Raw genomic sequence first — 113,575 nt, 5'->3', positions numbered from 1 at the left:
GGTAGGTGCAGCTGTCTTCGCTGGCAAGCCGAGGTTGCTGCAGGGTGTAGGGCTTGCCTTGCTCAAGGTAGTTGTCGGTGAAGCACGACAGGATCATGTCGCTGGTGATCTCCTGGCCGGCCTCGTCGGCCACTTGTTGCACCAGGCCACTGAACTCCATCTGCAGGCGCCGCGGCAGGACAATGCCGTGTTGCTCGAGCAGATAGGCGACGCCGCCTTTGCCGGACTGGCTGTTGACCCGGATCACTGCCTCGTAGCTGCGGCCCATGTCGGCCGGATCGATCGGCAGGTAAGGGATCTGCCAGTAGCCCTCGGGGTTGTTGCGCCGGTGGGCGAAGCCTTTCTTGATGGCGTCCTGGTGCGAGCCGGAAAACGCCGTGAACACCAGTTCGCCGGCATACGGGTGGCGCGGGTGGGTCGGCAACTGGTTGCAGAACTCGACTTCGCGCTGCACGTGGATGATGTCCGAGAAGTCCAGCTGCGGGCTGATACCGCTGGTGTAGAGGTTCATCGCCAGGGTCAGGATATCGACGTTGCCGGTGCGCTCACCGTTGCCGAACAAGGTGCCCTCGACCCGCTCGGCGCCCGCCAGGCAGGCCTGCTCGGCGGTCGACACGCCGGTACCGCGATCATTGTGCGGGTGCACGCTGATGACCACGCTGTCGCGGCAGCTCAAGTGGCGGCAGAACCACTCGATCTGGTCGGCGAAGACGTTGGCGGTCGAGACCTCGACGGTGGTCGGCAGGTTGAGGATCATCTTGTTGCTTGGCGAGGGCTGGAACACCTCGGTCACCGCCTCGCAGATCTCCAGGGCGAAATCCAGCTCGGTAAAGCAGAAGGTCTCGGGCGAGTACTGGTAGGTCCACTGGGTGTGCGGGTTGGCCTGCATGTGGGCCTTGATCTCGCGGGTGGCCTGGGTGGCGATCTCGATGCAGCCGGCGCGGTCGACCCCGAACACCACCTCGCGAAACACCGGTGCGGTGGCGTTGTAGACGTGGACAATCGCCCGGGGCACGCCCTTGAGGGCTTCGAAGGTGCGCTCGATCAGGTGGCTGCGGGCCTGGGTCATCACCTGGATGGTAACGTCGTCAGGAATCGCGCCGCTCTCGACCAGCTCGCGCACGTAATCGAAGTCGGTTTGCGACGCCGCCGGGAAACCCACCTCGATCTGCTTGAAGCCGACCTTGACCAGCAGGTCGAAGAAGCGCCGCTTGCGCTCGGCGTTCATCGGTTCGATCAGCGCCTGGTTACCGTCGCGCATGTCCACACTGCACCAGGTCGGGGCGACCTGCTGGACCCGGTTCGGCCACTGGCGGTCCGGCAGGTCGACGGTGGTGAAGTGACGGTACTTGGTAGAAGGATCCTTCAACATCATGGCGGCGTTCTCCTGTGCCTACGGTTTTGCGCAGCGCCGGTTGCCCGCAAGCAACCGATGCCAATCGCAGATGGGATCCAATTCTAGCGCTGTTACATCTAGAAATAATTGCTAATTTTGCCAGTGACGGGTGAAGAAGCCTTTGCTGATCGCCTGAAAGTTGCAGTTATTGGTGATTTATTGCGCTGAAGGATTTTTATGAGCATATCCTCACCATTTGAGCGCCTGCCTGCGACGCTCAGCCGCAAATTGCACCTGGCCTCAGCCGGCACCTAGTGGCGGGTTTCGACTGATCTATAAAAATTGCTAACAAGTCATTGCAGTCCAGCCCTGTTTATCAGCGACTTTCAATCAAACATCATGCTGACACCCCACACAGAGGTGCTCAGCATGACCCTTGACCTGCAGTTCGATCACCTGGCCTTCACCACCGCCGCCGACGGCGAGCTTCAGGCTGCGCTGCAAACCCTGCTGGGCGTCGAGCCCGGGCCGAGGCCGGCGTTTCCATTTCCCGGGCAATGGCTGTACCAGGGCGACCAGGCCCTGGTGCACCTGATCCAGGGGCCGCACACCGAGCTCAGCCATCTGGCCCTGCGTACCCGGCAGCCGGCGTCGGCAGTGCTCGAACGCGTCCGCGCCAGTGGCCTGGCCTACCAGGTCGCGCTGGTACCGGAGCAACGCATCTGCCAACTGTTTGTCAGCCTGCCCGGCGGCCTGGTCCTGGAACTGGACTGCCCGCTCGATCGCGACGACCTCGGCATTACCCACGACTACCAGCAGTGCGACCACGCACCTGTCTGACTTCAGGAGAGCCACACGCATGTCTACTTCAGCTTCGTTGTTCACACCCTTTGAACTGGGCCCACTGCAGTTGCCCAACCGTATCGTCATGGCGCCGATGACCCGCTCGCGCAGCAGCCAGCCCGGTGATGTGCCCAACGCCATGATGGCGGCCTATTACGCCCAGCGCGCCAGTGCCGGCCTGATCATCAGTGAAGCCACGCAGATCAGCCCGCAGGGCAAGGGTTACAGCTTTACCCCCGGCATCTACAGTGCCGGGCAAGTAGCCGGCTGGCGTCAGGTGACCGACGCCGTGCATGGCCAAGGCGGGCGGATTTTCCTGCAGCTGTGGCATGTCGGGCGCATGTCCCATGCGAGCTTCCATGCCGATGGCCAGCCGGTTGCGCCGTCAGCGCTGCGTGCCGATGCCCAGGTGTGGGTGGTGGGCGATGATGGCGTCGGGCGCATGGTCGAGGTCAGCGCGCCACGGGCCCTGAGCCAGGCAGACATTCAAGCGGTGATCGAGGATTATCGGCTTGCCGCCCGGCATGCCCGCGAGGCGGGTTTTGATGGCGTCGAGATTCACGCGGGCAACGGTTACCTGATCGACCAGTTCTTGCGCACCACCTCCAACCTGCGCAATGACGCCTACGGCGGCAGCCGCGAAAACCGTATCCGCTTTCTGCTGGAAGTGGCCGCGGCGGTGGCCGACGAAATCGGTGCGCAGCGCACCGGTGTGCGCCTGGCGCCCTACATCACCGCCCGCGGCATGGACTGCACGGACGTCATCCCGACCATCCTCCAGGCCGCCAAGGCCCTGGGCGCCCAAGGCATTGCCTACCTGCACCTGGCCGAAGCCGACTGGGACGATGCCCCGCAGATCCCCGAGCCGTTCCGCCATGAGCTGCGCCAGGTGTTTGCCGGCGCCATCATCGTTGCCGGGCGCTACGACGAGGATCGTGCGCAGGCCTTGCTCGAGGCCGGGCTGGTCGACCTGATTGCCTTCGGCCGGCCCTTTGTCGCCAACCCGGACTTGCCGGCGCGGCTGGCAAACGGCTGGCCGATGGCGCAATTCGATGGCAGCCGCTTGTTTGGCGGAGATGAGCTGGGCTACAGCGACTATCCAGCCTTTATGACAGGCAAGTGAAGTGGCTGGGTTCCTGGGCTGCAAGCATCAGCTCCAGCGGTACCGGGACTACCCCGTCAAGGCCGGCGGGGGCCTGCAAGCCCACCACCAGCAGCGCCGGGCGCTCGCTCGGTTCGCTCGTGCCGGCGGCCACGGCGTTGATCATTCTGGCGTGGTTGGCTGCAATTTCAGTGAGGGTAGACACGTGACTTCTCCGGTGACCGAGCAAGGCGATTGCTGGCGTCCATAAGCGTTGGGGGGCTGGCCGTCGCGTCAGTATTACGTCACTGCCCGACGGTGATTGCCAGCCTCTGCAATCCGCAGGCCAAGCCTTGTCAAAAAATGGACAGGCCTGGCCGGTTTGCGATGGACGGAGTCACCTCGGGCTGTGCTAGGGCTCCTGACCCTGGCGCAAGCGCGTGCTGATCAGCGCCGCCAGCACCAGCAGCGCGGCGATCAGCCACAGGCCGTTGCGGGTATTGCCGGTGGTCTGTTCGATCAGGCCCATCACCGATGGCCCGACAAAACCGCCGAGCAACCCGCAGGTGGTGACGAAGGCCAGGCCCGCCGCCAGGGCATTGCCGCTGAGGCGGCTGGAGGGGAAGACGAAGATGATCGACTGCACCACGAACAGCATCAGCGCGGTCAGCGAGAAACCGATCAGGCCGATGAACGAGTTCGACAACGACGCCAGCAGCAAGCCGGCGGCCATGGTCAGCAAACCGAAGAACAGCAGGGTGCGGCAGCGCCCCGGCGAAGTGGCCAGGCGCGGCAGGGTGGCGGCGCCGATGGCGGCGGCAATCCACGGCACCGAGGTCAGCAGGCCGATCTGCAACGGGGTCAGGGCGGCGTAGGTGCCAATGATGCCCGGCAGGAAGAAGATCACTGTATAGATGGTGATCTGGTGCACGAAGTACACCGCGATCGCCAGCCAGATCTGTTTGTCGGCGAACATCTGGCTGAGCCGGCTCTGTTGCGGCGCCGAGGCTTTTTCGGCGTTCAGGCGCTGCTCGATGTCGCGGGCATCGGCCGCCGACAGCCAGGGCGCGGAGGCCGGGCCGTCCGGCAGTTTCTTCCACACCACATAGGCCAGAGCTACCGCCGGCAGGCCTTCGATGACGAACAGCCACTGCCAGCCGTGCCAGCCCAGCAGGCCATCGAGTTCGAGCAAGGCGCCGCCCAGCGGACCGCTGAGAATATTCGCCAGGCACACCCCGAGCAGAAAATAGCCGGTAGCCCGCGCCCGTTGCTCGCGGTCGAACCAGTAGGTCAGGTAGAGCATCACCCCGGGGAACAACCCGGCCTCGGCCACGCCCAGCAGCAGGCGCATGATGTAGAACGAGGTTTCGCCCTGGACGAAGGCCATGCCCGCCGACAGCAGGCCCCAGGTGATCATGATGCGGGTGATCCAGAAACGCGCGCCGACCCGGTGCATGATCAGGTTGCTCGGCACTTCGGCCAGCGCGTAGGTCAGGAAGAACAGCCCGGCACCCAGGCCATAGGCTGCGGCTGAAAGGCCCAGGTCGATGCCCATGCTGGCCTTGGCCAGCGCAATGTTGGTGCGGTCCAGAAAGCTCATCACATAGACCACGATCAGCAGCGGCATCAGCTTGCGCAGCAGCAGGCGGTTCAGGCGCTGGTCGTCGGCGACGGCAGGCGCGGCGGCCGCTGTCGCGTTAGTGAGGATTGTCATTGTTTTTTCCCCGTTCAAATGTGCGTACTGCGCGCCGCACGTGTTGCGGCGCGCAGGCTCAGGTCAGTCAGTCACGGTTGATGTCCAGCCACACGGCGCCATCGGGATACTGGTAGCGCTCCAGGGTTTGCGCGTGCATTTCGATGCTGTAGCCAGGGCGTTGCGGCGGCATGTAGCGACCGCGGCGGATCACCACCGGGTCGATGAAGTGTTCGTGCAGGTGGTCGACGTACTCCAGCACGCGGTTGTGCAACGAGGCCGAGACGGCGATGTAGTCGAACAGGGCGATGTTCTGCACATATTCGCACAGGCCGACGCCGCCGCCATGGGGGCACACCGGCACATCGTACTTGGCCGCCATCAGCAGCACGATCAGCACCTCGTTGAGGCCACCCAGGCGTGCGGCATCGAGCTGGCAGAAATCCAGCGCGCCGGCCTGGAACATCTGCTTGAACATCACCCGGTTATGGCAGTGTTCGCCGGTGGCGACGCCGATCGGCGCAATGCGCTGGCGGATTGCGGCGTGGCCGAGAATATCGTCGGGGCTGGTTGGCTCTTCGATCCACAGCGGCTCGAAAACTGCCAGGCGGCGCATGTTGGCCACCGACTCATCGACACTCCAGACCTGGTTGGCGTCCATCATCAGCGTGCGCTCCCAGCCCATTTCGTCGCGCAGGATGCTGGCGCGGCGCATGTCGTCTTCAAGGTTGGCGCCGATTTTCTGCTTGATGTGGGTCCAGCCGTCAGCGATAGCCTCGCGGGTCAGCTGGCGCATTTTCTCTTCGCTGTAGCCGAGCCAGCCGGGCGCGGTGGTGTAGCCGGGGTAGCCTTCGCGCAGCATCTGCGCCTCGCGCTCGGCCTTGCCTGGCACCTGACGGCGCAGCAGGGCGATGGCTTCTTCGGGGGTGAGCACGTCGGTGACGTAGCTGAAGTCCAGGCAGCCCACCAGCTGTTCGGGGCTCATGTCGGCGAGCAGTTTCCACACCGGCTTGCCTTCGTGCTTGGCCCACAGGTCCCAGACCGCATTGACGATGGCGGCGGTGGCCAGGTGGATCACGCCTTTTTCCGGGCCGAGCCAGCGCAGCTGGCTGTCGCCTGCGGTAAAGCGGTGCCAGAAGCCGCCCATGTCGGCGGTGATGTCTTCAAGGGTCAGGCCGACAATCAGCGGCGCCAGCGATTGCACGGCGGCGGCGCAGATCTCGTTGCCGCGCCCGATAGTGAAGGTCAGGCCATGACCTTCGAGGCTGTCGGCATCGGTGTGCAGCACGACATAGGAAGCCGAATAGTCCGGGGCGCTGTTCATCGCGTCGGAGCCGTCCAGCGACAGCGAAGTAGGGAAGCGGATGTCGCGAACACTCAAGTGGGTAATGCGTATGCTCATGGCGGGCTCTTGTTCTGGGGTGGCACAGGGAGGCCTGACTGTAGGTTGTCGAGCGATACAGGCATAATCGCCAATTCCTAAGTAGGGATACCGGATTTGATATGCCTCCTAAACCCGACGTCGCGCTACCGACCCCTGCCAGCCTGGGGGCGCTGAAGATCTCCAGCCGGCAGATCACCTTGCTCAACGCCCTGGGCGAGTTCGGCAATTTGCGCCGCGCCGCGGCGGCGATGCACACCACGCAACCCGCGGCCAGCCTGTTGCTGCAGCAACTGGAAGAGCGCCTCGGCGTGCGCCTGTTCGAGCGTTTGCCCCGGGGCATGCAGCCGACCCTGTATGGCGAGGTGATGATCCGCTACGCCCAGGGCGCCCTGCACGAATTCGAGCACGCCCAGGCGCAGATCGCTGAACTGGCCCGCGGCGCCTCCGGTCTGGTGCGGGTCGGTAGTGTCATGGGCCCGGTGCCGGGGCTGCTGACCCAGGCGGTGCTGGCCTACAAGCGCGAGCACCCCAAGGTGCGTATTTCGCTGGAGGTCGGTACCAGCGACACCTTGCTGCCGTCGCTGCTGCGCGGCGATTTCGACCTGGTGGTCGGGCGCCTGCCGGATCAGAGCGACAGTCACGAGCTGAACATCGAACTGTTCGACAGCGACGAGCAGATGCGCGTGGTCGCCCGTGCCGGGCATCCGCTGGCCAGCGCCGCACGCCTTGCGCTGGCCGACCTGGCCGAGCTGACCTGGATCCTCCACCCGATCGGCAGCCCCATGCGCCGGCGGGTCGAGAACGCTCTGCAGGCAGCCGGCATGGTGCAGTCGCTGGACATCGTCGAGACCGCCTCGATCCTCGCCACCACGGCGATGCTTGAGGCCTCGGACATGATTGCAGTGGTGCCCAACGACGTCGCCGAGCATTATGCCCGTTACGCCATGGTTGCCATCCTGCCGGTGGAACTGCCGATCTCGATGGTCAACCTGGGGCTGCTGACCTTGCGTTCGCGGCCGCGCTCGGTGGCCCTGGAAACCCTGTTGCACTACCTGCGGGCGCAGTAGCCCCGCGTATTCATCGGCAAGAGGCAGTTCGTTGATGGCTTCAGACATTACCCACGCCAGTTTCTGCAACTGGATCCGCTTCAAGCACCTGGTGCTGATCGACACCCTGGCGCGCACGCGCAACATGCACGCCACCGCCACGCGCATGAACCTCAGCCAGCCGGCCTTGAGCAAGATGCTGCGCGACCTTGAAGAGCAGTTCGGCTTTGCCCTGTTCGAGCGCCTGCCGCGCAGCATGCCGCCCACCGAACTTGGCGAGTACGTGGTGCGTTATGCGCAAGGGGCGCTGGCCGAGTCGCAGCAGTTCGTCGACCAGGTCAACCGCCTGCGCAAGGGCGGCCATGGCTTTATTCGCGTCGGCGGGATTTTTGCCGCAACGCCCCTGGTGCTGCCCCAGGCGATTGCCGCGATCAAGGCGCGCAGCCCGCTGCTGTCGATCGAAGTGGTCGAGCAATCCAGCGACCATCTGCTGGCCATGCTTGAGCAGAACAAGCTCGACCTGATGATCGGCCGCTTCACCGAGGAGCGCTTCAGCCAGCTGTTCGACTTCCAGGCCCTGGAGCCGGAACCCTTCAGCCTGGTGGTCAACAAGCACCACCCGCTTATTCAGCAAGGCGAGACGCCACTGGCGGCCCTGGGCGACTGGCCGTGGGTGCTGTACCCGGTCGGCACACCGTTGCGCGAGCGTCTGGAACAAGCCTTCAGGTCGGTCGGCATCGCCACCCCGGCTGACAGCGTCGATACCATTTCGATGCCGATGTTCCTGCATTTGCTCGAGTCCGGGCCGATGATCGCCATGTTGCCGCGCTCGATGGTCGCTGCGCAGTTGAGCAGCGGCCAGTTCTGCGAGCTGCAGTCGCCGTTGCAACTGGCGCCGCTGGAGTACGGGGTGATCACCCGCAAGGACGAACCCTTGAGCGCCTCGGCGCAGGCGTTTGTTGAGCTGTTGCTGGAGTTCGCCCGCCAGCGACGGGCAGAGCAGGGCAGTGCTGGCGATTGATAAAAGCGGCTGACTGACAGCTTGCGATAACCCTGGGTTATCGCTTGATCGGATCATCTCATTGGGAATGTTGCGCCCGGCTCCTTAGAGTTATCGCAGATTCGCCCGGCACAGCACGGGCGGCGCCATAACAAGAAGCCGGCCGCATCCGCCCTGAGAGGTCCCATGCAACTGATTGCCAGCACCCGCAGCGGCGACCCTGCCGTTATCCGCTTGAACCCCCTGGACAATGTACTGATTGCCCGCCAGGCCCTGGTTGAAGGCCAGCACCTGGACGCCGAAGCCATCACCGTGCGCCAGGCGGTCCCGTCCGGGCATAAAGTCGCCACCGAGCGCGTGGAGCAAGGCCAGCCGCTGCGCCGCTACGGGCAGATCATCGGTTTTGCCTCGCAAGTGATCGAGGCCGGCGAGCATGTGCACGTGCACAACGTCGAGATGGGCGATTTTGCCCGCGACTATGCCTTCGGCGTCGATGCCAGGCCAACGCCTGCCAGCGAGGCGCAGTTCCAGGGCATCGTGCGTGCCGACGGTCGGGTCGCGACCCGCAACTACATTGGCATTCTGACTTCGGTGAACTGCTCGGCCACCGTCGCCCGCGCCGTGGCCGACCACTTTCGCCGCGACATCCACCCCGAGGCGCTGGCCGCCTACCCGAACATCGACGGCGTGGTCGCTTTGACCCACGGCGCCGGTTGCGCGGTAGACCCCAGCGGCGAAGCCCTGGGCCTGCTGCGCCGGACCCTGGGCGGCTACGCTATCCACCCCAACTTTGCCGCCGTGCTGATCATCGGCCTGGGCTGCGAGACCAACCAGATCGAAAGCCTGCTGCAAACCCAGCAGCTGCAAACCGGTGATCAGCTGCGCGCCTTTACCATCCAGGGCATTGGCGGTACCTCGAAGACCATCGCTGCCGGCATCGCGCAGGTCAAGGCGCTGCTGGCCGAGGCCAACCGGGTCAAGCGTGAGCCGGTCAGCGCCCGCCATCTGGTAGTCGGCCTGCAATGCGGCGGCTCCGACGGCTACTCGGGGATCACCGCCAACCCGGCCCTGGGCAATGCCGTTGACCGTCTGGTGGCAGCTGGCGGCACCGCAATCCTCTCGGAAACCCCGGAGATCTACGGCGCCGAGCACTTGCTCACGCGCCGCGCGGTCAGCCGTGAAGTGGGTGAGAAACTCATCGCCCGCATCCATTGGTGGGAAGACTACTGCCAGCGCATGAACGCCGCGCTGAACAATAACCCCTCGGCCGGCAACAAGGCCGGCGGCCTGACCACCATCCTGGAGAAATCCCTCGGTGCAGTGGCCAAGGCCGGCTCCAGCAACCTGGTGGACGTCTACCAGTACGCCGAAGCGGTGCGCGCCAAAGGCCTGGTGTTCATGGACACCCCGGGCTACGACCCGGTTTCGGCCACCGGCCAGGTCGCCGGCGGCGCCAACCTGATTGCCTTTACCACCGGCCGCGGTTCGGCCTACGGCTGCGCGCCGGCGCCGTCGATCAAGCTGGCCACCAACAACCGGGTGTTCGAGCACCAGCTTGAAGACATGGATGTGAACTGCGGCGGCATCGCCGACGGCAGCACCAGCATCGAAGAACGCGGCGCCTACATCTTCGAGCAGATGCTGCGCATCGCCTCCGGTGAGCGCAGCAAGAGTGAACAGCACGGCTACGGGCAGAACGAATTCGTGCCCTGGCAGATCGGTGCCGTGACCTGATTGACAGCCCTGCAACCTTCTTGACGAGGCGACATGCACATGAGCTTTAGCGGATACAACTTCATTGGCGGCCAGCGCAGTGCCCTGGGCGACACCTTGGTCTACAGCGTCGATGCCCACACCGGCGAGCGCCTGCCGGGCGCCTTTCACCAGGCCAGCCTGGACGAAGTCGACAATGCCGTGGATGCGGCCAGCGCCGCGTTCCCGGCCTATCGCAAACTCTCGGCCGAGCGCCGGGCGCAGTTTCTCGAGGCCATCGCCGACGAGCTCGACGGCCTGGGCGAGGACTTTATCGCCGTGACCTGCCAGGAAACCGCGCTGCCCAGTGCGCGCATTGTCGGTGAGCGCGCACGTACCAGCGGCCAGATGCGCCTGTTTGCCCAGGTGCTGCGCCGGGGCGATTTTTATGGCGCGCGCATCGACCGCGCCTTGCCAGCGCGCACGCCATTGCCGCGCCCGGACCTGCGCCAGTACCGTATTGGTGTCGGCCCGGTGGCGGTGTTCGGTGCCAGCAACTTCCCCCTGGCGTTCTCCACCGCCGGCGGTGATACCGCCGCCGCCCTGGCTGCCGGTTGCCCGGTGGTGTTCAAGGCCCACAGCGGCCACATGGCCACGGCCGAGCGGGTTGCCGAGGCGCTGCTGCGCGCTGCCGAGCGCACGGGCATGCCGGCGGGTGTGTTCAACATGATCTTTGGTGGCGGTGTCGGCGAGGCGCTGGTCAAGCACCCGGGCATCCAGGCCGTGGGCTTTACCGGCTCGCTCAAGGGCGGCCGCGCCCTGTGCGACATGGCCGCCGCGCGGGCGCAGCCGATCCCGGTATTCGCCGAGATGTCGAGCATCAACCCGGTGCTGGTTTTGCCCCAGGCCCTGGCCAGTCGCAGTGCGCAGCTGGCCAAGGACATGAGCGCCTCGGTGGTGCAGGGTTGTGGCCAGTTCTGCACCAACCCGGGCCTGGTGCTGGGCATCCGCTCGCCGGCCTTCAGTGCCTTTATCGAGCAGCTGCGCGGCCATATGGCCGAACAGGCGCCGCAGACCATGCTCAATGCCGGCACCCTGGCAAGCTACGGCAAGGGTATCCAGGCGCTGCTGGCCCACCCGGGGGTAGAAAAACTCAGCGGCCTGGCGCAATCCGGCAAGCAGGCGCAGCCGCAGCTGTTCAAGGCCGATGTCAGCCTGCTGCTGGAGCAGGACGAGCTGTTGCAGGAAGAAGTCTTCGGCCCGTGCACGGTGGTGGTCGAGGTCAATGATCAGGCCCAGCTGTTGCGCGCGGTCAACGCCCTGCATGGCCAGCTGACCGCCACCTTGCTGGCCGACAGCGACGACCTGGCCGCCTTTGGCCAACTGTTCGAGGTGCTCGAAGTCAAGGTCGGGCGGGTGCTGCTCAATGGCTACCCGACCGGCGTCGAGGTCTGCGATGCGATGGTCCATGGCGGCCCGTACCCAGCGACCTCCGATGCCCGCGGCACCTCGGTCGGCACCCTGGCGATCGATCGCTTTCTGCGCCCGGTGTGCTACCAGAACGTGCCCGATGCCTTGCTCCCCGAAGCGCTGCGCGATGCCAACCCGCTGGGTATCCAGCGCCTGGTCGATGGCAAGCCGAGCAACGCGGCCCTGAACTGATCACGGAGCAACAGCGATGAGCGACGCCCGCCGCGTTGATGTGCAAAGCCTCACAGCCTTCGTCGAGCAATTGTTTGAAGCCGCCGGTGCCGATGCCGAAGTCGCCCGGGTGGTCACCCGGGTACTGCTTGAAGGCGAACTGCTGGGCCATCGCACCCATGGCCTGAACCTGGTCAGCCGCTATATTGGCAGCATCCAGGCAGGGCAGGTCAAGGCCCGGGCAGGGCTGCTCGAACAGCTTGCGCACAGCGGTATTTCCAGCCTGTTCGACGGTCATTATCTGCTCGGCCCGTACTGCGTCAGCCGCGCCCTCGACTGCGCGGCCCAGGGCGCAACGGCACAAGGCATTGGCATTGCCGTGGTGCGCCGGGCGGCGCACATCGGTTGCCTGGCGGCCTACCTGCAGCCGTTCACCGAGCGTGGCCTGGTGGCCATGCTGTATTCCAGCGACCCGTCGGTGGCGCTGGTTTGCGCCCACGGCGGTATTGAACCTGTGTACACGCCCAACCCGATTGCCGCCGGCATTCCGACCCGTGGCGAGCCGATCCTGCTCGATGTGAGCATGTCGACCGTGACCCTCGGCCTGGTCGGCCAGTGCCGCGACAGCGGGCAGCGACTGCCGCACCCGGTGTTGCTGGGCAACGACGGGCGTCTGAGCGACAACCCGGAAGATTTTTTCACCACCCCCAGCGGCAGCATCCTGCCCTTGGGCGGCCAGGCTTTCGGCCACAAGGGCTTTGCCCTGGCGCTGCTGGTCGAGGCACTGACCTCGGGGCTGGCGGGCTATGGGCGCAAGGACGCGCCGGATCAGTGGGGCGCCTCGGCAACCGCCGTGGTGATCGATCCGCGCTTTTTTGGCGGGCTTGACGCCTTCACCGCTGAAACCTCGTTTCTCGGCCAGCTGCTGCTCGCCAGCCGCCCGCTCGACCCCGAGCGGCCGGTGCGCCTGCCTGGGCAAGCGGGCTTGAAACGGCGCAAGCAGGCCTTGAGCGAAGGCTTGAGCCTGTCGCCACAGCTGATCGATAACCTCAACCAGCTCGCCGGGCAACTGCAGTGCCCGACACTTTCGCATTAACCGACAACAAGAGCGCTGACATGACAGAGCACGTGAACACCCAAACACCGCTACACCTGAGCAAAGACGCTGCGCTATTCAACACCGGTACCTGGATCGGCCGCGTCTGGCTGGCGCAGCAGGGCCCGGCCGTGGTGCTGGTCAAAGCCGGCGCCGTGCACGATATCAGCGCCCATGTGGCGACCGTGTCGGCCTTGCTCGAAGTAGCTGAGCCGGTGGCCTACCTGCGTTCGCTGCCGTTGGGCGAGGCGCTGATCGAGTTGCCGGCGCTGCTGGCCAACAGCGACCCGAATCATCGCGATCCGGCCTTGCCCTGGCTGCTGGCGCCGATCGACCTGCAGGCGGTCAAGGCCGCCGGCGTGACCTTCGCCGCCAGCCTGCTGGAGCGGGTGGTCGAGGAGCAGGCCAAGGGCGACCCGGCCAAGGCCGACGCGATCAGGGCGACGCTAGCCAGCCGCATCGGCGCCGACCTGTCGCAGATCGTTCCGGGCTCGGCGCAGGCTGAAGCCTTGCGCAAGGTCCTGGTAGAGCAGGGGCTGTGGTCGCAGTACCTGGAAGTGGGCATCGGCCCGGACGCCGAGGTCTTCACCAAGGCCCAGCCGTTGTCGGCGGTCGGCCATGGAGCCGATATCGGCATTCACCCTAAGTCGAGCTGGAACAACCCCGAGCCGGAAGTGGTGCTGGCGGTGTCGAGCAACGGCACGGTGCAGGGCGCCACCCTCGGCAACGACGTCAACCTGCGCGACTTCGAAGGGCGCAGCGCCTTGCTGCTGTCCAAGGCCAAGGACAATAACGCCTCGACCGCACTGGGGCCGCTGCTGCGGCTGTTCGACGAGACCTTCAGCCTTGAGGATGTGCGCAGCGCCGAGGTCGACTTGCGGGTCGAAGGCCTGGACGGCTTTGTGCTCCAGGGCCGCAGCTCGATGCGCCAGATCAGCCGCGACCCGCTCGACCTGGTGCAGCAGACCCTGAACGAAAACCACCAGTACCCCGACGGCCTGGTGCTGTTTCTCGGCACCCTGTTCGCGCCCAAACAGGACCGCGACCAGCCGGGCAACGGCTTTACCCACAAACCCGGCGATGTGGTGACCATCAGCAACGGGCAGCTGGGCAGCCTGTGCAACCGGGTGACCACCAGCGACCTGGCGCCGCAGTGGGATTTCGGCGTGCGCGCGCTGATCGACAGCCTTGCCCGGCGCGGCCTGCTTGATGCCGCTGTGAGCGCCCGCCAGCGCTGATTGAAAGACGTTCCAGGGATGAGTGTGTGACCGCCTGAAGGATCGCCCCGGCGATAAAACCGCTGCAACAATAATAATAAAGGCCATCAGATGAACGCACTGAAGAAGTACCAACGCATCACCGTTGTCTTCCTGCTGTTGATCGGCATCGTCAACTACCTGGACCGTAGCGCGCTGTCGATCGCCAACACCTCGATCCAGAAGGACATGATGATCAGCCCGTCGCAGATGGGCATCCTGCTCTCGGCGTTTTCCATCGCCTATGCCTTCGCCCAGTTGCCCATGGGCCTGATCATCGACCGCCTGGGCAGCAAGATCGCCCTTGGCGCCTCGTTGCTGGCCTGGTCGGTGGCGCAATCGGCGTTCGGCATGGTCAACAGTTTTGCCGGCTTCATGGGCTTGCGCGTGCTGCTGGGGATTGGCGAGGCGCCGATGTTCCCCTCGGCAGCCAAGGCGCTGTCGGAGTGGTTCGATGCCAACGAGCGCGGCACGCCTACCGGCATCGTCTGGTCCTCGACCTGCCTGGGCCCGTGCCTGGCGCCGCCGTTGCTGACGCTGTTCATGGTCAACTTCGGCTGGCGCGGCATGTTCATCATCACCGGCGTGCTTGGCATCGTCCTGGCCCTGTGCTGGCTGAGCTTCTTCAAGAGCAAGGCGCAGTACCTGGCCGAACTAGCCGCGCAAGGCAAGCCGTTGCCAGGTGAGTACCAGGCGCCACAGGCAACGGCAGAGCCCAAGGCTTCGTACTTTGCCGGCTGGCTCGACCTGTTCAGGCACCGCAGTACCTGGGGCGCGATCCTCGGTTTCATGGGGGTGATCTACATGCTCTGGCTGCACCTGACCTGGCTGCCCGGTTATTTTGAGCGCGAGCATGGCCTGAACCTGTACAAAACCGCCTGGGTGGTGTCGCTGGCCTATGGTTTCGGCGCTGTCGGCACCATCGTCGCTGGGCGCTTCTGCGACCTGCTGGTGCGCCGCGGCCTGAGCATCCTGGCCAGTCGCAAGTTCAGCGTGATCACCGGCCTGGTGCTGGCCGCGCTGTTCACCTTGCCGCTGTCGTATGTCAGCGGCTTGACCGCGTGCATCGTCCTGCTGTGCCTGGCGCTGTTCAGCATCAACATGGCCAGTGCCACGGCCTGGATGATCGTCAACACCATCGTCGACAGCCGCCGGGTGGCCTCGTTCGGCTCGATCCAGAACTTTGGCGGCTACATCGCAGGCTCCGTCGCGCCGATTGTCACCGGCTTCAGCATCCAGTACTCGGGCTCGTTCAACACCGCGTTCATGATCAGTGCGATCGTCGCGCTGTGTTCGGCGCTGGCGTATTTCCTGTTGCTCAAGGCGCCGATTGGCAACGCACAAGCCGCGCCTGAGCGGGTGGTGGGCGTGACGCAATAAGGGGCAGGGTGCAGGGGGCGATGATTGATCACGCCGCCCTGCGACTGTTACTGCACCGGGTTGATGAACGGCCCACCGGTGACCTGGACGAACAGCTTGCGAAACTCTTCGTTCTCAGGGGTAAGGATCAGTGCCTGACGCAGGAACTCCACGCCCTCGCGGGCATTGTCCAGCTGGCAATTGAGGGCGAAGGCCAGGTACAGGTTCTGGGCGTTGAAGAAATCGTACGACAGCGCGACCTTCACCAGGTGCAGCGCACCGTTCAGGTCCTGGGCCTGAAAGCATGCGTTGAACTCCTGGTTGAACTGACTGGCGTCGCTGGCGCTCAAGGCCGACAGCCCGGGTTGCTTGCGCAACACCACGGTGTGGCCATTGCCGACTTTCGAATCGGTCTCTTCGATGGTTTCGATCAGCCAGTGCCCCAGGCCTACCGAGTTGATCATGTTGATCGCCCGCAGCATGCTCTGTAGCGAGAACACATGGTAGTGCCCGCGCCAGTTGTATTCAGGCATCACGCTCATGTCGACGCGTTTTTCGAACGCATCGATCATCGACTCCAGGGTGGTCAGGGCGCGTACCCGGTCATTGGGGTCGGCGTTTCTTTTCGGGAAGATGCAAAAGAACACGCCATCGTCCTTGATCACCCGCGCGGCCTCGACATAGGCGGCAAACAGGTTGGGCACGTGTTCGATGACGTGCGAGCTGATCAGGTAGTCGAAGGTTTGATCGGCGAACGGTATGTCGGTGAAATCGCCCAGGGCGTCGATCCGGGCAGGCGGGACCTGGTAGTTGGCCTGTTCGTTCTTGTAGAGGTTGAAGTCTTGCAAGTCCAGCGGGTACAGAAACGACTCACCGTCACAGGGGCCCAGATTGAGGCAGTCTGGCAAGTAAAAAGCGTTATGGCTGGCAGCGCCAATCTCCAGACCGGCACCCTGGCAATACTTGTTGGCCAACGCCATACCCATCTCGTTCATATCGAATCCTGTCTGCCCCTGAAAATAGATGTCAGGCCGAGTATACGGCCTGACACAGTGGTTATCGGCAGGGGCGGCAGATTGTTGAGGGCGCCAGGGATTAAAGAAACTTGATCGGGTAATTGACGATCAGGCGGTTCTCATCGATGTCGTAGCTGCTGAAATCCCGGCGCAGGGTCGAATTGCGCCAGCGCAGCGACAGGTCCTTGAGCGGGCCGCTCTGGAACACGTAGCCCAGCTCCGTCTCGCGGCCCCATTCCTTGCCGTTGCTGGTGGCGCTGGTGTGCACATGATCACCCGACAGGTAGCGGTTCATCAGGGTCAGGCCCGGCACGCCGAGGGCAACGAAGTCATAGTCGTGGCGCAACTGCCAGGAGCGCTCGCGGGCATTGTCGTAGCTTGAGTTGTAGGTGTCGTTGGCCAGCGGGTAGCCGGCGGTGCCGTTGACCCGCATCCAGCCGGTCTCGCCATACACCCGCTGCAGGCCGAGGGAGAAGGTGTGTGCGCCGGTTTTCGCAGACAGCATCAGCGTTGCGGTTTTGTTGTCCAGCTGGCCTGCCTTGGCCGCGCCGTCTTCATCGCCCAGAAACAGGCCAAGGTTGGCGCCCAGCTTCCAGCTACCCACAGCCTGGCTATGAATCAGGTTCAAGTACTGCTGCTGGTAGATGTCCTCGAGCTGGGCATACCACAGGCCCACCTGGGTTGCCTTGTCGTTGAACAGGTACTCGCCGCCGGCAAAGTTGAAACGGTCCGAGGTGGCGTCGGGCCGGCCGGTCATGAACATGCGCTCCATGCTGGCGTCGTTGCGCGGGCTGTTGCTGCGAAACTGGCCGGTATAAAGGGTCAGGTTGTCGATTTCCCGTGAAGTCAGCTGGGCGCCGCGAAAGGTCTGTGGCAGCGAGCGGCCATCGTCCGAGCGCAAGATCGGCAACAGCGAAACCCATTCACCGACTTTCAGTTCCGTCTTCGAATAGCGGGCCTTGAGCGCAACCCCCAGGCGGCCAAAGTCGTCGGCCGGGCGGCCGTCATCGTGCACTGGCAGCAGTTGCGTACCGGCCGTGCCGCGACCGCCATCGAGCTTGACCGAGTACAGCCCCAGCAGGTCGACGCCAAAGCCTAGCGTACCCTGGGTGAAGCCCGAACGCAGGTCGAAGATGAAGCTTTGCGTCCATTCCTCGGCCTTGCCCTGGGGGTAGGCCGGGTTTACGAAGTTGCGGTTGTGGTAGAAGTTTCGCAGGTTCAGCGACGCCGTGGTGTCGTCGACCAGGCCGGCTGCCGAGGCGCCAAGCGAGGCTGTCGAGCAGATCAACAGTGACGCAAGGTTTGCGGTTTTGGTGCGTGCAAGGATCTTCATTATTGTTATTTCCTTTCTAGTGAGCGCAGCAAGCCCTCGCAGCGCAAAGGCCGCGAAAAATGGCGGTTACAGGAGGAGTGGGGGTCAGGCGCCGATCAGGGCAACCAGTGCGGGCACGGTGAGCACGGCGGTGTAGTAGCCCATGAACTGCACGCCGATGTTGAAGCCCAGAAAGCGCGAGAGAAATCCGCCCAGCAGGCCAATGGTGACGATCACCAGCAAACCGAGCAGGCCGCCTTCCCAGATGCCGATCACCAGGATCAGGCCGACAAAGGTCGCGATCACCGCCTCATGGCTGATTTTGCGCGACACGTAGGAGGCTGCCCGGTGCGCGTAGTTCATGGTGAAGGGGTAGGCGATCAGGATGGCGACGATCACCGCCAGCATGCCGTAGCCGAGAAACTCCCAGGTGCTGAGCAGCGAGTGCAGGTTGTTGACCTGGCCGCTGGCGGCATCGACGCTAAAGCGCGGTGGTGCATTGAACAGCGGCGCAGCCGGGCCGGCGGCGACCGGGCTCAGCGGCAGGCCGAAAGCGATCAGCGGAATCAGCGCTTCGGCGATGTAGGTGGACTCGGTGACGCCGTTGCGCGCAGTGATCACTGTGGTCAGGCGATGGTAGACGTGCTTGACCCGCGAACCGACCGCCTCGCCGAGAATCACGGTCATGGCCACCGGGCTGAACACGAAGGTGGCGCTGGAGACCACCGCAGTAACGGCCGTCCACAGGCTTTGCTTGCTGTCGAGCACGCGCAGTGGGTTGGGAAAGAAACCGCCCCAGCTTTTTACGTCAGGCGACAACGAGAAGGTGCGCGGCTGCTGGCGACGCATGCTGGCGCGCTCGGCCGGCGCCAGCAGAGAGAACAGCGCGGCGATCAACGGGCCGATGGCAATGCCGAGGAAGTAGCTGACGCTGAGCTTGACCCCATGCTGCGCGGTCAGGGTCTGCAGGCCGATAATCACCATGACGAACGGGATCAGGGTCAACACCGCTGCCAGGCGGCCTTTGGAGAACCAGGCGATGGCCACCGCCGCCAACAGGAATACCCACGGCGCGGCATGCTTGATCATGTCGCCGAACGGCGCCAGCATTACCGCGAACAACACCGCCATGGGCACGGCGATCAGGGCGGCAATCACCGCGCCGGAAATCATCTTGCGCAGGGCAATGTGCGGAACCCCGAGGTTGCGCAAAAAGTTCGCTTCGCGCATCAACGGCGTGGCCATGGTGTCGCCCGGGATGCCGAGCAAGGCGGTCGGCACCGCATGGGTCATGTGCTTGGCCACGGCGCCGGCCAGAAAGAAGGTCAGCACGCCGGGGGCGGGTACACCCAGCAGTACCACCAACAGCGTCAGCGGCGCGAGGGTGGTGGTTTCATCGCTGCCGGAGATCAGGCCGATACCGGCAAAGATCACCGCGCCAAGAACCCCCATGCCCAGGGCGATCAGAAACTGATCCATCAACAGGGCAATCATGAGCGGCCTCCGGCGGCGCTGGCTGCGCGGACCACCACGGCAGGTGTCACGTCAGGGTTGTCCGGGGGTGAGCGCAGGCCTTTTTCGTAGTCGGCGAACAGGTCGTACAGATCCATCTCGCGCAGTTCGGCAATCGTCGCCGCAGGCAGGTCGCTCAAACTGCCGAGAGGGCCGAATTCGTTTTGCAGCTCGACAAGGATTTTCGCCCGCCATGCCGGGTCTGCCAGGTGCTCGACAACGTTGCGCTTGGGCTTGAACAGCGCTGCGCTGATGGCGCCGCCGGCCAGGCAGCCGACAATACCGACCAGCATGGCGTAGGCGCGGGCCATTTGCAGCGACTCCACCCAGCCGCTCAGCAGGTGCTGGGCGGTGAAAAACGCGCCGAGGCTGACGCTGGCGCCAATGGCGATGGAACAGATCAGGTGACGACCGTCGACGGTGTCGCCCCAGACTTCGAACAGTTCGGCTTTCATCGGGATTCTCCCACTGCCCTTGCGGGCTTTTATTGTTATGAAGGTGAAGAGATAACGCTTATTGCATTGCACACAGGCGGCGTTGGGCGAGCAGGGCACGGGCGACCCTGGAGCCGGTCGGCCTGCCGAGTTCGGCACTGATGAACTCACCGGCATCGATCAGGGCGCCAAGATCGACGCCATGGTTCACGCCCAGGCCGTCGAGCAGGTACACCAGCTCTTCGCTGGCGACATTGCCAGTGGCGCCGGGCGAATACGGGCAGCCACCCAGGCCTGCGACCGAACTGTCGAACACCCGTACATCGGCTTCCAGCGCCGCATGGATATTGGCGATGGCCATACCGTAAGTATCGTGGAAATGCCCGGCCAGCGCGCTGACCGGCACCACCTGGCGACAGGCCGCGAGCAGCGCCCGGGTCGCCGCCGGCGTACCGGTGCCGAGGGTGTCGCCAAGGCTGATTTCATAGCAGCCCATGCCAAACAATGCAGCGCTGACCGCAGCCACGGCTTCAGGCTTTACTGCACCGGTGAACGGGCAACCCATGACGCACGACACGTAGCCGCGCACGCGGATGCCGGCGTCACGGGCGCGGACCATGACCTGCTGGTACTGGCGCAGGCTTTGTTCGATCGAGCAGTTGAGGTTTTTTTGCGAGAATGCCTCGGAGGCGGCGGCGAACACCGCGACCTCCTGGCAACCCGCGGCGATTGCCGCCTGCAGCCCTTTGAGGTTGGGCACAAGCGCCGTCCAGGTTACCCCCGGGCGCACAGGCAACGCCTTGAACACCTCATCGGACCCGGCCATCTGCGGCACCCAGCGCGGCGAGACAAACGCCCCGGCTTCCAGGGTTTGCAACCCGGCGTCGGCCAGGCGCTGGAGCAATTGCACGCGAATCTGCGGCGACAGCGTCAGCTTTTCATTTTGCAGGCCATCCCTGGCGCCGACTTCGACCAGCCGTACCGCGTCCATTACTGCGCCCGCTTGTGCTTGAGCAGTTCTGCCGCCTTGTCGGCGCGCACATCGCGGGCCTCGACCATCTGCTTGACCAGCCAGTTGAGCTCATCGCCGCGGGCCCCGGCCGCCAGGGCAATGTTGCGTGCGTGCAAGGCCATGTGCCCGCGCTGAATGCCTTCGGTCGACAGTGCCCGCAGCGCCCCGAGGTTTTGCGCCAGGCCCACGGCGACGGCGATTTCGGCCAGTTCCTGGGCAGTTTTCACCCCGAGGATGCGCAGCGACAGTTGCGCCAGCGGGTGGGTCTTGGTGGCGCCGCCGACCAGGCCGACCGGCATCGGCATCTCCAGAGTACCGACCAGATGGCCCTGGCGGTCTTTTTCCCAGGTGGTCAGCGAGCCGTAGTGGCCGTTGCGGCAGGCATAGGCATGGGCGCCGGCTTCCACTGCGCGCCAGTCGTTGCCGGTGGCGACGATCAACGGGTCGATGCCGTTCATGATGCCCTTGTTGTGGGTGGCGGCCCGGTAGGGATCGACCACGGCAAAATTGTAGGCATCGAGGATGCCCTCGATGACCTCTTCACCGCTGTAGGCGCCCGTGCCCAGGTGCTCGGGAGCGATGCGCAACTGGGCCCTGGCCAGGCGCAGGTCGGCGAGGTTGGAAAGGATGCGCAGGCGCACCTTGCCGCCGGTGATTTCCTCCAGCAGCGGCGCCACCGCCTCGGCCATGGTGTTGACGGTGTTGGCGCCCATGGCGTCGCGCACGTCGACGATCAGGTGGGCGACCAGCATCGGCCCGCGCGGGCTCTGGGCGAAGGTGTGTACTTCGATGTCGCGGCAGCCGCCACCGAGGCTGTTGAGCAACTGGTCCTTGCGGTTGGCCAACTCGATAATCTCGTCCTTGCGGCGCATCAGGCTCAGGCGGGCATTGTAGGGGTCGTCGATCTCGACGATCTGCACCTGGGCACGCATCAGCGGCAGCGAACTGGAGGTCTGGAAGCCACCGGCCTCGCGGGCCAGCTTGGCCATGAACGAGGCGGCGGCGACCACCGAAGGCTCTTCGACCACCAGCGGCACGATGACGTCGCGGCCGTTGATCTGGAAGTTGCTGGCCACGGCGTAGGGCAATTCGAAGGTGCCGAGGACGTTCTCGATCATGCCGTCGGCGATTTCCAGCGCCAGGGCGCCGGCGTCGCGAAGCAGGGCGAGGTCCTGCTCGGGCAGTTCGAGCACTGCTTGCAAGTGGCTCAAGCGTTCGGCAGGCGACATGGCGCGGAACATGGGCAGGCGGGAGTCGATGCTCATGGGGAGGGCTCTCTTGCAGTTATTGTTGTGAGATGGCGCCACCCTAGTCCGAACTGTTGTGCTAAAGAAGGTACAGTTTGGACAGACAGTACCCAAGCTGTACCCTCAGTGGACAAAAGGCATTCAGGACACCTGACGATGGCGCGGCTGACACTCGCAGAACAACTGGCGGCATCCCTGGCCGGGCAGATCGGCAATGGCACCTACCGGGTTGGCGAACGCTTGCCGTCGCTGCGCGAGTGCATGCGCCTGTTCGGCCATTCGAAAAACACGGTGATCAACGCCTATGAAGCGCTGGCTGCCCAGGGGCTGGTCGAGGCTCGCCACGGGCAGGGCTTTTTCGTCAAGCAAGGCGCACCCAACGGCCACGAAGCCGAAGAACCGATGCCCTACGAGCGGGCGATGGACACCATCTGGCTGATGCGCCAGCAGTTCGTCCGCGAGCCCGGCCACTCACCGCTGGGCGAGGGCTTCCCGCCGGTCGAGTGGCTGATGGACATGCGCCTGGACAAGTTCACCCGGCAGATCATGCGCACCGGGGTGACCACGCTGTTCCGCTATGGCAACCGCCTGGGCAACGCCAGCCTGCGCCAGCACCTGGTGCAGAAGCTCGCCAGTTATGCAATCAGCGCCAGCCCCCGGCAAATCGTCACCACCCATGGCGCCAACCATGCTCTGGACCTGATCATCCGCCGCTTCGTCGCCCCGGGCGACAGCGTGCTGGTCGAAGACCCGGGCTATTACCCGCTATTCGGCAAGCTGCAACTGCAAGGTGCGCGGATGCTCGCGGTGCCGCGTTTAGCGGATGGCCCGGACATCGAGGTGCTGGAGCAGCACCTGCGCGAGCACAGGCCCAAGCTGTTTTTCATTCAGTCGGTGGGCCACAACCCGACCGGCTCGGACATTTCCCCAAGCAAGGCCCATCGGTTGGTGCAACTGGCCGCAGAACATCAGTTCATCCTGGTGGACGACGACGCCCTGGCCGATTTCAAACCGGCCTCGGCGATCAAGGTCTCGGCGCTCGACCAGTTGCAGCGCTCGCTGTATGTCGGCAGTTTCTCCAAGTCGGTGTCGGCGGCGCTGCGGGTCGGCTTCATTGCCGGCAGCAAGGAGGTTATCGACGAGCTGGGCGACCTGAAGATGCTCCTGCACACCAGCAGCTCGGAGCTGTGCGAGCGCACCGTTGACGTGATCCTCACCGAAGGGCATTTTCTGCGCCACCTGATCCGCCTGCAGGAGCGCCTGAAAGCCGCCACCACGGCGGGCCTGCAGATGCTCGACGAGATCGGTGCCGAGGTGTTCGTGCGGCCAGAGCAGAGCCTGTACCTGTGGGCGCGGTTTCCTGGGGTCGAGGATGCCAAAGAGCTGACCCGCCAGCTATTGCCCAAGGGCTTCATGATTGCCCCCGGGCATATCTTTTCGCCCGAGCAGGCCCGGGTGAATCCGTGGACGCGGTTAAACGTGGCGTATTTGAATGATGCGCTGCTCAAGGCGATGGTGAGGGACTGAATGAGCGAAGACTACGCAGTATGGGATATCGATCAGATTCTTGAGGCTTACAGCCAAGAGCCTGAGCTCAGGGATGGTGTCGAAGCCGGCCTGACAGCGTTGCTGGTTTTTCTCGAAAAGCATCAGCTTCTGACCTGTCGGGTAACCGATGCGCAAGGCAAGCTGTTCAAACGCGCGCTCATGGCCAGCGAGATAAGCGGGGAGGGCAAGCTGCTTACCCATGGCCGCAACAATCCGGTGCAGCGCTGGCTGGGCTCCAAAGGCGGGAAAAAGAATCCGCCGGACATGAAACTGCTGGAAAAAGCCCTGGCCACGATTCGTAAAGCGCAGTGAAGGGGGGTGGAACCTGGTTTCACCTGCCAGCGCTTAGCGGGCAAACAACAGCTCGGCGAAGCGGTCGGCCATGGTCGGCTTGGACTGGGCAGGCCAGATGGCACTGAGCTCGAAGTGCGGCAAGTCGGCGCCATCGCGGATCTCGCTGTACTTCATGCCTTCGAATTGCAGGGCCTGCACCGTTGCCGGCAACAGCGAAACCCCCCGGCCGGCGGCAACGTAGGCGACGACCGTCAGGGTGCGGTTGGCCTCCTGGATAATCTCGATCGGGTGCCCGAGGCGGCGAAACGTGCCGACAATGGCATTGCGAATCAACGGCAACTGCTGTTCGGGAAACCATACCAGCCCGGTGGCGGCCAGTTGCTCCATGCCCACCTTGCCGTCTTCGCCCAGCGCGTAGCCACTGGGTAGCACGGCAATCAGCGGGTCCTGGCTGATGAGCTTTTCGCGCATGTTGCCCTGGATCGACACCGGCGTGTGCAGCAGGCCGATATCGATCTCGCCCCGTTGCAGGGCCAGGCCCTGCTCGGCGTTGCTCATCTCGCGCAGCACCACTTCTACACCCGGGTAGTTTGCCTGCATGCGGTCCAGTGCCCGGGGCAGGGCGCCGAACAATGCCGTGGAGACGAAGCCGATGATCAGCCGGCCGGCCCGCTTGGCGCCGATGGCGCGGGCACGCTGGGTGGCGGCGTCAATCCTGGCCAGGCTGACGCGGATGTCATCGATGATCGCGGTAGCCGCAGGGGTCAGCACGGCGCCGCGCCGCGAGCGCTCGAACAGCTTGACCCCCAGCTCGTTTTCCATCCGCACCAGGGCCTGGCTCAACGCCGGCTGGGCAATCCCCAGGTGTTCTGCGGCGCGGGTGATGCTGCCGGTGTCGGCGATTGCCAGGAAGTAACGCAGGTGACGGTTTTCCATAAGCCCACGGTATGAATATTGATCGTTGACATAATAGATATCAATTCAAGATTTTCATAGGATGGCACCAAGGATCGGATCCAATAAAGCCTTGCAGACTGGCAGGCAATAACTAGGAAGCGCAATGACCCAGGATGGCGAAAGGACGATCAGGCAGGCACACACCGCCGTAGGGTTTGCCGATCGTTGGGGCGCACAAGGCGCAGCGGTGATCAGCGCGATAGACAGCCACGCTCACGTTTTCGTCCAGGGCTTGCGCCTGGCTCCGGAGCGGCGACACACGCCGGACTACAACGCCTGCGTGGATGATTACGCCCGCCACCTGGCAGCCAACCGGATTTCCCATGGCGTGCTGGTACAGCCGAGTTTTCTTGGCACCGACAATACCTTTCTGCTGGCCGCGCTCGAACGCTATCCGTCGCGCTTTCGTGGTGTGGTGGTGGTCGCGCCGGATATCGACGAGCCACAGTTGCAAGCGCTGGCGCTGCAGGGTGTGGTCGGCGTCCGGCTGAACCTGATCGGTGTCCCCCTGCCGGCGCTGCGCAGCCTGCTGTGGCAAGGTTTTCTGGCACGCATCAAGGCCCTGGACTGGCACGTCGAGGTGCAGTGCCAGGCCCAGGACCTGCCGGGCCTGCTCAGCGTACTGCTGGCCAGCGGCTGCAAGGTAGTGGTCGACCACTTTGGCCGCCCGGACCCACGCCAGGCCGAGGCCGACCCGGGCTTTGAGTATTTGCTGCGCCAGGGCGACAGCGCCCGGCTGTGGGTCAAGTTGTCGGCTGCCTATCGCTGTGCGCAGCCGGCTGCCGACCCCGGCGGCCGGGCCTTTGGGCGACGGGCCACGCGGCTTTTGATGCAGGCCTTTACCAGTGAGCGGCTGCTCTGGGGCAGTGACTGGCCTCATACCCAGCACCGCCAATGGGTCGATTACGCCGCGGCGAAGTCGGCGCTGGCCGACTGGGTGCCTGACCCGCTCGAGCGCCACGACGTGGTGTGCCAAACCCCGAAGAAACTGTTCAAGTTCAATCCATAAGGAGTTTCCATGAGCCTTTCAAGCTTGCAGCGCAGAGCCGCTTTTCGTCGCCAGGTCGAAGCCCGCCAGGGGCTGCTGGTCGCCGGTGTATTCAATGCCCTGAGCGCACGGATCGCTGCCGATATAGGTTTTCAGGCCTTGTACCTGAGCGGCGCAGGGGTGACCAACATGGCGCTCGGCCTGCCGGACCTTGGTTTCGTCGGGCTGGACGAGATGGCTGCCCATGCCGCCCGGGTTCGCGATACCACCGACTTGGCGCTGATCGTCGATGCCGACACCGGCTTCGGCAATGCCCTGAACGTGCGCCACTCGGTACGGGTGCTGGAGCGCAGCGGGGCAGATGCCATCCAGTTCGAGGACCAGGTGCTGCCGAAGAAGTGCGGGCATTTCAATGGCAAGGAAGTGATCAGTTGCGCCGAGATGGTCGGCAAGCTCAAGGCGGCGGTCGATGCCCGCCAGGACCCGAACCTGCTGATCATCGCCCGCACCGATGCCTGCGCGGTAGAAGGCATGGAGGCGGCCATCGAGCGCGCCCACCGTTATGTGCAGGCGGGTGCCGATATCCTGTTCATCGAGGCCACCGAAAGCCTCGAGGACATCAGGCGCCTGCCGGCGCTGTTCAGCACGCCGAACCTGATCAACATCGTCATCGGTGGCAAGACCCCGACCTTGAGCCGCGATGAGCTGGCAGCGCTCGGCTACGGCATCGTGCTCTACGCCAATGCCGGCCTGCAGAGCGCCTCACTGGGCATGCAACGCGCCTTGGCTACGCTGCTGCGCGACGGCCGCCTGGACGAAGATCCGTCGCTGGTGGTGCCATTCGCCGAGCGCCAGCGCCTGGTGAACAAGACGATGTTTGATCAACTTGAGCGTCACTACGCTGCGCCTGACAGGTAATTGAACTGCGGCGCCTGCCGCGTATCAACGTCCTTGCGTGCATCTGAATAACAACGTGTGAAACACCGAGACCCTGAAGTTTCGGTGGCGGTTTCCTTCGTCTGAAAACTGACTCAATACAATATTTAATAATCTGAGGTCGGAAGTGGTTATGGATAACCTGATTACGAAAGTTTCAGCAAGTAACACCTGTAACGTGAGCACTAGTGCACGTCGAACGCAGTTGGCGTCGCCGCCCATGCGTGTATTCAGCCACCAGCGCCTCGGGCAGATCCCGCAACTGGTCAGGCATGCGCCCCACCTGATGGAATCCATCAGCCTGGTGGCACGTGTACTGCCGTTCAAAGTCAACGATTACGTGGTCAACAAACTGATCGACTGGACGGATGTGCCAAACGATCCGATCTTTCGCCTGACCTTTCCCCAGGCGCAAATGCTTGACGCCGAAGACCTCGAACAACTGGCGTATTGCGTACGCAACGAGATCGGTGAACAGCAACTTAACGCGCTCATCCAGCGCGTGCGCGACGGCATGAACCCGCACCCGGCGCACCAGCAGTTGAACGCGCCTTCCCTGGATGGGCAACTGCTGCAAGGGGTGCAGCACAAGTACGCGCAAACGGTGCTGTTCTTTCCCAGCCACGGTCAGACCTGTCACAGTTACTGCACTTTCTGTTTTCGCTGGCCGCAGTTCATTGGCGACAAGTCGCTGAAGTTTGCTTCAAACGATGGCGAACAGTTGCACCGCTACCTGGCGCGCCACCCTGAGGTGACCGACGTGCTGTTCACCGGCGGCGACCCCATGGTGATGACGGCCGCGCACCTGACGCGCTACCTGGAACCGTTTCTGCAACCGGCGCTGAGCCATGTCACCACCATCAGGATCGGCACCAAGGCACTGAGCTACTGGCCGTACCGTTTCGTCAGCGACACCGATACGCCGCAGCTGATGGCGCTGTTGCGCCGCCTGGTGGACAGCGGCAAGAACGTCGCGCTCATGGCCCATTTGAACCATTGGCGGGAACTGACCACGCCAGTCGCCGAGGAAGCAGTGTCTGCCCTGCAGCAACTGGGCATCGTGATCCGTGCCCAGGGGCCGGTACTCAGGCACATCAACGACAGTGCCAGCACCTGGAAACGCAACTGGGAGCAGCAAGTGCGCCTGGGCATCGTGCCCTACTACATGTTCGTGGAGCGCGATACCGGCCCGCAGGACTACTTCCAGGTGCCCCTGGCGCGGGCCCTGTCGATTTACAACGAGGCCATCGAATCCGTCTCGGGCCTGGCGAAAACCGCGCGGGGCCCCTCGATGAGCGCCGGGCCGGGCAAGGTCGAGGTCAGCGGAACCCTCGACCTGCAAGGGCAACGCTATTTCCTGCTGAAGTTCATTCAGGCGCGCGATACCCGCTGGCTGGGCAAGCCGTTCCTGGCCAGGTACAGCGAGACCGCCTGCTGGCTCGATCAACTGCAACCGCCGCAGGGGCAGTCGGAGTTTTTCTTCGAGGCCCAATACCGCCGGTTCGTCGAGCAAGGAGCACAACAAGCTACGCAAGCGCTCGTACGGGGTGAGGCATGAAGGCGCTGGCCTGCGAAATGGCCATCATCGGCGCCGGCTACTGTGGCTTGAGTGCGGCAATCGAGCTGGCTGGCCGGGGTTTTGGCGTACGCGTCTTCGAACGCGGCGAATGGGCGGGCAATGCCAGCGCCTTCAATTTCGGCTCGGTGGCGGCCATGCCCCCGGCCTTGCCCAATCGCGACGCGCAAGGCTCCCAAGGCGCCGATGCGCAGCAGCGCCTGCGCGCGGTGCTGGAGCCGATCAGCGAACTCAAGCGCCAGATCGACACCTTCGAATACGACTGCCAGTGGCGTCAGCCCGGGCACATTACCCTGGCAATGGATGATGATGCGGCGCGCACGCTCAAGCAGCGTCATGCCGAGGCGAGCACGCTGTTTGGCGGCGGTGTGCATTGGCTGGACGCCCGTCAGGTCAGTGCACAAACCGCTGCGCAAGGGGTGGTGGCGGGGCTGCTCAATGAGCACTTTGCCTTGATTGATCCCGCCGGGCTGCTGCTTGCCATGCGCAATCACGCCCAGGCCCTTGGCGTGCGCATCGACTACTCAAGCCCGGTGCTTGCGCTCGATCCGCAGGCAGACTCGGTCAACCTGCAGTTGCCTGCGGCGCGGGTCAACGCGGCGCGGGTACTGATCGCCAGCGAGGAAGCCTGGGGCCTCTGCACAGAGGCTGCGTTGCAACCGCTGACGATGTTCCAGACCCACCTGTGCGAAAGCCAGGTGCTCGGCGCGCGGGATTTGCAGCTGATATCCCGGCGTGCCCGCGTCTATGGCACCGCCACCGCCGACAAGGATTACTTTCGCGTGCACCACGGCCGCTTGTTGTTCGGCAGTCGCCTGGGCCTGGTACCGCTGGATGCCAGCCCGCAGGCCGTGGTCGCCGCCTTGCAAGCGCGGCTGGCGGGCTATTTTCCGTCACTGGCGGCAATCCCGGTGGCCAGGGTGTGGTCGGGCAGCCTCGGCTTTACCGACAACGGCCTGCCGCGCCTGGGGGCCAGCGGCCCGGTGGCCTGGGGCGGTGGGTACTGCGGCAGTGGCATTGCCACGGCCGTGCAGTGCGGGCGGCAGTTGGCAAGGATGGCGACCGAGGCCGGTGTCACCACGGGCTCGCAACCGATGCAATCACACCAGCGCTGAGCCCGCCCGGGCGCGCTGCGGTTTCCTGAAGCATGCAGGGAGTGTGTTATCCATGAATACCTATGAAATCCCGTCGGTAGGCGCCAAGGGCGTGTCGCGTCACGGCGAGCGCTTCGACGTCATCGGCCTGGGCATCGGCCCGGCCAACCTGAGCCTGGCGGCGTTGCTGGAGCCTTGTAAAGGCTTCAAGAGCATGTTCTTCGAGCGCCGTGCCGACTTTCGCTGGCACGAGGGCATGATGCATGTGAACTCTTCGCTGACCACCAGCTTTCTCAAGGACCTGGTAACCCCGGCTGATCCTTGCAGCCCGTATTCGTTCATCGCGTTCCTGAAGAAGACCGAGCGGTTCTACTCGTTCCTCAACGCGCGCTTTCCCACGGTGCGCCGCAAGGAGTTCGAGCAGTACATGGTCTGGGTCTGCCGGTCGCTGCACAACCTGACGTTCGACAGTGAGGTGCTGCGGGTGTCCAGGGATGGTAACGAGTGGGTGATCAACCACGCCAAGGGCACGGCGAGGACCGCCAACCTGGTGGTCGGTGCCGGCCAGCGGCCGTTCATTCCCAAGTGTGCACAAGCCTGCCTGGGGCCGGCGGTGATGCATTCCTCACAGTTCGTGGTCAATACCCCGCAGGTCAGCGGCAAGCGCGTGGTGGTCATCGGTGGCGGCCAGAGCGGGGCGGAACTGATGCAGATGATGCTCAACCTGCCAGAAGCGAGCGCACCGGCGTCGCTGGTGTGGATCAGCCGGCGCAGCAACTTTTTGCCGATGGACGACTCGCCCTTTGTCAATGAGTGGTTTGTCCCCGGCTACAGCGATCACTTTTTCGGCTTGCCCGCCGAGCAACGGCAAGGCGCACTCGCCCAGCAGCACATGGCCAGTGACGGGGTGGTCCAGGCCTTGCTCGAAAGCATCTACCGGCGCCTTTACGAGGTGACCTACATCGAGGGGCGCAATCAATTCTGCCGGCTGCTGCCCGGGTCCACCCTGGAGTCGCTGCGCGCGGTCGACGACGGGCTGGCGCTGCGTATCGGCAATGCCACCGGCACGCGCAACCTGGGTGCCGACCTGGTGCTGCTGGCGACCGGTTCCGAGTTTCAGATGCCGGCAGCGCTGCAGCCGCTGCGTTTCGAGATGGCAACGAAAAATGGCCTGCCCGAGCTCAGCGCAGACTATTCGGTGAAATGGTCGCGGGCCGACCACCCACGGCTGTTCTTCCAGAACGCCGCGCGTCACCTGCGCGGCATCGCCGACCCGAACCTGAGCCTGGCCGCCTGGCGCAGCGCCAAGATCGCCAATGCCTTGCTCGGCAAGCCGCACTACGACGTCGGCACGCCGCCGGGGCTGGTCGAGTGGGGCGCAGAAGCGGCGCCGCCGACGTTCCTGATGCAAGACCAACAACTGACTGAATGAAGGACCACATCATGTCTGAAGCACCTTACATCCTCTACCTCGACACCCGTGCCCTGGCCGGCGAAAGGATCGCCGAAATCGCCGCGGGCCATGCGCTTGGCTTCAAAGTGCTGGTTGCCACGCCCACGCCAGAGGTGTTCAAGTCCATGGGTTGCGCAGGGCTGATCGCCACTCGCCTGGGCGACTATGACGCCGCTCAGGAGGCGATTCTTGGCTACCTCGACGAGCAGCGCATCACGCTCTCAGGCATCGTTGCCTGGAAGGACCTGGAGGTCGAACTGGCCAGCCGCCTGAGCCAGCGCCTGGGCCTGGTGGGGAGCTCGGCCGAGGCCGCTGCCAATGTGCGTGACAAGGCGCGCACGCGCCGCTGCCTGGACGCGGTGGCCAACGCCAACCCCCTTTACGCCGTGGTCAGCGACGAACAGGCGTTCCTTGACGGCCTGCAAAGCGTCGGCCTGCCAGCCTTGCTCAAGCCTGCCGGCAACTCGGGCAGCCGCGGCATCTTTGTGCTCGACCAAGGCTGCGATGCGCTGCAGGTGTACCGCGCCTTCCGTGCCTACAACACTGCGGACAAAGGCGAGATGTACGCGCTGTATGGCGAGCATGCGCTGCTTGAGGAACAACTGGTCGGCAGCGAGCACTCGGTGTCGGGGCTGGTCGCCGACGGCCGGGTGGTGATCAACGCAATCATCGACAAGACATTCGACCGCTCGATCCCGATCCAGTACGAAAACACCACACCTTCGCAGCTCGACGGCGCGCTGCAGGAACGTATCTGCGCCATGGTTCGCGCGGCGGTCGCGGCCACCGGCATTGACTGGTGCGGCTTTCATGTCGACCTGATGGTCACCGCCCAAGGGCCGAAGATCCTCGAGATCGGCGGGCGCCTGGGCGGCGAGTTCATCAACTCGCACCTGCTGCCCAACAGCCTGCTGGGCTACTCCCCGTATCAGGCCGTGCTGCAACTGGCGTGCGGGGTGATCCCGGACGGCTGCGTGGATCGCATCGCCAGCGCCGCTACCCGCGCCGGGCAACGGGTGATCATGCCGCCGCGCACCGGCCAGGTGACCCGGGTCGAAGGCTACGAACGCCTGTGGAAACGCAGCGAGATGCGCTTTCTTCAGGTGGTGGCCGGCGAGGGCGCGCAAATGGCCTTGCCCGCCGAGCGCTTCAAGGCCTACGAAATTGCCTATCTGATTGCCCAGTGCGCCTTGGAGGACGATATCCACGCGGTGCTCGGGCAGTTGGCCAGCGAAGTCAAGGTGGACATTGCTCAGCAACGGGAGGCGTCATATGTCTGAGGTCACGGCAAAACAATACCTGCTGGTACCGGCGATGCCGGCGCCGAACGGCCGGCTGCACCTTGGCCACGTCGCCGGCCCGTACCTGAACCTGGACATATTGGCGCGCCACCTGCGCCGCGAAGGCCACCGGGCCAGCATCGTCTGCGCCAGCGACCCCTTCGACTCCTACATTCCGCTGCGCGCCCAGCAGGCGGACGTCGATCCCGCGTCGCTGGCCCAGGAAAGCTGCGCAGGGATCATCAACGACCTGGCCTACATGAACATCCAGGTCGATCTGTTCGTCGATCCGCTCGACCCCGAGCACCGCGAGCAATACCTGGCCGCGCATGTCGACCTGGTCGATCGCTTGAGCGCCCAGGGCCAGGTGAGCTGCGTCGAAGAACAAATGCCGTGGTCCACCGCCAGGCAGACGTTTGTCAGTGGCAGCTTTCTGACCGGGTACTGCCCGCAGTGCGATCAGGCCATTTCCGGGTTCTTCTGTGAAGACTGCGGCGCGCATTTCGAGCCGGACCAGGTGCGCGCGCCACGTGCACGCTGGGGCGAAGAGGTGCCCGCGCGGGCACTGGACAACCTGTTCTTCCAGATCCGCGAGCCGCAGGCGCTGCTCGCGCAGTTGCAGGCCACCCAGACCCCAGACCCATTCATCGACATCGCCCGGCGCCATCTAAGCCGGCTGCCAGCCCGGGTACGGGTCACCAACCATGCCGGATGGGGCTTGCCCTATCAGCTGGACGGCCAGGCGCGGACGCTGTTTGGCCATGGCCTGCTGTTTGGCGCGGTGCGTTTTGTCGGCGACTGCTTTGCCCGGGCGACGGGCCTGGCGCAAAACCCGTTCGATCGCGACTCGCCGGTCATCACGGTCAATGGTTTTGGCATCGACAACAGTGTTTCGCACCTGGTCAGCATCCAGGCGATGGCCATGGCCGACGGCCTTTCCAAGCCGTTCGAGCACTTTCTCATCAACCACTTCTACACGCTGGAGGGGCGCAAGTTTTCCACCAGCCTCGGCTGGGCGGTGTGGGTCGAGGACATGGCCCGCGAAGGGCGGGTACCTTGCGATGCCCTGAGGTACTTCCTGGCCAGCACCAGCCCGATTCACCAGCGCACGGATTTCACCCGGCAAGACTTCGAGCAGTTCCTCAATGGCCGCTACGCGGGCCTGATCGAGCGGGTGAACACGGCACTCGGCGGTGCCGCCAAGGCTGCGGCGGTCGATGCGCCGGTGATGGCTGCATTCGATGCAGCCTACGCCGAGCAGGCCCAGGCCCTGACCTTCGCCAGCTTCGATCCGCAGGCGGTGAGCCGCAGCATCGTCGGCTGGGAGGCGCTGTTCGCCAGCCTGGCTGACGACAACAGTCGGTACTGGTGGCTCAAGGGCCTGGCGGTGCTGGCCTGTCCGTTGCTGCCGACGCTGGCGCAGTCGATCTGGCACAGGCTAGGGCAGCCGGGTGAGGTCAGCGTGCAGGCGTTCAAGCAGCAACGCCGCGCTGCAACCCGAGCCGTCGCCAACGGCCAACTGGAGGCCAGCTCATGAAACCTGCCCTTGAAGGATTGCTCATCGTCGACCTGACCCGGGTACTGGCGGGCCCGTTCTGTACCATGCTGCTGGCCGACCATGGGGCGCGGGTCATCAAGGTCGAGCAGCCGGGCAAGGGCGACGACGCCCGCGCCTATGGCCCGTGGTTTGGCAATAAGTCTGCCTATTTCTCGTCGCTCAATCGCGGCAAGCAAAGCATCGCCCTGGACCTGAAGAAGGCCGAAGACCGGCAGATCTTCGAAGACCTGCTGGAGCACGCCGATGTGCTGACCGAGAACTTTCGCCCAGGCACCATGGAAAAGCTCGGTTATGGCTGGGATACCCTGCATGCGCGCTACCCGCGGCTGATCTACGGCGCCGCCTCGGGGTTCGGGCACACCGGTTCGTCATCCCAGCGGCGCGCCTACGACATGATCGTCCAGGGCATGGGCGGGATCATGAGCGTCACCGGTGAACCAGGACGCACCCCGGTGCGCGTCGGGGTGTCGATCGGCGATATCAGCGCTGGCCTATTTCTTACCTGCGGGCTGCTGATGGCCTTGCTCAAGCGCCAGCACAGCGGGCATGGCGCGAAGGTCGATATCGCCATGTTCGATTGCCAGCTGGCCCTGATGGAATACTTCATCGGGCGCTATTTCGCCACTGGCGAGGTGACCGGGCCGGTGGGCAGCTACCGGCCGGCGATCGCCCCACCGTTTGGCGTGTACCAGGCGCTCGATGGCGGGCTGATCATCGCGGCCGGCAACGACAAGCTGTTTGCCGTGCTGTGCGAGGCCATTGAGCGCCCGGACATGCCGCTCGATCCGCGCTTCTCGAGCGCCGAAGCACGCAAGGACAACGAGGCACTGCTGGCACAGACGCTCAATGCCGCCCTGGCGGCAAAACCGGTCAGCGCCTGGACCGAGCACTTCGCTGCGGCCGGGCTGCCCGCCGGCCCGATCAACCGCGTCGACCAGGCCGTCGCCCATCCGCAGGTGGCCGAGCGCAACATGCTCATCGACATCGACGACCCGCAAGTGGGGCGCTACCGCCTGGTGGGTTCGCCGATCAAGATTTCTGACGCGCCTGACCCACGCAAGCGTCGCGCCGCACCGGCACTGGACCAGGATCGCGAGGCGATCCTCAAGCAACTGTCACGCTCCATTCGGGAGGTAAAAGCATGAATAGCACTGCCAATCCCAAGGTCAAGCCACTGCCCGCCGAGTCGCATGTACCGGGTGTGGTGCTGCGCCAGGCGGACTTCGCCGGCCTGGGCGCAGGGGTCACGCCGTTCAGGGGCGGGCTGTTTACCGTGGCGCCCCAGTGCACCTCGCGCCCGGACAAGCACGCAGTACGCGAATGCTGGATGATCGCCAACGGCGGCGGGGTGCTGGAATACCAGGGCAGCACGCTGCGGGTCGAGCAGGGCGATGTGCTGCTGTTCGAGCCGCATCACCAGCACCAGATTCACAATGATGGTGTGCAACCGCTGGTCATCAGCACCGTTTGGTGGAATGTCCATGCAGGCTGACCTGGTGGTGGTCGGCGCCGGCATTGTCGGCGCGACCCTGGTGGCCCGGGTACGCCAGTGCTTGCCCGGTTTGTCACTGATGCTGGTCGATGACGGCCAGCGCGCCAGTGCCTCGGCGCTGTCGGCGGGCCTGGTGACGCCGTTTTGCGGCGCGGGCAGCCGGCGCCGGCGCTCGGAGCTGGCCTTCGACCATTACCAGGCACTGAGCCAGCGCTGGCCGGGGGTCGCCAAGGTTGCGTTCAGCTTTGTCGCCAGCGAGGGGCAAAGGCCGCTGTTGTTCGACGCCAAGCCACTCGAAGGCCGCCTGGCAGCGCTCATGCACCAGTACCGCGGCGCCTCGGCCAAGCCGGCCTTGTTCCAGGCCGGGCATGCCTTTGTCATCGATGTTCCGGGCTTGGTGAGCGCTTACCTGGCACCTGGCGAGGGTCGCCTGACCCGGCTTGCCGCCCGGGTTGAGCGCCTGGACGGCGATGGCCGTGCCTGGTGCCTGCAGACCAGCGCCGGCGCGGTGACGGCGCGGCGCGTGATCTTCGCCAGCGGTGCCCGCAGCAACGCGTTGCTGGGGGCAATCCCGGGCAGCCTGATCAAGAAGATCGTGGCGTTCGACCTGCACGCTGCACAGCTACCGGACCCAACGCAAGGGGTCATCTACATGCCAGCGCGCAAGGCCTTTGTGATGCCCAACCAGCGCCGCGATGGCTGGCTGTTAAGCATCACCTCTGCCGACTGGCGCGCTGTCGCTGACGGTCGCGTCGACGCCTTGCCCGACGAAGCGCGTGAAGCGCAGAGCATTCTCCAACAAGAGCTGCCCGGCCTGCCCATCCGTTCGCTGCGCGCGCGCGCGGCATTTGACAGCTACTGCGCCGATGGCGAACCCAGGGTCGTGTGCCTGCCCGGGGGGCCTGGCGCCTGTGCGTTGGTCGGTGCTTCCGGCTCGGGGGTGCGTTTTGCCCCGGCGCTGGCAAACGAAGCGCTGGTGGCGGTCGGGCTGCTGGCCAATGCCAGCGCCCCGGGCTTTATCAATCATTGCAAGGAAACCTGAGCATCATGCATGCAGCAACAGCGCTGGCGGCCATTGCGCCGTCATTCATATTGATCCTGATCGGTGTCGTGCTCAGGCGTGGCGAGTGGCTGGACAGCGGCTTCTCGAAGGGCGCCGAGAAGCTCACCCACTGGCTGTTCTTTCCGGCGTACCTGGTGCATACCATCGCCACCGCCGGCGCCATGGGCAGCACGGCCAAATCGACGGTGCTGATCCTCGGTGCGGTCACCCTGGTAATTACCTTGGGCGTACTGCTGGGCTGTCGCTACCTGCGCGTGGTGCATGCAACCTTCACCTCGATCATGCAGGGCTCGGTGCGCTTCAACAGTTTCATCTTCCTGTCGGTGGCCTCGCAGTTGCTCACGCCCGAGGACTACGGCGTTGCAGCGGTGGTGGTTGCCTACATGGTGGCGATTTCCAATACCGTGGTATTGCTGGCGTTCGGCAGCAGGGACGGCTCGGTGTGGGGGATTGTCCTGAAGGTTTGCCTCAACCCGCTGATCCTCGCCAGTGGCGCGGGGCTTGCCCTCAACCTGAGCGGCGTGCTGCTGCCGCAAGCGCTTGCCCAGCCGCTGAGCGCACTGGGTGCACCGGCCTTGCCGTTGAGCCTGATCTGCGTCGGGGCGGCCTTGCAGATACCCAGCGGCGAGTTTGCCCGCTTGTGCAAGACCGGCTTGCTCACTGCCAGCATCCGCCTGGGGCTGTTCCCGCTGCTGGCCTATGCGCTGATCAGCGCCTGGCCCGTGCCGCCCTTGGTCGCCACGCTGGTGCTGCTGTACTCGGTGGCGCCCTGTGCGAGCAATTCATATGTGCTGGCAACCCAGTATGGTGGCGATCATCGGCTGATGGCGTTCGTCGTGGCGGTGTCCACGGTGCTGTCGTTCGTGCCAATGTTCCTGCTGGCCGGCTCGCTATCAGTGATGTCCGTACCCTGATCGGTGTGCCCGGTGGCCTCAACGATTGTCGAGGGCGCCACCGGGCAGTGGCCGAGGAACGCACGCAAGCCTTGCTGGTATTGCTCAGGCGGCATCAGCTCGCTGTCTTTGACAATCACCAAGGACTGGCCCTGGCTCACCATCGGCGCGCTGGCCACGAGGTAGCAGTAAGGCGTTTCCAGCACCTGCGCGATCTGCTCCCAGGCCAGGCTGCTGGTGCCGGCACCGGCTTTGTCGAGGCTAAAGCCCTGCTCGTCGAAGCGCAGGCAATAGGTGCTTTCAAGCGATTTCAGTGGCGCCCGCAAGCGGGCTTCGATCAGCCGCTGATTGAGCCCGCGCAACGGTGCCCGGGGCTTGGCGTGGTTGGCGGCGATGCGTGCTTGCAGGTGCTTGATCCAGCGCCCGGAAAAACGCCACCAGAGCGGGATGAACAGCAGCACGAACAGCCCCAGTGTGATGACTTTTTGCGGGGTGAAGCGTCGTTCGGGGAAATAGATCGCCAGCAGGCCGCCGACCAGGCACAGGGTGAACATCAGCGGGCCGACCAGGCGGCTTTGCCAACGGGCAAAGGTGGCCATGGCCCGCGCTTGCTGCTGATCCTGCTTGAGCAATTCCTGCTCGAGCCGTTCGGCCATCCAGGTGTGAAGATGGGCGGCGGTGATGCTGAAGTGCAGTTCCATGGCGGCGTTGATCCGAGGTCCGTGTTCGGTGAGGGCGGCAGTCTACCGGCTTTTGCAGCCTGACGACCCCGTTTCAGGCGGGGAACTGCTCGATATGGCGCTCTACCCACGCGTACAGGCACTCATCGAGGTGCGCGCGCTGCTCACTGAAGCGCTGCTGGCAGGTGTTGAACAGCGCATCCTGGTTGACCCGAACGGCAAGCTCTGCGGCGCTTTCGCCCCCGGCATGGGCTGCCCGCAGTTGTTGCTGGCGTTGCTCGGCCTGGTCCAGGGTATCGGCCAGCGCATCCCGCTGCAGGTGCCGAAGCTGGGCGATGGCCTGCGGCAAATGAAAGTGCAGGGCACAGTCAAAGCCTTCCCAGTCCTCGAAGGCCAGCCATTCGTGCAACACCATGAAGCAGCGGGTAGCCGGGGGCAGTTGCTCCAGCTGTGCGAAGTCCAGCCAGTACTGGCGCGGCAGTTGCTCGGCGGTTTCCAGCGCCTGGGCTATCAGGTCCAGGGCGCGGCCCTTGTCCTGGTGATGCTGGCGCAAGATGCGCTCGGTCAGGCTGTAGCGCATCTGCTCGATGGCGCTCAAGGCACGGCTCAGGTCATAGCCTGCGCCATGCAGGTGCGCCCGGGCCTGATCGGCGGGCAGCCCGGACCTGTCCACCAGCACCTGCAGCAGCTCGGCCTTGTAGCACTCGGCGGCCTGCTGCGGGTCGCCTGCGCAGCGCTCCAGCAAGGCCAGGGCATGGCGCAGGCCGATGGGGATGGCGCTGCGCAGTTGCTGCAGGGCCTGGGTAAGTGTCGAGTTCATAGACTGGGGTGCCTCAGTGACAGCCGGTGGGTGGATTATCCACCGGAGCTACTGCAAAACCCAGGGTTGTGTGCAAGCTGGAAACTCACATGGCAAGCCGAAGCCGGCAACTGGTCGGTTGCTTGGGAGAGTGTTTAAAGCTAATGGTTACTCCAAGCTTTTCTTGGATAGAGTAAAGCGGGATGGGGTCCGACGCTTTCAAAGGCTCTTTGCCTGTCGTCCCCCCACAGAGTTCAGAAGGTCCTGTAAAGCCGATGGTTCCAAAGCTCAGCGGCATTGGAGTGGGAAGGGGCGAGGGAGAGTTAGATTCGACCGTGAACTCCAACTCACATTCGCCAGTGAGGCTTCCATCGGACAGAAAGATTGGGGTGGTGAACTTAATTAAACTGAGGTCGAGTTCAGGTGTACCTTGCTTGATGTAGTTGACCGGGACTTTTTGCTTGCCTGGGTTCTCACAGAGACGTTGGTCACCACTTTTCGAGCGCCATTCAACAAACGTGCTGTTGTTAACCATATCCCAACCGATTACGCCAATCACCGCAAACCGGAGTCCACATTTTTCTTGAGCGGTTGCACCAAGGCTAACGTCCAGCGCTTTTTCAAAGCCCAGATTGTTGAAGACGACTCGTTCCAAAGGGCGAGCGGTACATTTAGTCGATCCATCGTTAATCAGATTTGTTGCTATTCCCTTATGGTTCATTTGAATTGGAGGCGTTTCCCCGACCTTGCAATCCGAGGGTAGGCAGGAAGCGATTTCTCCATCGCCGCATTGATAGATGGGAGGGTGGCGGATGCATTGATGCGCGCGAATTGGTTGCCCTGAATCTCCGATTTTCGGTGGGACGCCGTAGGGGATGCACATGCATTCATAGTTGGTATTTGATTTGTTTGGGGCGGCGAAAGAGTCGAGCGACAACAATGAAAGCGCGCAAACAGCCACTACTTTGTACATTTCCTTCACCTCTTTTTGTGTATGGACATACAGGCTTGTAGGCTGTCGGAAGTCAAACTGGGCGCTTGGCCCGAATCACCCATGATAAGAAGTGTAGTGGCAGTTGGAAAACCGGCACGTTCTGAACATTTTGGCAATCGCCAGCAACCTGCGCACTTCACATCGACGATTTACAGTTCGATGCTCGGCGCAAACCTGAGATACCGAGACCTGATCGGCAGAAACCAGTAGAGTGCGCATCACTCCCTCAATTGTTGCTTGAAGCATGAACCGTCCGCTGTTTGTTTCCCTCGATGGGCCCAAGGGCACCGGCAAGACCACGCTCCTGGAGGCCGTGACCAAAGCCTTGCGCGCCGACAAGCACAAGGTGATCCGCCTGTGCGAGAAAAAAAGCGATCCCTTTCGCGGTGCAACCATGGCCCTGGTCAACCAGCTGGTGCGCAATCCCTGCCGGGATCTGGAACTGGCCGTGTGCAAGCGTCTGGCCGATAGCCGCACCTGGATATCCGCGCATGTGCTGAGCAAACAGCCCGCCGACAGCATCATCCTCATCGATCGCTGGTACCCGTCCGATGCGGCGTTTCGCCGTTTAGTGCCGTTTGCCGAGATTCTGCAGTTGAACCTGGAGCGCAACGTACGGGTGCCGGACCTGCATGTCGGGGTGGTCACCGACCCTGAAGTGTCGTGGGCGAGGGCCGCAGCACGCAACCGCGGGCTCAACAGCACGGTGATGCACAGGCTCGAAGAGCACGTGGCGAGTACCCAGGCGTTCGAGCAGGCGGTTGCCGATAACGGCTGGGTGCTGTGCCGCAATGAAGGCACGATCGAGGAAGCCACCCGCCAGGTGGTTTCGTCGATCTATGCAGTCCTGCACTAGCAACGGCTACTGTTTCTCGGCTAGCTATTCCTCGGCCAGCGCCAGCCCCTGATCCTCACCCAGAAAGCCGCCACTCTGGTGCTGCCACAGCCGTGCATAGGTGCCGTTGCGCCCGAGCAGTTCGGCGTGGGTGCCTTGCTCGATTATGCGCCCCTCGTCCATGACGATCAGCCGGTCCATGGCCGCGATGGTCGAGAGCCGGTGGGCGATGGCGATGACGGTCTTGCCTTGCATCATTTCGCCGAGGCTTTCCTGGATTGCTACTTCCACTTCCGAATCCAGCGCGCTGGTGGCCTCGTCGAGCAGCAGGATCGGCGCGTTCTTGAGCATCACCCGGGCGATGGCAATGCGTTGGCGCTGGCCGCCCGAGAGCTTGATACCGCGCTCGCCGACCAGGGTGTCGTAGCCGCTATGGCCCTGCTTGTCGCTCAGCTGGCTGATAAAGCCATCGGCCTGGGCGTGGTAGGCCGCCGCGCGGATTTGCGCATCAGTGGCATCCGGGCGGCCATAGGCGATGTTGTCGCGGATGGAGCGGTGCAGCAGGGAAGTATCCTGGGTGACCATGCCGATGGCGCTGCGCAGGCTGTCCTGGGTGACCTCGGCGATGTTCTGGCCGTCGATGCGAATCACCCCCTTGTCGACGTCGTAGAAGCGCAACAGCAGGTTGATCAGCGTCGACTTGCCGGCGCCGGAGCGGCCCACCAGACCGACCTTTTCGCCGGCGCGGATGTTCAGGTTGAGGCCGTCGAGCACCTGGCGCTCGCCGTTGTAGTTGAAGCTGACATTGTCAAAACTCACCGCGCCGCCGCGGGTCTGCAGCACGCCGGCGTTCGGCGCATCCTGCACCTTGGGGCCGCGGGTGAGGGTGGCCATGCCGTCCTGCACGGTGCCGATGTTCTCGAACAGCGCGGTCATTTGCCACATGATCCAGTGCGACATGCCATTGATGCGCAGGGCCATGGCGGTAATCGCCGCCACCGCGCCGGTGCCGACGTCACCCTGGTGCCACAACCACAGGGCGTAGCCGCCGGCGCCGATGATCAAGGCCACCACCAGCGCCTGGTTGACGATTTCGAACTGGCTGACCAGGCGCATCTGGCGAAAGCCGGTCTGCTTGAAATCTTCCATCGCCGCGCGGGCGAAGTGCGCTTCACGCTTGGAGTGGGAAAACAGCTTGACCGTGGTGATGTTGGTGTAAGCGTCGGAGATTCGCCCGGTCATTGAAGAGCGGGCATGGGCCTGCTCCTGCCCGACCTTGCCCAGGCGCGGCACGAAGTACAGCATGGCCAGGCCGAACAAGGCGACCCAGGCAATAAAAGGCAGCATCAGCTTGAGGGCGAAGCCACCGGCCAGGGCGATGATGGCGATGAAGTACACGCCGATGCCGGGGATGATCTCGATCAGGGTGAACAGCACTTCGCGCACGGCGAGGGCGGTCTGCATCACCTTGGTGGTCACCCGCCCGGAGAACTCATCGGAAAAGAACGACAGGCTCTGGCGCAGCATCAGCCGGTGGAAGTCCCACCGCAGGCGCAGCGGCAGGTTGATCGCCAGTACCTGGTGCTGGACCATGGTGCGCAGCGCCACCAGGCCGATGCTGGTCAACAGCACGATACCGATGCCCCACAGCACGCGCCGCTCCTCGCCGTCGGTAGCGCCACCGGCCTGCCAGGTCGAGAGCAGGTCGACCACCTGGCCGAGAAAGGCGAACAACCAGGCTTCGTAGATCGACACACTGGCACTGAGCAGCGCGAGCGCAAGCACATAGCCGCGCGCACCACGGGTGCAGGCCCACAGAAAGCGCAACAGGCCTACCGGTGGCGGTGGTACTTCGTCGGGCGGGAAGGGGTCGAGGCGGCGTTCAAAGATCTGCAGCATGGTGGCTTCCGAAAACGTGTAGCCCTGTAGTCTAGCCGGACGATGACGTCAGTGGGCATCGACCTATCCTGTGCCGATGCCTCCCCACCCCCAGGAGTACCACTGATGGCCCTTACTTTGGATGACCTTGTCGAGATCGAGCACATCAAGCAGCTCAAGTACCGTTACTTTCTTGCGGTTGATCGCCATGACTGGACGGCACTGGAGGCCTGCCTGGCCGAAGACCTGACCACCGCCCTGGACGGCGGCAAATACAGCTTCGACAGCCGGGCAGCCTTTATTGAAGGGCTCAAGGCGATACTCGACCGGCCGACGTTCCTGTGCAAACACCACGGGCACCATCCGCAGATCGAAATGCTCTCGGCCGACACCGCGCGTGGCAGCTGGTACCTGGAAGATCACGCCATCGACCTTGAGGGCGACTGGATGCTGCACGGCACGGCGCTGTACCAGGATGACTACGTCAAGCGTGACGGGCGCTGGTTGATCGTTGCCACAGGCTACCAGCGCCTGCTTGAAACCGTGACCTCACCGATACCTGCACAGTTCAAGGTCACGGCCAACCTGTTTGACCGGCCCTAGAGGCGATATTGACTGGTGGGCAGCACGTCGATCTTGTCGAAATCGATAAAGCGCGCGCAGCTGTCCATCATGATTGCCAGGTTGCGCTGGAACTTCGCCTCGTCGCCGACCGCGTCAAAGAACGCGTGAGGGTCGGTCATCGCCGCCGGCGGGAAGCACTCTTCGACGATGGCGTCGATCGGCGGGGCGCCGTGGGTCAGCACCTGCACCACCAGGTTCTGCACGTACTGAAAGTTGTCCTGGGTGTCGATGGCCACTGCCGTGTGGTGGTTGCGCCAGATGTCCAGCCAGGCCTGCGGGGTCAGGCGAGGAGGGCGGGTCAGCAGGGCTACTTGCGCAAAACCGTAGGTTCGCTCGCCCGGCGCGCAAGCAAAGCGTGTGTTGCCGATGGCTTCGGACTCACACACCAGATAGGCCGCCATACGCGCGGTTGCCGCCATGATCAGCCGGTCGAACGGCTGCCTGGCACTGGCGTTGGCGCTGTCCAGCCACAGCGACAGGCAGGCGTGCGGTAGCGGCCGGTTGTTCTCCTGGCGCAAGCCTGCCGCAGCGTCGACGTCGCTGTCGGCCAGGTTGAGTTGCAGCCTTTGCGCGCCCTGCGCCTGCAGTTGCGCGGCAACTTCGCAGCGCAGTTGCCGGGCAAAGGTTTCGCGCGGGGTCTGGGTGTCGCGCCAGAGCAGGTAGATGACTTTTTCCATGGCGATCAAGGTCCTTCGCAGTTGGTCAATGAGCGGGCGGGGTATCGACCCAAAGCCATGCTGGGGGCAACGCGAAACCACGGAATCCTCCGAACAGACTAGCGCTGGCCCCTGTTCAAACGCTTTGCCACAGCTAGTCCCAACGGACGATCAGCACCCGCCTGCGGCTCGATAGACTCAAGCCACACCCACTTGTGAGGTCAGCCGAATGAGTCTGGAACACCGCATTGCCCGCCTGGAGGCGCTTGACGCCATTCGCCAGCTCAAGCACCGCTATTTCAACGCCTGCGACCTCAAGCAGGTGGAGGTCATCCGCGACTGCTTTGCCGAAGGCGAGATCCTCATCGACTACGGCCCGGTGGGGACGTTTCACGATCGCGACAGTTTCGTCGCGCTCTATCAGCAACTGGCATGCAACGCGCGGGTGATCGACCTGCATCACGGCGCCAACCCGGAAATACACCTGACCGGTGACGACCAGGCCCAGGGCCGCTGGGCCCTGTACTACTTCAACCTGGATGGCGAGAGCGGCGCCACGCGACAACTGGGTGGTATTTACCAGGATCGTTACCGGCGCATCGACGGGCAGTGGAAGTTGATCGAGACCTGCTTCAGCGCTCATTCGCGGGTAGAGGGCTAGGCTTTGTACGAAAAGTGCCTGCGCGACGATCATGCTGCGTTGAAAACAGGCTCGGAATGCTCATTTACAACTCGTAAAGTCGTGCGCGACCCCGGCCGTTCCTCGCCTGTTTTCGCCTTGCCTGATCGCCGCTCGGCGACTTTTCGTACAAACCCTAGTCAAGGGACTGGAGGCGCGAATGCGGTATTTGCTTTAAATGTAAAGTATTCGCATTTATACTGCGCGGCCACGCCTCCCTTGGCATTCCCTTCGCGCAGGTCATCGTGCAGGTCGAGCCCAGCAAACCCACACTCCTGGCAACCTTGGTCCGTCATTATGACGAGCTGGTGGACCATGTGCGCCGACGTTTTGGCGAGCGGGTGTTCGCCCGTGAAGTGGTGCATGACCTGTGCCTGCAGTTGCTGGAAAAGGACGAAAAACAGGACGTGCGCACGCCAGTGGCGTTGTTGCGCAAGATCGCCCACGATATCGCGGTTAGCCGCTACCGTAGCGAGCGCCGTCGCCAGGGCTGGATAATCGGCGTTGATGCCTTGCCTGAAGTGGCCAGTGGTGCCCCAAGCCTCGAGCGCCATCTTGACGCGGAACGCATCCTGGCGCTGCTGACCGATGCGATTGCCAGCTTGCCGGCGCGCTGCCAGGCGGTGTTCGTCATGCACAAACTGCACGAACTGCCGCAAGCGCAAGTGGCCGAACACCTGGGCATCTCGCTCAAGACCGTAGAAAAGCACCTGCGCCTGGGTATGAGTGCGTGCCGCAAACACCTGGCCACGGAGCTGCTGCCATGAGCCGCAAGCCCCAGGACTACCGCGAAGAAGACGAAGCCCTGGCGCGCTTTCGCGAGGAGCTCAAGCAGCGATTCCCGCTGCCCGCGTCTACACCCGCCAAGCGCAAGCGCGCCACCGGCAAAACCCTGGGGCTGGTTGTGCTGGCCCTGGCGGCGGGCGCGCTGTGGCTGGACCCTGCGTATCAAACTCAACATATCGCCAGCCAGGTCGGCCAGCGCCAGGCCCTGCAACTGGCCGACGGCAGCCAGGTACTGCTCGACAGCGACAGCGCGCTGACCATCAGCTGGCACCTGCGCAGCCGCCAGGTCGAGCTGCAACGGGGGCAGGCGCTGTTCCAGGTGTCGCCGAGGATCTACCGGCCGTTTCTGGTCGATGCCGGCGGGGCAGGGGTGCGGGTGGTCGGCACCCGCTTCAACGTCAACCGCAACGGGCAAGACGTGCAGGTGACCGTGGCCGAAGGCAAGGTCGCGGTGCGCGGGCGTGCCACCGAGGCGGTGACGTTGCTCGAACCTGGCCAGCAACTGCGCGTGCGCGATGGCGTCGCCGTCCCGGTAGCCCGGGTCAGCGCCGATGATGTCACGGCCTGGAAAGACAACCGCCTGGTGTTCGCAAGCACGCCGTTGGCTGAGGTCATCGCCACGCTGCAGCGCTATCACCGCCAGCCGATCAGGCTGATCGACCCGGGCATGGCCCGCTTGCCGGTATCCGGGGTGTTCGACAGCGAGCATGTCGAGCGTCTGCTGGCGCTGTTGCCGGCGATCCTGCCGGTCAGCGTTGCAACCGCAGCCGATGGCGCGGTGCTGATCAACTCCCGCGACACGAAAAAATAATCTGCGCCAGAGGTAGGGTTGCGCGGCGGTGCTGACGGCTATCTCTCTGCAACCTTACTTTGTGGAGCCTAAAAACGTGAGTCAGCCCTTCCTGCGTGCGCCTGTGCGCCTGTCTTTGCTGGCCAGCGGCCTGCTGTTCAGCCAGTGGTCGCTGGCGCAATCGGCACCGGTCGATTTCGATGTGCCCGCCAGCTCGCTGGAAACATCCCTGAACGCCGTTGCCCGCCAATCCTCGGCGCAGATCCTCTTTGCCAGCGACATCACTGCCGGCAAGAGTGCACCTGCGCTGCGCGGGCGCTACACCTTGCAGCAAGCGCTGCAGCGGCTGCTGGGCAAGAGCGGGCTGACCGCCCAGGAGCGTGACGAACATACCTACCTGGTGCTGCCGGCCGCTACTTCGGCTGTTAAAGAAGCGGCCGCCAGCGATTCGGCTGCAGTGGAACTGGCCAGCCTGGAGATCAGCTCGTCGCGCCTGAACAGCGACCTGGTGCCGCAAGCCCGGCAGGTCAATGTCATCGAGCGCGAGCAACTGCAGCAGTTGCGCCAGGGCTCTGATGGCCTGGCCACCCTGCTGGCGAAAAGCATCCCCGGCATGGCGGACTCCAGCCGCACCATCACCGACTACGGGCAGACGCTGCGTGGCCGGACAATGCTGGTGCTGGTCGACGGCGTACCGCTGAACACCAACCGCGATTCCTCACGCAACCTGGCCAACATCGACCCGGCGCTGATCGAGCGCATCGAAGTGATTCGTGGCAGCAGCGCCATTTATGGCGCGGGGGCAACCGGCGGGATCATCTCCATCACCACCCGCCCGGCCGGTGGCGAGCCGCGTGCGCAAACCACCCTCAGCGCTGTATCGCCACTGAGCCAACTGGACAGCGACGGCCTCGGCGGGCAGTTGCAGCATCACCTGTCGGGCTCTCAGGGCCAGGTCGATTACGCCCTGGATTTTGGCGCCCGGCACATTGGCGCCTCCTATGACGCCAAAGGCCACCGTATAGCGCCCGAGCCGAGCCAGGGCGACCTGTTTGACTCCAACACCTACAACATCGGCGGCAAGCTGGGCTTGCGCATCGACGATGTGCAGCGCATTCAGCTGTCGGCCAGCCACTACAACGCCGAGCAGAACTCCGACTACACCTCCGACCCTTCGGTTGCCCGCCTGCCGCCAGGCTCGGTAGCGGCCCGGCCGCTGTCGGGGCTGTCGCTGGATGAGCAGAACCAGATCAAGAACACCTTGCTCAACCTTGAATACGCCCACACCGACATCCTCGGCGGCACGCTCAATGCGCAGCTTTACTACCGCGACTACTTCACCCGCTTCACGCCGTTTGATGCGCGGGCGGTGGCCACCCGCGGGCGCAATGTCGACCAGGTGATGCAGAACAGCGAAGTGTTCGGCAGCCGCGTGACCCTGCGCACCCCGATCGGCAGCGCCGGCACGACCGAGCTGCTGTGGGGCGGCGACTTCAACCAGGAGCGCAGCGACATGCCGATCGACATCTTCGACCCGCAGGTGTACGACGCCAGCGGCGGCCGGGTGTTCGACAAGATCGGCAAGCTGACCTACATGCCCGACCTGACCTCGCGCAGTGTCGGTGGCTTTGCCCAGTTGCAGCACAAGTTCAACGAGCACTGGTCGATGGAAGGCGGCGTGCGCTACGAGTACGCCACCGCCGAATACGATGACTTCATTCCGCTGTCGGAATCGGCCGCTGTCCAGCCGGCCACGGTGCAGGGCGGCGAGGTGCACTACGATTCGGTGCTGTCCAACCTCAGCGTCACCTACTCACCGGTGGCCGGCCAGGCGCTCTATGCGGCGTTCAGCCAGGGCTTCCAGCTGCCCGATATTGGCGTGCAACTGCGCAATGCCCGGCGCGGCTTTGATATCGATTCGTCGAACCTGGAGCCGGTGAAAACCAACAACTACGAACTGGGCTGGCGCGGCGCCGTGGGCGAGCAGACCCTGGCGTCGCTGGCGGTGTTCTACACCACCTCCAAGCTGGGTGATGTGCAGAGCTTCAACAACGGCCTGATCCTCACCCGCACCAAGGAGCGCATCTACGGCGTGGAAGGCAGCGCCGACTGGCTGACCGGCGATGAGCGCTGGGGCGCCGGTGGCAGCTTTACCTGGATGAAAGGCCGCGAGCAGCCGGACGGCGGCGATTGGCAAGACATGACCGGCTACCGCATCCCGCCGCTGAAACTGACCGCCTATGTGCAGTTCAAGCCCAGCGAGGTGTGGAGCAACCGCGTGCAAGCCACCTATTTTGACGGCGATGACTATCGCCTGGATGGCGTCGCCAGCTTCGGTCGGCGCAAGGTCGATGGCTACACCACGGTCGACCTGATCAGCCAGTACCAGGTGACGGCGGACGATCAGGTCAGCGTCGGTATCCAGAACCTGTTCAACCGCGACTACTACCCGCTGTACAGCCAGCTGATGCGCAACAGCAACAACACCAGCCACCTACCGGCGCCGGGGACGGTGTTGACGGCGAGTTATACGCATCAGTGGTAAGAGCAATGCAGTAGTATGCCGGTAAGGTCGAACTCCGGGAGTCCTTGGACTTCGACCTTACTGGCAGCCAACACTCAAGGAATGTAGATCTCGATCCAGGTTGAACCCGACATCTCGCCGGTTTCCGGGGTTTTACCTCCGGTGTGCAGCGTAGACTCAATTATTTTGCTTTCGCTCCACCACCACTTGTCGGGTCCCTCAAGCACCAGGTCGTAGCCGCCTTGGGTCGAGTTACCCACCACGCCGATATCTTGGCCATCAATATCCAGCGTCGCCTTCACCCCTTTGCCCACGGGAATGCCGGAGCTGTCTGGATACCCGGCCTTGACCCTCACGGTTGTCGGCCCGGTGCATATGATGTCGACCCACGTCGACGCTTTGGCCCCCTCGACCGTGTCCTGATAAAGATTGAGCCATCCGTAGTCGATCCTGTTGTTGCCGGTCAAATCGCACTGCACAACCGGAGCTACAGGTGCGACGCACGGCCCGAATCCGGGTATGCCACCGACTCCGGGATAAAAGGCAATCAGCGTCAGGCAGGCACCGGGTGGAATGTCCTTGCTGCGCGGCACCAGCACCGACACCCGCAAGGGAACACTGAAGCCCTGCTTCATGAGGTCTTGCAGCGCTTGCCCCATGGTTCGGCTATTGGGCAAGGTCGCAATCTTTTGCGTGGCGATAAAGTAAGGCGAGCCCGGCTCCGTGACTAAACCGGCTTCCAGAATGCAGCCGTTGTCAGCCTCCGGATTCAAAGGGTTGATGCAGAAGCTGCGGCTGGTGTCGCTGGTGGACCAATCGGTGACCGTGAAGTAATAGCGATTGCCGGCGGCTTCATAGCGAGTTTCTGTCGGTGTAATGGTCAAGGCGTGTGCGTCGAGCATAAGGGCCCACAACAACGCCATGAACGTCAGGTTTTTCAGTGAAATAAACACGGTGTGCCTCGGTAAAAAGTGCAAAAAAAAGCGTGCATCAGTCGTAGCTCAGGGCAAAGGTCAGCGATGCTTCCAGCGCGCCCAGGCCGATGGTGCGATTGTCCAGCGCCTCGGGTTCGCCCTGCAGGTAGGCGCTGAAGCCGATCAGGTTGTCGCCGCTGACCAGCTCACCCAGCGGCTGCAACTGGTTCAGCGCCAGGGCAGTTCCCCGCGCCGTCTCAAGCCCGATGGCCACCCCTGTGGTAGCGCCCTGCAGCATCAGCAAGCCAGGTAGTTCGCCGCTTTCCGTGCCGCTGAAGGTAATGCTGACCAGGCGTTTACCCAGGCTCATGTCGCAGCTCTGCAGGTGCAGCACGATGGGCCGGGCGAGGGTACGGCGATTCAGGTACAGGTCCTTGTCACTGACGCTGCTGAAATCCAGCTCGATGGCCTGGTCTTCCACCGCCAGGGTGCAGGGTTCTTCGGCCAGGGTGCCGCGAAAGTACATGTTGTCCTCGTCGGCAACGCTCGCAGGCAGCCAGCAGGCGACCGCGAGGCAGCAGAAGGTGGTCATGGCCCACGTGCGCATAAAACCTCCTAGTAGAGTTCGGCCATCAGCAACGCTGAAGCGCTGAAGTCGCCATTGCCCAGCGTCGCCCCGGGGTTCTTTACCGGTACGGCTTCCAGCCGAGGCAGGACGGCACCGTTGCTGTTGTCGATTTGCCGCGGCTCGTTAAGGATGAAGTCGGTGCCGCCAAGCAGGATGCGTATGCCCAGGTCAGTGACCGAGGTCTGTACGGCCGCCGGGTCGAACTGGGTGGCGATGGCCTTGAGGGTCAGGCGCATGTTGTAGCTGCTGCCGGGGGCACCGGCACCCGGGCAGTCGATCTGGTAGGGGATGGCCTGGCGATAGCGCTGGCCGTCGATCTTGCTCGGCACCACGCTGCCGGCGAACTGCACGTCGATGCGCCCACCCTTGTCGCTGACCACGCAGGCCGGCGGCGTGATCAGGGTGCCAGTGAATTCCATGTTGGCGTGACAGGGCACGGCCAAGGCACTGCCGAGCAGTAGGGCTGCGCCATAGGCGATGGTTCGCAGCATGATGTCGTTGATCATTGGTAATCCACCACCAGGGTTGCTCCGCTTGTGAAACTGCCACCGGCGATGTCGCTGTCCTGGCGCTTGACCAGCACAGCCTGCAAGGTTGGCGGCAGGTTGGCATTGAAGTTTTGCCAGGTATTGAGCGAGTACTTCTGCCCGGCAATTTTCAGGGCGATACCCAAGTTGTTGTACGACGGAACCCGCAGCAAGGTTCGATCAAACGAAGCACCTTGACCCTCGACCTTCATTTTCAGCTCGCTTTTCACCGCGCGGCTGCAGTTGAGTGAATACGTCAGGGTGATGGTCTTGTAGCTGCCGTCGATCGCCGTGGTGTCCACATCGCCAAACGGGGCGGTGATCAGTTGGTTGTCATTGATCACGCACGGCGGCCTTGCCCGAATTGTCCCTTTGATACTCATCAGCATGGCTTGAGCCGCTTCCGCCGACAGCGGCACGACGAACGCAAACGCCCACAGTAACGACTTGATGCCCGACATGCCCGCCACCTCAGTCATACGCCAGGTTGACGTTGAGGCTGGCGCGAAACGGCCCCGGCAACAGCGGCGCGGTGGTGCGTTCGGGCCTGACGTAGTAGGTCAGCTGGTTACTGCCGGGGGCGAGGAACCAGGCCGGGGCCAGACGCCCGAGGCGCACGTCCTGGCCGCGGACGTCGGTAACCCGCAGGCCGAAACCCGAGGCGCCAATGACTTTCACCAGCTCGGGGCTGTCGGCGTCGACCACCGCGTTGAAGCTCAGGCCCAGCACCGGCTCGACACTGCTCCAGACCAGCGCACCACTCTGTACATCCTGGCGCCCGCCATTGACCCGCACGCAGCCCTGCAGGCGCAATTGCAGGGCCCTGGGCGTGCCTTGATCGCCCGGCCGGTACAGGGCAGCGGTGCTCAGATCGCCGAGGTCGAGCTCTTGATAGGTCGAGGCCGGGTCCAGGTAGCAGGCGCTTTCCAGCAAGGTGCCGGAGATCTGGAAAAAGGCGTTCTGTTCACCGTTGTCTGCCGCCAGGGCAAGCGTGGTGACGCTTGCGCCCAGCACCATCAGTGCACGGCTGCTGAAGTTCATGATGAGGCCCCTGTCAGTGCGTGAGGTTCAAGGTGTTACCGTTTCTCGGCAACGGCGGTGGCGGTGCAGGTGCTGGCCGCGCAATCGAACTGCAACTGCGGGCGGCCACCGTAGTCGTTGACGTAGGTCAGCACCGGCTTGTCGCCAAGCGCTTTGCTGGCAACGCCCAGGTCAGCGCGGCCCTGCGGCGCCAGCATCAGCGGCTTGAAGTCGGCCACGGTGCTGCTTTTCGGGGTGCTGCTGGCATCGATCACGGTCACGTAGTAGGGCGTCGGGTTGTTGACCTGGTAACGGCCGTCCTGGCGCGTCAGGGTCAGCTGCTCTTGCCAGGGCGCCTGGTTGATGCCGCTTTTCGGGGCAATCGACACCGGCCGATAGAACAACTTGACCCGGGTTTGCAGGGCGATCTGCAGGGTGTTGGGTTTGTCGCTGCGCGGGGGGATTTCACGCAGGTTGAAATAGAACAGCGATTCGCGGTCCTGGGGCAGTTTGTTCAGTTCCGGCAGGCCCTGGATCTTCACCTGGCTACTGGCACCCGGCTCCAGGCGCTGGATCGGCGGCAGCACCACCATCGGGCTGGTGATTTTCTGTTCCTGCTCGTTTTCTACCCAGGTTTGCGCCAGGTACGGCAGTTGCTCGTTCTGGTTGGTGATGTTGAGGCTGATGGACTTTTCCGAGCCGGTGAAAATCACCCGGGTGCGGTCCAGGGAGACGGCAGCGCTGGCCGGTTGCGCGATGGCAACGGCAAGCAGGGCCAGCAGGGGCAGGGGGGCGAAGGTTGAATCGTTCATGGTCATAAGCCGTATTAAGTGCATTAGGTGCCGGGTCAGGCCGCGTCGCTATCGGTTGCGAGCGGCTGGCACAGCAGTTCCAGTTGTTGGCCATCCGTGGAAATCGGGTCGGGCACGGTGAAGTCACAACGCGCCTTGCCGTCCCAGTGCAGCGACATGCGCTCTCCTGACTGCATGCCACTGAGATAAACCTGGCCCTCTTCGCCGACGATGCCGGTTTCCTGGCCGCGGCTGTTCTGCACCGTGGCAGCGAAGGGCGGGGCGTCGCGATTGGCCAGGCGAATGATGACCATGGCCTTGTGCCCGGCGATCACGTCGAAACTGCGGTAGCCGATGGCGCCTTCGGTCAGGGTGGCCTGGGTTACCGATTGCACCGCTTCGACATCCTCGGGCAAGCGGTCCAGGTCAATGCTCGCCTGGTTGCGGTAGTAGCTGTTGACGTCGGCGATCACCGCCTTGCCGAAGTAGTTGGTGCGCGTCAGCGGGCCGCTGCCGCGTACCGGCACGCCAGCCACACCCTGGGTGTCGACCAGCAGGCGGGTGCCGCCCATCTGCGAGGTGCGGTGCAACGCGGCGCCTTTGCCGGTGATGGTAGCGCCGCCTTGCAGCGACAGCCCGGCGGAGGTGTATTCGCCGGTCTGATGGCTGGCGCTGGCCACCACCTGGGCCAGGTCGCCCTCGTGGGTGAGGAAGCCGCTGGTGGATTCGCCACTGTCGGACTTGCCGACGCTGAGCATGTAGCGGTTACGCTCATCGATCTGGTCGTAATAGCTGAGGGTCTGGCTGGTGTCGCCACGGTTGACCGAGGTGCTATAGCTGATCGAGCCGGTGCTGTCCCAGGGAATGTTCACCGACAGGTAGGCGCCATCGTCGGTGGCACCGTTGGCGGTGTTGCGGTAGGCGGTCAGGGACAGGCTGAGGTTCTTCAGCCGGCCGAGGTTGAAGTAGCGCGACAGCGACAAGCTGTAGCGGTCACTGGCCTGGCTGTCCCAGTAGGTCTGGTGGTTATAGTTGACGTACGCGTTGAGGTTGGCATCGCGAAACTGCTTGCTCAGGGTCGCGGTGTACAACTCCTTGCTCTGGTTCAACCGCCGATCACCGCGCTGGGCCTCGATGAACTCGTTCATGCTCATGTAGTTCTTTTCCGAGAAGCGGTAACCGGCGAAGGTGACCTGGCTGTCGTAGTCTTCGAAGCGCTTGGAGTAGCTCAGGCGATAGGACTTGCCGGTCAAGGTGTCGCCCTCGGGCAGTGAAGCGCGCGACTGGGTGACATCGAACGACATCGCGCCGAACACCAGCAGGTCACGACCGACGCCAGCGGCCAGTGCGCCGTAGTCCTTGGCCCCGAGGCCGCCGCCATACAACGACCAGCCGTTACTGACCCCCAGGAGAATTCACCAGTGGAGAATGCCGGCCCGTCCAGCTGGTGGTTCCAGTCCGAGGGTTTGCCTGCGGCGAGCTTGTAGCGCACCGAGCCCGGGCGCGTCAGGTAGGGAATGTTGGCGGTGTCCATGCTGAAGGTCTGCACGCTGCCGTCTTGTTCTTCGACGCGCACGTCGAGCTGGCCGCTGACCGCATCGTTGAGGTCCTGGATGCGGAACGGCCCGGGCGCAACCTGGGTGTCGTAGAGCACGCGGTCTTGCTGGCGGATGATCACCCGCGCATTGGTTTTCGCCACGCCCGTGACTTCCGGGGCATAGCCCCTGAGGTTGGGCGGCAGCATGTTGTCGTCGCTGCTGAGGTTGGCGCCGGAATAGCGAAAGCTGCCGAACAGATTGGAGTCCAGGTAGTCCTCACCGATGATCAGGCTCGACTGCCAGGCGGGGATCGCGCGCAGGGCGTAGAAACGGCTCCACTCGAACGAGCGTTGCGTCGGCTCGCCGGTGGCGCGCTGCAGGTCGGCCTGCCAGTCGCCGCGCAGGCGCCAGGCGCCGAGATTGATGCCGGCCGTGCCATTGCCACTGAGGTAGTCGCTGCGGCCTTTTTCGCGCTTGCGATCGGTGGTCTGGGCGTTGAGGTTGTAATCGAACAGTACCCCGGCAATGCCGTCGTCCCAGCGCGAGGGCGGGTCCCAGTTGGGCGCGATGTATTCCAGCGACTCCTGCGGGATGCTGATGTACAGCCCGGCCGCACTGAGGTCGCCGCGCACCTGCATACCAGGGATGCTGGTAACGTCCAGGCATTCGCCGTCATGCCACCAGAGCAGGCGGTCGCGCACTTGCGGCTTGAGGCCGAGCACTTCCACCAGCGCTGGCGACAGGCAGGCGACGCTGCCCTTGGGGTCATCTTCAGGGGCAACAAACGCTACGTCGGTTTCGGACAACGAATCACGGTTGACGTGAACCAGCAAGTTGTACTGGCCGGGCATGATGAAGTTGGCGCTGGAAAACACGCGCAGGTCGAGGTTCTGGCGATCCTTGACATCAAGTACGTCGGTATTGAACTGGAAGTCTTCGGCCGCACCCGCCCACGAGGCGACACAGCACAACGTAGCGGTAGCCAGTACCCTGCGATGATCCACGAGACACGCATCCTTGAAGAGAAAGCAACAGCAGTCCGATAGCACTCAGAAGTGTTGGATATTGAGTTTTATCGTGGCGTGAAAGTCGCCGGCCTCGAGTGACTGGCCGGTACCCACCAGGGCAATGGAATAATTAAGCGCCATGTTGTCGGCCGACAGTGTGCGGTCTTCGACAGGCATGCCCGGGCTGATCAACTTCCCCTGACCATCCTTAATTTGTATGGCAATACCCTTGGCCGCCCCTTGAACGTTGAACTGGGTCTGGCCATCACCTTCAAAAGTTATTTTGAACGCGTGCGGGCTTCGCGCAATTTCAGCGCTGCTTCCAATGCAGCGAGTGATGTAGATATTGAGCGGTTGTTGAATCGGGACTTCACCGCTGACCAGTCCGTTGATTGCAGTCGGTTGCAGAAACACCGTCTGGTTTTCATTGCCAACTTGTATTGCACAGGCTGCATCGACAATGCTCCCGGCCATATGCACTTGTGCCTTGAGTATGGGTTCGGCGCAGTAAGCGTGGCCTGCAAGCAGACAAAGATACACCGGCAGTAATAGGGTCGGACGATACATCACAGGCTCCGCAAACTTCCCGGGCACCTGTCAAACACAGATGCCCGGGACGCCAGAGAGGCGATTCGGCTTACTGGTAAGCCAGGGTGAAGTTGGCGAAGGTTTCGAAGTTACCCGGAACGATAGTCGCGGCCACTGGGCTGCCTTCTTTCGGGGTGGTCATGTCGCCTTGCAGGTAGGCCTGGAACTGCAGGAAGGTGTTACCGTTGGACAGTTGCTGCGCAGGGGCAGCATCGCCCAGCTTGATCAGGTCGCCCTTGTTGTCGGCGATGGCCAGGCTGGCGCCCTTGGCGGTACCGTTGATGGCCAGCAGTTGCGGGTTGGCAGTAGAACCCGAACCGGTGAAGGTTGCGGTCGCCGACTTGATGGTGTCCAGCTCACAGCCACGCAGTTCGATACGGAATGGCGTAGCGCGGGACTTGCCGCCATCTTTCAGTACCACGTTGGAGATCTGGTCCATTTCAACAGTCTGGTACTGCGACTCTTGAGCGATGGTGCACGGCGAATCAATGATTGCGCCCTTGAAGGTAATCACGCCGTTGCCTTGATCCGCTGCACTCGCGCCAGCCGAAGCTGCAGCAAGGGCAATTGTCATCATCGCGCCAGTCAAGGTACTCAGTTTCATTACATACTCCTAGATTATGTACAGGAAACCCTCCAGGGTTCCGTTGGCTGCTCGGGTATCGATGTACCGTTGAGCTGGGGCCAGTCTAGGAGTTGTTGTCGTCAATCCGACTAGGAAACTTCCGTTAATACCATCGGAAATTTCCTACATTGAATTATTTCCCGGCCGGCGTCACACCAGCGCATTGCGCTTGGCAAGTTCAGCCAGTTCCACCAGTGAGGTTGCACCCAGTTTTTCCAGCAGGCGGGTCTTGTAGGTGCTGACGGTCTTGTTGCTCAAGAACAGTTTTTCGCCGATGGCCTTGTTAGAGAAGCCCAGGGCCAGGTGTTGCAGTACCACCATTTCACGGTCGGTCAATTGCTGGATGCGTTCGAACTCGGAGCGGTTTTCTGCCGAAATCACGCTCTCGTGGGTCAAGGTCGGGAAGAAGGTGTAGCCGGCAATTACCGCTTTCAAGGCGCTGACCAGGTTGCCGAGGTCTTCTTCCTTGTTGACGAAGCCGCGTGCGCCCATCTTGATGCAGCGCTGGCAAACCGCATCGGCGGTTTGCGAGGTCAGCACCAGGACTTTGCTGGGTGTTTCCAGGGCTTTGATTCGGGAAATCACCGACAGCCCGTCAAGTTTCGGGATGCCAATATCGAGAATGACCACATCGGGGGCATGCTCGCGGGTCAGTGCAAGGGCATCGATGCCGTTGTCGGTTTCGCCCACCACGTGCATGCCGTTGTTTTCCAGAAGAACCCTGACCGCCAGGCGAATGACCGGGTGATCGTCAACGATCAGTACGCTATGCATAAATTCATGAACCTTCAACACACGACTTGTAGTTAGAAAAGTTAAAAAGTCTAACACCGATGCCTGCCTGAAAAGCTGACTGTTTGTCTTGTTTTTTATGAGTATTCCAAGTGCTTTTCAGATTTGTCCTATGGCCTTTTTTAAAACAGAGGCGATCCAGCAACGGAATTGATAATAATCTGCCCAGTCATCGTACTAAACACCGCTGAACAGCAACGGGCAGGGCATACCGGGTTATGATTGCCGGCTCTTTGACGCGCCCTGGTTACTGACCTGCCTATGCATTTACGATTTATCTGGCTGTTTATCTGCCCGTTTCTGCTAAGTGTCCCGGTATTCGCCGCAAGTTTGCCGGTTGAGCCGCAAGTGCTGTCCAGCCAGTTGCGCATTGACCGTCACGACGTGGCCATTAGCAACGAAGACTGGCATTGGCTGCGGCGTAAAAATGAACTGGTCATCGGCGTATCGGCCACCGAAACCGAGCCTTTTCGGGTTGTCGATGATGACAACCAGTACGAAGGCATCAGCGCCGACGCCAGCGCGCTGATCGCGCAATTGCTCGGGGTGCAGGTCCGGGTGGTGCCGTTTAGCGACGATCAGGCGGCATTGCGCGCATTGCAGGCCGGCAGCGTTGACCTGGTGAGCCAGCACATCCGCCAGGCGCCTGGGCAAGCACTGATTTTCACCCGGCCTTTTGCCCGCGATCGCCTGGCGTTGTTCAAGCATGCCAACCAGCCACAGGCATCCCCCGACAACCTGGCCGGTTTGACCGTTGCGGTTGCCAGCCAGCACAGCGAAGAGGCGCGCCAGCGTTTTCCCCAGGCGCTCATTCGTGTGTATCCCGGTCATGACCAGGCGATTGCCGCCGCGGCGTTCGGGCAGGCCGACCTGTACCTGGATGATGTGCTCAGTGCCTATTACCGGCTGAATCACTCCTTCTACGGCTACTTGCGTTTCGAGCGCTTTGCTGATTTGCCAACGGCCGGCTACGGCTTTGCCTTGCGCGCCGACAACAGCCGTTTGCAGGCTCTGGTCGACATTGCCATCGAGGCAATCGGCAAGGAGCAACTGACCCACCTGGCCCGTCGCTGGCTGGGCAACAGTTTTATTCCCAATGAAGGCGGGATCGCCCTCACCACCGAGGAGGCACGGTGGTTGGCGCGTCATCCGCGGGTGCGCCTGCAGATCAATGACGACCTGGCACCGGTGGCCTTCTTCGATGCCAACGGCGCGTTCTCCGGGATTGCCGCCGACCTGCTGGAAGTGATCAGCCTGAACACCGGCTTGCGCTTCGACGTGCAGTCGCGCAGTGGCAGCTACCCACAACGTATCGAGTCGTTGCGCAACAAACGGGCCGACCTGGCGATCATGACCGCAAGCCCCGAGCGCGGTGCGTTGCTGCGTTTTTCCCGGCCGTTTCTGTCCAGCCGCTTCGTGCTGTTGGGCAAGCAGGGTGAGGCTGTCGAGCCCGGCGACCTCGCCGGCAAACGCCTGGCGATACCCACCGGCCTGGTCGGGCTGCCAGCATTGCGCGAACGTTACCCCAACGCGCAACTGGTGGAGGCGGGCGCCTCGCTCGACGCCATGAACCTGCTGTACGAAGGCAAGGCCGATGCCGCCGTGGCCCCACTGGCGACCGCGCGCTATTACAACATTCGCCTGTTTGACAATGGCCTGAGCATCAACGCATTGCTCGACATCGGCCCGGCCACTGCCAATTTCGCCATGCGCCGCAGCGACTCGGAGCTGCAGTCGATCCTCGACAAGGCCCTGCAGGACATCTCGCCGGACGAACTCACGGCCATTACCAACCGCTGGCGCTCGCCCCCTGGCATGAGCGGCGAGACCTGGCGTGATTATCGAACGCTGATTACCGAGCTGGTGGCTGGCGCTGTGGTGCTGCTGGCGCTTGCCCTGGTCTGGGTGCTGTACCTGCGCCGCCAGATTCGTGCGCGCACGCGCGCCGAACACAGGCTCAACGACCAGTTGCAGTTTATTGAAACCCTGACCGACAGCATGCCGCGGCCCTTGTATGTGCGTGATGTCGACGGCCGCATGCTGTCGTGCAACCGCAGCTACCTGGCGAGTGTCGGCCTGAGTGCCGATCAAGTCTTGAACAAGACGATCCACGAGATGCCCGGCATCGAGGCGCAGGCGCTTCCCGACTTTCACGGCAGTTACCTGCGCGCCATGCGTGAAGGGCAATCGATCGAGGCGGTCCATGCCATTCGCATGCACGGCAAAGAGGCCTGGATCGAACACTGGATTCAACCCTTCGAAGATTCGCAAGGTGTTACCCGTGGGGTGATCTGTGGCTGGATGGACCTGACCGAGCATCACCGGCTGGTGCAGCAGTTGCAGGAGGCGAAAGAGCAGGCGATTGAAGCGAGCCGGGCCAAGACGCGCTTCCTGGCGACCATGAGCCATGAAATCCGCACGCCGATGAACGCCGTGATCGGCTTGCTGGAGCTGATACTCAAGCGCTCCGCCGATGAGCGCATCGACCGTGTCAGCATCGAAATCGCCCACAACTCGGCTACCGGCCTGCTGGAGCTGATCGGCGACATTCTTGACATTGCCCGCATCGAGTCCGGGCGCATGACCCTCTCGCCCAAGCGCGCCAACCTGCGGGAACTGGTCGAGTCGGTGGCCCGGGTATTCGAAGGCCTGGCCCGGCAGAAGCGCCTGACGCTGATGCTGGAGATCGATGCCGAGATCAACCGCGATGTACTGGTCGATGCCCTGCGCTTCAAGCAGGTAGTCTCCAACCTGCTGAGCAACGCCATCAAGTTCACCGAGGTCGGCTTCGTCAAAGTCACGGTGGTCGGCCACCTCAACGATTCAGCGCAGATGGATGTGCAAGTTATCGTCGAGGACTCAGGCATCGGCATAGCCGCACACGACCAGCAGCAATTGTTCCAGCCGTTTGTCCAGGTACAGCGCAACGTGCGGGAAAACGAAGGCACCGGCCTGGGCCTGGTCATCTGCCGTTCGCTGTGCGAAATGATGGGCGGGCAGGTCAGCATCAGCAGCGAGCCGGGGCAGGGCACGCGGGTAGACATGGCGCTGCGCTTCCAGGTGCTTGAGGCGGTTGCCGGGCTGCAGGCTGGGCAGAAGGCGCCGAGCGGGCAACGCTATCGCTTGCAGGTACTGGTGGTGGACGATCATCAAGTCAACCGGCGCGTGCTGCATCAACAACTGAGCTTTCTCGGTCATGACGTCAGCGAGGCCGAAAACGGCCAGGTGGCGTTCGAGCGGTGGTCCGAGGGCGCGTTCGACGTGGTCATCACCGATTGCCACATGCCGGTGATGAGCGGCTCGCAACTGGCGCAGGCCATTCGCCAGGCAGAGGGCGGCGACGCGCAGGAGCGTACGGTCATCATTGGCCTGACGGCTGATGCACAACCTGAGGAAATCGAACTGTGCATCAAGGCCGGCATGGACGACTGCCTGATCAAGCCAATCGGCGTGGATGAACTGGATGCGCGTTTGCGCACTTTGCATGACGATGGCCCGCCAACCGAGGTGCAGCCGCATCTGGCCGCGTCCGACCTGCCGATGGCTGCGGCAACGGCGGTGATGGACCTGGCGCCGCTGAAGTTGTTGCTCAACAACGAGCCGGTGAAGTTTCGCCAGATCCTCGAGGAATTGGTCAACAACAACCAGCACGACCGGCAACAGCTGGCAACGCTGCTGGCGCAGCGCGATACCGAAAGACTGGCGAGGCTGTCCCACCGTATCAAGGGCGCCGCGCAAGTGGTCAGGGCGGTGCAGCTGGTCAGCGCCTGCCGGCAGCTGGATGCGGTGTGCGGTGCGCCGCAGCTGGATGTCGAGCGGCTTGAGGTGTGTGTGGCTGAGCTTGATCAGGCGCTGGGGGGATTGGAGCTGGCGTTGGAGCAGTCCGGGGTGTTTCCTGGGCGTTGACGCGGCATCCGCTCGTAGGAGTTTGGGAAATTTCCCATAGGCTAGCTGCCTACGCTTACTTAGTTTCAACAGGAGAAACGCAAGCAATTCCTTCCCTGTTGAGTGCAATAGACGATGCCCGACCAACCCCGCAACACCTACAAACGCCCAATGATGCGCTTTTTGTTCGCTACCACCTGGCCAATATCCCGACCTCGATCGACCCGGACACTCACCAGTTGCAGATCAAGGGGTTGGTAGACACGCCGCTGAGCCTGAGCCTTGCCGAACTCAAGGCGTTGGCGCCTGCGGTTGAGGTGGTGGCAGTCAACCAGTGCTCCGGTAACAGCCGAGGTTTCGGCTTTCCGCGGGTGTTCGGTGCGCAGTTGGGCAACGGTTCGATGGGCAATGCGCGATGGACCGGCATCCCGTTGAAAACCGTGCTCAAGCGTGCCGGGGTTCAGGCCGCTGGAAAACAGGTCACCTTTCGTGGCCTCGATCAGCCGGTGCTGCCTACCACCCCGCAGTTCATCAAGTCACTGGCAATCGATCTGGCGCTCAGTGACGAACCGATGATCGCCTGGGCCATGAACGGCACAGACATTCCTTTGCTCAACGGCTACCCGATCAAGTTGATCGTGCCGGGCTATGCCGGCACCTATTGGGTCAAGCACCTGAGTGAAATCGAAGTCATCGATCACACCTTCGATGGCTTCTTCATGGCCAACGCCTACCGCGTGCCGGACAACGACTGCCAATGCGTACCCGCCGGCAGCGTAGCGGACAAGACCCGGCCAATCGGCAAGCTGAAAGTCCGTTCATTCATCACCAGCCTGCAGGCCGGCGACAGGGTCAAACTCGGCCAGCCGCTGACTCTTCAAGGTATTGCTTTTGACGGTGGCCACGGCATTCGCAGCGTCGAGGTGTCGGACGACGGTGGCCGGCGTTGGCATCCGGCGCAGTTGGGCGAAGACCTAGGTCGCTACTCGTATCGCCAGTGGACACTGGCGTGGCGACCGCGACACCTGGGCAAGGTCGGTTTGCAGGTACGCGCCACCAGCAACAACGGCGAGCAGCAACCGCGGACACTGCAGTGGAACCCCGCCATCTACCTGAAGAACGACATCGAAAGCACCCCGGTTACCGTGGTCCAGGAGTGAAACAATGAACGCTGGGTTGATTAAACACGTTGCACTGTCAGCATTGTTGCTTGCCTGCGCGGCGCAGGCGAATGCCGCGCCGCTGACCATTGAGTTGCCAGCCGAAACAGTCAAACTGCGCCCGTCGCAGGCGCCCGGCTACAACCTGGCGCAACAGAAGTGCGGGATCTGCCATTCGGCCGATTACATCGAGTACCAACCACCAGGTTTCGACCGGGCGCACTGGACAGCGTTGGTCCGCAAGATGAAAGACAGCTACGGCGCGCCAGTATCGGATACGGACGTGGAGGTGATCGGCGAGTACCTGGCGGGGGCTTATTCAGGTGCGCTGGCAACGGCTATGCAACCGCAGACCAGCGTCTTGCCGGCAACCGACAAGCCGGTCAACGACGTGCAGGTGCTGCTGGACCAGAATGCATGCCTGGCGTGCCATGCCATTGACCACAAAGTGGTCGGCCCGGCCTATCGGGACGTTGCCAAGCGCTATAAAAATGATGGCCAGGCGGTCGCGAAACTCATCGAGCATATCAGCCAGGGCAGCAGTGGCCGCTGGGGGGAAGTACCGATGCCGGCATTTGCGGGGTTGAGTTCGCAGGCGCTTGAGCAGTTGGCCGAGTTTGTTTTGCGCCAGTGAGGTGGTGTGGCTTTAGCTGGCCTCTAAATTGCCGCCGGAAGCCGCCCGATTGGCCTCAATCTCGTCCAGAAGCTCGGCGTTGTCTTCTGCCCACTCATAGAGCGCCATCAGCGGCTCGACAAATCTGTGCCCCACCTCGGTCAGTGAATACTCGACCATGGGCGGCACCACCTGGTGCACCTTGCGCGCGAGCAAACCATCACTCTCCAGCTCGCGCAGGGTCTGGGTAAGCATCTTCTTTGAAATTCCCGGCATCGTGCGCTGGAGCTGGCCTGTGCGCATCGAGCCGAAACTCAGTACATAAATCACCATGGACGACCATTTCGGCGCCAAAAGCGCGTGAATTCTGCGAGGCGGGCATTGCTCACAGACCACCATGGGATTACCGGGATCGCGAACAGTGGGTGTGGTCATGGTTACCATTGGGTGCCTACGTTTCAAAAAAGTGCCTAATCGACAGATGATACCTAAAGGCTCAAGCTAACCCTAATCCCTGGATTACCCACTGTAAACAACCTCTAAGGAGATCAGAATGAACAGCCAGCACACGATGCGCGCCTTGGTGCTAGACGACTACGCGACCGGAGCATTGGTGGAGAAAACCGTACAGCGCCCCTCGCCACGGGCGGGCGAAGTCCTCGTGCGGATTGCAGCCAGCGGCGTTAACCCCATCGACAACATGATTCGTCTGGGGCTTGCCCCCTACGCCATGCCGGAGTTGCCCGCGATTCTCGGTACCGACCTCGCAGGCGTCGTGGTTGAAACCGGGCCGGAGGTGACGGCCTTCAACGTCGGCGATGAGGTTTACGGGCTCACCGGAGGCGTTCGCGGGCTGCAGGGCTCGCTGGCCGAATATGCAGCGGTCGACGCTGCGCTGCTGGCATTGAAACCGAAGAACCTGAGCATGCGCGAAGCCGCGGCACTTCCGCTGGTGTTTTTGACCGCCTGGGAAGGCATGGTCGATCGCGCCGCTGTCCAGCCTGGCCAGCGTGTGCTGGTGCAAGGCGGCGCTGGCGGAGTCGGCCATGTAGCAATCCAGATAGCCGCAGCGCACGGCGCTGAGGTGTACGCGACAGCGTCCGCCGGCAAGCAAGCAATCGTCGCATCCTTTGGCGCTACGCCTATCGATTACAACGCCAAAACTGTCGAGCAATACGTTGCGGATTTCACTGAAGGCAAAGGCTTCGACATCGTTTACGACACCGTGGGCGGACAGAGCCTGGACGACTCCCTGGTTGCGGCCAAAGCCTATGGCCATGTCGCCAGTTGTTTTGCTTTCGCCTCCCATAACCTGGCCCCTGGCTCCCTGCGTTGCGTGACGCTGTCAGGCATATTCGTGCTTTTGCCAATGCTCAGCGGGGAAGGGCGCGCGCACCATGGGCAAATCCTGCGGCATGCGACGCGGCTCGCGGAAGAGGGCAAGCTCAAACCGCTGATGGACCCTCACCGTTTTGGCCTGGCCCAAGCCCAAGATGCACAGGTTTTGCAGGGTTCGGGCAAGGCTGTGGGCAAGGTCGTCATCGATATCGAGTAACGTCCTCCTGCCAGACGCTCCATGGTGGAAAATCCAAGACCTTGCGCTAGCCTCAGAGTGCTCCTTCAGGGAGCAGATCGGTCGGGCCATGTACGGCCTTAATACAGTTCTGAGGGAATAGAACAATGTCTAAAATTGATTTTTCATCACTGAAGTCGCAAGTAAATGATTCAGCATCATTGATGCCTAGCATTGCCAATAAAAAAATCCTCATGGGGTTCTGGCATAACTGGCAAGCCGGCCATAGTGACGGTTATCAAGGTGGGCACTTTGCCAATCTGAATCTGGTGGATGTACCCAAGGACTACAACGTTGTTGCTGTGGCTTTCATGAAAGGCCAAGGTATTCCTACCTTCAGCCCCTACAACCTCTCCGAGGATGAGTTTCGCCGTCAGGTCGGCGTGCTCAACAGTCAGGGGAGGGCGGTGTTGATCTCATTGGGCGGCGCCGACGCTCATATCGAGTTGCACAAGGGCGATGAGCAGCCACTGGCGAATGAAATCATTCGCCTGGTTGAAGTCTACGGCTTTGACGGGCTGGATATCGACCTGGAGCAAAGCGCGATTGATTTTGCCGACAACAAGACGGTGCTGCCGGCGGCCTTGAAACTGGTGAAGGATCACTACAAGGCCGAAGGGAAACACTTCATCATCAGCATGGCCCCCGAGTTTCCCTACCTCAGGGTTGGCGGCAAGTACGTTGGCTACCTTCAGGCCCTTAAGGGCTACTACGACTTCATCGCGCCGCAGTACTACAACCAGGGTGGCGATGGGATCTGGGTACAGGAGGCCAACGGTGGTCAAGGTGCCTGGATTGCCCAGAACAATGATGAAATGAAAGAGGATTTCCTCTACTACCTGACCGAAAGCCTGGTGACCGGCACGCGGGACTACATCGCCATCCCCGCAGATAAATTCGTCATTGGCTTACCGGCCAACAACGACGCTGCGGCCACTGGCTATGTGATAGATCCTGCTGCCGTTGTCAATGCATTCAAGCGTCTCGACACTGCTGGCCATGCCATCAAAGGGCTGATGACCTGGTCCATCAACTGGGACGACGGTGTTACCCGGGACAATGTTGCCTACAACTGGGAGTTCTACAATCGTTATGCACCGTTGATTCACGGCGAATCGCAGCCTGGCGAGCGGCCAACGGCGCCCGCGAACCTGTCGGCCAGGGACGTCACCGAAATCAGCATGACCTTGAGTTGGGGCGCTTCAAGCGGCCCGCGGCCGATCGTGACCTACACGCTGTACCGAAATGGGGCTGCGATAGGCAATACACCAGCGTTAACGCTGAAGGACTCAGGCCTGAAGGCGAACACTCAGTACAGCTACTTTGCCACCGCAACAGACGCTCAGGGGAATCAGTCGCTTCCAAGCAAGAGCCTGATCGTTCGAACGGCCGGAGACATCACCGATCCAGAGTTCCCCGAGTGGCAGTTGAACCAACGGTATTTCAAGGAGGATGGCGTGAGTTACGAAGGCAATCATTACGTGTGCCTGCAAGAGCACGTATCAAACTCAGGCTGGACACCACCAGAGGCGTTTACGCTGTGGGCGAAGGTGGCGATCAAAAGGCGCGCTTAGGGGGAGAATGCGAAGCCCGGCGGTGATGCCGGGCTTTCTTTCATAATACTCGATTTAACATAATATACATTATGCGTAGTCATCTATAGCAGCCCACGGGCAGTGCCAGGACAGATTTCAAGCCTGGCACCACCCGTTTTCAGCCTTACACCGTTACTTGCCGTGCAACGCTTCACTCACCGCATTCACAAACAACGCCTGCTCGTCATACAGCGAACTCGGTGTCTCTGCGTTCTGCCACGTCGACCATTGCACCATCACCAGTTTCTCCGCCGGGTTGATTGCAATGGTCTGGCCGTAAATCCCAAGCGCCCAGAACGTTTGTTCGCTGGTGGCGGTTTTCTTGGGTTCGGCATTGGCATCAGGCGCCGGCGCCGAGTACCACCATTGATAGCCATACTGTCCGTTCGGTGCCGATGGCGTGACCGAACCTTTGGCGGTGGTCCAGTGTGTCGAGCGTGCAATCCAGTCATCCGGCAGGATCTTCTCGCCGGACGGCAACTGACCGCCGCTGAGCACGAACTGGCCAAAGCGGCCCCAGTCACGCAACGCTGCGTTGAAGCCGTGGCCGCCCATGTCGACTTTGTCTTTGACCAAGGCATGCCAGACGCCATCCTGCTGCATGCCGTAACGGCTCCAGATGCGACTTTCGAGGTATTTGGCCAGGGTCATGTCGGTGGCGTTTTCCAGCACGCGGCCCACCAGCCAGGCGCCGCCGGTGTTGTAGGACCAGACTTCGCCCGGATTGACCCCGGGTTTGCGTTTCACCGATTTGACCAGGTTGAACACGCAGTCGTATGGCGCAGGCTTGGCTTCGCACTGGGTCATGTGGGAGAAATCGGAGTTCGCTGACGCGTAGTTTTCATCCCAGACCACGCCCGAGGTGTGCTGCAGCAACTGGTGCAAGGTCACCTCTTGCCAGGCCGTGCCTTTGAGTTCCGGGATGTACCGGGTGATCTTGTCATCCACCGAGTTGATCTTGCCTTCTTTTATCGCCACGCCCACCAGCACGCTGACCACCGATTTGGCCACTGAACGCGAGGTCCACAGGGTGTTTTCGCTGTTGCCCTTGCCGTAGTACTCGTAGGCAATCTTGCCGTCCTTGAGGATCAACAGGCCGGTGACGCTCTGGTTGGCGATGTAGTTATCGATGCTGAAGTGCTTGCCGTTCATTGCATAGTCAATGGCTGGCAATGGGCTGCTGGCCGGCATTAATGGCGATGGTTTGGCGCCCTGGGTGCTGAATACATCGCCTTCGTACAGGCGGTAGGTATTACGAAAACCCACTACCCGTGTGGCCTGGTCCCAGGTCAGCATGTTGTGCGGGTCGGGCAGCGTTTTATCAAAGGGTTGCGGGCAAACGCTGAGCCCTGGAACGCCACAGTGTGCGCCTTGGTCGCTAGCCAGGCTGATACCGCTATGGGTCAAGCCCAGTGCGGCAATGCTCAATGCCAACAGCGAAAAAACCTGGGTGGATTGTTTTTTTATTGTTCTGCGTAACATCGGTACTTCCTCGACATCCAGTGAAATTGCGTCAGTCGATTTCGAGCTTATCAACTTGCCGGGGCGGGAAAAGAACAATAAAGTCCGGGTCGATATTACAAAAACTAACAACAGTGAACGCCATGCCCAGCGACCGTCTGCCTCCGCTCAATGCCATTCGTGCCTTCGAGGCGGCTGCGCGCCTGGGCAGTTACGTGGCCGCTTCGCGGGCGCTGCACGTGACCCAGCCGGCCATTGGCCGCCACGTGAAAAACCTTGAGGACTGGCTGGGCGTGCAACTGCTCGAGCGTACGCCCCGCGGCGTTACTCTGACCGCGGCCGGGCTTGAGTTTCACCGGGCCGCGACCCAGGCCCTGAAGATTCTGGCCGATGCCGGCTCGCGGGTTGCAAGTCGCCAGCAGGAGCGCTGGCTGCGCATTCTGTGCGTGCCGGCGTTCGCTTCGCGTTGGTTGACGCCGCATGTCGATGCAGTGCGCAGCCTGCGCCCGGGCCTGAAGCTGGCCATTGAACCCAATGCCTCGTTCACGTCAGTGGATGCCCGTCAGGCTGACCTGGGTATCGGTTTTGGCCTGCCGGGCGAGCATTCAGGGGTGTTTCTGAGGATGATCAAACCGCCGGTTTTCCCGGTCTGTTCGCCGACGTACCTGGAAAAATTGCCGAATAAAGCCCTGCAGGTGCAGGACTTGCCGAACTGCGAGCTGATTCACGTCGACGACGGCACCTGGTGGAACAGCTGGTTTGCGGCGCAACAGTTACCGCTCAAGGTCAGGTCGAATACCTCGCACATGAGCAACGACATTGCCTTGAACCTGGCCCGGCGTGGGCACGGGATTGCCCTGGCCACCGAAGTGCTGGTCAAACATGAACTGGCAGACGGCTCGCTGGTGCGTTGTACCGACGCGCAAATTGCACTTGAAAGTTATCAAGTGCTGACACCGCAACAGCCGTTGTCGGAAGATGCCACATGGTTTATTGAGTGGTTAAGCCAGGCTTTGCGCGAGGAGTTTCCCCACGCGGCCATTGAACAAAGGTGAACCTGGAAGTACGCTACTGCCCTGCTCTTTTTTATAGCCTTAAAATATAACTCAACTAAATAACTATTTAGTTGAGTTATATATTCACGCCTCAGGCAAACAGCTTGAGTACGTCTTCCTGCCACTCATGACCCTGCAGCGACCAGCCCTTCCCCACAGACGGCGGAAAGCCGGAATGGCAGTAACCCTGCTTGTCGGTAAAATCAAACACGGCATGGGGATACTCATTGATCAGCAGCACCGCCTTGCTGTGGTCCATGGACCAGCCGATCTTCACTGTCGAGGGCTTCTCCCGGTCGGAGATATCCTCGACGTTATAGACATGCAGCGCATCCTGGATCGGGTTGTCACTGGCACTGCTGTCCAGGGCGTAGAAATAGGCGGTATTTTCATCGTCCTCGAAGACCACGACAAAAGGCCCCTCCTGCGCCGGTGCCTCGATGACGGTGGCGTGTCCTACGTTCAGCTGTTGCTCTGCTGCGAGATAAATGGGCATGCGGATATCCTTGTCACAACGATAGATAAAAAATTATATCAATATGCCATTAGCCCATTTGTGCTAATCGACTCCCCTCCTCCCTGGCGCTATATTCCCCGGCAACCCCCAGTGTTCCCCAACGCCGCGCCTATGCGGCGTGCGGGATCGTTGTGCCGGTAAAACAGAACAACACCAAGGAAGATGCACCATGAAATCAGCATTCAGCAAGATCACCCTGCTCAGCGCCCTGCTGGTCGCCGTCGCCGGTTGCCAGACCATGAAACCCAACGAAGACCGTCTCAAGTCCACCGCGCAAACCACCATCGGCGAGCCGGTGACGAAGATTTCCAACGTGCGCAGCGACCACAGCTCCACTTACTACATCGCCAGCACCGCATCGGGTGACTACAACTGCGAGCTGCCAAGCGGCGTGATGATCGGGATCGCCTCGATGGGCATGGGCATGGGCGCGCAATGCTACAACAAGAACAGTGGCCGCCCGCAAAATCCGCTGCAACGCTACTGATTCCAGGCTAAACCGCCGCTGCCGAGGCCTCGCGCAACGCCCGCAAGGTAGCGCGCAGCTCGGCCGGGCGCACCGGTTTGGACAGGATCGCGATCTGGCGGTCGTGCAGGGCCGCCTGGATCTTCTCCACTTCGTGGCCGGTAAGAATCAGCGCCGGCACCGCCCTGCCCCGTTGCGCCCGTAGCTCATCGATGCACTCGATGCCGGTGGCGTGGTTGCCCAGGTCATAGTCGGCGACGATGATGTCGCAGTCGCTGGCCAGGTCCTTGCCGCTCAGTTCGGCCTGGACGTCACAGCCCCAGCGCTCGAGCAAGGCCTTGGTGGCCAACAGCACGTTGCGATCATCCTCCACCAAGCAGACTTTCAAACCGGTCAGCAGGCCGACCTGGCTCGGGTCTTCACGGTAGGCCTGGCGCTTGGGCGCGGAAATTTCGCGCAAACCTTCAAGGCTGACGGCCGTGCCATGGCCCACTCGCGAACGTATCGTCACCTGCATGCCCATCATCTGCCCCAGGCGCCGGACAATCGACAGGCCCAGGCCCACGCCCTCGATGTCCTTGTCGCGCAACTGGCGCACGCGGTAGAACTCTTCGAAAACCTTCGGCAGTTCCTGCGCCTCGATGCCGCTGCCCTGGTCATAAATGACAATGGCCAGGCCCTCGCCACGCTTGCGCACGCCGATCAGCACCGGGCGCTGCGGCGCGTACTTGAAGCAGTTGGACAGCACGTTCTGGACCATGGTCGCCAGCAGCGCCGGGTCAATCTGCACCCAGTGCGCGCAGGCCCGCAAGCGCAGCTCAACGCCTGCCCAGCGCGCCGCCTCGGCGTTCTGACGCACCAGGTCGTGGAGGAACTCGCCCAGTTGCACAGGCTGCAGGCGCGGCTGCAGGCGGCCGTTGTCGAGGGTGTAGAGGTCGAGGATCGAGCGAAACAGCTGCGAGACGTTGAGCAACGAGCGGTCGATGTTGTCGACCAGCCGGCGTTCTTCATCGCCCAGCCGCGCCTCGCGCAGGCAGGCAGTGAACAGGCCGATGGAATGAATGGGCTGGCGCAGGTCGTGGCTGGCCTGGGCCAGAAAGCGCGATTTTTCCAGGTTGGCGGCGGTGGCCTCCTCCGAAGCCTTGCGCGTACGTTCAAGCAACAGGTGCGCGTACATGGGGATGACCGTGCTGGTGATCATCAGCATCAGCACCATGAACGGTTGCGCCTGCCAGTACGGCGTCAGGCGGTAGACGCACAGCAGCGCCAGCAACGCCAGGGCGGTGGCGATCGCCAGGTAGCGCGAGCCGAAGCGCATGCCATTGCCCAGGTTGACCCAGACCATCACCGCGTACAGCGGCAACGCCGCCTCGCCGCCCACCACCAGGCCGAAACAGGTACCGGTGTAGTCCTGGACCATGCTGAAAATGCGCCGCGCCGGGTACACCCCCGGCCAGCGCACGATAACCTGGCGTATAACCACCGACAGCAGCAGGAACAGGATGATGTAGATCACGATCGGCCGGTAGGTTTCAAAATGCTGCCCGGGCAGAAAGCCCAGCACGCTGATATAAACCACGGCAATACAGGCGACAATGATGCGCAGGTTAGCCTGGTCGAGCTCGGAGTTTTTCTCGAACTTCATCGGAACATCCTTGTGCGACAGTCGTCATATCCAGCATGAACACCGGGCGGTGCCCGTACCCGGTGGTAAAGTAGCACGTCCGAAAGGAACGCCAGGCCCAGGGAGGCACTCACCATGGCATGCCGGATCATCATAGCCGACGACCATCCGCTGTTTCGCGAAGCGATGCTGCGTACGGTCCAGCGCCTGCTGCCCGATGCCCGGAGCGAAGAGGCCGGTGATTTCGACACGGTGCTCAAGCTGGTCGCCAACGGTCCGGAACCAGACACCCTGATCCTCGACTTGCGCTTCCCGGGGCTGACCTGCATCAGCCAGCTGGTCGAGCTGCGCCAGCAATTTCCGCGTACCACCCTCATCGTGGTGTCGATGGTCGATGACGAAGAGCTGATCGGCGAGGTGATGGCCGCCGGCATTGACGGCTTCATCGGCAAGAACATCGCACCGGACGAGATCGGCCAGGCGATCCTGGCCATTCGTGAAGGTGAAGTGCTGGTGCGTTTTGCCCCCTCCGGGCTCCTGCCGCTGGACAGCAGCGCCGTCGCCACAACCCTGACCGCACGCCAGCAAGAGGTGTTGCGCCTGATCGCCCAGGGCAAGACCAACAAGGAAATTGCCCGCGCGCTGGACATCTCGCCGTTTACCGTGCGCATTCATGTGTCGTCGTTGCTGCGCACCCTCAATGTGCCGTCGCGGGCGGCGGCAGCGGTGAAGTACTCCGGGGTTGCCTGAGGCCCGCGGCTCCCCCGACCAAGTGATCTTGAATTGCCACTTCGCTCTGCTAGCGTTAGCAGCGCAGCCCCCCCGGCTGCACGCTGCACAAGGACGATAGACCCTCTGCCAACAATGATTGGAGGCAACAATGAGCGCAGTCACCAGTTCGACCAACTTCGGTCACGGCTACCCTACCCCAGGTCCACAAACACCCAACGCCCAGAAGGTGCTGGACCACGTGTTCTTTCTCTCCGAGTCGGCCTGGAAGCAGGTCCGCGAAGAGGAACAGTTCGATTTCATCATCATCGGCACCGGTTTCTGTTCCCTGGCCTTCGCCGAACGCATCCTCGAAAGCCAGCCCAAGGCGCGGATCCTGATGGTCGAGCGCGGGCCGTTCTTCCTCCCCGAGCACTTCCAGAACCTGCCGATCCCTTACCAGAAAACCCTCGGCGGCTTCTCCGAAACTTTCCCCTGGACCCTCTCGGCGCGTACCGCCAGCCAGCCACCGGGCAACATCGGCTGGCAGCACGGCATGGTGCCGTTCTTCGGTGGCCGCAGCATCATGTGGAGCGCCTGGTGCCCTCGGCCGACCAAGGAGGAAATGGCCTACTGGCCCGAGCAGACCATCGCCGCCGCCGAGGCCCGCTTCGAGTCGGCCGAAAAGCTGCTCAACGTCATCCCGGCCGACAAGATCGACACCCAGCTCGACCCGCAGGTGCGCGCCCATGTCACCGAGCAACGCCCGGTCTACGGCACCCTGCAGCTTGAGCTGCAAAACATGCTCGAGCACAACATCGGCAAGATCGACTCGGCCACCCGCTGGTTGTCGGCGCCCCTGGCCGCCGCGGCCGATCGCGCCGGTGGCGTGGACTTTGCCAAGTTCTCGACCCCGGCGGCAATCATGGAGCTGGCCGGCAAACAGGCCGACCGCGCCGCTGCCGGTACTGGCAGCCCGCTGCGGATCATCACCGAGTGCATCGTCGAGCGCATCCACCAGCAGGATGGCGCGGCCACGGCGCTACAAACCTCGCGCGGGGTGATCAACATCGGCAACGCCAAGCTGATCCTGGCCATGGGCACCCTGCCGCCGGCGACCTTGCTGATGAACTCGTTCCCGCAAATCAAACGTGCCGGCGATCGCTTCACCGCCCACTTCATCACCTCGGTGGTGGCACGGGTGCCGCGCAAGGACTACCCGTTCGCCGACAAGCTGGCCGAGCTTGAGCTCGCGGCCATTTACCTGGCCGGCAAGAACAAGCAAAGCGGCATGCAGTATCACGTGCAGTTGTCGGTGCTGTCAGACCGCGAGCCTGCAAAGAACGCGCAGAAAGCCGCGCGTTATATGCCGGACGTGGTCGCCACGGCGTCGATGGCGCAACTGGAATCGTCGAAGGACCATCTGGTGTTCGTTTGCGCCGTGCTTGGCGAGATCGACTTCCGAAACCCCGACAACCACTTCCACCTCAACGACCAGGCCGACCCGACCACCAACGTCAACCTGCAGGTGCTGGCCAGCAAAACCGACCAGCAAACCTGGGACACCATGGACGAAGGCACTTTCCAGATGATGGAGCGGGTGTTCGCCCCCGAAGGCAAGGTCGAGTACTGGCACGGCGACCCGAACCTGGGCCACTGGACCGGCGAACGGCCAAGCATCCCTGAACGGCGGGTGGCCGGGCTGGTGCACGAGGGCTCGACCCTGTGGATCGGCGACAAAGACGAAGGCGTGGTTGGCCTGGACTACCGTCCCCATGGCGTGGAGAACGTCTACGTCACCGGCGGTGCGCTGTGGCCGGCCAGTGGTTCGTGGAACCCGACCATGACCATGGTTGCCCTGGCCCAGGATCTTGCCGACCAGCAACTGGACAGCGTCAACACCCCCACCCCGCCCACCTCGGATCTCACTGAAGTCTGACAGGTAGCAGCGGGCTTGCCCCGCGATGAGGCCGGTCAAGCCCATCGCGGCGCAAGTCGAATGCCCACTTGGTTTACTCAGACGCCACAATGGCTCTGGCGAATCAGCTTCTTGTTGATCTTGCCGACGCTGGTCTTGGGAATTTCGCTGACAAAGCGCACCAGGCGCGGAATCGCCCATTTGTTCAGGCGCCCGCTGTCGACAAATGGCTGCAGGTGCCGGGCCAGCGCCGGCTGATCCAGCTCGACGCCGGCGACGCAGACCACCAGGGCCAGCGGCTGCTCGCCCCACTGCGCATCCGCCACCCCCACCACCGCCACCGAATCGACCCCGCTGTGCTGGCTGATCAGGCTTTCCAGCTCCACCGAGCTGATCCACTCACCGCCGGTCTTGATCACGTCCTTGATCCGGTCGCGAATCTGCACCGCGCCGCGCTCATCGATGCAGGCCATGTCGCCGGTGTGCAGCCAGCCGCCGGCCCACAGTGCGGCGCCCTGCTCCGGTTCCTTGAGGTAACCCTGGGTCAGCCATGGCGCGCGCACGACGATTTCACCGAGGCTTGCGCCGTCGTGGGCCACGTCTTTGCCCTGTTCGTCGACGATGCGCAGGTCCACCAGCGGGATCGGCACCCCGGCGTTGATCCGCAACGGCAGTTGCGCCTGCATCGGCAACGCCAGGTCAGCGGCGCCAAGGCTGGTCACGCACAGCAGCGGGCAGGTCTCGGACATGCCATAGCCGCAGTGCACGCGAATGCCCCTGGCGCTGGCCCGCGCGGCCAGGCCCTGGGTCAGCGCGCTGCCGCCGAGCAGCATCTTCCAGCCGCTAAAGTCGGTGCGCTGGCCTTCGTCGCAATCGAGCATCATCTGCAACAGGGTCGGCACACAGTGCGAGAAGCTCACCTGCTCTTCGCGCATCAGCCGCACCAATTGGTTGGGCTCGTAGCGGCCGGGGTACACCTGCTTGATGCCCAGGGCCGTGGCCACGTAGGGCACGCCCCAGGCATGCACATGGAACATCGGCGTGATCGGCATGTACACATCGCCCGAACGCAACAGCGGCTCACCGCCGCAGGCGGCGAAGGTGCCGAGTTCGTTGAGGGTGTGCAGCACCAGTTGCCGATGGCTGAAGTACACCCCCTTAGGGTTGCCGGTGGTGCCGGTGGTGTAGAACAGCGTGGCCACCGAGTTCTCGTCGAAATCGGCAAAGTCGAAGTGGCTGTCGGCACCGGCCAGCAGCGCTTCGTACTCGCCCAGCAGCGGCAGCTCCGTGTGCACTTCAGCGCCGTCACTCAGGCGCAGGTAACCCTTGACCGTCGGTAATTGCTCGCGCAACTGGGTCATCAGCGGCATGAAGTCGTCATGCACCAGCACCAGGTGATCCTCGGCGTGGTTCATGGTGTAGCGCACCTGCTCGGGCGACAGCCGTACGTTGACGGTGTGCAGCACGGCGCCGAGCATCGGCACGGCAAAAAAGCACTCCAGCGCGCGGTGGCTGTCCCAGTCGAGCAAGGCCACGGTGTCGCCAGGCTTGACCCCGGCGGCGCTCAGCACATTGGCCAGGCGCTGGATGCGTTCGAGCAAGGTGCTGTAGCTGTAGCGCAGCTTGTCGGCGTAGACGATCTCCTGGCCGGGCTGGTAGCGCACGCCCGACAACAGCAGGCGCTTGATCAGCAACGGGTAGCTGTAGGCGCCGGGCGCAGGTTCGATCATGCGGGTGCGGGTCATGGGCGCGTCCTTCACAGTTGCTCGGCCTTGAGCAGGAACAGGCTGTGGCTGCCGGCCTTGACACTGGCGCTGAGCGAATCGATGCGCGGCAGCAGGCGGGCGAAATAGAAGCGTGCGGTGCCCAGCTTGCTCTGGTAGAAGGCGCCGTGGTGCTGCAGGGCGACATCGGCCATGCGCGTCCACAAATAGGCATACAGGGTGTAGCCGAACACCTGCAGGTACTCCACCGCCGCCGCGCCGATCTCCTCGGGGTTGCCCTGGGCGCGGTCGAGCACCCAGGCGGTGAGGTCGTCGAGATTGGCCAGCGCCAGCAACAGCGGGGTCTTGAACTCGGCGCGCGAGGCCGCCAGGGTCTGGGCGTAGGCCTTGATCTCCTGCGCAAGCGCCGCGTAGCTGCGGCCACCGTCGGCGACCAGCTTGCGCCCGAGCAGGTCCAGGGCCTGGATGCCGTTGGTGCCTTCGTAGATCTGGGTGATGCGGCAATCGCGAATCAGCTGTTCCTGGCCCCATTCGCGAATATAACCATGGCCGCCGAACACCTGCTGGCCGTGCACGGTGGTTTCCAGGCCCATGTCGGTCAAGAACGCCTTGGCCACCGGCGTCAGCAGCGCTACCCGCGCTTGCGCCTGGCTGCGCTCATCGGCATTTTCGCTGTACTTGGCCAGGTCCAGCTGCAGCGCCACATAGGTGGAGAACGCCCGCCCGCCTTCGTTCAACGACTTCATGGTCAACAGCATGCGCCGCACATCGGCGTGCTCGATAATCGGGTCGGCCGCCTGCTGCGCGTTTACCGGGCCAGTGGCAGCGCGGCTTTGCAAGCGTTCGCGGGCGTAGGCCACGGCGTTCTGGTACGAGCGCTCGCCCAGCGCCAGGCCCTGGATACCGACGCCCAGGCGCTCGTAGTTCATCATGGTGAACATGGCATTCAGGCCCTTGTTGGCCTCGCCCACCAGGTAGCCGACGGCGCCGTCGAAGTTCATCACGCAGGTGGCCGAGGCCTTGATGCCCATCTTGTGTTCGATCGAGCCACAGCTCACCGCGTTGGCCTCGCCCAGTGCGCCGTCCTCCTCCACCAGCAGCTTGGGCACCAGGAACAGCGAGATGCCCTTGGCGCCAGCCGGTGCGTCCGGCAGCTTGGCCAGCACCAGGTGAATGATGTTCTCGGTCAGGTCCTGCTCGCCGCCGGTGATGAAGATCTTCGTGCCCGTGACCCGGTAGCTGCCATCGGCCCGGGGTTCGGCACGGGTACGGATCAAACCCAGGTCGGTGCCGGCATGGGGTTCGGTCAGGCACATCGACCCCGACCAGCGCCCTTCGTACATGGGCGGCAGGTAGCGCGCCTTGAGCGCCTCGCTGGCGTGGTTGAGCAGCGACAGGCAGGCGCCGGCGGTCAGCATCGGGTACAGGGCGAACGACAGGTTGGCGGCGTTGAGCATCTCCTCGACCTGGGCGGCAATCACCTTGGGCATGCCCATGCCGCCATATTCACAAGCCCCGCCAACGCCGACCCAGCCGTCGTCGGCATAGTTGCGATAAGCCTGGGCAAAACCATCCGGGGTGCTCACCCGGCCCTCATGCCACTGGCAACCCTGCTCGTCGCCACTGCGGTTGAGCGGTGCCACCTGCCGGGCGATGAGCTTGCCGGCCTGCTCGAGGATGGCCCGCGCGGTGTCGGCATCGACCTGCTCGGCCAGGGCCGGAATGCGCGCCCACTGGCCAGGAATGTCGAACACTTCGTTGAACAGAAAATCCATGTCACGCAACGGCGGTAGGTAATCAGACATGCGATGAACACTCGGCTTTTTGGCTGTTAAGGTTCAGCCCCTCGACACTGCCGGGGCTGGGTGAAGGCGCCCGCGCCTGGCTGGCGGGCAAGAGGAAGTGCGACAGCGCCGGGATCAGCACCAGCGCGCCGAGCATGTTCCAGAGGAACATGAAGGTCAGCAGGATGCCCATGTCGGCCTGGAACTTGATCGGCGACCAGGCCCAGCCAACCACGCCGGCGGCCAGGGTGATGCCGACCAGGCCGACCACCCGCCCGGTAAAGGCCACGGCGTTCTTGTAGGATTGCGCCAGCGACAGGCCCTGGCGCTGGTAATGCAGCTGCACGCTGAGCAGGTACAGCGCGTAATCGACGCCAATGCCCACGCCCAGGGCGATTACCGGCAAGGTGGCGACCTTGACGCCGATGCCCATCATCACCATCAGCGCCTCGCAGAGTATCGAGGTGAGCATCAGCGGCAGTACCGCCACCAGGGTTGCGCGCCAGCTGCGAAAGGTGATCAGGCAGAACAGCGTCACCGCCAGGTACACCAGCAACAACATGCTGCGGTTGGCCTCGCGCACCACGATGTTGGTCGCCGCCTCGATCCCGGCGCTGCCGGCCGCCAGCAGGAACTGGCGGTCCTCGCTGCTGTTGGCCTGGGCAAAGCGCTCGGCAATCGCCACCACCTGGTCGAGGGTGTCGGCCTTGTGGTCCTTGAGGTAGGCAATCACCGGCATCAGCGAGCAGTCGTTGTTGAACAGCTCCGGGGCGTTCACCGAGGCTTGCTGGGCGGCATAGTTGAGCACGTCCTGGTTGCGCTGGATGCTGCTCAGCTTGGGGTTGCCCTCGTAGGTGCCGGCGGTTATATGGCGCACCGCGTTGGTCAGCGACAAGGTGGTCTGCACCTGCGGGTTCTGTTGCAGCGCCCAGGCCAGGCGGTCGGCGAGCACCAGGGTCTGGTAGCGCAGGCAGCCTTCCGGGGCGGTCTTGATCATTACCGCAAAGGTGTCGCTGGACAGCGCGTAATGGCCGGTGATGTAGGCGTTGTCGCGGTTGTAGCGCGAGTCGGCGTGCAGCTCCGGGGCGCCGCTGTCGAGGTCGCCGATTTTCAGTTGCAGGCTCAGCCAGAAACCGCCGGCACCAAGCAAAGCGGCCACCAGCACGGCGCCGGTTGCCCACTTGCGTTCGGTGAAGCGATCGAGCAGGTCCCAGAGTTTGCCAAAGCCGCGATGCTCGGCGGCGCGCAGGTCGATACGCAAGGCCCGTTCAGCGGCCTTGCGCCCGACGCCGACATACGACAACGCCACCGGCATCAGCAGCAGCGAGGTGAAGATCAGCACCGCCACGCCAATGCTGGCGGTAATCGCCAGGTCCTTGATTACCGGGATGTCGATCAGCATCAGTACGGCAAAGCCCACCGCATCGGCCAGCAAGGCGGTGACCCCGGCGACGAACAAACGCCTGAAGGTGTAGCGCGCAGCGATCTGGCGGTGGGTGCCGCGGCCGATGTCCTGCAGGATGCCGTTCATCTTCTGCGCCGCATGGGACACGCCGATGGCGAAGATCAAAAAAGGCACCAGGATCGAATACGGATCGATGGCATACCCCAGCCAGGCGACGATCCCCAGTTGCCAGACCACCGCCGTCAACGAGCACAGCACCACCAGCAAGGTGCTGCGCACGCAGCGGGTATAGAGGTAGATGATCAGCAGCGTGGTCAGCACCGCCAGGGCGAAGAACAGCATCACCTGCAGCAGGCCGTCGATCAGGTCGCCCATCAGCTTGGCAAAGCCGATCACATGCAGTTTGTAGACGCCGCCCGCTTCGTAGCGCTGGCGCAACTGCTCAAGTTTTTGCGAAAAGCCGTGGTAGTCGATGCCGGCACCGGTCGCCGAGGCCTGGTCGAGCAGCGGCACGATGAGCATGCTTGAGGTGAAGTCGCGAGCGACCAGGCTGCCGACAATATTGGCCCGTTCGATGTTCTGGCGCAGTTGCTGGATATCGGCGGCCGAGCCCTGGTAGGCATCGGGCATCACCGGGCCGCCCTGGAAGCCCTCTTCGGTGACTTCGGTCCAGCGCACCGCCGGGCTCCACAGCGACTTCATCCAGGCGCGGTCGACACCTTGGCTCAGGAACAGCTCGTCGTTGATCTGGCGCAGGGTCTGCAGGTAGGCCGGGTCGAAGATATCGCCACGGGTGTTCTCTACCACCACCCGCAGGGAATTGCCCAGGCCGCGCAGCGCCTGGCGGTTGTCCAGGTAGTTGCGGATGTAGGGATGACTCTGCGGGATCATCTTCTCGAAGCTGGGCCGCAGCTCCAGGCGCGTCATGGCCATGCTGCCGAGCACCAGGGTAACCAGCAGCATGCACAGCATGAACGCCAGCCGGTGGTTGAACACCAGGCGTTCGAGGCGATTGCCGGAGCGTGCATCGAAGTCGCCGAGGTTGCGGATCACCGGCAAGGTGTCTTGTTGGATGTCGGCCATCAGGGTTTTCTCTTGTTATGGCTGCTGCGGTTGGTCGGGGGCCAGGGTGCGGATGCCGCGCTCACCGACCAGCACCAGCGCGGCGCCGCTATCAAAGGCTGCGCCGCTGACCGGCGCGCGCTGGGTTTGCGCCAGCGGGCTGAAGCTTGCGCCGTCATCGTTACTGACCAGCAGGTCGCCGGCCTGGCTGGCCAGCCAGAACCGCCCGCGGGCGTCGAGGCTGGCGGCGGTGATGCTGGTGTTCAGGTCGGTCTTGATCACTTGCCAGCCGGCACCGCCATCGGTGCTGCGCAGTACGTGGCCACGCAACCCGTAGGCCAGCAGCGCCCCAGGTTTGCCAATGACGCCGAAATAACTGCCGGCATAGGGGGTGCTCAGGCGCTCGAAATGGTCGCCAGCAGCGCTCAGCTTGAGCAGCAGGCCCTGCTCGCCGCTGATGTACAGCGCGCCGTCGGCGCTGGCCAGGCCGGTCAGGTGCAAGCCTTGCGGGTTGTCGCTGCGTTCCAGCCACGGCGTCCAGTGCTGGCCGCCGTCAACGGTGTGCAGCAGCAGGTTGAACACGCCCACCGCAAAACCGTGCAGCGGGTCGCTGAACCAGACGTCGAGCAACGGCTTGTCGGCGCCCTCCGCGACCAGGCGCTCACCCTCGCCCACCCAGCGTGCCCATTGATCGCCGCCCGCTTGCGCCCGTGCCTGGTAATAAGCCAGCACCTGCTCGCCGAGCACCCGCCCGTCCAGCTGTTTTTCCCAGCGCTGGCCGCCATCGCGGCTGTGCAATATCACCCCGTCGTTGCCCACCGCCCAGCCCAGCTGCGCGGTGGCGAAACTCACCGCATTGAGGTCGGCGCTGACCGGCACCTGCGCCTGTTGCCAGTGACTGCCCTGGTCATCCGAGTAGAGGATGTGCCCCCGTGGCCCCACCGCCACCAGGCGCGTGCCGGCGACGCTGACATCGCGCAAGGCGCTGGTGGCGGCCAGGGCGCTGGGCTGCGCCGGCAGGTCGAGCACGTCGACGTAAGGCTCGGCCCGGGCCGCGCCCTGCAGCGCGGCCCAGGCCAGCAGCATCACGCTGCAGCGTTTAAAAAAAGCCATCCCTGATCCTCCTCGGTGCGTGCTCGACAGGCTCAGCGAATGCCGGCCCCGGCCAGGGACTCGGGCGACCACTGGGTGCGCGACAGCGGCTCGATGTAGCGAATGCCGCCGTAGGCCCCGACCACACCATTGAGGTTGTAGGTGCCGCCGATCAGGTCGTAGATCATGAACGGCGTGGCATCCGGGGTCTGTTTGTCGTAGCTCTGGCTGAGGAAGGCGAAGCTGCCGCGGTACAGCTGGCCACGGGCGTCATACTGGTCTGAGGCCAGGGCGATCCAGCTGTCCTCGTCGAGGTAGAAGCGGCGCTTGTGGTAGATGTGCCGGGCGCCGTCCTTGAGCTTGCCTTCGACCACCCAGACCCGGTGCTTTTCCCAGCGCACGAATTGCGGCGCGAGGTGGTTGGCGGTGGTCAGTTGCTTGACGTCGGTGTTGTAGGTCAACCGGTAGGTGTTGTACGGCACGTACATCTCCTGCTTGCCGACCAGGGTCCAGTCGTAGCGGTCGAGGGCGCCGTTGAAGACGAACACGTCATCGTAGGTGCCCGAACCCGAGGTGCCCGGGTTGGGCGTGTCGTAGGCCAGGTTCGGCGCCAACTTGACCCGGCGCTGGCCCGGCAGGTACTGCCAGGCGCTGCGTGGTTGCACCAGCGGGTTGGCGGCATCGCGCAGCATCATCGCTTCACCGGCGCGGCGGGCCGGCGCGGTGTAGGTGAGTTTCATCTGGTAGTAGGTGTCCTTGGCGCCGATCGGCTTGCTCATGTCCTCGTAGATCGGGTAGCTGATGTTGGCCTGGCCGGTGGTGCTCAGGGTGGCGTTGCCGGCGGCATCGACGTTCCAGGAGTCGTACTTGGCGGTCATGCTCACGCCCTGGTAGCGCAACAGGAAGTTCCACATGGCCTCGGCACCGCTCTGCGGAATCGGGAAGGGAATGCCCGGCAGCACATTGTCGACCGCGCTACCGCCCTCCTGGCTGCGCGCACCTACGGCGTTCTTCAGGCTGTTGTCGAGCACCGGTTGCGGCAGCGCCACGGTGCGATGAGTGGGATAGACATCGACGCGAAAACTGGGGAAGCGCTTGAGCAGTTCCTGGGTGGTGGCGGTCAGTTGAGCCTTGTACTGTTCGGCATTTTTGCCATCGATGACCAGCAGCGGTTGCTCGGCGGCGAACGGGTCCGGGCGCATGCTCGCACCGCTCTGGTATGCCGCTGGCGGGGTCAGCAGGCCGCCCTGGTAGGCGGGAATCGAGCCGTCGGCGTTGGCGGCCTTTTCTGCGCCTATCGGCGTCAGGCTGGTGCCCAGGCGCGCGGCCTGGTCGTTGGAGACGGCGGCATGGGCCGGGTTCAGGGCAGCCAGCGACAGGCACGTGGCCAACAGGGTGTGCACGTAGTTCATGTTGTTGTTTTCCTGTGTGACTCAGAAGGTGGTTTTCAGGGTCAGGTACAGCGCGCCACGGTCCTCGGTGGTGGCGGCGCCGCCAGAGAACGCGGCGTAACCGCCGCCGTAGCAGGTGTAGTCCTGCTCGCCGTCCAGGGCGTTGGGGGTGCTGCCGTCGGTCTGGCCGTTGTTGCAGGACTGGGTCTTGCCGAAGCCATCGACGTACTTGAGGTCGACGAAGTACTGGTTGTAGATCGCCGCGCTCAGGCCCACGGCGTAGTTGCCGGTGTTCTCGGCGCCGCCGCCCTGCACCGGCGATACGCCGTCCAGGCCGACGTTGATCGACAGCGGCATGCTCAGGTCCATGCCCGGCAACACCTGGTACCAGGTCGGGGTGAAGTTGACCGCGATGCCCCAGTTATCGCGGGTCGGCTGGTCGATGCCGCGGTAGCTGCTTTTACCCTTGTACAAGGCCGCGTTGTGGTTATCGAGCTTGAGCAGGTTGCTGTAGAACAGCTCGCCGAGCAGGGTCGCCGAGTCGAACAGCGGCGTATCGGCAATGGTCATCAGGCCGTTGAGGGTCCAGTGCAGGGTGTCGCCGGTGGCGCTCATGCTGTCGCCGTCGGACGGCGCTTCATAGACCACGCCACTGCTGGGCAAACGCGCCGGCAGCAGGCCGAAGCCGCCACCCAGGCCGGCCTGGCCCGGCGCACTGAGGATCGCCGGAATGCTCGCCAGGGGCATGTTGTGGCGGATGTTCAGGTCGCTGCCGACGCTGATACCGCCGACATCCTTGGACAGGCTCAGGCCGTAGATGTCGATGTTGTCGGCGTAGGCGAACTGGTAGGTGGCGCTTTGCAGCGAGTTGTAGAGGTTGCCGACCGCGCCCTGGGCACTGCCCGGCGGGCTGCCGAACGGGCCGTTGGCGACGGTCAGGCCGCGGGCGTCGAGCCAGGCCTGGGGCAGGATCTCCGAAGTCTTGCGGTAATACACGCCCAGGGTGCCGCCCAGCCATTCGGGCGACCACTTGGCCATCACCCCCCAGTCGCCGCGTTTGTCCGGGGTCAGGTCGTGGCCGCGGCGGATGTTGGTCAGCGCGCCGCGCACCGGGATCAGCCCGGGCGTGCCGGTGTGGCCGAGCAGAAAGCTCTGTGCGCCCTCGCCCACCAGGTCCGAACCGCCGTAGTAGGTGCCGGCTTCCGGCAGCCGCGCGGCGTCCCAGTCGAGGAAGTACTGCGCGCCGATGGTCAGCTCGGGGTTGACCAGCAACGCCGCCGACAGCTGGTTGCGCGGCACGAACAGCTCCTTGGCTTCGGTGCCGGGTGAGGCGGCCAGCTTGGCCAGGTCCAGGCCAGACTGGCCGTAGCTCAGCGAATGCACCGGGTTGAGCAGGGTTTCGCCCCAGAACAAATTGTGCTGGCCGAGCTTGGCGTTGATCTGCGAGGAGTCGCCCACTTCGCGACGCATGAACACGAAGGCATCCAGTACCTCACCGGACGGGCCGCTGTAGTAGCGCTGGGCATAGTTGCTCAGGTGCGGGCTGCCCAGCGGCACGCCGGTGCCGGGCAAGCCGTTGAGGCTGGGGTTGATGCCCGACTGGCCGCCGTTGCCGTTGACGAACGGGTTGGCGTTGGAGCCGGTGTTGTCGTAGGCCTTGTCGTACCAGCTGGCGGCGCTGACGCGAAAGCCCATGTTGCCCTGGTAGATCACGTCCAGCTCGCTGAGCAGGTCGATACGGTTGGTGACCGTGGTCCCGGCCTTGCGGAAGTTGTAGTCGCCGTCGTTGTTGTTGGGGGTTGCCAGCAGGCGTTTGTCAGCGCTTTCGGTGCGTACGCCGTAGTTGTACTTGACCGTGTTATCCAGGCGCACGGCCCAGTCTTCACTGCCGGTATCGAGTTCGAACGCCTGGGCGCCTGGCAGCGCCAGCAAGCCGATGGCGCAGGCGAGCAGGCAGCGCTGTGGCTTCACAGCACGGTGAATGCGAGGGTTGGACATCGCGATGGCTCCACTTATTGTTATTGTTGTTATCGCCGCCCGTCGAATGCGGGCGTGGTTCAAGCGTCCGTGCGTTACTGCAGGTCCAGGGCCTGGACCAGTTGTTCGGCCCGTGGCCAGGGGCCAAAGCCTGCGGCCGGGTTGAGGTGGCCGACAGCGCCCAGTTCCAGCAACTGGCTGCCCCAGTTGCGGGCCATGGCCCTGACCGCGTCGAGACTGGCCAGGTGGTCGTCGCTGCTGGCGGCGACGATGCTCGGGAACGGCAACGGCGTCATCGGCAGCGGGCTCCAGCCATTGGCGCGCAGGGTTTGCGGGCTTGGGTAGTGCGCCGGCCAACTGGCCGCAAGGTCCGGTGGCGCCGCCAGCAGCGCGCCCTTGATCGGCCGCTGGTAACGCGCCGCCCAGTGGGCAACCATCAGCACCCCGGCGCTGTGCGCCACCAGCAACACCTCGCCTTCAATCTGTTCAAGCGCACACTGGATGGCGTCGACCCGGGCGTTGCAGTCCAGGCCATCGACCTGCAGCGGCGCCAGCGTATGGACCTTGGCCAGGCGTTCGGCCAGCCGGGTCTGCCAATGCTCGGGCACATGCTCGCGCAGGCCGGGGACGATCAGGACAGTAGCGGTGGTATGCAGTTTTTCCACGTCGGCACCTAGGCTCAGGACAGTCCGCTCGCAGGTGATCCCGAGCGCTTGCACAGCCACAGTAATCAGCCCTCCCCGCTGGCGCTTTACATTGCGCGTCAGCGACTTTTCATTTGATGACAGGGTTTGTGGCGTATGTCCGAGTGGCCCGGGGGTGCGGGTCATCGGGCTTTTTTCAGCCGCCGAAAACGGCTTCTCATTTGGCGACACCCACGCTATAACGAATCACCCGCCATAGAAGCGGGGCGCCTGATGAATGCGTGGAAAACAATAAAATGACCGCCCTCGTACGTGCTGCAAGCCTGACCAACTACCTTGAGGTGTCCCGGCACCTGGGGCTCAACCCGCATGCCCTGCTGGCTCAGGTCGGCCTCAGCGCCAGCCTGCTCGACGACCCCAACCAGCGTATCGCGGTGTCCAGCGTGGTGACCCTGCTGGAGGAGTCGGCTCGGGTCAGTGGCTGCGAAACCTTCGGCCTGCGCATGGCCGAGCTGCGCCAGTTGTCGGATTTTGGCGAGATCAGCCTGCTGCTCAGCCACCAGCGCACCCTGCGCGACGCCCTGCAGGTGATCGTCCAGTACCGGCATTTGCTCAACGACGCCCTGGCCATTCATATCGAAGAAGCCGGCAAGACCGTGATCATTCGGGAAGAAGTGGTCACCGACCAGCCCCAGCGCGGGCGCCAGGCCACAGAGCTGGCGATTGGCGTGATGTTGCGCCTGTGCGCGGCCCTGCTTGGCGCCCACTGGCACCCGATCAGCGCCAACTTCACCCATGCGGCGCCGGCGGACCTGGCCATTCACCGGCGGATTTTTGGCTGCAAGCTGGTGTTTGGCAGCGAGTTCAACGGTATCGTCTGCCCGGCCGCCGACCTCGACACCGCCAACCCGCTGGCCAACCAGGCCATGGCGCGCCTGGCGCAGCGTTACCTGGACACCCTGCAGGCCAGTGGCAAGCTGTCGCTGGAACTAGAAATGCGCAAGACCATCTACCTGCTATTGCCCATGGGCCGGGCGACCATCGAGCAGGTGGCGCAAACCCAGGGCATGAACGTGCGCACCTTGCAACGGCGCCTGGAGGAATGCGGGGTGACCTTCAGCGATTTGATCAACGGCGTGCGCCGCGACCTGGTGATCCGCTACCTGGAAAACCCCAGCTATACAATGGGGCGCATTGCCGACATGCTCGGTTACTCAATGCCCAGCTCCTTTACCCGCTGGTTCATCGCCCAGTTCGGCATGCCGCCGGCCAGTTGGCGGGCGCAGCATGAGCGCCGGCAAGACTAGCCGGCGCTGTCAAACACGAGTGCTGCGCGCTTGGGTTCGGTGCATGCCAGTCCACTACTGGGGCAACCGTCTACAACCCCCAGTGCATCAATGCCAATACCAGCAGCACCAGGAACACCGTCTCCCCGACCATCAACGCAATCGGCTTGAAGCCCACCGCGGCCAGCTCTTTTAACTGAGTCTTCATGCCCAGGGCGCTGATCGCCACCACCAGGCACCAGCGCGACAGGTCGTTGACCCCGCCCTGCACCGCCGCCGACACCCAGCCGGTGCTGTTGATGCACGCCAGCAGGACAAAACCCACCGCAAACCACGGCAGTAACGGTGGCCGCTGCCCACCGGCATCACCGCCGGCGCGGCGGGTGATCATCGCCGCGCAGACAATCACCGGCAGCAACATGGCCACGCGCATCAGCTTGACCACGGTGGCAATGTCGCCGGTCTCGGTGGACATGCTGTACCCCGCGCCCACCACCTGCGCCACATCATGAATGGTCGCGCCGAGAAACACCCCGGCCTGTTGCGGCGACAGCTGCAGCCAGCTGGCAATCATCGGATAGAGGATCATCGCCAGGGTCGACAACGCCGACACGCCAATCACGGTAAACAGGGTGGCGCGCTCTTTTTGCGGGTGATGGGGCAAGGCCGCGGCCAGGGCCAGCGCCGCCGAGGCCCCGCAAATCGCCGTGGCACCACCGGTGAGCATGCCGAACAAGCGCTGAAAACCCAGGGCCCGTGCCGCCACCACCGAGACCAGGATGGTCACCACCACCAAAATCACCACCAGCGCTACCGGCTTCCAGCCAAGGCTCGCGATCTGGCCCAGGGTAATGCGCATGCCCAGCAGCGCCACGCCCAGGCGCAATACCGTGCGTGCGGTGAATTCGATCCCGGCTTTGCAACGGCCATCGCTGGCCAGAAAGTTCAGCGCCATGCCCAGCAACAAGGCAAACAACATCACCGGGGCATCGTAATGCTCACTGAGAAAACTCGCCGCCGCCGCGGCAATCAGGCTGACGATAAAGCCCGGCGCCAGTTCCCGGGCGCGGTGGTTGGCGGCGGCAATTGCGACCACGCTCATTGGCCCGCCTCCTTGCTCGCCAGCACGATGAACAGCTGCCCATCCCGTTGCTCGACCGGGTAGCTGGCAACCTTGAGCTGCGTCGAGTTGAGCAGATAACCGCTGGCCAGATCAAAGCGCAGGCCGTGGGCGCAGCACTGGATCACCCGTCCGTCCAGGCGCCCGCCGCACAGCGAGGCGCCCTGGTGCGGGCAACTGTCGTCGATGGCGTAGAAGCTGTCGGCAACGTTGAACAGCGCCACGCTCCTGTTCGCCCATTCCAGCAACACCCGCCCGCCACGGGGCGGGACTTTGTCGGCCGGTACCGGATACACCCCGCTCATGCCGCCACCTCGTGTTCCAGGGCTTGGGCCATGGCCTGCAGCAACACCTCGACCGGCTGTGCCCCCGAGACCCGCAGACGCTGGTTGAAGCGAAAGCACGGCACGCCGTCGGCAGCCTGGTCGTTGGCGCCGATGAACGGGCTGGCATCGCCGCGCAGGCAATCGGCAAACCGCCCAGGCTCCAGGCCACAGGCGCTGGCGATATGCATCAAGGTCACCGGGTCACCCAAATCCTTGCCCTGCTGGAAGTAGCCGGCAAACAGCCTGGCCAGCAGCGCTTCGGCCTGCTGAGTCGAACCCAGCGCCACCGCGCGCTGCAGCAGGCGATGGGCGTCGGCGGTGTTGGGCATGCGGCTGATGCGGCTGAAATCGATCTCCACCCCTGCGGCCTTGGCGGCGCTGCGCACCTGCGCCTGGCGCAGGCGTACCGCCTCATCGCTGCCCAGGCGCTTGCGGTAAAAGGCCTCGAACGGCTGGCCGGTCCTGGCCATTTGCGGCAGTAATTGCACGCCGCGCAAGAGCAGCTTGACCTCGACCTCCGGCCGCTCGCGGCGCAGTTGTTCCAGCGCCCGCTGCAGATGCGCCTGGCCAATCAGGCACCAGGGGCAGATAAAGTCGAAGAACACTTCGATCGACAAAACGTGCTTCACGGATTCAACTCCAGGCGGGCCATGTCACGGTGGTAATGACGCTTGGCAATAAAGAACACCGCCGCCGCCGCGATGCTGATCAGCGGCACCAGCTGGAAGGCGGCCTGCAGGCCGATCAGGTCGGAGATGCGGCCGGTAATCAACGGCCCGGTCGCAAGCCCGAGCAGGTTGTTGGCCAGGGTCAGGGTGGCAAACGCGGTGCCGTGCACCGAGTAATGGGTCAGGTTGGCGACCATGGCACTGGACGGGCCGTTGGTGCCGGCGGCAACCATCATCCCCAGGCAGATCAGCACCAGTTGCGCGGTGCCCGAGGGCAGCGCGAAGGCCAGCGACAGCAACAGGCAACTGCCCAGGCAGTAACCGATGGCCAGGCTGATCTTGCGGTCCGGGCGCTGCCGGCCGAGGCGATCGCAAAGCATGGCGCAGAGGATCATGCCGATGCCGCTGCACAGCACGATGATGGCCGCGACCACGCCGGCCTGGTCGGTGCCCATGGCGTAGTAGCGGTTCAGATAGCTGGGCATCCAGACAATCACCGTGCCGCCGACGAACAGCTGCAGGCCACTGCCCACGTAAGCGGCGATCACCGAGCGGCTGCCGTACAAGGTGTGCAGTGGCCGGGCGATCTTGCAGGCGGCGGCATTGACCCGCTGCGGAGCGATCTTCGCCTCCTTGACGATCAGCGGGTACAGCAACGCCAGCAACAGGCCAAACAGGGCCATCGCGGCGAACGCCCAGCGCCAGCCAAAGTGCTGGGCCATCAAGCCGCCCAGGGCCATGCCCAGCACCGAGCCGAACATGCCGCCGGCCATGAAGGCCCCGGCCAGGGTCGCGCGCATGTCACGGGGGAACACCGCGACCACCACGGCAATGCCGACGCTGCCATAGGCGGCCTCGCCGACACCGACCAGAAAACGCGCGGCAAACATCTGCGGGTAGTTGTCGGCCAGGGCGCAGCCGAGGGTGGCCAGGCTCCAGAGTACGGCCATCAGCACCAGGCTGCGGATGCGCCCGAAGCGGTCGGCCAACAGTGACAAGGGGAAGGTCAGCAGCCCGACCATCAGCGCGACAATGCCGCTGAGCAGGCCCAGCTGGCTGTCGCTCAGGGCCCATTCGGCCTTGAGCAACGGGAAGACTGCGTTGAGTACCTGCCGCGACATGTAGTCGGAAATCAGCAGGCCAAAGGTCAGGGCAAAGACAATCCAGGCATATCGCCGGGAAATGCCTCGTGAAGTGTCGGCGCCATCGTCTGTGGCGCTGGCGAGATAGGCGGCCATGCTGCCTCCTTGGGGTTGTCTGGCATGAGACTTACTTATTGTTTTTATTGAAAAGCTGAAAAGCCCGACGGTCAGCGCTGTGGATCGCCGGCCCGGCACGTAACCACGTGCCGGGCCAGGCCAATCAGGCGCGCTGCGGCACACCCTTCTGGCCCGGCTGGCGGTTAGGCGCCATGCCGTTGGCCTTGAGGGTCTGCTCGATGCTGCTGTACTGCTCACCGATGCGGTAGATGGCCCGCGCTTCCTTGCCGTTGGCGATCTCACGGCCCAGTTCATGGGCCACGCGTACGGTCTGCTGGATCTGCTGCACCGAACCGAAGCGCTTGCCGTGCTGGTCGATGATGGTGTCTTCGTTGCCGCAACGCGGGTGCAGCCCCATGGCCAGGGCCATGGTGTTGAACGGCAGCACGTTTTTCAGCAGCGATTCGGCAGTCAGCGTGCAGCCATTGGGCGCACGGTGAATGAAGTTGAAGAAGTTGAACGGGTTGGGGCCGTCGAAGCCGCCACCAATGCCGATCCAGGTCAGGTTCAGCGGGCCCATGTAGTCGCCCTTGCGCACGATGCGTTCGAGGGTTTCCAGGGCGTGCATGCCGGTCAACTGGAAGTGCGGCTGGATGTTGCTGGCCTGCAGGCGGCGCAGGTGTTCGCGCACCCAGGCCGGGCCGGCCGGCACGGTCATTTCGCTGTAAGCGGCGTGGATCGCCGGATGGGCCAGGGAGGTGCCCTCCAGGTACTCCGGGTACAGCAGCTCCATGATGTTCATCTGCGTGGTGTTGATCGCCACGGTGACCTGGTCGGGCTTGGGCGTAAGCTCGGCGAGCATGTGCCGGGTGTCATCGGACAACCACTTGGCCGCCTCGCCGTCGCTTTCCGGGGCGAACGAGATCGAGCCACCGACCTGGATGATCATCTCCGGCACCGCTTCGCGCACGCCGGCAATCAGTTCGTTGAACTTCGACAGGCGCTTGGAGCCCTTGCCGTCCAGCTCGCGCACGTGCAGGTGCAGCACCGTGGCGCCGGCTTCATAGCAGTCGACTGCCTTTTGCACCTGCTCGTCCATGGTCAGCGGGATGTCTTCGGGAAAGTCCTCGGGCATCCACTCCGGGCCATAGGGGGCCACGGTGATCACCACCTTTTCCATGTTTTCCGGGTGCAACGAATCGTCGAAGAATTGCATGCTGTAGTCCTCGGTCTTGTTATTGTCCTGGGGTGTTGCTGGCCTTCAGAAGGTGCGCTCGCCCTTGATGCCGGCGCGCTCCATCTTGCGGTGGCACGCTGGGTAGTCCATCACCGCGTAATGCTGGGTGCTGCGGTTGTCCCAGATCGCCACGCTGTTGGGTTTCCAGCGCCAGCGCACCTGGTACTCGGGCAGGTAGGCCTGGCTAATCAGGTAGCGCAGCAGGTCACTGGCACCGGGGTTGGCGTCCTGGCCGAAACGCACTCGCTGCGGGGTGTGGTAGTTGCTGAAGTGGGTGGTGAAGGCATTGACGAACAGCACCGGCTCGCCGGTGTCCGGGTGGGTGCGCACCACCGGGTGCTCGGCGTCGGGGAACTGCGCCTTGAGCGCCAGGCGTTTTTCCAGCGCCATCGCCGCGCCAAAACTGGCTTCGATGCTGTGCCGGGCGCGCAGGCCCTCGATCCGCGCCTTCACGTCATCCGGCAGGTTCTGGTAGGCCAGCGCCATGTTCGCCCACATGGTGTCGCCGCCCACCGGCGGGCACTCCACACAGCGCAGCACGCAACCCATGGGCGGCGCCTCGCGCCAGGTCGCGTCGGTGTGCCAGGCGTTCTCGTAGCGATCGGCCGGCTGGTCCGGGCGCTTGTAGATCTGCACCAGGCCCGGGTGCTCGGGGTCGCTGCCGGCCACCGGGTGGTCTTCCAGCTCGCCGAAGCGCTGGGCAAAGGCCACATGCTCGGCGCGGCTGAAGGTCTGATCGCGCAAGAACAGCACCCGGTGCTTGAGCAACTGCGCACGCAGCTGCTCGAACAGGTCGTCGTCATCAATTGCATCTGCCAGATTGACCCCGGTGATTTCGGCACCGATGGCGCAGGTCAGTTGTTCGATGTGCATGCTGTTGCCCTCTTCAGATGACGAAGATTGACGAGCCGGTGGTTTTGCGCGCTTCCAGGTCACGGTGGGCCTGAACCGCATCCTGCAAGGCGTAGTGCTGGTTGATCTCGATCTTGATCCGCCCGCTGCTGACATGCTCGAACAGCTCGCCGGCCAGGTCCGCCTTCTCCGCCGGGTCGGCGATGTAGTCGGCCAGGGCCGGGCGGGTCAGGTGCAGCGAGCCCTTGATCGCCAGGATCTGCGGGTCGAACGGCGGGATAGTGCCCGAGGCGGTGCCGACGCAGACCATCAGCCCGCGGCGCTTGAGCGAATCGAGCGAGGCCATGAAGGTGCTCTTGCCGACGCTGTCGAACACCACGTTGACGCCAACCCCGTCAGTCAGCTCGCGCACGCGCTTGGCGACGTCTTCATGGCTGTAGTTGATGGTGTGGCTGCAGCCATGGGCGCGGGCCACTTCGGCTTTGGCGTCGGTGGACACCGTGCCGATCACCGTCAGCCCGAGCAGGCGCGCCCACTGCGAGACAATCAGGCCGACACCGCCGGCGGCGGCGTGCAGCAGCACGCTGTCACCCGGCTTGAAGTCATACAGGCGGCGCATCAGGTAGGCCGAGGTCAGGCCGCGCATGGTCATTGCTGCGGCGGTTTCGAAGGCGATGGTTTCCGGTAGCTTGATCAAGGCTGCCGCCGGAATCAGCCGCTCGGTGCAATAGGCGCCCAGGGTGTTGAGAAAACCGGTGTAGGTCACCCGGTCGCCCACCGCCACCTGGGTCACGCCCTCGCCCACCGCCTGCACCACCCCCGAGGCCTCGACGCCCATGCCGCTTGGCAGCGGGATCGGGTAGGTGCCGTTGCGAAAGTAGGTGTCGGCGTAGTTCAGCCCCACCGCCACCTGGCGCAGGCGAACCTGGCCCGGGCCCGGCTCGCCGACCTCGGCGTCCTCGTAGCGCAGGACCTCGGGGCCACCGGTTTCATAGAAGCGTACGACTTTGGCCATGCATGTCACTCCAGTCATCCTGACGCCGTGCGTCAATTCTTGTTGACTGGACTCTATGCCCTACGCCAGGCAGGTGCTTCGCATCGGACGACAAGCTGTTTTCATTTGATGACAAGCGCCCTGGGCTGGCCGCCTGGCGGGCTTTCTCGTAGCATGTCCAGGCCCTTCCTAGTGTCTGCGAGAGCTCGATGAAGTCCCCCGCCGGTTTGCTGTTTGCAGGTATCGACCTCGATCGCGACAGCGCCACCCCGCTTTATCGCCAGCTGTACCTGCAGATCCGCAAGCAGATCCTCACCGGCCGTCTGCAAGGGGGCATTCGCCTACCGTCGACGCGCACCTTGAGCCAGGAATTGCAGGTTTCGCGCATCACCCTGCTCAATGCCTTCGACCAGCTGATTGCCGAGGGTTTCCTGGTCTCGCGCACCGGCGCTGGCACCTATGTCGGTGATGAGTGGCAGCGCAGTACCGATGCCGAGCCGTCAGCACCTGCGCCGCCCAAACTGTCGGACCTGACCCAGACGATGCTGTCGCTGCGCAGCGATCATTTTCGCGGGGTGTCCTACGCCCACTGCGGCGATCAGGCGCCGATCTCGTTCCTGCCCAGCCATGGCGCTTTCGAGGCCTTTCCCCAGGCATTGTGGAAGCGCCTGCTCAACCGCCACGGCCACAAGCCGAGCAAGGCCCTGCTCGGTTATGGCGAGTTGCAAGGCCTGCAGACGCTGCGCCAGGCCATTGCCGAGTACGTGTTCGACGCCCGCGGTATCGATTGCGACGCGCAGCAGGTGGTGATCGTCTCCGGCGCCCAGCAGGCCTTCAACCTGCTGGCGATGCTGCTGCTCAACCCCGACGAGCCGCTGTGGATGGAAGACCCGGGGCATATCGCCGCGCGCATCGCCTTTCAGGCCCACGGCTGCCGGGTGGTGCCGGTGCGCGTCGATGACCAGGGTATCGACGTGCAACAGGGTATTCGTGATTGCCCCGAAGCGCGCCTGGCCTTCACCACCCCGTCGCGCCAGCACCCGTTGGGCATGACCCTCAGCCACAACCGGCGCCTGGCGCTGATTGCCTGGGCGGCTGCCAGCGGCAGCTGGATCATTGAAGACGATTGCGACAGCGAGCTGCGCTACGCCGGTCGGCAGTTGCCGGCGCTGTATGCCATGGACCAGAGCGAACGGGTGATCTATGTCGGCACCTTCAGCAAGGTGCTGTTCCCCTCCTTGCGCCTGGGCTATGTGATTCTGCCCCAGGCCCTGGTCGAGCCGTTCTGCACCTTGCGCGCAGTGCTCGACCGCAGCCCGCCGACCCTGCTGCAGGCGGTGACCGCCGATTTCATGAGCGAAGGCCACTTCATTGGCCATATCCGCCGCATGCGGGCGCTGTACCAGGCCCGCCAGCAGTGCCTGCTCGAGGTGCTGCAGCGGCGCCTGGGCGGTTTTTTCCAGGTGGCCCCGGTCGAAGCCGGCATGCACCTGATCGCCTGGCTTGCGCCGCAGCTCGATGACCAGGCCCTGGCCCGGCAACTGGCCGAGCATGGCGTGCACACCTACGCCCTGAGCGACTACTGCCTGAACCGCTACTTGCCGCCGGCACTGTTGCTCGGCTTTGCCGGCACGCCACAGGACCAGGCCGAGGCCAAGGTCGAGGCGCTGGTCCAGGCGCTGCGGGCGATTGGCCACCGGGTCTGAAAGTGGCCTTATCAAATGATCCGTAATGGATCTATCGAGTGTTCCTTGCCGGCGCGATAAAGACGGCGCCGGTAGAACCGGTGCCCGCACCAGGAACGACTCGAATGAACACACTACAAGAACGCTTCGCTACGTTACTGAACCACAATGCGCAAGGTGCCCAGGCGCCGCTGCTGACCCGCGAGCTGGCCAGCCGCCTGCTTGAACGCCTCGACCAGGCGCGGCTGTTTGCCCACGCCTATCCGCTGCTGACCAACCTCACCCACGGCCGCGTCACGCCGTTTGACCTGCTCGACTTCGCCTATCGCCATGAACTGGCCGGGCTGAGCCTGCACATGCTCGATGGCGAGCACAACAGCCTGTCGCAGATGAACGCCGGGCAGTTGTGTGCCTTCGCCGAAAAAGCCCGCGCATTGCAACTGGACGTGCACCTGGAAATCAGCAGCACGCGCAAGGCCGACGTCGACGCGGTGGTGGCCGTGGCCAAGGTCATCGGCAGCCGCAATATTCGCGTGTACTCGCGTTATGAAGGCCTGCTCTCGCAGGTCATGGACCAGATCGGTGGCGACCTGCTGTACCTGGCCCGGCTGGCCGATGCCCACGACCTGCATTTTGATTTCGAGCAGCATGAAGAGCTCAAGAGCGACGAGATCGCCCAGTTGCTGCGCCAGGTCAATCATCCGCGGCTCAATGCCCTTTTCGATTTCGGCAACATGATCAATGCCTGCGAGCAACCGCTGCAGGCCCTGCACAACCTCGCCCCGCATATCCGCCAGAGCCACCTCAAGGGCGTGCGGGTGGTGGCCGAAGACCAGGGTTTTGGCCACTGCGGGGTACTGCAGGGCAGCGCCGAGGACGAGCTGCCCGGCGCGCGCATGCTGTTCGAGCTGCTGATGCTCGGTGAACAGCAGCCGCAAGTGATCGCCTTCATCCTCGAACAGGAAAACCACTACCTCGCCCCGGCCTTCCGCCAGCGCAACGAGCCGGCCGACCCGTTCATTGCCTACCGGGAAATGAGCGACACGCCGCTGCCCGCCGGCCTGACCCTCGCGCAGATGCTGGCCGGCGAACAGCGCTGGGCCAACAACCAGGTCAGCTACGTGAAAACCTTGCTGGCCGAGTTGCGCACCCTCGCCGAGTTGACCCTGGCCAGCCCTGCCAGCCTTTGAGCCCCTACCCCACTACGCCTGGAGAATAACAATGACTGCGCAAAACAAGGCCAAATGGTTCAAGTTCCTGATACTGATCCTCGGTGGCGGCACCGTCTACAAACTGGCCAACCTCAAGGATGCGTTCTACGTACCCATGCAGGAGTTCATGGGCCTCTCGCACACCCAGATCGGCTTGCTGCTCAGCGCCAACGCCATCATCGCCACTGGCCTGTTCGTGGTCGGCGGCATGCTCGCTGACCGTTTTGATACCCGCAAGCTGATCCCCCTGGGCCTGATCGGTACCGGCGCCCTGGGCCTGTACCTGGCCACCTTCCCACCGTTCAGCAGCCTGATGCTGGTGTTCTGCCTGCTGGCGGTGTGCGCCGACTGCATCTACTGGCCGGCGCTGCTCAAGGCCATTCGCGGCCTGGGCAACGATCAGGAGCAAGGGCGCATGTTTGGCCTGCTCGAAGGCGGCCGCGGGGTGGTCGACACCCTGGTGGCGTTTAGTGCGCTGGGCGTGTTCATTGCCCTGGGCAGCGGCGAACACGGCCTGAAAGCGGCGATCCTGTTCTACGCGCTGATCGACATCGCCGCCGGAGTGCTGACCTGGTTCTTGCTCAAAGGCAATCAGGCCCAGGCCCAGACCAGCGCCAAGAACCCGCTGGCCAACCTTATGGAGGCAATCAAGGTGCCGGCGATCTGGCTGGTCAGCTTCAACGTGTTCATGGTCTACATCGTCTACTGCGGCCTGACCTACTTCATCCCCTACCTGAAGGAAGTCTACGGCCTGCCGGTGGCACTGGTCGGCGCCTACGGCATCATCAACCAGTACATGCTGAAGATCCTTGGCGGGCCGGCCGGCGGGTTTATCGCCGACAAGCACTTCAAGAGCCCCAGCCGCTACCTGAAGTGGGCGTTCCTGGCGCTGCTGCCGATGATGGCGATCATCCTTCTGGTGCCCAAGAGCCCGGGCTTCATCTATGCCGGCATGGCCGCGACGCTGTCGTTCGCCTTCATCGTGTTTTCCATGCGCGGGGTGTTCTGGGCGCCGATGGGTGAAGTCGGGATCGCCCCGCACATCACCGGTTCCGCCTTCGGCATCGGCTGCCTGATCGGCTATGCGCCGGGGATGTTCGCCTACGTCGGCTACGGCGCGCTCCTTGACCACTTCCCCGGCCAGCAAGGCTACAACTATGTGTTCATCGCCATGATGCTGCTGGCGCTGATCGGCTTTGCCATCGCCAGCCGCCTGCAGCGCCTGGTGCGCAAGGCGGCGCCGCTGGCCGCAGCGGCCACCGCCTAGGCCCCGGGCTACATCTCGACCTGGGTGCCCAGCTCGATCACCCGGTTCAGCGGCAGGTTGAAGTACTTGAGGTTGCTGTTGGCGTTCTTCAGCAAGAACGCGAACAGCGCCTCGCGCCAACGCGCCATGCCGATGCGCCTGGTCGGGATCACCGTCTCGCGGCTGAGGAAGTAGGTGGTCACCATCGGGCTGAAATCCAGGTCCTTGAGGTGGCACAGTTGCAGCGCCGCCGGTACGTCGGGTTCTTCGATAAAACCGAAGTTGAGGTTGACCCGATAGAAGCCCTCGCCAAAGGCCTGTACTTCAAAACGCTGGGCCACCGGCACCCGCGGCCGGTCCTGGGACACCACGGTGAGCAGCACCACCCGCTCGTGCAACACCTGGTTGTGCAGCAGATTATGCAGCAGCGCGTGGGGCACGGCGTCGGCGCGGGCGGTGAGGAACACCGCAGTGCCCTGCACCCGGTGCGGCGGTTGCGCAGCCAGGCTGCTGATGAACAGCGGCAGCGGCAAGGCCGATTCGTCGAGGCGCTCGACGATGATCTTGCGTCCGCGTTTCCAGGTGGTCATCAGAATGAACAAGGCGATACCGGCGATTACCGGGAAGGCGCCGCCCTGGAAGATCTTCGGCGCGTTGGCGGCAAAGTACAGGCTGTCGACCAGCAAAAAGCCCAGCAGCAAGGGCAGCGCCAGCCAGCGCGGAGCCTTCCACAACAGCAGTACCACCGCCGAAGACAGCAAGGTGGTGATCAGCATGGTGCCAGTGACCGCCACGCCATAGGCTGCCGCCAGGGCGCCGGACGACTCGAAGCCGATCACCAGCAGCACCACGCCGACCATCAGCGCCCAGTTCACCGTGCCGATGTAGATCTGACCCTGCTCCTGGCTTGAGGTGTGCTGGATGAACATGCGCGGCACGTAGCCCAGCTGAATCGCCTGGCGCGTCAGCGAGAAGGCGCCGGAAATCACCGCCTGGGAGGCAATGATGGTCGCCAGGGTGGCCAGGGCGATCATCGGCAGCAGCGCCCAGTCCGGGGCCAGCAGGTAGAACGGGTTGCGGACCGCCTCGGGGTTGCCGAGGATCAGCGCGCCCTGACCGAAATAGTTGAGTACCAGCCCCGGCAGCACCAGCAGGATCCAGGCGCGGGCAATCGGCTTGCGGCCGAAATGGCCCATGTCGGCATACAGCGCCTCGGCGCCGGTCAGGGCCAGAACCACCGCACCAAGAATCGCCACGCCCATGCCCGGGTGGACGATAAAGAAGTTCACCGCCCAGGCCGGGTTCATCGCCAGCAGCACTTCCGGGCGCTGGACGATGCCATAGATGCCAAGCGCGCCAAGCACGCTGAACCACAGCACCATCACCGGGCCGAAAATGATCCCGATGCGTGCGGTGCCATGCTTCTGGATCAGAAACAGCGCCACCAGCACCACCACCGCCAAGGGCACGACCCAATGGTCGATGCCGACAAAGGCCAGTTGCAGCCCCTCCACCGCCGACAGCACGGAAATCGCCGGGGTGATCATGCTGTCGCCGTAGAACAAGGCCGCGCCAAACAGCCCGAGCAGCACCAGCACCCGGCTCAAGCGCGGGTACGGCGCCGCCGCCCGCCGCGCCAGGGCGGTCAGGGCCATGATCCCGCCTTCGCCCTGGTTGTCGGCACGCAGTACGAACAGCACGTACTTGATGGTCACCACCCAGATCAGCGACCAGAACACCAGCGAGAGGATGCCGAGCACACCGTCATGGTTGGCCTGCACGCCGTAATGACCGGCGAAGACCTCCTTCAAGGTGTACAGCGGGCTGGTGCCGATATCGCCATAGACCACGCCGGCGGCGGCGATCAACAGGCTCAGTGACGAAGTTTTTACGGGGGAATGGGCGCTTGCGGAAGTTGCGGCTTGGCTCACGGTCAGACGTCTCGAAGAAATGCGCCGGCAGTATGGCTTTGTGCTTGACGCACCTTCGTAAAAAGTCCGTAAAATTTTCTTACACTTGTACGGGCCTCATCGCGGGTCAAGCCCGCTCCTACAGGTCTGCATCAATCCTGTGGGAGCGGCGGTGCGACGACTCGACTTGACCCGCGATCGATCTACCGCCCGAGCACAGCGCTCAAATCCAACCCATGCTCGCCCAGCGGCGGGCACCAATAGTAGCCTCCAGTCAGCGGCCGGCTGAAGCGGTACAGGGCATCGACCACGCCATCTTCCAGGCCGCTCATGCGCCGCAGCTGCACTTCGAACGCATCAAACGAGTGACCGAAAGCCAGGAACGCCAGGCCGGCACCACGCTCATCCGCCCAGGGCATCGAGCGGCGGACGATAAAGGCTTCAGGGGCGAAGCTTTCCTGGGCGGTGCGCTTGACGTGGGCCGACTGCGGCGCGTCGTCAAGCTCTTCGTTGTCGGCCTTGCGCCGGCCGATAATGTCGTCCTGCTCGGCTTGCGGCAAAGCTTTGAAACAATTGAGGTCATGGCGCCACAGCTGGAACGCGGCAAAGCTCGAACCGTTCAAGCCTGGTACCTCGCTGGCAAGGATCGCCGCTTCGACGGCGGCGTCTTCCACCGGGTTCTCGGTGCCGTCTTCATAGCCGGTCAGGTCGTGGCCGCTCTTGTGGCGGAAGGCATCGGTGGCCTCGACCCGTTTCAAGGCCGGGGCCAGCAGTTGCTCAAGCGCCTGGCTGTGCAGCCACAGCTCGCCACGGTCTTCACCGCGCAGCCACAGCCACAGGTCGTGCTGGGTGCAGGGGTTGTCGACTGCCGCGGTCAGCTGCGGAAACCCGCGCAGGCCGTCGATGCTGCCACCCAGGGCCTGCACCAGCGGCGCGCCGAAACCGGCCACCACGCGGCTGCCATCAACCTGCTGCAGCAGCGCATCGAGCACGCCCGGCAATGCAGCGGGCGAGTGCAAGGTGAAGAACAGGTGGCGGGCCTGGGCGGGAACGGGGGCGGCGAGAATGCCTGGCTGAAACTGCATCGGGTATCGGGTCCTGGGGCAAAAGCGGCGATGCTACTGTTTGCCGGGCATAAACCGCAAGATCTGTAATGGATATCGAAATCCTTGCCTACACTGGCGGACACCGCCTTCTTGTGAGTCCGCGCCATGACTGCATCGCCCTTGCTCAGTGCCTTCCTGCCCATCGCCCTGGGTTTCATCATGCTCGGCCTGGGGCTGACCCTGACCCTGGCCGATTTTGCCCGGGTGGTGAAGTTCCCCCGGCCGGTGCTGATCGGCCTGGCCTGCCAGATCCTGCTGCTGCCGTTCATTTGCTTTCTGATCGCCAAGGGCTTTGGCCTGGCCCCTGCTTTGGCGGTAGGCCTGATGCTGCTGGCCGCATCCCCTGGCGGCACCACCGCCAACCTGTTCAGCCACCTGGCCCACGGTGACGTAGCCTTGAACGTGACCCTGACGGCGGTCAACTCGCTGATTGCGATCCTGACCATGCCGCTGTTGGTCAACCTGTCGCTGGCCTACTTCATGGCCGCCGACCAGGCCATCCCGCTGCAGTTTGCCAAGGTGCTGCAGGTGTTTGCCATTGTCCTGGTGCCGGTGGCCATCGGCATGCTGATCCGCCGCCTGGCGCCGGGCTTTGCCGCGCGCATGGAGCGGCCGATGAAGATCATCGCCGCGCTGTTTCTGGTATTCACGATTGTCCTGGCAATGGTCAAGGACTGGCAGACCGTCGTCGACTATGCCCCGGTGGTAGGCGGCGCGGCGCTGCTGTTCAACCTGCTGAGCCTGGGCGTCGGCTACTGGTTGCCACGGCTGCTGAAAATCCCCAAGCGCCAGGCGATTGCCATCGGCATGGAGATCGGCATCCACAACGGCACCCTGGCCATTGCCCTGGCGCTGAGCCCGACCCTGCTGAACAACTCGACCATGGCCATACCGGCGGCAATCTACAGCTTGATCATGTTCTTTACGGCGGCAGGCTTTGGCTGGTGGGTGAGCCGTGGACATGACCCCGACCCGGTTGCAGCCGCGCTGCGCGATGAACTGCAATCCCGATGACAGCAGGCCCACACGAGTGTCCGTCATGAGCGAATTCATCTACTGCCATCCCGACCACAACCGCGCAGCCGATTACCGCCACTTGCGCGTCTTGCCCAGCACCGGCGCCCTCGGTGCCGACGTCGAGGGCCTCGACTTGAACCGCCTGGAGGACGCAGGCTGGGTCGAACTGCGCCAGGCGCTGCTGGCGCACAAGGTGCTGTTCATTCGCGAGCAGAACCTGCGCCTTGCCGACCTTGAACGGGTCACCCGACAGTTCGGCGAATTCGGCCGCGAGCCCTACGTGACCACCATGGCCGACCATCCGCACGTGGTGCACGTGGTCAAGGAGGCCGACGAGAAGGCGCCCTTCGTGTTCGGTGGCGCCTGGCACAGCGACTGGACCTTCCAGCAGCGCCCGCCGGCCTACACCCTGCTCTACGGCCACGACATCCCGCCTTACGGTGGCGATACCTGCTACGCCAACCTGGCACTGGCCTATCAATGGCTGTCAGCGGGCATGCAGGCGCTGCTGGACACTCTCGATGCACTGCACAGCCCCGAGCGGGCCTACGGGGTCGGCGCCAACCACAACGCCCTGCTGGAAAACATGGCCATCCACTATGGCAGCGACACCTCGCAGGACATGCGCAGCCACCCGCTGGTGACCCGTCATCCGCAAACCGGCGAGAAGGTGCTGTTCATCAACCCTGCCTACACCGTTGGCATCCAGGGTTTGCGCAGCGAAGAAGCCAGGCCGCTGCTCGACTACCTGTTCAACCTGGCCAGCGCACCCGCTTTTACCTGCCGCATGCGCTGGCGTCAGGGAACCCTGGCGATCTGGGACAACCGCAGCACCTGGCACCTGCCGATCGCTGACTACCATGGCATGCGCCGCGAGATGTTCCGGACCACGGTTGCCGGTGATGTGCCCAGGCGCTGAGAATACGCCCGGGTTAGCGCTTAAGCACCTTCAGGCCCCGCGGTGGCGCGCCGTAGGTGCGGCGAAACAGGCGGCTGAAATGGGCCTGGTCGTAGAAGCCCAGGTCCAGGGCAATTTCACTCAAGGGCTGCCCGGCCAGCACCCGCGGCAAGGCCCGCTCCAGACGCAGGTGGGTCAACCATTGCTGGGGCGGCAAGCCGCAGTGATTGCGAAAGCGGCGCAATAGCTGCCACGGGCTCAAATCAACGAATGCAGCCATTTCTTCCAGGCTCGGCGGCTGATCCAGGCGCGACTCCAGCCATTCACGCAACTGCCGCCAACGCTGTGGATCAAAACCGTTGCTGTGCTCGTTCACTTTGAGGGTGGAACCCAGCCCGAGCAGCAGCGCCAGGGTTTCCCACAGGTGACTTGCAAACGCCAGCGGGTCGTGCGGCTGGTGCAAACCATTAAGCAGCTGCTGCAACTGCGGGTGGCGCAGTTGCAAGGCATTGAGGTTGGGCAGGCCCTGGCGGCCGTCGCTCAGGTCACGGCTGACCTCGGCCAGCCAGGCAGGATCAAGGGTCAGGATACGGATGCCATAGCCCTGGTCATCGGCACTGGCGCCGTCGTGCACGTGCTCCGGGGCCATCAGCAGGATGTCCCCGGCCCCGGCCAACTGGCGCGTGCCGCCAGCGGCGTAGCGCTGCTGGCCGGTGACGATCAGGCCGATGTGGTACTCCAGGTGAAAATGCCGGGGAAAGGCAAATTGCTGGTAACGGGCATCGATCAGGCGTACGCCTGGATGCCCGGGAGCCTGATGGACGACGCTATCCAACTAGCAGGCCGCGCGCCATTGGCGGATCTGGTCGAGGGTTGCGGTGACGCCACCACACACGATCACCAGCACCTTCTGGTGCTGCTTGAGCTCGGCCGTGGGCGCGTACGCCAGGGCCAGGGCTGCACCGCAGGCGGGCTCGACCAGGATGCGCTGGTCGAGCAGGAACTGCTCGCAGGCCTCCAGCGCCGCCTGGTCACTGACCACATGGCTGACCACCGGCCGCTCCTGGCTCCACTCGAAGGCGCGCTGGCACACTTGCTTGGCCGCCAGCGAAGTGGCCACGGTGTTGACCCCGTCCAGCGCCACCAGCTGCTTTTGCGCCATGGCCGCGGCCAGCGATGCGGCGCCGCTGGTTTCTACGGCAAACACCGGCACCTGGCCCCAGCCGTTGCGCGCCAGGCCTTCACAGACCCCCGACAACAAACCACCGCCGCCGACCGCGACCACTACCGCATCGGGCTTGAAGCGGGTAGCGGCGACCTCGTCGATCATGCTCGCGTGGCCTTGCCACAGCAGCGGGTCGTCGAAGGGGTGGATATAGGCGTCATCCTCGCCCATCAGCGACAGCGCCAGGGCATTGGCCTCGTGCCAGGCCTTGCCATGCACGATCACCTCGGCCTGTTCCTGGCGAATCAGTTGCTTGGCCCGCTCGGTGGTGGTTTCCGGCACCACCACGGTCACCGCCAGGCCGAGAATGCGCCCGGCCACGGCCACGGCGATGCCGGCATTACCGCCCGAGGACGACACGAAGCGGCGCTTGCCCTGCTGGGCATAGGCTTCACAGGCAGCGCCGATGCCGCGCAGCTTGAACGAGCCGGAGGGCTGCAGCGCGTCGAGCTTCAGCCAGACCTCCAGGCCACTGGCCAGGCTCAACGGACGCGAGGCGATCAACGGGGTTTCGATGTGCAGGCTCATACGCTTCTCCATGTACAGAACACTACTACCTTACGCATGCGGCACCGGACAATCTTGTATGAAATTGCGCGCCTGCGGGTCAACCCCGGCGCCGCGCGCGCAATTGCTGCTTGATCTTGTGCATGGGCGGTGCATACAGGAACCCGAACGAGACATTGTTATCCCGCCCCTTCAGCGCATGGTGGAGAAGGTGCGCACGGTACAAGCGCTTGAGGTAACGGTTGCGCGGCCGTGGCGCAAACGGCCAGTGGCGGTGGACGATGCCGTCATGGACGATCACGTAGATCACCCCGAACGCCGCCACGCCCGCCCCCACCCACTGCAACGGCGCATGCCCGGCGCGGCCGATGGCCACCAGGGCCAAGGCGATCAGGGCCAGGGCCAGCAGATAGACGTCGTTGGTTTCCAGCGCCCCCAGGTGCGGCTCATGGTGCGAGCGATGCAGGAACCAGCCCCAGCCGTGCATGATGTAGCGATGCGCCAGGTAGCCGATGCCCTCCATGGCCGTCAGGGTGCAGAGAAATACAGCGAGGTTGAGGATCATGCGTCGAGCTTCGCGTGGCTGGGCAGAAACGCCGCAAAGCCTACCACCTCGACCCTATTCGCGCACCGTCACCGTCGCCGTGGTACCGGCCCGCAGGTCGGCTTTGCCGGCAAAGCCTGGGTCGATGTCGATGCGCACCGGCACCCGCTGGGCCAGCTTCACCCAGGTGTAGCTGGGGTTGATGTTGGCCAGCAGGCGGTTGCCAGGGGCGTTTTCGCGGTCGGTGATGGCGTAGGCGATGCTCTGCACCGTGCCCTGGAAGCGTTCGCCGCTCATCAGGGCGATGTCGACCTTGCTGCCCGGGTGGATGCGCGGCAGCTTGGTTTCCTCGAAATAGCCGCTGATATGGAACGAGCCGCTGTCGACCAGCGCCAGTAAAGGTCCGCCGGCCGTGGCGTAGTCGCCCTGGCGGGTCAGCAGGTTGGTCACGTAACCGCTGACCGGGGCAACAATCTGTGTGCGTTGCAGGTCAAGCTCGGCCTGGGTCAAGGCGGCAGTGGCCAGTTGCACGTTGGCGGTGGCCAGGCTCAGGTTGGCCTGGCCGCGCATCAGTTCGGCCTGGGCCACGGCCACGTCGGTGCTGGATTTCTCCCATTCTTCACCGGAGATGGCAAAGCCCTGCTTGAGGGTGCGGCGCCGTTGTTCTTCGCTCTGGCGCTGCTTGAGCAGGGCCTGGCTTGAGATGATCGCCGCCTGGGCCAGGCCTTCGCTGGCCCGCGCCACTTCGATGGCGCGGCGCGCATGTTCGACCGCCAGGGCATAGCGCTCGGGGTCGATTTGCAGCAGCAACTGGCCTTGGTCGACGTGCTGGTTATCCGCCACCTTGAGGCTGACGATGCGCCCGGCGACATCCGCCGACAGCGTCACCACGTCGGCGCGCACCCGCGCATCGCGGGTCCAGGGCGCGCGGGTGTAATGCTCCCAGGCAAACCAGCCGAGCAGCAGCGCCAGTACCACCACAACCAGGGTCGAAACCTGGGCCACAAGTTTGTTCAAGGTTCAGCTCCCCATGTACAGGATGATCAAGGCGCACAGGCAAGCGTACAGCGCGCCTTCAAACAATGCCGGATGCCAGACCCGCTGCATCACCCCAAGCTTTTGCAGCAGCCAGAGCACGGCGATCAACAGCGGTATGGCCAGCAGCAGGGCCTGGGCGATCGGCGGCAGGTAGACGCCGCCAATCTCGAAATCAATGGGCAAGGGCCGGGGCTCCTTCGGCAGCGGGTTCAAGGTAGGGGCTGTAGTGACGCAAAAAGCCTGCGATCACCAGCAACGCCACACGAATGCGAAACAACGAGCGCAACTGCTCGGCCGGCGCCTGCAGTTGTTCGCCGTGCAGGTTGTCCAGGCGCTCGCCCAACGCCTGCAGGGTCTGCAGCAAGTCTGGCAGCACCAGCGCGGTGCGCCCGGCGATATAGCGGCCAGTGTTGCGCAATACCTGCTCAAGCTGCGCGCGCAGGGCCTCGGGCAGTAATGGGTTGGCCCTGCCCTGCTCCTGCAACTGGCGCAAGGCCACGCCCAGGGCCATGCACGCCAGGTTGACTTCGAACAGCCCCCGCGAGCGCTCATCACGGGTCGCTGGCAGCAGGCCGATAATCAGGGTCAGGCGGTCGAGCATGCGGCTCTCAAAAGCGAACTGGCGCGCGTCCGAGGCCGGGCCCTTGAGCAAGGCATACACCTGTTCGCGGGTTTCACGAAACAGCCGTTCGATGCGCAATTGCGGGTTGAACGGGAAAATCCACGCATACACCATCAGCGACAACGCCGCGCCACACACATAGGCACCAGCGAATTCGAACCATTGCATCGCCGTGTTCTGCCAGGCGCCGATGTTCTGCGGGCCGAACAGCAAGAAGCTCGACAAGCCCAGGCCCATGCCGATGCCGGCGGTCATCGGCCCCGACAGCCCCACCGCCACTACATAGAGCAAGGGCAACAGCAGCAGCGCGAGCATTTCGAAATCGACCACCTGCGGGATCAGCCAGAACTGGTACAGCGCCGACACCAGCAGCGCCAGGCCCAGGCCGCGGGCGTAGTTCTGCGCCGCCATCAGCGGGCGCGGAAAGGTCGCCATCAACGAGCAGAGGATGCCCACCAGAATCATCCCGGCGCGGGCGCCGTCCCAGGCGGTTTCGATCCAGATCAGCCCGGCCGCGACCAGGGCAATAAAGGCGCGGCTGGCGTTCATCGCCGCCAGGCGCCAGTCCAGGTGCAAGGGATTGCTGCGGCCCTGGCGGTACAGGCAATCGCCGGCACGGCCTTCCTGGATGGCATCGCTGAGTTCGAGCATTTCGCCGAGCTGTTCGAGCAGGCGCGCCTGCTCCCAGCGCAAGGCCCAGGCCAATGAGCGAAGCGGCGTTGGCAGGTCGCTTTGCAGCTGCTCGGCCTGTAGCGCAGCCTGGTCGAAACGCCGCTGCAAGGCGCTGAAATGCTCGCGTGCCTCGGCTGGCAAGGCCCGGCCCTGCTGCGCCAGCTGGTCGAGAAAAGCCAGCTCGTCGGCCAGCAAGCGGCTGATGAACTCCGGGTAACTGCCCTGCCAGCGCTCGGCGATCATCAGCTTCTGGTTACGCAGCACCGTCAGCCGCGAGCTGAGCAGCACCAACTGGTTGCCGAGCAGTTGCACCAGGCCGTTGGCCCCGCGCAAATGCGGGGCGTCGAAATACAGGTGGCGGCGCAGGCCTTCCAGGGCGCTGATCTCGCCAAGGATCTGCATCTGCCGCTTGCTGAACTCGGCCGCGCTCTCTTCACCGCGAATCGCCGCCGCAGCGTGGCTGGCCATCAGTTTGATGAGGTTGTCGACCTTGGCAAAATAGCCCGTGGCCACTGCCTGCGGCCGTGCACTGAGCAGGCTCACCGCACACACGCAGGCCACCGCCAGCAGGGTTTCGGTGACCCGGGTAATGGCCAGCATCAGGGTGTTGTCCTGCTCGGGGATCGCCAGCATCGCCACCACCACGGCGGTAAAGCCGCTGAGCACGAAGGCATGCGAGCTGGTGTAGCGCAGCAAGGTGCCGCCGGCGGTACACAGGGCCAGCCACAGGGCCAGGGTGATAATGAACGGCAATGGCGCCTGCGCGAATACCGCCATGATCAACACCGCCACCGCCGCGCCGAGGGTGGTGCCGAGCACCTGGGCGAAGCTGCGTTGCAGGGTCATGCCGCCCAGCGGCTGGCTGACGATGAACACCGCCATCACCGACCACTTCGGTTGGTCGAGGTCGAAGATGAACGCCAGGTACAGGGTCAACAGGCAGGCAACGATGGTCCGCAAGGCGAAGCGCAGGGTATCCGCACCGGGATGCAGCACCAGCCGCCAGTAATTGATCAAAGGTTGCACACAGGTCTCTCGAAAGTCCTTTCAGGGAACAGTAGCTTTTGTAGCGCACCCGGGAAAGACAACACGATGACCCACAGCGTTGCATATCTGCAACGATCCGCTGCCAATGCAACAATTGTCATGTTTTTACCCTTGACCCTGCGCTGCCCGAGGGTTAGTTTCTCGCCCGCATTTTTGCATGCCTACACAGGAGTCCTGCATTGGACAGTAGCCCTAGTCGATTGCGACAGGTCCACACGGCGCGCTAGTTCAGCAGGTTCCCCCTGTCACTGGCACGCCGAACATGGCGGTCAGTGGCGATTCGCATCCCTTGTGGATGACAAATCCTCATTCTCCTTCCCGCACACCTTGCACCTTCACCGGTGTTGAAGGCCCGTGGCCCTGCGCATTCTCTTTGTTCACGTACATCGCCGACTGGCGATGACAACGCGGCGTATTGCCGTGGATTCGAGGTTTGCTATGGATTGGAAAGTATTTCTGCTGCGCGTCACCGTCGCGCTGGTACTCGGGGCGCTGATTGGCGCCGAACGTCAACTGCGTCAGCGCCTGACCGGCCTGCGCACCAATGCCCTGGTCAGCACCGGCGCCTGCCTGTTCGTGCTGATGACCCAGGCAGTGCCGGGCATGGCCGCCACCGACGCTTCACGGGTTGCCGCCTATGTGGTCTCGGGCATCGGCTTTCTGGGCGGTGGTGTGATCATGCGCGACGGCCTCAACGTACGCGGGCTGAACACCGCTGCGACGCTCTGGTGCACCGCCGCCATTGGCGTGCTGTGCAGCCTGGGGCTGTTGCTGGAGGCGGCGCTGGGCAGCTGCGTGGTGCTCTGCGCCAATATCCTGCTGCGCGACATCGCCCAGCGTCTGAATCATCAGGACGTGCTGCCGGCCAACGAGGCCGAGCAGCGCTTCGAGGTGCGCATCACCTGCCGCGCCGAAGATGAAATCCAGGTGCGCAGCCTGATGCTGCACAGCTTCGGCAACGGCGGCCTGCGCCTGCAGTCGCTGCACAGTGAAGACCTGGCCAACCCGGCCAAGCTGGAAGTACGCGCCGAGCTGATGGGCAGCCCCGATGCGCCCACCCAGCTGGAACGCCTGGTCAGCCGGGTGAGCCTGGAGAAAGGCGTCAGCTCGGTGCGCTGGCAAGTGCACGAGCTGAGCGCCGATTAGCGGCGTTCGTCCGACAGCGGGGTCGGCTGGTCGGGTTCGGGCAGGCGATCGTCCAGGGGCTGGTCGTCGGGCACCCGCTCGACGTCCTCCGGCTGGTCGCGCCGCTGCGGGTCAGAGACATTCGGGTCGCTGAGCGGATCGTGCTCGCGTTGCGGGTTGTTCAGCGGATCTTTCCACAGGGGTTCATCGTCGGGACGTGGCTGGCTCATGGCAGTTACCTCGCAAGAGCGGCGCAAGAAATGCGCGCCGTACAGGTTCGAGGCTGTGCGCGGGTCCGCAGTGCCACCCAGGCGATCAACGGCAGGCCCGGGTAAATATGCTCAATGGCCAGCAAAATCCGCTGCAGCACCGGGCCGTCCTGGGGGTATCGTGTAGCAAAATAATCAGCCAGAGGTGCACTGTGGCGTCCTATACCTTGCGTCAACTGAAGTATTTCGTCACCACCGTTGAATGCGGCAGCGTCGCCGAGGCGTCGCGCAAGCTGTACATCGCCCAGCCGTCGATTTCCACGGCGGTCAAGGGCCTGGAAGACAGCTTCGGCGTGCAGCTGTTCATCCGCCATCACGCCCAGGGCGTGTCGCTGACCCCGGGTGGCGCACGCTTCTACCGCAAGGCCCAGGAACTGCTGCGTATGGCCCGCGAGTTCGAGCAGAACGCCCTGGCCGACAACGACGTGGTCTGTGGCCAGATCGACATCGGCTGCTTCGAGACCGTCGCCCCGCTCTACCTGCCGCGCTTGATCGCAGGCTTTCGCCAGCGTTTTCCGGGGGTGGAGATCCGCCTGCAGGACGGCGAGCAGCAGGAATTGGTGCAAGGCCTGACCGGCGGGCGCTTCGACCTGGCGATCTTCTACGAACATGACCTGGACAGCACCATTGAAACCGAAGCCCTGACCGCGCCCCAGCGCCCCTATGCGCTAGTGCCGGCGGGCCATCGCTTTGCCGGGCAGAAGCAGGTCTCGATCAGGGACCTGGCGCTGGAGCCGATGATCCTCCTCGACGTGCAGCCCAGCCGCACTTACTTCGTGAGTATTTTCGAAGAACTGCAGCTGAGCCCGAACATCGTCTTCAGCTCGCCGTCGATCGAGATGGTCCGCGGCATGGTCGGCCAGGGCTTTGGCTTTGCCCTGCTGGTGACCAAGCCCCATGGCCACAGCACCTATGATGGACAGGAAGTGGTCTGTGTGGAGATTGCCGAAGATGTCACAGGCTCCGCGCTGGTGGCCGGCTGGCTCAAGCGTGCGCAGCTGACCAAGCCTGCGCAGTTGTTTGTCGATTACTGCAAGGAGCAGTTTGCTGCCTGGCTGGCCTAACGGTTCAACAGCATCGCGGGGCAAGTCGGGTCGCCGCACCGCCGCTCCCACAGATTGGACTGCCCCTGTGGGGCTTGACCCGCGATGAATTCAGCGCGCCGCCCAGGCGTTGAAGCGCTGCTCCAGCTCCTCGCCATGGTCCACCCAGAACCCGGCATCCACCGCCCGCGCCCCGGCCAGGTTGGCCTCGGCGGTCGGCAACTGTTGCTGGACATTCGCCGGCAGCAGCTTCAGCGCCTCGCGGTGCACCGGCCCGTAGGGAATCTCCTCGGAAAACACCTTCTGGGTTTGTGGCTGGCTGGCAAAGGCAATGAAGTCCTCGGCCAGGGCCTTGTTCGGCGTGCCCTTGACCACCGCCCAGTATTCCGGGTCGTACAGGCTTTGCGGCCAGACGATACTGAGCTTCATGCCCTCCTTCTGTGCCGAGGCGATCCGGCCGTTGTAGGCCGCGCTCATGACCACGTCACCGGCAATCAGCCACTGCGCCGGTTGCGCGCCGGCTTCCCACCACTGGATATTGCCCTTGATCTGGTCCAGTTTGGCAAAGGCGCGGCTCACCCCTTGCTGCGTACCGAGCACTTCATACAGCTGCTCGGGCTTGACCCCGTCGGCGAGCAAGGCGATCTCCAGGGTGTACTTGGCACCCTTGCGCAAGCCGCGCTTGCCGGGGAAGTCGGCAACGTTCCAGAAGTCGGCCCAGGAACTCGGCGCCTTGGCCAGCTTGCCGTTGTCGTAGGCCATGACCATCGACCAGACGTAGGTGGCCACCCCGCATTCGCTCAGGGTACCCGGGACGAACTGCGCCGGGTCGCCGAAGCGCGCCGGATCGAGACGCTCGAACAGGCCTTCGTCACAGCCGCGCAACAGCTCCGGGCTCTCGACCTCGACCACGTCCCAGCTGGTATGGCCGACATCGACCATGGCCTTGATTTTCGACAGCTCACCGTTGTACTCGCCGGCAACCACGCGTCCTGCGCCGCTGGCGTTGAAAGGTTGGAAGTAGGCCTTGTCCTGGGCCTGCTTGGTGGCACCACCAAAGGAGATGACGGTGAGGTTCTGCGGCGCAGCCGACACCGCGCTGCACAGCACAACCAGGGCAAAGGGAACACAGCAACGCAAGAATCTGGACATGAAGCGGTTCCTCTAATAGGCCGGCACGCCCGCGCGCGCCGGCCACTTTTGGGTTTACAGGCGACCGAATTCGCGGGCGGTACGGTCTACAGCGGTACGGGTCTTGTCGACCAGTTCATCGATGTCGGCGTGGCTGGCCACCAGGGCCGGGGCCATGATCATCCGGCCCAGGGTCGAGCGAATGATCAGGCCCTCTTCAAAACCGAGGGTGCGGCAACGCCAGGCCATGTCGTTTTCGTTGGCAAAGCGCTTGCGGCTGGCCTTGTCTTCAGCGAACTGCAAGGCCGCGACCAGGCCTGCGCCCTGCACCTCGCCAATCAGCGGGTGGTTGCCGAACACTTCGCGCAGGCAACGCTGCAGGTAGGGGCCGGTCTCGTGCTTGACACGGCTGACGATGCCTTCGTCGCGCAGCGCCTTGAGGTTGGCAATTGCTACCGCTGCCGCCACCGGGTGACCGGAATAGGTCAGGCCGTGGGCGAATACCCCGCCCTGCTCCACCAGCACCTCGGCCATGCGCTTGGACAGAATCAGGCCGCCCATGGGGATGTAGCCGCTGGTCAGGCCCTTGGCGATCGACAGGGTGTCGGGCTCGAAACCAAAATGCTGGTGGGCGAACCACTCGCCGGTGCGGCCAAAGCCGCCGATGACTTCATCGGCGCACAGCAGCACGTCGTACTGCCGGCAGATGCGCTGGATTTCTGGCCAGTAGCTTTCTGGCGGGAAGATCATGCCGCCGGCGCCCTGGAAGGGTTCGGCAACAAACGCGGCGACGTTGTCGGCGCCAAGTTCGAGGATCTTCTCTTCCAGTTGGCGCGCCGCGCGCAGGCCGAATTCGGCCGGGGTCAGGTCGCCCTCGTGGGCAAACCAGTACGGCTCGTCAATGTGCGCAACATCGGGGATCACCCCGCCCATGTCGTGCATGAACTTCATCCCGCCCAGCGCCGTGGCGCCCAGGGTCGAGCCGTGGTAGCCGTTCCAGCGGCCGATCATGATCTTCTTCTGCGCCTTGCCGAGGATCTGCCAGTAGCGGCGCACGGTACGGATCAGCACCTCGTTGGCTTCAGAGCCGGAGTTGGTGTAGATCGCGTGGCTGTAGTGCGCCGGCAGCAGGCTGAACAGCAGCTCCGAGAGCTCGACCACCGCCGGGTGGGTGGTGTGGAAGAACATGTTGTAGTACGGCAGTTGCTCCAGCTGCTGGCTGGCGGCTGCGGCCAGGTCCTTGCGGCCATAGCCGAGGTTGGTGCACCACAGCCCCGACATGCCGTCCAGGTAGCGCTTGCCATCGTTGTCCCACAATGCCAGGCCTTCGCCACGGACGATCACCCGCGGGCCTTCGGCGTTCAGCGCCTTCTGGTCGAGAAAGGCATGAATGTGGTGCGCGGCATCCGCTGCCTGGTAATCGCCGGTGCTACGGGCAGGTTTGACGTGAGCGGTCATTGCGAATCTCCTTGCGGGTCTTTATCGGTTTGAGTGCCCAGCACGCTTGCCAGCGGCTCGGGCTTGAACAGTGGCTTGCCCATCACGCCCTTGATCCACAGCACGGCGATGATCGAGACGATCAGCAGCACCAGGCCTGCGTAGGCAAAAATCGAAAAGGTCATGTCCGGGCTGGGCGAGACGTTCCAGATCGCAAACAGCATGCCGGCGATGCCAAACAGCTGCGGCAGCGGGTAGAACGGCGTGCGGAACGGCCGCGCCACGTGCGGGTAGCGCCGGCGCAGGGCAATGACGTTGACGTGGGTGATGATGTAGGCCAGCAGCCAGGCCAGGGCGGCCGACAACAGCAGCTGGTTGATGGCGTCGGCATGGTCGTGCATCAGCAGCAATGGCAGGCCGGTGACCGCGGCAATGAACAGCACCGCCACCCAGGGCGCGCCGGTGCGCTTGCCCTGGCGCTTGAACACGCCGAAGGCCTGGCCGTTGCGGGCCATGCCATAAAGTATGCGCGGGATCGCCGCCAGCGAACTGTTGAGGGTGCTGCAGGTGGCGGTGATCGCGGCGGTAACCAAAAACACTTTGCCGGCCTCCCCGAACACCGTGGTGGCGAACAGGTAATGCGGCAGGCCGTTGCTGGCCAGCTCCGCCTGCGGCACGGTGAGCAAGGCGCCCAGGCCGTACAGGCAGATGATCACGAAGATGATGGTCAGGCCGAGCATCATCGAGCCCGGGATGTTGCGCTCCGGGCGGCGGGTTTCTTCTACCAGCGGGCAGACGAACTCGGCGCCGACAAAGCCCCACACCGCCATCGCGGTCAGGGCGATCACCCCCAGGCCCAACGGGTTCCAGTGGGCGCTGTCGAACAGCGCCGGGTTGGGCGCGACGATGTCGCTGTTCATCGCGCTCAGGCCCATCACCAGCAGCACCACGGTCATCACCATCGCCAGCACGGTTTGCAGGCGGGCGAAGATGTCGATGTTGAACAGGTTGAGCACAGTGAACAGCGCCAGTACACCCAGGGCCACGGTAAGCGGTGGCATCGAGTGTGGGTAGACCTTGTCGATGATGAACTCCATCAGCAACAGCTCGGCCGACAGCGCGAACATCGCCACCACGATATAGCCGGAAAAGGTCGCGAGGATCGCCGGGAACTGGCCGATGGCGACTTCGGTATAGCTGCTCAGGCTGCCGGCGCGGGGGATCATCAGCGCCAGTTCCGAGAACGAACAGGCGTAACTCAGGGCCAGCAGGTAAGCCAGGCCCAGCGGCACGATAAAGCCCAGGCCGGCGATGCCGACACCTTGCAGCATCAGCACCATGACGCCCTGGGACACCACCAGGCCGATGGCCACCGCCAGCAGCGCGGTAAGGCCGAGTTTCTTGCGACTTGCAGGCGGCGCCAGGGCGCCGGTTTGCACGCTTGCATTGCTGTTCATCGGGTGCTCCGAATTGTTGTTATTAGGTGTTGCCTGTGCTGGCCTCATCACGGGTCAAGCCCGCTCCCACAGGCCATCAGCCGCGCAGCTGAATCCAGGTCGTTTTCAACTGCGTGTACTTGTCGAACGAATGCAGCGACAGGTCGCGGCCAAAGCCCGACTGCTTGCCGCCGCCAAAGGGCACGCAGACGTCCAGGGCATCGACGGTATTGACCGACACCGTGCCGGCATTCAGCCGCCGGGCGACGCGGTGGGCGCGGTTGAGGTCGTCGGTCCACAGCG

At 63.6% G+C, this 113,575-nt stretch carries 102 protein-coding genes and 1 pseudogene (2 of these 103 running past the window's edge); 45 read left to right on the top strand and 58 right to left on the bottom strand.

Going from position 1 to position 113,575, the window contains the following annotated elements; translation table 11 throughout:
* Nucleotides 1-1,375 carry the 5' portion of a 2-isopropylmalate synthase gene (gene leuA, locus BLR26_RS17315; protein ID WP_045198894.1) on the bottom strand. It extends 323 nt beyond the left edge of the window, so only the first 1,375 of its 1,698 coding nucleotides appear in the window; its start codon is at nt 1,373-1,375; its stop codon lies beyond the left edge, outside the window.
* A gap of 390 nt (nt 1,376-1,765) precedes the next feature.
* On the opposite strand from leuA, the gene BLR26_RS17310 reads away from it, so the two are divergent.
* Together BLR26_RS17310 and BLR26_RS17305 are read left to right on the top strand one after the other, a co-directional pair.
* Nucleotides 1,766-2,176, top strand: a complete 411-nt coding sequence (locus BLR26_RS17310) for a VOC family protein (protein ID WP_045198895.1) — start codon at nt 1,766-1,768, stop codon at nt 2,174-2,176.
* A 19-nt stretch (nt 2,177-2,195) separates the two neighbouring features.
* The gene (locus BLR26_RS17305; protein WP_093383120.1) at nt 2,196-3,302 is read left to right on the top strand and encodes an alkene reductase; all 1,107 of its coding nucleotides are present in this window, start codon (nt 2,196-2,198) and stop codon (nt 3,300-3,302) included.
* On the opposite strand, the gene BLR26_RS27175 is transcribed toward BLR26_RS17305, so the two are convergent.
* The 3 genes from BLR26_RS27175 to BLR26_RS17295 form a co-directional block, all read right to left on the bottom strand.
* Nucleotides 3,286-3,486: a hypothetical protein gene (locus BLR26_RS27175; protein ID WP_143013286.1), complete on the bottom strand. Its 201-nt coding sequence runs from the start codon at nt 3,484-3,486 to the stop codon at nt 3,286-3,288. The genes BLR26_RS17305 and BLR26_RS27175 overlap by 17 nt on opposite strands.
* A gap of 186 nt (nt 3,487-3,672) precedes the next feature.
* The gene (locus BLR26_RS17300) at nt 3,673-4,974 is read right to left on the bottom strand and encodes an MFS transporter (RefSeq protein ID WP_093383117.1); all 1,302 of its coding nucleotides are present in this window, start codon (nt 4,972-4,974) and stop codon (nt 3,673-3,675) included.
* 67 nt (nt 4,975-5,041) lie between these two features.
* A complete protein-coding gene (locus tag BLR26_RS17295) occupies nt 5,042-6,355 on the bottom strand; it encodes an L-fuconate dehydratase (protein WP_045198901.1) in 1,314 nt (437 codons plus the stop codon).
* 101 nt (nt 6,356-6,456) lie between these two features.
* Here BLR26_RS17295 and BLR26_RS17290 point away from each other — a divergent pair, with 101 nt between their 5' ends.
* From BLR26_RS17290 to BLR26_RS17260, 7 genes are all read left to right on the top strand, one after another.
* Complete coding sequence (locus BLR26_RS17290) at nt 6,457-7,404, top strand: LysR substrate-binding domain-containing protein (protein WP_093383114.1); 948 nt, start codon at nt 6,457-6,459, stop codon at nt 7,402-7,404.
* Nucleotides 7,405-7,438: 34 nt separating this feature from the next.
* Entirely contained in the window at nt 7,439-8,404 is a 966-nt protein-coding gene (locus BLR26_RS17285; RefSeq protein ID WP_093383109.1) for a LysR family transcriptional regulator, read from the top strand.
* Nucleotides 8,405-8,569: 165 nt separating this feature from the next.
* The gene (locus BLR26_RS17280; protein ID WP_045198906.1) at nt 8,570-10,117 is read left to right on the top strand and encodes a UxaA family hydrolase; all 1,548 of its coding nucleotides are present in this window, start codon (nt 8,570-8,572) and stop codon (nt 10,115-10,117) included.
* Between the two features lie 39 nt (nt 10,118-10,156).
* Nucleotides 10,157-11,737, top strand: a complete 1,581-nt coding sequence (locus BLR26_RS17275) for an aldehyde dehydrogenase (NADP(+)) (protein ID WP_371128649.1) — start codon at nt 10,157-10,159, stop codon at nt 11,735-11,737.
* A gap of 16 nt (nt 11,738-11,753) precedes the next feature.
* Nucleotides 11,754-12,812, top strand: coding sequence for an Ldh family oxidoreductase (locus BLR26_RS17270; protein WP_093383103.1), 1,059 nt, complete (start codon nt 11,754-11,756; stop codon nt 12,810-12,812).
* A gap of 20 nt (nt 12,813-12,832) precedes the next feature.
* Nucleotides 12,833-14,050, top strand: coding sequence for a fumarylacetoacetate hydrolase family protein (locus BLR26_RS17265; protein ID WP_093383100.1), 1,218 nt, complete (start codon nt 12,833-12,835; stop codon nt 14,048-14,050).
* Nucleotides 14,051-14,140: 90 nt separating this feature from the next.
* Entirely contained in the window at nt 14,141-15,448 is a 1,308-nt protein-coding gene (locus BLR26_RS17260) for an MFS transporter (RefSeq protein ID WP_093383098.1), read from the top strand.
* Nucleotides 15,449-15,495: 47 nt separating this feature from the next.
* Here BLR26_RS17260 and BLR26_RS17255 read toward each other — a convergent pair whose 3' ends face one another.
* From BLR26_RS17255 to BLR26_RS17230, 6 genes are all read right to left on the bottom strand, one after another.
* Nucleotides 15,496-16,422, bottom strand: a complete 927-nt coding sequence (locus tag BLR26_RS17255; RefSeq protein ID WP_256326739.1) for a class I SAM-dependent methyltransferase — start codon at nt 16,420-16,422, stop codon at nt 15,496-15,498.
* 100 nt (nt 16,423-16,522) lie between these two features.
* Entirely contained in the window at nt 16,523-17,776 is a 1,254-nt protein-coding gene (locus BLR26_RS17250; RefSeq protein WP_093383095.1) for an OprD family porin, read from the bottom strand.
* 84 nt (nt 17,777-17,860) lie between these two features.
* Entirely contained in the window at nt 17,861-19,249 is a 1,389-nt protein-coding gene (locus BLR26_RS17245; RefSeq protein WP_045198912.1) for a tripartite tricarboxylate transporter permease, read from the bottom strand.
* Entirely contained in the window at nt 19,246-19,722 is a 477-nt protein-coding gene (locus BLR26_RS17240; RefSeq protein WP_093383092.1) for a hypothetical protein, read from the bottom strand. The genes BLR26_RS17245 and BLR26_RS17240 overlap by 4 nt, the downstream gene beginning before the upstream one ends.
* 58 nt (nt 19,723-19,780) lie before the next feature.
* Nucleotides 19,781-20,692, bottom strand: coding sequence for a hydroxymethylglutaryl-CoA lyase (locus BLR26_RS17235; protein ID WP_093383089.1), 912 nt, complete (start codon nt 20,690-20,692; stop codon nt 19,781-19,783).
* Nucleotides 20,692-21,978: a hydroxymethylglutaryl-CoA reductase, degradative gene (locus BLR26_RS17230; RefSeq protein ID WP_093383086.1), complete on the bottom strand. Its 1,287-nt coding sequence runs from the start codon at nt 21,976-21,978 to the stop codon at nt 20,692-20,694. The genes BLR26_RS17235 and BLR26_RS17230 overlap by 1 nt, the downstream gene beginning before the upstream one ends.
* A 138-nt stretch (nt 21,979-22,116) precedes the next feature.
* On the opposite strand from BLR26_RS17230, the gene BLR26_RS17225 reads away from it, so the two are divergent.
* Nucleotides 22,117-23,487 carry an aminotransferase-like domain-containing protein gene (locus tag BLR26_RS17225; protein ID WP_093383083.1) on the top strand — a complete coding sequence of 457 codons (1,371 nt, stop codon included), beginning with the start codon at nt 22,117-22,119 and terminating at the stop codon, nt 23,485-23,487.
* Nucleotides 23,488-23,820: a hypothetical protein gene (locus BLR26_RS17220; protein WP_093383080.1), complete on the top strand. Its 333-nt coding sequence runs from the start codon at nt 23,488-23,490 to the stop codon at nt 23,818-23,820.
* A 33-nt stretch (nt 23,821-23,853) separates the two neighbouring features.
* Here BLR26_RS17220 and BLR26_RS17215 read toward each other — a convergent pair whose 3' ends face one another.
* On the bottom strand, nt 23,854-24,738 hold the full coding sequence (locus tag BLR26_RS17215; protein ID WP_045198920.1) for a LysR family transcriptional regulator: 885 nt from the start codon (nt 24,736-24,738) through the stop codon (nt 23,854-23,856).
* A gap of 124 nt (nt 24,739-24,862) precedes the next feature.
* On the opposite strand from BLR26_RS17215, the gene BLR26_RS17210 reads away from it, so the two are divergent.
* The 11 genes from BLR26_RS17210 to BLR26_RS17160 all read left to right on the top strand — a co-directional run bounded on the left by BLR26_RS17210 (nt 24,863) and on the right by BLR26_RS17160 (nt 37,113).
* Nucleotides 24,863-25,768, top strand: a complete 906-nt coding sequence (locus tag BLR26_RS17210; protein WP_093383077.1) for an amidohydrolase family protein — start codon at nt 24,863-24,865, stop codon at nt 25,766-25,768.
* Nucleotides 25,769-25,777: 9 nt separating this feature from the next.
* A complete protein-coding gene (locus BLR26_RS17205) occupies nt 25,778-26,665 on the top strand; it encodes an isocitrate lyase/PEP mutase family protein (RefSeq protein WP_045198924.1) in 888 nt (295 codons plus the stop codon).
* Nucleotides 26,666-26,903: 238 nt separating this feature from the next.
* Nucleotides 26,904-28,241, top strand: coding sequence for a KamA family radical SAM protein (locus BLR26_RS17200; RefSeq protein WP_176794260.1), 1,338 nt, complete (start codon nt 26,904-26,906; stop codon nt 28,239-28,241).
* Nucleotides 28,238-29,374, top strand: a complete 1,137-nt coding sequence (locus BLR26_RS17195) for an NAD(P)/FAD-dependent oxidoreductase (RefSeq protein ID WP_093383074.1) — start codon at nt 28,238-28,240, stop codon at nt 29,372-29,374. The genes BLR26_RS17200 and BLR26_RS17195 overlap by 4 nt, the downstream gene beginning before the upstream one ends.
* A gap of 52 nt (nt 29,375-29,426) precedes the next feature.
* On the top strand, nt 29,427-30,785 hold the full coding sequence (locus BLR26_RS17190; RefSeq protein WP_093383071.1) for a lysine N(6)-hydroxylase/L-ornithine N(5)-oxygenase family protein: 1,359 nt from the start codon (nt 29,427-29,429) through the stop codon (nt 30,783-30,785).
* 11 nt (nt 30,786-30,796) lie between these two features.
* Complete coding sequence (locus BLR26_RS17185; protein ID WP_093387552.1) at nt 30,797-32,086, top strand: ATP-grasp domain-containing protein; 1,290 nt, start codon at nt 30,797-30,799, stop codon at nt 32,084-32,086.
* Complete coding sequence (locus BLR26_RS17180) at nt 32,079-33,623, top strand: methionine--tRNA ligase (protein ID WP_093383068.1); 1,545 nt, start codon at nt 32,079-32,081, stop codon at nt 33,621-33,623. The genes BLR26_RS17185 and BLR26_RS17180 overlap by 8 nt, the downstream gene beginning before the upstream one ends.
* Nucleotides 33,620-34,789: a CaiB/BaiF CoA transferase family protein gene (locus tag BLR26_RS17175; RefSeq protein ID WP_093383065.1), complete on the top strand. Its 1,170-nt coding sequence runs from the start codon at nt 33,620-33,622 to the stop codon at nt 34,787-34,789. Before BLR26_RS17180 ends, BLR26_RS17175 begins: the two co-directional genes overlap by 4 nt.
* Complete coding sequence (locus BLR26_RS17170) at nt 34,786-35,136, top strand: cupin domain-containing protein (protein ID WP_093383062.1); 351 nt, start codon at nt 34,786-34,788, stop codon at nt 35,134-35,136. Before BLR26_RS17175 ends, BLR26_RS17170 begins: the two co-directional genes overlap by 4 nt.
* On the top strand, nt 35,126-36,178 hold the full coding sequence (locus tag BLR26_RS17165) for an NAD(P)/FAD-dependent oxidoreductase (RefSeq protein ID WP_176794259.1): 1,053 nt from the start codon (nt 35,126-35,128) through the stop codon (nt 36,176-36,178). The genes BLR26_RS17170 and BLR26_RS17165 overlap by 11 nt, the downstream gene beginning before the upstream one ends.
* A gap of 5 nt (nt 36,179-36,183) precedes the next feature.
* Nucleotides 36,184-37,113 (top strand): AEC family transporter, encoded by a 930-nt coding sequence (locus BLR26_RS17160; protein ID WP_093383056.1) that lies wholly within the window; start codon nt 36,184-36,186, stop codon nt 37,111-37,113.
* On the opposite strand, the gene BLR26_RS17155 is transcribed toward BLR26_RS17160, so the two are convergent.
* The 3 genes from BLR26_RS17155 to BLR26_RS27170 form a co-directional block, all read right to left on the bottom strand.
* Nucleotides 37,014-37,793, bottom strand: a complete 780-nt coding sequence (locus BLR26_RS17155; RefSeq protein ID WP_256326737.1) for a YcxB family protein — start codon at nt 37,791-37,793, stop codon at nt 37,014-37,016. The genes BLR26_RS17160 and BLR26_RS17155 overlap by 100 nt on opposite strands.
* Nucleotides 37,794-37,866: 73 nt before the next feature.
* Nucleotides 37,867-38,592 (bottom strand): hypothetical protein, encoded by a 726-nt coding sequence (locus tag BLR26_RS17150; protein ID WP_093383053.1) that lies wholly within the window; start codon nt 38,590-38,592, stop codon nt 37,867-37,869.
* An 85-nt stretch (nt 38,593-38,677) separates the two neighbouring features.
* The gene (locus tag BLR26_RS27170) at nt 38,678-39,544 is read right to left on the bottom strand and encodes a hypothetical protein (protein WP_143013285.1); all 867 of its coding nucleotides are present in this window, start codon (nt 39,542-39,544) and stop codon (nt 38,678-38,680) included.
* A gap of 265 nt (nt 39,545-39,809) precedes the next feature.
* Between BLR26_RS27170 and BLR26_RS17145 the strand changes: the two genes are divergently transcribed.
* Nucleotides 39,810-40,421: a dTMP kinase gene (locus BLR26_RS17145; RefSeq protein ID WP_093383050.1), complete on the top strand. Its 612-nt coding sequence runs from the start codon at nt 39,810-39,812 to the stop codon at nt 40,419-40,421.
* Between the two features lie 24 nt (nt 40,422-40,445).
* Here BLR26_RS17145 and BLR26_RS17140 read toward each other — a convergent pair whose 3' ends face one another.
* Entirely contained in the window at nt 40,446-42,299 is a 1,854-nt protein-coding gene (locus BLR26_RS17140) for an ABC transporter ATP-binding protein (protein ID WP_093383047.1), read from the bottom strand.
* Nucleotides 42,300-42,404: 105 nt separating this feature from the next.
* Here BLR26_RS17140 and BLR26_RS17135 point away from each other — a divergent pair, with 105 nt between their 5' ends.
* The gene (locus BLR26_RS17135; RefSeq protein ID WP_093383044.1) at nt 42,405-42,881 is read left to right on the top strand and encodes a nuclear transport factor 2 family protein; all 477 of its coding nucleotides are present in this window, start codon (nt 42,405-42,407) and stop codon (nt 42,879-42,881) included.
* Here BLR26_RS17135 and BLR26_RS17130 read toward each other — a convergent pair.
* Nucleotides 42,878-43,579 (bottom strand): EthD domain-containing protein, encoded by a 702-nt coding sequence (locus BLR26_RS17130; RefSeq protein ID WP_093383041.1) that lies wholly within the window; start codon nt 43,577-43,579, stop codon nt 42,878-42,880. The two genes, BLR26_RS17135 and BLR26_RS17130, sit on opposite strands and share 4 nt — an antisense overlap.
* 208 nt (nt 43,580-43,787) lie before the next feature.
* On the opposite strand from BLR26_RS17130, the gene BLR26_RS17125 reads away from it, so the two are divergent.
* The 4 genes from BLR26_RS17125 to BLR26_RS17110 all read left to right on the top strand — a co-directional run bounded on the left by BLR26_RS17125 (nt 43,788) and on the right by BLR26_RS17110 (nt 48,358).
* On the top strand, nt 43,788-44,219 hold the full coding sequence (locus BLR26_RS17125; protein ID WP_093383038.1) for a nuclear transport factor 2 family protein: 432 nt from the start codon (nt 43,788-43,790) through the stop codon (nt 44,217-44,219).
* 263 nt (nt 44,220-44,482) lie between these two features.
* Complete coding sequence (locus BLR26_RS17120) at nt 44,483-45,004, top strand: RNA polymerase sigma factor (RefSeq protein WP_093383035.1); 522 nt, start codon at nt 44,483-44,485, stop codon at nt 45,002-45,004.
* Nucleotides 45,001-45,834, top strand: coding sequence for a FecR family protein (locus BLR26_RS17115; RefSeq protein WP_093383032.1), 834 nt, complete (start codon nt 45,001-45,003; stop codon nt 45,832-45,834). The genes BLR26_RS17120 and BLR26_RS17115 overlap by 4 nt, the downstream gene beginning before the upstream one ends.
* 76 nt (nt 45,835-45,910) lie before the next feature.
* Complete coding sequence (locus BLR26_RS17110) at nt 45,911-48,358, top strand: TonB-dependent receptor (RefSeq protein ID WP_093383029.1); 2,448 nt, start codon at nt 45,911-45,913, stop codon at nt 48,356-48,358.
* Between the two features lie 74 nt (nt 48,359-48,432).
* Here the strand turns inward: BLR26_RS17110 and BLR26_RS17105 are convergent, their stop codons facing one another.
* From BLR26_RS17105 to BLR26_RS17060, 11 genes and pseudogenes are all read right to left on the bottom strand, one after another.
* Nucleotides 48,433-49,290 (bottom strand): hypothetical protein, encoded by an 858-nt coding sequence (locus BLR26_RS17105; protein WP_093383026.1) that lies wholly within the window; start codon nt 49,288-49,290, stop codon nt 48,433-48,435.
* 37 nt (nt 49,291-49,327) lie between these two features.
* Nucleotides 49,328-49,858, bottom strand: a complete 531-nt coding sequence (locus BLR26_RS17100; RefSeq protein ID WP_093383024.1) for a fimbrial protein — start codon at nt 49,856-49,858, stop codon at nt 49,328-49,330.
* Nucleotides 49,859-49,866: 8 nt separating this feature from the next.
* Nucleotides 49,867-50,385 (bottom strand): fimbrial protein, encoded by a 519-nt coding sequence (locus BLR26_RS17095; RefSeq protein ID WP_093383022.1) that lies wholly within the window; start codon nt 50,383-50,385, stop codon nt 49,867-49,869.
* Entirely contained in the window at nt 50,382-50,750 is a 369-nt protein-coding gene (locus BLR26_RS17090; protein ID WP_176794258.1) for a fimbrial protein, read from the bottom strand. Before BLR26_RS17090 ends, BLR26_RS17095 begins: the two co-directional genes overlap by 4 nt.
* A 127-nt stretch (nt 50,751-50,877) precedes the next feature.
* Nucleotides 50,878-51,447: a fimbrial protein gene (locus tag BLR26_RS17085; RefSeq protein WP_093383016.1), complete on the bottom strand. Its 570-nt coding sequence runs from the start codon at nt 51,445-51,447 to the stop codon at nt 50,878-50,880.
* Between the two features lie 35 nt (nt 51,448-51,482).
* The gene (locus BLR26_RS17080) at nt 51,483-52,244 is read right to left on the bottom strand and encodes a fimbria/pilus periplasmic chaperone (RefSeq protein ID WP_371128648.1); all 762 of its coding nucleotides are present in this window, start codon (nt 52,242-52,244) and stop codon (nt 51,483-51,485) included.
* A gap of 29 nt (nt 52,245-52,273) precedes the next feature.
* A complete protein-coding gene (locus tag BLR26_RS27400; RefSeq protein ID WP_218124500.1) occupies nt 52,274-52,531 on the bottom strand; it encodes a FimD/PapC C-terminal domain-containing protein in 258 nt (85 codons plus the stop codon).
* Between the two features lie 84 nt (nt 52,532-52,615).
* Nucleotides 52,616-54,630, bottom strand: a pseudogene (locus BLR26_RS27545) (fimbria/pilus outer membrane usher protein); the annotation flags it as partial.
* Nucleotides 54,631-54,804: 174 nt separating this feature from the next.
* Nucleotides 54,805-55,329: a fimbrial protein gene (locus tag BLR26_RS17070; RefSeq protein WP_093383013.1), complete on the bottom strand. Its 525-nt coding sequence runs from the start codon at nt 55,327-55,329 to the stop codon at nt 54,805-54,807.
* Nucleotides 55,330-55,399: 70 nt separating this feature from the next.
* Nucleotides 55,400-55,954: a fimbrial protein gene (locus BLR26_RS17065; protein WP_093383010.1), complete on the bottom strand. Its 555-nt coding sequence runs from the start codon at nt 55,952-55,954 to the stop codon at nt 55,400-55,402.
* 171 nt (nt 55,955-56,125) lie between these two features.
* On the bottom strand, nt 56,126-56,749 hold the full coding sequence (locus BLR26_RS17060; protein ID WP_093383007.1) for a response regulator transcription factor: 624 nt from the start codon (nt 56,747-56,749) through the stop codon (nt 56,126-56,128).
* Between the two features lie 279 nt (nt 56,750-57,028).
* Between BLR26_RS17060 and BLR26_RS17055 the strand changes: the two genes are divergently transcribed.
* The 3 genes from BLR26_RS17055 to BLR26_RS17045 all read left to right on the top strand — a co-directional run bounded on the left by BLR26_RS17055 (nt 57,029) and on the right by BLR26_RS17045 (nt 62,446).
* On the top strand, nt 57,029-60,673 hold the full coding sequence (locus tag BLR26_RS17055; protein WP_256326735.1) for a transporter substrate-binding domain-containing protein: 3,645 nt from the start codon (nt 57,029-57,031) through the stop codon (nt 60,671-60,673).
* Nucleotides 60,674-60,771: 98 nt separating this feature from the next.
* Entirely contained in the window at nt 60,772-61,812 is a 1,041-nt protein-coding gene (locus tag BLR26_RS17050) for a molybdopterin-dependent oxidoreductase (RefSeq protein ID WP_256326734.1), read from the top strand.
* A gap of 4 nt (nt 61,813-61,816) precedes the next feature.
* On the top strand, nt 61,817-62,446 hold the full coding sequence (locus BLR26_RS17045; protein WP_093383001.1) for a SorB family sulfite dehydrogenase c-type cytochrome subunit: 630 nt from the start codon (nt 61,817-61,819) through the stop codon (nt 62,444-62,446).
* A 12-nt stretch (nt 62,447-62,458) separates the two neighbouring features.
* On the opposite strand, the gene BLR26_RS17040 is transcribed toward BLR26_RS17045, so the two are convergent.
* Complete coding sequence (locus tag BLR26_RS17040) at nt 62,459-62,860, bottom strand: winged helix-turn-helix transcriptional regulator (protein ID WP_176794257.1); 402 nt, start codon at nt 62,858-62,860, stop codon at nt 62,459-62,461.
* Nucleotides 62,861-62,978: 118 nt separating this feature from the next.
* Between BLR26_RS17040 and BLR26_RS17035 the strand changes: the two genes are divergently transcribed.
* A complete protein-coding gene (locus BLR26_RS17035; RefSeq protein ID WP_093382995.1) occupies nt 62,979-63,980 on the top strand; it encodes a zinc-dependent alcohol dehydrogenase family protein in 1,002 nt (333 codons plus the stop codon).
* A 125-nt stretch (nt 63,981-64,105) separates the two neighbouring features.
* Nucleotides 64,106-65,572, top strand: a complete 1,467-nt coding sequence (locus BLR26_RS17030; RefSeq protein WP_093382992.1) for a glycosyl hydrolase family 18 protein — start codon at nt 64,106-64,108, stop codon at nt 65,570-65,572.
* A gap of 153 nt (nt 65,573-65,725) precedes the next feature.
* Here BLR26_RS17030 and BLR26_RS17025 read toward each other — a convergent pair whose 3' ends face one another.
* Nucleotides 65,726-67,075: a serine hydrolase domain-containing protein gene (locus tag BLR26_RS17025; RefSeq protein ID WP_093382989.1), complete on the bottom strand. Its 1,350-nt coding sequence runs from the start codon at nt 67,073-67,075 to the stop codon at nt 65,726-65,728.
* Between the two features lie 122 nt (nt 67,076-67,197).
* On the opposite strand from BLR26_RS17025, the gene BLR26_RS17020 reads away from it, so the two are divergent.
* The gene (locus BLR26_RS17020; RefSeq protein WP_093382986.1) at nt 67,198-68,109 is read left to right on the top strand and encodes a LysR substrate-binding domain-containing protein; all 912 of its coding nucleotides are present in this window, start codon (nt 67,198-67,200) and stop codon (nt 68,107-68,109) included.
* 91 nt (nt 68,110-68,200) lie between these two features.
* Here BLR26_RS17020 and BLR26_RS17015 read toward each other — a convergent pair whose 3' ends face one another.
* Nucleotides 68,201-68,605 carry a DUF2251 domain-containing protein gene (locus tag BLR26_RS17015; RefSeq protein ID WP_093382983.1) on the bottom strand — a complete coding sequence of 135 codons (405 nt, stop codon included), beginning with the start codon at nt 68,603-68,605 and terminating at the stop codon, nt 68,201-68,203.
* A gap of 190 nt (nt 68,606-68,795) precedes the next feature.
* Here BLR26_RS17015 and BLR26_RS17010 point away from each other — a divergent pair, with 190 nt between their 5' ends.
* Nucleotides 68,796-69,113 (top strand): hypothetical protein, encoded by a 318-nt coding sequence (locus BLR26_RS17010; protein WP_093382978.1) that lies wholly within the window; start codon nt 68,796-68,798, stop codon nt 69,111-69,113.
* A 7-nt stretch (nt 69,114-69,120) separates the two neighbouring features.
* Here BLR26_RS17010 and BLR26_RS17005 read toward each other — a convergent pair whose 3' ends face one another.
* The gene (locus tag BLR26_RS17005) at nt 69,121-70,737 is read right to left on the bottom strand and encodes an ATP-binding response regulator (protein ID WP_093382974.1); all 1,617 of its coding nucleotides are present in this window, start codon (nt 70,735-70,737) and stop codon (nt 69,121-69,123) included.
* A 114-nt stretch (nt 70,738-70,851) separates the two neighbouring features.
* On the opposite strand from BLR26_RS17005, the gene BLR26_RS17000 reads away from it, so the two are divergent.
* Both BLR26_RS17000 and BLR26_RS16995 read left to right on the top strand, forming a co-directional pair.
* Nucleotides 70,852-71,466 carry a LuxR C-terminal-related transcriptional regulator gene (locus BLR26_RS17000; RefSeq protein WP_093382969.1) on the top strand — a complete coding sequence of 205 codons (615 nt, stop codon included), beginning with the start codon at nt 70,852-70,854 and terminating at the stop codon, nt 71,464-71,466.
* A 130-nt stretch (nt 71,467-71,596) separates the two neighbouring features.
* Complete coding sequence (locus BLR26_RS16995) at nt 71,597-73,363, top strand: GMC oxidoreductase (RefSeq protein WP_093382964.1); 1,767 nt, start codon at nt 71,597-71,599, stop codon at nt 73,361-73,363.
* A gap of 77 nt (nt 73,364-73,440) precedes the next feature.
* Here the strand turns inward: BLR26_RS16995 and BLR26_RS16990 are convergent, their stop codons facing one another.
* From BLR26_RS16990 to BLR26_RS16960, 7 genes are all read right to left on the bottom strand, one after another.
* Nucleotides 73,441-75,087 (bottom strand): fatty acid--CoA ligase, encoded by a 1,647-nt coding sequence (locus tag BLR26_RS16990; protein WP_093382959.1) that lies wholly within the window; start codon nt 75,085-75,087, stop codon nt 73,441-73,443.
* An 11-nt stretch (nt 75,088-75,098) separates the two neighbouring features.
* Nucleotides 75,099-76,871: an acyl-CoA dehydrogenase C-terminal domain-containing protein gene (locus BLR26_RS16985; protein ID WP_093382954.1), complete on the bottom strand. Its 1,773-nt coding sequence runs from the start codon at nt 76,869-76,871 to the stop codon at nt 75,099-75,101.
* Nucleotides 76,864-79,338: an efflux RND transporter permease subunit gene (locus BLR26_RS16980; protein ID WP_093382949.1), complete on the bottom strand. Its 2,475-nt coding sequence runs from the start codon at nt 79,336-79,338 to the stop codon at nt 76,864-76,866. Before BLR26_RS16980 ends, BLR26_RS16985 begins: the two co-directional genes overlap by 8 nt.
* Nucleotides 79,339-79,353: 15 nt before the next feature.
* A complete protein-coding gene (locus BLR26_RS16975; protein ID WP_093382945.1) occupies nt 79,354-80,430 on the bottom strand; it encodes a WD40/YVTN/BNR-like repeat-containing protein in 1,077 nt (358 codons plus the stop codon).
* A gap of 32 nt (nt 80,431-80,462) precedes the next feature.
* On the bottom strand, nt 80,463-81,821 hold the full coding sequence (locus BLR26_RS16970) for a DUF1329 domain-containing protein (RefSeq protein ID WP_093382942.1): 1,359 nt from the start codon (nt 81,819-81,821) through the stop codon (nt 80,463-80,465).
* Nucleotides 81,822-81,842: 21 nt separating this feature from the next.
* The gene (locus BLR26_RS16965; protein ID WP_093382937.1) at nt 81,843-83,798 is read right to left on the bottom strand and encodes a DUF1302 domain-containing protein; all 1,956 of its coding nucleotides are present in this window, start codon (nt 83,796-83,798) and stop codon (nt 81,843-81,845) included.
* Between the two features lie 74 nt (nt 83,799-83,872).
* On the bottom strand, nt 83,873-84,442 hold the full coding sequence (locus BLR26_RS16960; protein ID WP_093382932.1) for an RBBP9/YdeN family alpha/beta hydrolase: 570 nt from the start codon (nt 84,440-84,442) through the stop codon (nt 83,873-83,875).
* A gap of 275 nt (nt 84,443-84,717) precedes the next feature.
* Here BLR26_RS16960 and BLR26_RS16955 point away from each other — a divergent pair, with 275 nt between their 5' ends.
* The gene (locus BLR26_RS16955; RefSeq protein ID WP_045200878.1) at nt 84,718-85,728 is read left to right on the top strand and encodes an AraC family transcriptional regulator; all 1,011 of its coding nucleotides are present in this window, start codon (nt 84,718-84,720) and stop codon (nt 85,726-85,728) included.
* A gap of 70 nt (nt 85,729-85,798) precedes the next feature.
* Here BLR26_RS16955 and BLR26_RS16950 read toward each other — a convergent pair whose 3' ends face one another.
* The 7 genes from BLR26_RS16950 to BLR26_RS16920 form a co-directional block, all read right to left on the bottom strand.
* A complete protein-coding gene (locus tag BLR26_RS16950) occupies nt 85,799-86,809 on the bottom strand; it encodes a YeiH family protein (protein WP_045200880.1) in 1,011 nt (336 codons plus the stop codon).
* A complete protein-coding gene (locus tag BLR26_RS16945) occupies nt 86,806-87,132 on the bottom strand; it encodes a Rieske (2Fe-2S) protein (RefSeq protein ID WP_093382928.1) in 327 nt (108 codons plus the stop codon). The genes BLR26_RS16950 and BLR26_RS16945 overlap by 4 nt, the downstream gene beginning before the upstream one ends.
* Nucleotides 87,129-87,782, bottom strand: coding sequence for a DsbA family oxidoreductase (locus BLR26_RS16940; protein WP_093382924.1), 654 nt, complete (start codon nt 87,780-87,782; stop codon nt 87,129-87,131). Before BLR26_RS16940 ends, BLR26_RS16945 begins: the two co-directional genes overlap by 4 nt.
* On the bottom strand, nt 87,779-89,059 hold the full coding sequence (locus BLR26_RS16935; protein WP_093382919.1) for an MFS transporter: 1,281 nt from the start codon (nt 89,057-89,059) through the stop codon (nt 87,779-87,781). The genes BLR26_RS16940 and BLR26_RS16935 overlap by 4 nt, the downstream gene beginning before the upstream one ends.
* Before the next feature lie 124 nt (nt 89,060-89,183).
* Nucleotides 89,184-90,236, bottom strand: coding sequence for a beta-keto acid cleavage family enzyme (locus BLR26_RS16930; protein ID WP_045200889.1), 1,053 nt, complete (start codon nt 90,234-90,236; stop codon nt 89,184-89,186).
* Between the two features lie 45 nt (nt 90,237-90,281).
* Entirely contained in the window at nt 90,282-91,130 is an 849-nt protein-coding gene (locus BLR26_RS16925) for a TauD/TfdA dioxygenase family protein (protein ID WP_045200891.1), read from the bottom strand.
* A gap of 13 nt (nt 91,131-91,143) precedes the next feature.
* The gene (locus tag BLR26_RS16920; protein WP_045200893.1) at nt 91,144-92,124 is read right to left on the bottom strand and encodes a quinone oxidoreductase family protein; all 981 of its coding nucleotides are present in this window, start codon (nt 92,122-92,124) and stop codon (nt 91,144-91,146) included.
* Nucleotides 92,125-92,312: 188 nt separating this feature from the next.
* Here BLR26_RS16920 and BLR26_RS16915 point away from each other — a divergent pair, with 188 nt between their 5' ends.
* From BLR26_RS16915 to BLR26_RS16905, 3 genes are all read left to right on the top strand, one after another.
* Nucleotides 92,313-93,809, top strand: coding sequence for a MocR-like pyridoxine biosynthesis transcription factor PdxR (locus tag BLR26_RS16915; RefSeq protein ID WP_093382913.1), 1,497 nt, complete (start codon nt 92,313-92,315; stop codon nt 93,807-93,809).
* Between the two features lie 104 nt (nt 93,810-93,913).
* Entirely contained in the window at nt 93,914-94,978 is a 1,065-nt protein-coding gene (locus tag BLR26_RS16910; protein WP_093382909.1) for an apurinic/apyrimidinic endonuclease family protein, read from the top strand.
* A 31-nt stretch (nt 94,979-95,009) separates the two neighbouring features.
* Nucleotides 95,010-96,266, top strand: coding sequence for an MFS transporter (locus BLR26_RS16905; RefSeq protein ID WP_093382904.1), 1,257 nt, complete (start codon nt 95,010-95,012; stop codon nt 96,264-96,266).
* A gap of 8 nt (nt 96,267-96,274) precedes the next feature.
* On the opposite strand, the gene BLR26_RS16900 is transcribed toward BLR26_RS16905, so the two are convergent.
* Both BLR26_RS16900 and BLR26_RS16895 read right to left on the bottom strand, forming a co-directional pair.
* Nucleotides 96,275-98,176: a potassium transporter Kup gene (locus tag BLR26_RS16900; protein WP_093382900.1), complete on the bottom strand. Its 1,902-nt coding sequence runs from the start codon at nt 98,174-98,176 to the stop codon at nt 96,275-96,277.
* Between the two features lie 182 nt (nt 98,177-98,358).
* Entirely contained in the window at nt 98,359-99,240 is an 882-nt protein-coding gene (locus BLR26_RS16895) for a Dyp-type peroxidase (RefSeq protein WP_093382897.1), read from the bottom strand.
* Between the two features lie 126 nt (nt 99,241-99,366).
* Here BLR26_RS16895 and BLR26_RS16890 point away from each other — a divergent pair, with 126 nt between their 5' ends.
* Entirely contained in the window at nt 99,367-100,275 is a 909-nt protein-coding gene (locus BLR26_RS16890) for a bile acid:sodium symporter family protein (protein WP_093382893.1), read from the top strand.
* Nucleotides 100,276-100,300: 25 nt separating this feature from the next.
* Nucleotides 100,301-101,197 carry a TauD/TfdA dioxygenase family protein gene (locus tag BLR26_RS16885; protein WP_045200909.1) on the top strand — a complete coding sequence of 299 codons (897 nt, stop codon included), beginning with the start codon at nt 100,301-100,303 and terminating at the stop codon, nt 101,195-101,197.
* Between the two features lie 13 nt (nt 101,198-101,210).
* On the opposite strand, the gene BLR26_RS16880 is transcribed toward BLR26_RS16885, so the two are convergent.
* From BLR26_RS16880 to BLR26_RS16855, 6 genes are all read right to left on the bottom strand, one after another.
* Nucleotides 101,211-102,011: an AraC family transcriptional regulator gene (locus BLR26_RS16880; RefSeq protein ID WP_093382889.1), complete on the bottom strand. Its 801-nt coding sequence runs from the start codon at nt 102,009-102,011 to the stop codon at nt 101,211-101,213.
* A complete protein-coding gene (locus BLR26_RS16875; protein ID WP_093382884.1) occupies nt 102,012-102,929 on the bottom strand; it encodes a pyridoxal-phosphate dependent enzyme in 918 nt (305 codons plus the stop codon).
* A gap of 79 nt (nt 102,930-103,008) precedes the next feature.
* Nucleotides 103,009-103,473, bottom strand: a complete 465-nt coding sequence (locus tag BLR26_RS16870; protein WP_093382876.1) for a sterol desaturase family protein — start codon at nt 103,471-103,473, stop codon at nt 103,009-103,011.
* A 54-nt stretch (nt 103,474-103,527) separates the two neighbouring features.
* Nucleotides 103,528-104,469 (bottom strand): HlyD family secretion protein, encoded by a 942-nt coding sequence (locus BLR26_RS16865; RefSeq protein ID WP_045200917.1) that lies wholly within the window; start codon nt 104,467-104,469, stop codon nt 103,528-103,530.
* Between the two features lie 3 nt (nt 104,470-104,472).
* Complete coding sequence (locus BLR26_RS16860; RefSeq protein ID WP_010226052.1) at nt 104,473-104,673, bottom strand: DUF1656 domain-containing protein; 201 nt, start codon at nt 104,671-104,673, stop codon at nt 104,473-104,475.
* Nucleotides 104,663-106,810, bottom strand: coding sequence for an FUSC family protein (locus tag BLR26_RS16855; protein ID WP_093382871.1), 2,148 nt, complete (start codon nt 106,808-106,810; stop codon nt 104,663-104,665). The genes BLR26_RS16860 and BLR26_RS16855 overlap by 11 nt, the downstream gene beginning before the upstream one ends.
* 459 nt (nt 106,811-107,269) lie before the next feature.
* On the opposite strand from BLR26_RS16855, the gene BLR26_RS16850 reads away from it, so the two are divergent.
* Nucleotides 107,270-107,977, top strand: a complete 708-nt coding sequence (locus BLR26_RS16850) for an MgtC/SapB family protein (protein ID WP_045200921.1) — start codon at nt 107,270-107,272, stop codon at nt 107,975-107,977.
* Here the strand turns inward: BLR26_RS16850 and BLR26_RS16845 are convergent.
* A complete protein-coding gene (locus tag BLR26_RS16845) occupies nt 107,974-108,186 on the bottom strand; it encodes a hypothetical protein (protein ID WP_093382866.1) in 213 nt (70 codons plus the stop codon). The genes BLR26_RS16850 and BLR26_RS16845 overlap by 4 nt on opposite strands.
* A gap of 191 nt (nt 108,187-108,377) precedes the next feature.
* Between BLR26_RS16845 and BLR26_RS16840 the strand changes: the two genes are divergently transcribed.
* Nucleotides 108,378-109,289 (top strand): LysR substrate-binding domain-containing protein, encoded by a 912-nt coding sequence (locus BLR26_RS16840; RefSeq protein WP_045200925.1) that lies wholly within the window; start codon nt 108,378-108,380, stop codon nt 109,287-109,289.
* A gap of 90 nt (nt 109,290-109,379) precedes the next feature.
* On the opposite strand, the gene BLR26_RS16835 is transcribed toward BLR26_RS16840, so the two are convergent.
* The 4 genes from BLR26_RS16835 to BLR26_RS16820 form a co-directional block, all read right to left on the bottom strand.
* On the bottom strand, nt 109,380-110,420 hold the full coding sequence (locus BLR26_RS16835; RefSeq protein WP_093382862.1) for an ABC transporter substrate-binding protein: 1,041 nt from the start codon (nt 110,418-110,420) through the stop codon (nt 109,380-109,382).
* A 54-nt stretch (nt 110,421-110,474) separates the two neighbouring features.
* Nucleotides 110,475-111,857 carry an aspartate aminotransferase family protein gene (locus tag BLR26_RS16830; protein WP_093382857.1) on the bottom strand — a complete coding sequence of 461 codons (1,383 nt, stop codon included), beginning with the start codon at nt 111,855-111,857 and terminating at the stop codon, nt 110,475-110,477.
* Entirely contained in the window at nt 111,854-113,293 is a 1,440-nt protein-coding gene (locus tag BLR26_RS16825; RefSeq protein WP_093382853.1) for an APC family permease, read from the bottom strand. The genes BLR26_RS16830 and BLR26_RS16825 overlap by 4 nt, the downstream gene beginning before the upstream one ends.
* Before the next feature lie 76 nt (nt 113,294-113,369).
* Nucleotides 113,370-113,575: the final stretch of an aldehyde dehydrogenase gene (locus BLR26_RS16820; RefSeq protein WP_093382848.1), read on the bottom strand. Its footprint extends 1,288 nt past the window's final position; the window shows 206 of its 1,494 coding nt (coding positions 1,289-1,494); its start codon lies beyond the right edge, outside the window; it ends in the stop codon at nt 113,370-113,372.

Origin of the sequence: Pseudomonas sp. UC 17F4, from assembly GCF_900101695.1 — a bacterium.
GTDB lineage: Bacteria > Pseudomonadota > Gammaproteobacteria > Pseudomonadales > Pseudomonadaceae > Aquipseudomonas.
This window is presented reverse-complemented; position numbering and strand designations above follow the sequence as displayed.

Coding starts and splice junctions, on each gene's coding strand:
- BLR26_RS16895 (WP_093382897.1), bottom strand. CDS start 99,240: ATGCAGTTTCAGCCAGGCATTCTCGCCGCCCCCGTTCCCGCCCAGGCC.
- BLR26_RS16885 (WP_045200909.1), top strand. CDS start 100,301: ATGAGCGAATTCATCTACTGCCATCCCGACCACAACCGCGCAGCCGAT.
- BLR26_RS17185 (WP_093387552.1), top strand. CDS start 30,797: ATGTCTGAAGCACCTTACATCCTCTACCTCGACACCCGTGCCCTGGCC.
- BLR26_RS17025 (WP_093382989.1), bottom strand. CDS start 67,075: ATGTTACGCAGAACAATAAAAAAACAATCCACCCAGGTTTTTTCGCTG.
- BLR26_RS16965 (WP_093382937.1), bottom strand. CDS start 83,798: ATGTCCAACCCTCGCATTCACCGTGCTGTGAAGCCACAGCGCTGCCTG.
- BLR26_RS17255 (WP_256326739.1), bottom strand. CDS start 16,422: ATGAACGAGATGGGTATGGCGTTGGCCAACAAGTATTGCCAGGGTGCC.
- BLR26_RS17265 (WP_093383100.1), top strand. CDS start 12,833: ATGACAGAGCACGTGAACACCCAAACACCGCTACACCTGAGCAAAGAC.
- BLR26_RS17035 (WP_093382995.1), top strand. CDS start 62,979: ATGAACAGCCAGCACACGATGCGCGCCTTGGTGCTAGACGACTACGCG.
- BLR26_RS17055 (WP_256326735.1), top strand. CDS start 57,029: ATGCATTTACGATTTATCTGGCTGTTTATCTGCCCGTTTCTGCTAAGT.
- BLR26_RS17290 (WP_093383114.1), top strand. CDS start 6,457: ATGCCTCCTAAACCCGACGTCGCGCTACCGACCCCTGCCAGCCTGGGG.
- BLR26_RS17165 (WP_176794259.1), top strand. CDS start 35,126: ATGCAGGCTGACCTGGTGGTGGTCGGCGCCGGCATTGTCGGCGCGACC.
- BLR26_RS17215 (WP_045198920.1), bottom strand. CDS start 24,738: ATGGAAAACCGTCACCTGCGTTACTTCCTGGCAATCGCCGACACCGGC.
- BLR26_RS17000 (WP_093382969.1), top strand. CDS start 70,852: ATGGCATGCCGGATCATCATAGCCGACGACCATCCGCTGTTTCGCGAA.
- BLR26_RS27400 (WP_218124500.1), bottom strand. CDS start 52,531: ATGGTCATCATTCGCCTGGCCAATCGCGACGCCCCGCCCTTCGCTGCC.
- BLR26_RS17145 (WP_093383050.1), top strand. CDS start 39,810: ATGAACCGTCCGCTGTTTGTTTCCCTCGATGGGCCCAAGGGCACCGGC.
- BLR26_RS17100 (WP_093383024.1), bottom strand. CDS start 49,858: ATGCGCACGTGGGCCATGACCACCTTCTGCTGCCTCGCGGTCGCCTGC.
- BLR26_RS17235 (WP_093383089.1), bottom strand. CDS start 20,692: ATGGACGCGGTACGGCTGGTCGAAGTCGGCGCCAGGGATGGCCTGCAA.
- BLR26_RS17260 (WP_093383098.1), top strand. CDS start 14,141: ATGAACGCACTGAAGAAGTACCAACGCATCACCGTTGTCTTCCTGCTG.
- BLR26_RS17305 (WP_093383120.1), top strand. CDS start 2,196: ATGTCTACTTCAGCTTCGTTGTTCACACCCTTTGAACTGGGCCCACTG.
- BLR26_RS16955 (WP_045200878.1), top strand. CDS start 84,718: ATGACCGCCCTCGTACGTGCTGCAAGCCTGACCAACTACCTTGAGGTG.
- BLR26_RS17010 (WP_093382978.1), top strand. CDS start 68,796: ATGAAATCAGCATTCAGCAAGATCACCCTGCTCAGCGCCCTGCTGGTC.
- BLR26_RS16830 (WP_093382857.1), bottom strand. CDS start 111,857: ATGACCGCTCACGTCAAACCTGCCCGTAGCACCGGCGATTACCAGGCA.
- BLR26_RS17280 (WP_045198906.1), top strand. CDS start 8,570: ATGCAACTGATTGCCAGCACCCGCAGCGGCGACCCTGCCGTTATCCGC.
- BLR26_RS16845 (WP_093382866.1), bottom strand. CDS start 108,186: ATGAGCCAGCCACGTCCCGACGATGAACCCCTGTGGAAAGATCCGCTG.
- BLR26_RS16945 (WP_093382928.1), bottom strand. CDS start 87,132: ATGAGCGGGGTGTATCCGGTACCGGCCGACAAAGTCCCGCCCCGTGGC.
- BLR26_RS17220 (WP_093383080.1), top strand. CDS start 23,488: ATGAGCGAAGACTACGCAGTATGGGATATCGATCAGATTCTTGAGGCT.
- BLR26_RS17040 (WP_176794257.1), bottom strand. CDS start 62,860: ATGACCACACCCACTGTTCGCGATCCCGGTAATCCCATGGTGGTCTGT.
- BLR26_RS17150 (WP_093383053.1), bottom strand. CDS start 38,592: ATGAACTCGACACTTACCCAGGCCCTGCAGCAACTGCGCAGCGCCATC.
- BLR26_RS16890 (WP_093382893.1), top strand. CDS start 99,367: ATGACTGCATCGCCCTTGCTCAGTGCCTTCCTGCCCATCGCCCTGGGT.
- BLR26_RS17070 (WP_093383013.1), bottom strand. CDS start 55,329: ATGTATCGTCCGACCCTATTACTGCCGGTGTATCTTTGTCTGCTTGCA.
- BLR26_RS16825 (WP_093382853.1), bottom strand. CDS start 113,293: ATGAACAGCAATGCAAGCGTGCAAACCGGCGCCCTGGCGCCGCCTGCA.
- BLR26_RS16995 (WP_093382964.1), top strand. CDS start 71,597: ATGAGCGCAGTCACCAGTTCGACCAACTTCGGTCACGGCTACCCTACC.
- BLR26_RS17065 (WP_093383010.1), bottom strand. CDS start 55,954: ATGAAACTGAGTACCTTGACTGGCGCGATGATGACAATTGCCCTTGCT.
- BLR26_RS17135 (WP_093383044.1), top strand. CDS start 42,405: ATGGCCCTTACTTTGGATGACCTTGTCGAGATCGAGCACATCAAGCAG.
- BLR26_RS17160 (WP_093383056.1), top strand. CDS start 36,184: ATGCATGCAGCAACAGCGCTGGCGGCCATTGCGCCGTCATTCATATTG.
- BLR26_RS27170 (WP_143013285.1), bottom strand. CDS start 39,544: ATGTACAAAGTAGTGGCTGTTTGCGCGCTTTCATTGTTGTCGCTCGAC.
- BLR26_RS17140 (WP_093383047.1), bottom strand. CDS start 42,299: ATGCTGCAGATCTTTGAACGCCGCCTCGACCCCTTCCCGCCCGACGAA.
- BLR26_RS17080 (WP_371128648.1), bottom strand. CDS start 52,244: ATGACCATGAACGATTCAACCTTCGCCCCCCTGCCCCTGCTGGCCCTG.
- BLR26_RS16835 (WP_093382862.1), bottom strand. CDS start 110,420: ATGTCCAGATTCTTGCGTTGCTGTGTTCCCTTTGCCCTGGTTGTGCTG.
- BLR26_RS17095 (WP_093383022.1), bottom strand. CDS start 50,385: ATGATCAACGACATCATGCTGCGAACCATCGCCTATGGCGCAGCCCTA.
- BLR26_RS17295 (WP_045198901.1), bottom strand. CDS start 6,355: ATGAGCATACGCATTACCCACTTGAGTGTTCGCGACATCCGCTTCCCT.
- BLR26_RS17155 (WP_256326737.1), bottom strand. CDS start 37,793: ATGGAACTGCACTTCAGCATCACCGCCGCCCATCTTCACACCTGGATG.
- BLR26_RS17085 (WP_093383016.1), bottom strand. CDS start 51,447: ATGAACTTCAGCAGCCGTGCACTGATGGTGCTGGGCGCAAGCGTCACC.
- BLR26_RS17205 (WP_045198924.1), top strand. CDS start 25,778: ATGAGCCTTTCAAGCTTGCAGCGCAGAGCCGCTTTTCGTCGCCAGGTC.
- BLR26_RS16970 (WP_093382942.1), bottom strand. CDS start 81,821: ATGAACTACGTGCACACCCTGTTGGCCACGTGCCTGTCGCTGGCTGCC.
- BLR26_RS16870 (WP_093382876.1), bottom strand. CDS start 103,473: ATGATCCTCAACCTCGCTGTATTTCTCTGCACCCTGACGGCCATGGAG.
- BLR26_RS17005 (WP_093382974.1), bottom strand. CDS start 70,737: ATGAAGTTCGAGAAAAACTCCGAGCTCGACCAGGCTAACCTGCGCATC.
- BLR26_RS17125 (WP_093383038.1), top strand. CDS start 43,788: ATGAGTCTGGAACACCGCATTGCCCGCCTGGAGGCGCTTGACGCCATT.
- BLR26_RS17300 (WP_093383117.1), bottom strand. CDS start 4,974: ATGACAATCCTCACTAACGCGACAGCGGCCGCCGCGCCTGCCGTCGCC.
- BLR26_RS17180 (WP_093383068.1), top strand. CDS start 32,079: ATGTCTGAGGTCACGGCAAAACAATACCTGCTGGTACCGGCGATGCCG.
- BLR26_RS16905 (WP_093382904.1), top strand. CDS start 95,010: ATGACTGCGCAAAACAAGGCCAAATGGTTCAAGTTCCTGATACTGATC.
- BLR26_RS17170 (WP_093383062.1), top strand. CDS start 34,786: ATGAATAGCACTGCCAATCCCAAGGTCAAGCCACTGCCCGCCGAGTCG.
- BLR26_RS17225 (WP_093383083.1), top strand. CDS start 22,117: ATGGCGCGGCTGACACTCGCAGAACAACTGGCGGCATCCCTGGCCGGG.
- BLR26_RS16910 (WP_093382909.1), top strand. CDS start 93,914: ATGAACACACTACAAGAACGCTTCGCTACGTTACTGAACCACAATGCG.
- BLR26_RS16930 (WP_045200889.1), bottom strand. CDS start 90,236: ATGCAATTCTTCGACGATTCGTTGCACCCGGAAAACATGGAAAAGGTG.
- BLR26_RS17195 (WP_093383074.1), top strand. CDS start 28,238: ATGAAGGCGCTGGCCTGCGAAATGGCCATCATCGGCGCCGGCTACTGT.
- BLR26_RS17190 (WP_093383071.1), top strand. CDS start 29,427: ATGAATACCTATGAAATCCCGTCGGTAGGCGCCAAGGGCGTGTCGCGT.
- BLR26_RS17210 (WP_093383077.1), top strand. CDS start 24,863: ATGACCCAGGATGGCGAAAGGACGATCAGGCAGGCACACACCGCCGTA.
- BLR26_RS17060 (WP_093383007.1), bottom strand. CDS start 56,749: ATGCATAGCGTACTGATCGTTGACGATCACCCGGTCATTCGCCTGGCG.
- BLR26_RS16990 (WP_093382959.1), bottom strand. CDS start 75,087: ATGACCCGCACCCGCATGATCGAACCTGCGCCCGGCGCCTACAGCTAC.
- BLR26_RS16950 (WP_045200880.1), bottom strand. CDS start 86,809: ATGAGCGTGGTCGCAATTGCCGCCGCCAACCACCGCGCCCGGGAACTG.
- BLR26_RS17030 (WP_093382992.1), top strand. CDS start 64,106: ATGTCTAAAATTGATTTTTCATCACTGAAGTCGCAAGTAAATGATTCA.
- BLR26_RS16980 (WP_093382949.1), bottom strand. CDS start 79,338: ATGGCCGACATCCAACAAGACACCTTGCCGGTGATCCGCAACCTCGGC.
- BLR26_RS17240 (WP_093383092.1), bottom strand. CDS start 19,722: ATGAAAGCCGAACTGTTCGAAGTCTGGGGCGACACCGTCGACGGTCGT.
- BLR26_RS17175 (WP_093383065.1), top strand. CDS start 33,620: ATGAAACCTGCCCTTGAAGGATTGCTCATCGTCGACCTGACCCGGGTA.
- BLR26_RS17200 (WP_176794260.1), top strand. CDS start 26,904: ATGCGTGTATTCAGCCACCAGCGCCTCGGGCAGATCCCGCAACTGGTC.
- BLR26_RS17020 (WP_093382986.1), top strand. CDS start 67,198: ATGCCCAGCGACCGTCTGCCTCCGCTCAATGCCATTCGTGCCTTCGAG.
- BLR26_RS17115 (WP_093383032.1), top strand. CDS start 45,001: ATGAGCCGCAAGCCCCAGGACTACCGCGAAGAAGACGAAGCCCTGGCG.
- BLR26_RS16850 (WP_045200921.1), top strand. CDS start 107,270: ATGGATTGGAAAGTATTTCTGCTGCGCGTCACCGTCGCGCTGGTACTC.
- BLR26_RS17275 (WP_371128649.1), top strand. CDS start 10,157: ATGAGCTTTAGCGGATACAACTTCATTGGCGGCCAGCGCAGTGCCCTG.
- BLR26_RS17310 (WP_045198895.1), top strand. CDS start 1,766: ATGACCCTTGACCTGCAGTTCGATCACCTGGCCTTCACCACCGCCGCC.
- BLR26_RS16925 (WP_045200891.1), bottom strand. CDS start 91,130: ATGCACATCGAACAACTGACCTGCGCCATCGGTGCCGAAATCACCGGG.
- BLR26_RS17130 (WP_093383041.1), bottom strand. CDS start 43,579: ATGGAAAAAGTCATCTACCTGCTCTGGCGCGACACCCAGACCCCGCGC.
- BLR26_RS16985 (WP_093382954.1), bottom strand. CDS start 76,871: ATGTCTGATTACCTACCGCCGTTGCGTGACATGGATTTTCTGTTCAAC.
- BLR26_RS17270 (WP_093383103.1), top strand. CDS start 11,754: ATGAGCGACGCCCGCCGCGTTGATGTGCAAAGCCTCACAGCCTTCGTC.
- BLR26_RS17250 (WP_093383095.1), bottom strand. CDS start 17,776: ATGAAGATCCTTGCACGCACCAAAACCGCAAACCTTGCGTCACTGTTG.
- BLR26_RS16920 (WP_045200893.1), bottom strand. CDS start 92,124: ATGGCCAAAGTCGTACGCTTCTATGAAACCGGTGGCCCCGAGGTCCTG.
- BLR26_RS17245 (WP_045198912.1), bottom strand. CDS start 19,249: ATGATTGCCCTGTTGATGGATCAGTTTCTGATCGCCCTGGGCATGGGG.
- BLR26_RS16935 (WP_093382919.1), bottom strand. CDS start 89,059: ATGGCCGCCTATCTCGCCAGCGCCACAGACGATGGCGCCGACACTTCA.
- BLR26_RS16875 (WP_093382884.1), bottom strand. CDS start 102,929: ATGAGCCTGCACATCGAAACCCCGTTGATCGCCTCGCGTCCGTTGAGC.
- BLR26_RS16915 (WP_093382913.1), top strand. CDS start 92,313: ATGAAGTCCCCCGCCGGTTTGCTGTTTGCAGGTATCGACCTCGATCGC.
- BLR26_RS17230 (WP_093383086.1), bottom strand. CDS start 21,978: ATGAGCATCGACTCCCGCCTGCCCATGTTCCGCGCCATGTCGCCTGCC.
- BLR26_RS16975 (WP_093382945.1), bottom strand. CDS start 80,430: ATGGCTTTTTTTAAACGCTGCAGCGTGATGCTGCTGGCCTGGGCCGCG.
- BLR26_RS17285 (WP_093383109.1), top strand. CDS start 7,439: ATGGCTTCAGACATTACCCACGCCAGTTTCTGCAACTGGATCCGCTTC.
- BLR26_RS17045 (WP_093383001.1), top strand. CDS start 61,817: ATGAACGCTGGGTTGATTAAACACGTTGCACTGTCAGCATTGTTGCTT.
- BLR26_RS17015 (WP_093382983.1), bottom strand. CDS start 68,605: ATGCCCATTTATCTCGCAGCAGAGCAACAGCTGAACGTAGGACACGCC.